The 94,225-nt window shown below is 68.1% G+C and carries 79 protein-coding genes (1 of these 79 running past the window's edge); 44 read left to right on the top strand and 35 right to left on the bottom strand.

From position 1 onward, the window contains the following. Nucleotides 1–86: 86 nt before the first annotated feature. Together ABDJ85_RS05875 and ABDJ85_RS05870 are read right to left on the bottom strand one after the other, a co-directional pair. Nucleotides 87–842 (bottom strand): hypothetical protein, encoded by a 756-nt coding sequence (locus tag ABDJ85_RS05875; protein WP_347703804.1) that lies wholly within the window; start codon nucleotides 840–842, stop codon nucleotides 87–89. A gap of 335 nt (nucleotides 843–1,177) precedes the next feature. Next, nucleotides 1,178–2,200, bottom strand: coding sequence for an NAD-dependent epimerase/dehydratase family protein (locus ABDJ85_RS05870; protein WP_347703803.1), 1,023 nt, complete (start codon nucleotides 2,198–2,200; stop codon nucleotides 1,178–1,180). Between the two features lie 228 nt (nucleotides 2,201–2,428). Here ABDJ85_RS05870 and ABDJ85_RS05865 point away from each other — a divergent pair, with 228 nt between their 5' ends. Further along, nucleotides 2,429–3,031 (top strand): PEP-CTERM sorting domain-containing protein, encoded by a 603-nt coding sequence (locus ABDJ85_RS05865; protein ID WP_347703802.1) that lies wholly within the window; start codon nucleotides 2,429–2,431, stop codon nucleotides 3,029–3,031. A gap of 94 nt (nucleotides 3,032–3,125) precedes the next feature. On the opposite strand, the gene ABDJ85_RS05860 is transcribed toward ABDJ85_RS05865, so the two are convergent. Together ABDJ85_RS05860 and ABDJ85_RS05855 are read right to left on the bottom strand one after the other, a co-directional pair. Beyond that, the gene (locus ABDJ85_RS05860; RefSeq protein ID WP_347703801.1) at nucleotides 3,126–4,079 is read right to left on the bottom strand and encodes a hypothetical protein; all 954 of its coding nucleotides are present in this window, start codon (nucleotides 4,077–4,079) and stop codon (nucleotides 3,126–3,128) included. A 46-nt stretch (nucleotides 4,080–4,125) separates the two neighbouring features. Then, the gene (locus ABDJ85_RS05855; RefSeq protein ID WP_347703800.1) at nucleotides 4,126–5,835 is read right to left on the bottom strand and encodes a hypothetical protein; all 1,710 of its coding nucleotides are present in this window, start codon (nucleotides 5,833–5,835) and stop codon (nucleotides 4,126–4,128) included. A 390-nt stretch (nucleotides 5,836–6,225) separates the two neighbouring features. On the opposite strand from ABDJ85_RS05855, the gene ABDJ85_RS05850 reads away from it, so the two are divergent. The 8 genes from ABDJ85_RS05850 (at nucleotide 6,226) to infA (ending at nucleotide 10,537) form a co-directional block, all read left to right on the top strand. Next, complete coding sequence (locus ABDJ85_RS05850; RefSeq protein WP_347703799.1) at nucleotides 6,226–6,549, top strand: ArsR/SmtB family transcription factor; 324 nt, start codon at nucleotides 6,226–6,228, stop codon at nucleotides 6,547–6,549. Nucleotides 6,550–6,562: 13 nt separating this feature from the next. After that, a complete protein-coding gene (locus tag ABDJ85_RS05845; RefSeq protein ID WP_347703798.1) occupies nucleotides 6,563–7,036 on the top strand; it encodes an ArsI/CadI family heavy metal resistance metalloenzyme in 474 nt (157 codons plus the stop codon). Nucleotides 7,037–7,044: 8 nt separating this feature from the next. Next, a complete protein-coding gene (locus tag ABDJ85_RS05840) occupies nucleotides 7,045–7,551 on the top strand; it encodes an arsenate reductase ArsC (protein WP_347703797.1) in 507 nt (168 codons plus the stop codon). Further along, on the top strand, nucleotides 7,551–8,222 hold the full coding sequence (locus ABDJ85_RS05835; protein WP_347703835.1) for an aquaporin: 672 nt from the start codon (nucleotides 7,551–7,553) through the stop codon (nucleotides 8,220–8,222). The genes ABDJ85_RS05840 and ABDJ85_RS05835 overlap by 1 nt, the downstream gene beginning before the upstream one ends. Nucleotides 8,223–8,253: 31 nt before the next feature. Further along, entirely contained in the window at nucleotides 8,254–9,441 is a 1,188-nt protein-coding gene (locus ABDJ85_RS05830) for an MFS transporter (protein ID WP_347703796.1), read from the top strand. Nucleotides 9,442–9,652: 211 nt separating this feature from the next. Beyond that, nucleotides 9,653–9,865 (top strand): cold-shock protein, encoded by a 213-nt coding sequence (locus tag ABDJ85_RS05825; RefSeq protein WP_347703795.1) that lies wholly within the window; start codon nucleotides 9,653–9,655, stop codon nucleotides 9,863–9,865. A 231-nt stretch (nucleotides 9,866–10,096) separates the two neighbouring features. After that, complete coding sequence (locus tag ABDJ85_RS05820) at nucleotides 10,097–10,267, top strand: hypothetical protein (RefSeq protein ID WP_347703794.1); 171 nt, start codon at nucleotides 10,097–10,099, stop codon at nucleotides 10,265–10,267. Nucleotides 10,268–10,300: 33 nt separating this feature from the next. Next, nucleotides 10,301–10,537, top strand: coding sequence for a translation initiation factor IF-1 (gene infA, locus ABDJ85_RS05815; RefSeq protein WP_347703793.1), 237 nt, complete (start codon nucleotides 10,301–10,303; stop codon nucleotides 10,535–10,537). Here the strand turns inward: infA and ABDJ85_RS05810 are convergent. Both ABDJ85_RS05810 and ABDJ85_RS05805 read right to left on the bottom strand, forming a co-directional pair. Further along, nucleotides 10,530–11,777: a sigma-70 family RNA polymerase sigma factor gene (locus tag ABDJ85_RS05810; protein WP_347703792.1), complete on the bottom strand. Its 1,248-nt coding sequence runs from the start codon at nucleotides 11,775–11,777 to the stop codon at nucleotides 10,530–10,532. The genes infA and ABDJ85_RS05810 overlap by 8 nt on opposite strands. After that, nucleotides 11,774–12,124: a YciI family protein gene (locus tag ABDJ85_RS05805; protein ID WP_347703791.1), complete on the bottom strand. Its 351-nt coding sequence runs from the start codon at nucleotides 12,122–12,124 to the stop codon at nucleotides 11,774–11,776. The genes ABDJ85_RS05810 and ABDJ85_RS05805 overlap by 4 nt, the downstream gene beginning before the upstream one ends. A gap of 143 nt (nucleotides 12,125–12,267) precedes the next feature. Here ABDJ85_RS05805 and ABDJ85_RS05800 point away from each other — a divergent pair, with 143 nt between their 5' ends. After that, complete coding sequence (locus tag ABDJ85_RS05800) at nucleotides 12,268–12,675, top strand: hypothetical protein (protein ID WP_347703790.1); 408 nt, start codon at nucleotides 12,268–12,270, stop codon at nucleotides 12,673–12,675. Between the two features lies 1 nt (nucleotide 12,676). Here ABDJ85_RS05800 and ABDJ85_RS05795 read toward each other — a convergent pair whose 3' ends face one another. The 8 genes from ABDJ85_RS05795 to ABDJ85_RS05760 all read right to left on the bottom strand — a co-directional run bounded on the left by ABDJ85_RS05795 (nucleotide 12,677) and on the right by ABDJ85_RS05760 (nucleotide 22,487). Further along, nucleotides 12,677–13,024, bottom strand: coding sequence for an EthD family reductase (locus tag ABDJ85_RS05795; RefSeq protein ID WP_347703789.1), 348 nt, complete (start codon nucleotides 13,022–13,024; stop codon nucleotides 12,677–12,679). Nucleotides 13,025–13,101: 77 nt separating this feature from the next. After that, nucleotides 13,102–13,515 (bottom strand): LIC_13387 family protein, encoded by a 414-nt coding sequence (locus tag ABDJ85_RS05790; RefSeq protein ID WP_347703788.1) that lies wholly within the window; start codon nucleotides 13,513–13,515, stop codon nucleotides 13,102–13,104. Nucleotides 13,516–13,551: 36 nt separating this feature from the next. Further along, on the bottom strand, nucleotides 13,552–15,495 hold the full coding sequence (locus ABDJ85_RS05785) for a glycoside hydrolase family 97 protein (RefSeq protein ID WP_347703787.1): 1,944 nt from the start codon (nucleotides 15,493–15,495) through the stop codon (nucleotides 13,552–13,554). Nucleotides 15,496–15,811: 316 nt separating this feature from the next. Further along, nucleotides 15,812–17,023 (bottom strand): beta-ketoacyl-ACP synthase I, encoded by a 1,212-nt coding sequence (gene fabB / locus ABDJ85_RS05780; RefSeq protein ID WP_347703786.1) that lies wholly within the window; start codon nucleotides 17,021–17,023, stop codon nucleotides 15,812–15,814. Continuing rightward, nucleotides 17,023–17,568 (bottom strand): 3-hydroxyacyl-[acyl-carrier-protein] dehydratase FabA, encoded by a 546-nt coding sequence (gene fabA, locus ABDJ85_RS05775; RefSeq protein ID WP_347703785.1) that lies wholly within the window; start codon nucleotides 17,566–17,568, stop codon nucleotides 17,023–17,025. The genes fabB and fabA overlap by 1 nt, the downstream gene beginning before the upstream one ends. A gap of 337 nt (nucleotides 17,569–17,905) precedes the next feature. Next, nucleotides 17,906–18,277, bottom strand: a complete 372-nt coding sequence (locus ABDJ85_RS05770) for a hypothetical protein (protein WP_347703784.1) — start codon at nucleotides 18,275–18,277, stop codon at nucleotides 17,906–17,908. Between the two features lie 491 nt (nucleotides 18,278–18,768). Beyond that, complete coding sequence (locus ABDJ85_RS05765; protein ID WP_347703783.1) at nucleotides 18,769–21,405, bottom strand: serine/threonine-protein kinase; 2,637 nt, start codon at nucleotides 21,403–21,405, stop codon at nucleotides 18,769–18,771. A gap of 17 nt (nucleotides 21,406–21,422) precedes the next feature. Then, entirely contained in the window at nucleotides 21,423–22,487 is a 1,065-nt protein-coding gene (locus tag ABDJ85_RS05760) for a hypothetical protein (RefSeq protein WP_347703782.1), read from the bottom strand. Between the two features lie 109 nt (nucleotides 22,488–22,596). Here ABDJ85_RS05760 and ABDJ85_RS05755 point away from each other — a divergent pair, with 109 nt between their 5' ends. Further along, nucleotides 22,597–23,127 (top strand): ECF-type sigma factor, encoded by a 531-nt coding sequence (locus ABDJ85_RS05755; protein WP_347703781.1) that lies wholly within the window; start codon nucleotides 22,597–22,599, stop codon nucleotides 23,125–23,127. A 268-nt stretch (nucleotides 23,128–23,395) separates the two neighbouring features. Here ABDJ85_RS05755 and ABDJ85_RS05750 read toward each other — a convergent pair whose 3' ends face one another. Further along, a complete protein-coding gene (locus ABDJ85_RS05750; protein WP_347703780.1) occupies nucleotides 23,396–24,037 on the bottom strand; it encodes a glutathione S-transferase family protein in 642 nt (213 codons plus the stop codon). 33 nt (nucleotides 24,038–24,070) lie between these two features. Further along, entirely contained in the window at nucleotides 24,071–25,021 is a 951-nt protein-coding gene (locus ABDJ85_RS05745; RefSeq protein ID WP_347703779.1) for an XdhC family protein, read from the bottom strand. Between the two features lie 160 nt (nucleotides 25,022–25,181). Here ABDJ85_RS05745 and ABDJ85_RS05740 point away from each other — a divergent pair, with 160 nt between their 5' ends. Together ABDJ85_RS05740 and ABDJ85_RS05735 are read left to right on the top strand one after the other, a co-directional pair. After that, nucleotides 25,182–26,273: an acyltransferase family protein gene (locus tag ABDJ85_RS05740; RefSeq protein WP_347703778.1), complete on the top strand. Its 1,092-nt coding sequence runs from the start codon at nucleotides 25,182–25,184 to the stop codon at nucleotides 26,271–26,273. Nucleotides 26,274–26,426: 153 nt separating this feature from the next. Continuing rightward, nucleotides 26,427–29,234: an ATP-binding protein gene (locus ABDJ85_RS05735; protein WP_347703777.1), complete on the top strand. Its 2,808-nt coding sequence runs from the start codon at nucleotides 26,427–26,429 to the stop codon at nucleotides 29,232–29,234. A gap of 13 nt (nucleotides 29,235–29,247) precedes the next feature. Here the strand turns inward: ABDJ85_RS05735 and ABDJ85_RS05730 are convergent, their stop codons facing one another. Genes ABDJ85_RS05730 through ABDJ85_RS05720 form a run of 3 tightly spaced genes read right to left on the bottom strand, consistent with a single transcriptional unit; the run spans nucleotide 29,248 to nucleotide 30,977 of the window. After that, nucleotides 29,248–29,928 carry a helix-turn-helix transcriptional regulator gene (locus ABDJ85_RS05730; protein WP_347703776.1) on the bottom strand — a complete coding sequence of 227 codons (681 nt, stop codon included), beginning with the start codon at nucleotides 29,926–29,928 and terminating at the stop codon, nucleotides 29,248–29,250. Continuing rightward, nucleotides 29,928–30,680, bottom strand: a complete 753-nt coding sequence (locus ABDJ85_RS05725; protein WP_347703775.1) for a metallophosphoesterase family protein — start codon at nucleotides 30,678–30,680, stop codon at nucleotides 29,928–29,930. Before ABDJ85_RS05725 ends, ABDJ85_RS05730 begins: the two co-directional genes overlap by 1 nt. 27 nt (nucleotides 30,681–30,707) lie before the next feature. Next, complete coding sequence (locus ABDJ85_RS05720) at nucleotides 30,708–30,977, bottom strand: TfoX/Sxy family DNA transformation protein (RefSeq protein WP_347703774.1); 270 nt, start codon at nucleotides 30,975–30,977, stop codon at nucleotides 30,708–30,710. 65 nt (nucleotides 30,978–31,042) lie between these two features. On the opposite strand from ABDJ85_RS05720, the gene ABDJ85_RS05715 reads away from it, so the two are divergent. Next, complete coding sequence (locus tag ABDJ85_RS05715; protein ID WP_347703773.1) at nucleotides 31,043–31,612, top strand: TMEM165/GDT1 family protein; 570 nt, start codon at nucleotides 31,043–31,045, stop codon at nucleotides 31,610–31,612. Here the strand turns inward: ABDJ85_RS05715 and ABDJ85_RS05710 are convergent, their stop codons facing one another. From ABDJ85_RS05710 to ABDJ85_RS05690, 5 genes are all read right to left on the bottom strand, one after another. After that, nucleotides 31,613–32,212, bottom strand: coding sequence for an ATP-dependent Clp protease proteolytic subunit (locus ABDJ85_RS05710; RefSeq protein ID WP_347703772.1), 600 nt, complete (start codon nucleotides 32,210–32,212; stop codon nucleotides 31,613–31,615). Between the two features lie 25 nt (nucleotides 32,213–32,237). Further along, nucleotides 32,238–33,107 carry a lipase family alpha/beta hydrolase gene (locus tag ABDJ85_RS05705; RefSeq protein ID WP_347703771.1) on the bottom strand — a complete coding sequence of 290 codons (870 nt, stop codon included), beginning with the start codon at nucleotides 33,105–33,107 and terminating at the stop codon, nucleotides 32,238–32,240. A gap of 7 nt (nucleotides 33,108–33,114) precedes the next feature. After that, on the bottom strand, nucleotides 33,115–33,438 hold the full coding sequence (locus ABDJ85_RS05700) for a PspC domain-containing protein (protein WP_347703770.1): 324 nt from the start codon (nucleotides 33,436–33,438) through the stop codon (nucleotides 33,115–33,117). A gap of 102 nt (nucleotides 33,439–33,540) precedes the next feature. Continuing rightward, nucleotides 33,541–35,361, bottom strand: coding sequence for an ABC transporter substrate-binding protein (locus ABDJ85_RS05695; protein ID WP_347703769.1), 1,821 nt, complete (start codon nucleotides 35,359–35,361; stop codon nucleotides 33,541–33,543). Then, the gene (locus ABDJ85_RS05690) at nucleotides 35,358–37,157 is read right to left on the bottom strand and encodes an ABC transporter substrate-binding protein (RefSeq protein ID WP_347703768.1); all 1,800 of its coding nucleotides are present in this window, start codon (nucleotides 37,155–37,157) and stop codon (nucleotides 35,358–35,360) included. Before ABDJ85_RS05690 ends, ABDJ85_RS05695 begins: the two co-directional genes overlap by 4 nt. 97 nt (nucleotides 37,158–37,254) lie before the next feature. Between ABDJ85_RS05690 and ABDJ85_RS05685 the strand changes: the two genes are divergently transcribed. The 6 genes from ABDJ85_RS05685 to gshA all read left to right on the top strand — a co-directional run bounded on the left by ABDJ85_RS05685 (nucleotide 37,255) and on the right by gshA (nucleotide 46,775). Continuing rightward, complete coding sequence (locus ABDJ85_RS05685; protein ID WP_347703767.1) at nucleotides 37,255–38,193, top strand: ABC transporter permease; 939 nt, start codon at nucleotides 37,255–37,257, stop codon at nucleotides 38,191–38,193. Then, nucleotides 38,190–39,218 carry an ABC transporter permease gene (locus ABDJ85_RS05680; RefSeq protein WP_347703766.1) on the top strand — a complete coding sequence of 343 codons (1,029 nt, stop codon included), beginning with the start codon at nucleotides 38,190–38,192 and terminating at the stop codon, nucleotides 39,216–39,218. Before ABDJ85_RS05685 ends, ABDJ85_RS05680 begins: the two co-directional genes overlap by 4 nt. Continuing rightward, nucleotides 39,215–40,915: an ABC transporter ATP-binding protein gene (locus ABDJ85_RS05675; RefSeq protein WP_347703765.1), complete on the top strand. Its 1,701-nt coding sequence runs from the start codon at nucleotides 39,215–39,217 to the stop codon at nucleotides 40,913–40,915. Before ABDJ85_RS05680 ends, ABDJ85_RS05675 begins: the two co-directional genes overlap by 4 nt. Nucleotides 40,916–41,066: 151 nt before the next feature. Continuing rightward, complete coding sequence (locus ABDJ85_RS05670; RefSeq protein ID WP_347703764.1) at nucleotides 41,067–43,175, top strand: GGDEF domain-containing protein; 2,109 nt, start codon at nucleotides 41,067–41,069, stop codon at nucleotides 43,173–43,175. Continuing rightward, complete coding sequence (locus tag ABDJ85_RS05665) at nucleotides 43,159–45,165, top strand: diguanylate cyclase domain-containing protein (RefSeq protein ID WP_347703763.1); 2,007 nt, start codon at nucleotides 43,159–43,161, stop codon at nucleotides 45,163–45,165. Before ABDJ85_RS05670 ends, ABDJ85_RS05665 begins: the two co-directional genes overlap by 17 nt. Before the next feature lie 107 nt (nucleotides 45,166–45,272). Next, on the top strand, nucleotides 45,273–46,775 hold the full coding sequence (gene gshA / locus ABDJ85_RS05660) for a glutamate--cysteine ligase (protein WP_347703762.1): 1,503 nt from the start codon (nucleotides 45,273–45,275) through the stop codon (nucleotides 46,773–46,775). 56 nt (nucleotides 46,776–46,831) lie between these two features. On the opposite strand, the gene ABDJ85_RS05655 is transcribed toward gshA, so the two are convergent. Both ABDJ85_RS05655 and proC read right to left on the bottom strand, forming a co-directional pair. Next, nucleotides 46,832–47,833, bottom strand: coding sequence for a PEP-CTERM sorting domain-containing protein (locus ABDJ85_RS05655; RefSeq protein ID WP_347703761.1), 1,002 nt, complete (start codon nucleotides 47,831–47,833; stop codon nucleotides 46,832–46,834). Nucleotides 47,834–48,057: 224 nt separating this feature from the next. Next, nucleotides 48,058–48,882 (bottom strand): pyrroline-5-carboxylate reductase, encoded by an 825-nt coding sequence (gene proC, locus ABDJ85_RS05650; protein ID WP_347703760.1) that lies wholly within the window; start codon nucleotides 48,880–48,882, stop codon nucleotides 48,058–48,060. 60 nt (nucleotides 48,883–48,942) lie between these two features. On the opposite strand from proC, the gene ABDJ85_RS05645 reads away from it, so the two are divergent. The 10 genes from ABDJ85_RS05645 to ABDJ85_RS05600 all read left to right on the top strand — a co-directional run bounded on the left by ABDJ85_RS05645 (nucleotide 48,943) and on the right by ABDJ85_RS05600 (nucleotide 63,146). After that, complete coding sequence (locus ABDJ85_RS05645; RefSeq protein WP_347703759.1) at nucleotides 48,943–50,532, top strand: MFS transporter; 1,590 nt, start codon at nucleotides 48,943–48,945, stop codon at nucleotides 50,530–50,532. Nucleotides 50,533–50,565: 33 nt separating this feature from the next. Beyond that, a complete protein-coding gene (locus ABDJ85_RS05640) occupies nucleotides 50,566–51,618 on the top strand; it encodes a LacI family DNA-binding transcriptional regulator (protein WP_347703758.1) in 1,053 nt (350 codons plus the stop codon). Between the two features lie 280 nt (nucleotides 51,619–51,898). Continuing rightward, nucleotides 51,899–54,784 carry a TonB-dependent receptor gene (locus tag ABDJ85_RS05635; protein WP_347703757.1) on the top strand — a complete coding sequence of 962 codons (2,886 nt, stop codon included), beginning with the start codon at nucleotides 51,899–51,901 and terminating at the stop codon, nucleotides 54,782–54,784. A gap of 8 nt (nucleotides 54,785–54,792) precedes the next feature. Further along, a complete protein-coding gene (locus ABDJ85_RS05630) occupies nucleotides 54,793–56,295 on the top strand; it encodes a tryptophan halogenase family protein (RefSeq protein WP_347703756.1) in 1,503 nt (500 codons plus the stop codon). Next, nucleotides 56,292–57,560 carry an ABC transporter substrate-binding protein gene (locus ABDJ85_RS05625; RefSeq protein ID WP_347703755.1) on the top strand — a complete coding sequence of 423 codons (1,269 nt, stop codon included), beginning with the start codon at nucleotides 56,292–56,294 and terminating at the stop codon, nucleotides 57,558–57,560. The genes ABDJ85_RS05630 and ABDJ85_RS05625 overlap by 4 nt, the downstream gene beginning before the upstream one ends. Nucleotides 57,561–57,696: 136 nt before the next feature. Next, nucleotides 57,697–58,596 (top strand): carbohydrate ABC transporter permease, encoded by a 900-nt coding sequence (locus ABDJ85_RS05620; RefSeq protein ID WP_347703754.1) that lies wholly within the window; start codon nucleotides 57,697–57,699, stop codon nucleotides 58,594–58,596. A gap of 612 nt (nucleotides 58,597–59,208) precedes the next feature. Further along, a complete protein-coding gene (locus ABDJ85_RS05615) occupies nucleotides 59,209–60,045 on the top strand; it encodes a carbohydrate ABC transporter permease (protein WP_347703753.1) in 837 nt (278 codons plus the stop codon). Next, the gene (locus ABDJ85_RS05610; RefSeq protein WP_347703752.1) at nucleotides 60,042–61,409 is read left to right on the top strand and encodes a GH1 family beta-glucosidase; all 1,368 of its coding nucleotides are present in this window, start codon (nucleotides 60,042–60,044) and stop codon (nucleotides 61,407–61,409) included. The genes ABDJ85_RS05615 and ABDJ85_RS05610 overlap by 4 nt, the downstream gene beginning before the upstream one ends. After that, complete coding sequence (locus tag ABDJ85_RS05605; protein WP_347703751.1) at nucleotides 61,402–62,247, top strand: glycoside hydrolase family 16 protein; 846 nt, start codon at nucleotides 61,402–61,404, stop codon at nucleotides 62,245–62,247. Before ABDJ85_RS05610 ends, ABDJ85_RS05605 begins: the two co-directional genes overlap by 8 nt. Then, nucleotides 62,244–63,146, top strand: a complete 903-nt coding sequence (locus ABDJ85_RS05600) for a glycoside hydrolase family 16 protein (RefSeq protein WP_347703750.1) — start codon at nucleotides 62,244–62,246, stop codon at nucleotides 63,144–63,146. Before ABDJ85_RS05605 ends, ABDJ85_RS05600 begins: the two co-directional genes overlap by 4 nt. Nucleotides 63,147–63,401: 255 nt before the next feature. Here ABDJ85_RS05600 and ABDJ85_RS05595 read toward each other — a convergent pair whose 3' ends face one another. Then, nucleotides 63,402–63,884: a DUF2726 domain-containing protein gene (locus tag ABDJ85_RS05595; RefSeq protein ID WP_347703749.1), complete on the bottom strand. Its 483-nt coding sequence runs from the start codon at nucleotides 63,882–63,884 to the stop codon at nucleotides 63,402–63,404. Between the two features lie 479 nt (nucleotides 63,885–64,363). Here ABDJ85_RS05595 and ABDJ85_RS05590 point away from each other — a divergent pair, with 479 nt between their 5' ends. From ABDJ85_RS05590 to ABDJ85_RS05580, 3 genes are all read left to right on the top strand, one after another. After that, entirely contained in the window at nucleotides 64,364–65,149 is a 786-nt protein-coding gene (locus ABDJ85_RS05590; protein ID WP_347703748.1) for an alpha/beta hydrolase, read from the top strand. 118 nt (nucleotides 65,150–65,267) lie between these two features. Further along, nucleotides 65,268–66,098 (top strand): alpha/beta hydrolase, encoded by an 831-nt coding sequence (locus tag ABDJ85_RS05585; protein WP_347703747.1) that lies wholly within the window; start codon nucleotides 65,268–65,270, stop codon nucleotides 66,096–66,098. A gap of 71 nt (nucleotides 66,099–66,169) precedes the next feature. Continuing rightward, nucleotides 66,170–67,777 (top strand): mechanosensitive ion channel family protein, encoded by a 1,608-nt coding sequence (locus tag ABDJ85_RS05580; protein ID WP_347703746.1) that lies wholly within the window; start codon nucleotides 66,170–66,172, stop codon nucleotides 67,775–67,777. 21 nt (nucleotides 67,778–67,798) lie between these two features. On the opposite strand, the gene ABDJ85_RS05575 is transcribed toward ABDJ85_RS05580, so the two are convergent. Next, a complete protein-coding gene (locus tag ABDJ85_RS05575) occupies nucleotides 67,799–68,674 on the bottom strand; it encodes a helix-turn-helix domain-containing protein (RefSeq protein ID WP_347703745.1) in 876 nt (291 codons plus the stop codon). Nucleotides 68,675–68,808: 134 nt separating this feature from the next. Between ABDJ85_RS05575 and pobA the strand changes: the two genes are divergently transcribed. After that, nucleotides 68,809–69,978: a 4-hydroxybenzoate 3-monooxygenase gene (pobA, locus tag ABDJ85_RS05570; protein ID WP_347703744.1), complete on the top strand. Its 1,170-nt coding sequence runs from the start codon at nucleotides 68,809–68,811 to the stop codon at nucleotides 69,976–69,978. Between the two features lie 68 nt (nucleotides 69,979–70,046). Here the strand turns inward: pobA and ABDJ85_RS05565 are convergent, their stop codons facing one another. Beyond that, nucleotides 70,047–71,222 (bottom strand): NF038122 family metalloprotease, encoded by a 1,176-nt coding sequence (locus ABDJ85_RS05565; RefSeq protein ID WP_347703743.1) that lies wholly within the window; start codon nucleotides 71,220–71,222, stop codon nucleotides 70,047–70,049. Between the two features lie 237 nt (nucleotides 71,223–71,459). On the opposite strand from ABDJ85_RS05565, the gene ABDJ85_RS05560 reads away from it, so the two are divergent. Both ABDJ85_RS05560 and ABDJ85_RS05555 read left to right on the top strand, forming a co-directional pair. After that, nucleotides 71,460–71,948, top strand: a complete 489-nt coding sequence (locus tag ABDJ85_RS05560; protein ID WP_347703742.1) for a hypothetical protein — start codon at nucleotides 71,460–71,462, stop codon at nucleotides 71,946–71,948. Between the two features lie 85 nt (nucleotides 71,949–72,033). Beyond that, the gene (locus ABDJ85_RS05555; protein WP_347703741.1) at nucleotides 72,034–72,822 is read left to right on the top strand and encodes a PEP-CTERM sorting domain-containing protein; all 789 of its coding nucleotides are present in this window, start codon (nucleotides 72,034–72,036) and stop codon (nucleotides 72,820–72,822) included. 58 nt (nucleotides 72,823–72,880) lie between these two features. On the opposite strand, the gene ABDJ85_RS05550 is transcribed toward ABDJ85_RS05555, so the two are convergent. The 6 genes from ABDJ85_RS05550 to rpmH form a co-directional block, all read right to left on the bottom strand. Further along, the gene (locus tag ABDJ85_RS05550) at nucleotides 72,881–75,613 is read right to left on the bottom strand and encodes a TonB-dependent receptor (RefSeq protein ID WP_347703740.1); all 2,733 of its coding nucleotides are present in this window, start codon (nucleotides 75,611–75,613) and stop codon (nucleotides 72,881–72,883) included. A gap of 301 nt (nucleotides 75,614–75,914) precedes the next feature. Further along, nucleotides 75,915–77,279: a tRNA uridine-5-carboxymethylaminomethyl(34) synthesis GTPase MnmE gene (gene mnmE / locus ABDJ85_RS05545; RefSeq protein WP_347703834.1), complete on the bottom strand. Its 1,365-nt coding sequence runs from the start codon at nucleotides 77,277–77,279 to the stop codon at nucleotides 75,915–75,917. Between the two features lie 230 nt (nucleotides 77,280–77,509). Further along, entirely contained in the window at nucleotides 77,510–79,231 is a 1,722-nt protein-coding gene (gene yidC / locus ABDJ85_RS05540; RefSeq protein ID WP_347703739.1) for a membrane protein insertase YidC, read from the bottom strand. Continuing rightward, a complete protein-coding gene (gene yidD / locus ABDJ85_RS05535) occupies nucleotides 79,224–79,550 on the bottom strand; it encodes a membrane protein insertion efficiency factor YidD (RefSeq protein ID WP_347703738.1) in 327 nt (108 codons plus the stop codon). Before yidD ends, yidC begins: the two co-directional genes overlap by 8 nt. After that, nucleotides 79,547–79,822 carry a ribonuclease P protein component gene (locus ABDJ85_RS05530; RefSeq protein WP_347703737.1) on the bottom strand — a complete coding sequence of 92 codons (276 nt, stop codon included), beginning with the start codon at nucleotides 79,820–79,822 and terminating at the stop codon, nucleotides 79,547–79,549. Before ABDJ85_RS05530 ends, yidD begins: the two co-directional genes overlap by 4 nt. A gap of 290 nt (nucleotides 79,823–80,112) precedes the next feature. Continuing rightward, nucleotides 80,113–80,247 carry a 50S ribosomal protein L34 gene (gene rpmH / locus ABDJ85_RS05525; RefSeq protein ID WP_058937081.1) on the bottom strand — a complete coding sequence of 45 codons (135 nt, stop codon included), beginning with the start codon at nucleotides 80,245–80,247 and terminating at the stop codon, nucleotides 80,113–80,115. A gap of 352 nt (nucleotides 80,248–80,599) precedes the next feature. Here rpmH and dnaA point away from each other — a divergent pair, with 352 nt between their 5' ends. The 8 genes from dnaA to ABDJ85_RS05485 all read left to right on the top strand — a co-directional run. Beyond that, nucleotides 80,600–82,084 carry a chromosomal replication initiator protein DnaA gene (dnaA, locus tag ABDJ85_RS05520; RefSeq protein WP_347703736.1) on the top strand — a complete coding sequence of 495 codons (1,485 nt, stop codon included), beginning with the start codon at nucleotides 80,600–80,602 and terminating at the stop codon, nucleotides 82,082–82,084. Between the two features lie 187 nt (nucleotides 82,085–82,271). Beyond that, complete coding sequence (gene dnaN, locus ABDJ85_RS05515) at nucleotides 82,272–83,399, top strand: DNA polymerase III subunit beta (protein WP_347703735.1); 1,128 nt, start codon at nucleotides 82,272–82,274, stop codon at nucleotides 83,397–83,399. Nucleotides 83,400–83,510: 111 nt separating this feature from the next. Further along, nucleotides 83,511–86,024, top strand: a complete 2,514-nt coding sequence (gene gyrB, locus ABDJ85_RS05510) for a DNA topoisomerase (ATP-hydrolyzing) subunit B (protein WP_347703734.1) — start codon at nucleotides 83,511–83,513, stop codon at nucleotides 86,022–86,024. Between the two features lie 111 nt (nucleotides 86,025–86,135). After that, a complete protein-coding gene (locus ABDJ85_RS05505; RefSeq protein ID WP_347703733.1) occupies nucleotides 86,136–88,913 on the top strand; it encodes a type I restriction endonuclease subunit R in 2,778 nt (925 codons plus the stop codon). 65 nt (nucleotides 88,914–88,978) lie between these two features. After that, on the top strand, nucleotides 88,979–90,442 hold the full coding sequence (locus ABDJ85_RS05500) for a restriction endonuclease subunit S (RefSeq protein ID WP_347703732.1): 1,464 nt from the start codon (nucleotides 88,979–88,981) through the stop codon (nucleotides 90,440–90,442). Continuing rightward, nucleotides 90,439–92,442: an RNA/DNA-binding domain-containing protein gene (locus ABDJ85_RS05495; protein WP_347703731.1), complete on the top strand. Its 2,004-nt coding sequence runs from the start codon at nucleotides 90,439–90,441 to the stop codon at nucleotides 92,440–92,442. Before ABDJ85_RS05500 ends, ABDJ85_RS05495 begins: the two co-directional genes overlap by 4 nt. A gap of 7 nt (nucleotides 92,443–92,449) precedes the next feature. After that, complete coding sequence (locus tag ABDJ85_RS05490) at nucleotides 92,450–93,961, top strand: class I SAM-dependent DNA methyltransferase (RefSeq protein WP_347703730.1); 1,512 nt, start codon at nucleotides 92,450–92,452, stop codon at nucleotides 93,959–93,961. 145 nt (nucleotides 93,962–94,106) lie between these two features. After that, on the top strand, nucleotides 94,107–94,225 hold the 5' portion of the coding sequence (locus tag ABDJ85_RS05485; RefSeq protein ID WP_347703729.1) for a D-alanyl-D-alanine carboxypeptidase family protein. It continues 1,156 nt past the right edge of the window; only the first 119 of its 1,275 coding nucleotides appear in the window; it begins with the start codon at nucleotides 94,107–94,109; its stop codon lies beyond the right edge, outside the window.

Below are 94,225 nucleotides of genomic sequence, written 5' to 3'. Positions count from 1 at the left end.
CTCGCCGCGGTGCTCCAGCACCATACGTACCGCGCGCTCGCGCACCTCGGGTGAAAACTTCGGGGACTTCTTCATGGCTCCATTCTCTAGAGTTGGAGCCTCCTCAAAACCCGGGGCGCTTCATGGTGACGTACACCAAAGTTATTCGCGATGTTGAAGAGATCCTTCTCGTCGGCGTTCGTCAGCAATGACTTGACCTGTGGACGGAGATATTCGAGAACATCAGCAAGATCTCGTACAGCCTGCCTCCGGTCGTCCAAGGTTGAGCCATGTCGGCGATATGTCAGGACAGCAGCACCAACGCGCGAAGTGATGTTCTGATCCTTCGACGGCAGGTCAGCGTCAAAGATTGGTTCGAATCCAGCCTCAGGTTTATGAAGAACCTCGCCGCCTGAAGACAGCTCGTACCTATGCGCATAGTGGGTAAGAGCCGCGTTGACGCGGTTGCGGAACTCGAGTTGCCCCAACGTTTTGCTAAAGGTTTCCCAGTGCATGCCGCATTGGTTGTGGGAATGCATCGCTCCGTCGATGGGCTTTGAGACGTATTGGTACAAGAACTCAATGACGTCAAAGAAATCGTCCTCCGAGTAGAGCGACGCCTTCTCATTCACTGGCCACAACCCGGTCTTTCGAATGGTCAGCAACATCTCTAGCTCGGGGTCACGGACCGTTCCAGGCACGTCGCCCATATCAACGCAGACGAATCCGAATGCTTCGTGGAAGTAGCCGTCTTCGTTGAGCTGGTTGTACAGACGGACAAACAGCCCCAAGACATCCTTCAAAGGCAGGCCCTTGAGATTCGGATTGGTACCCTTCCGGAGTGAGTAGAACTGGCGTGACATCGATGAAGCCTAACGCGTAGTCGCTAGCCTGCCTATTGATCCCAAACTCGGCTGCATCGCTTTGCACCAACCCACCGCTGCCCCAAAGGCCCGCCCGGGCTGGCTGGGGCGCGGACTTTTGGGGCGCCGAGGAGCGGAGGTTTGCGGGGCGTGCGCGCGGCGCACTTCGACAACTGACTTCGCGCCGCCTGTCCGAGCAGAGCGTAGCGGCGCGAGTTCGGCGCGAGCCCCGCAAACCGAGTACCGCAGGGAAGGCCGAAGGCCCGCCCCAACTGGAGCGCACCAGTCAGCCCGGGCGGGCCTTTGCCAACCCACCCTCCGCACCAGCCAAACCCTCAGCCCAGCGCCGCCCTCGCCCCCTCCAACCCCCGCGCATACGCCTCAACCACCACATCCCACTGCCGCCCACGCCCCGCATCCACCACGCGCCGCGCCGGATCAGCGTCATACCAGGCCACTGACTCACGGATGCCATCCGCAAAGCGCACCGTGGCGCAATAGCCGGGCACGTAGCGTTTGATCTTGCTGTTGTCGAGCACGACCGAGCTGCTCTTGTCACCGTGCAGGCCGCCGGTCTCGTCGGGCCAGACAGCGGCGAGGAAGTCAGATGCGATGTGGACGAAGTTGGGATCGCGCACGCCGGCGGCGTCGGCGAGTTGTTGGTAGATCTGGTTCCAGCAGAGGACCTCGTCACTGGTGATGTGGAAGGCCTCGCCCAGCGCCTGGCGGTGACCGAGCAGGCCAACCAGGCCTTGGGCGAAGTCGCTGCTGTGGGTCATGGTCCAGAGGGCGCTGCCGTCGCCGGGGATGATGACGGGCGCGCCGCGCCGCAGGCGGTCGATCACCGTGTAGGGCGCATGGTGCGCGGTGAAGGCCAGCGGCACCACCCACTCGCAGTAGGTGTAGGACGGCCGGATGATGGTGACGGGCAGGTCGCCCGCGCGCCAGGCGTCCATCAAGAGCTGCTCGCAGGCGATCTTGTCGCGCGAGTAGCCCCAGTAGGGGTTGTGCAGGGGCGTGGATTCGGTGATCAGGTAATGCGCCACGGGGCGCGCATAGGCGCTGGCCGAGCTGATGAAGACGAACTGGTCACAGCGGCCCTTGAAGAGGGCGATGCGCTGCTGCATCTGCTCGGGCGTGAAGGCGATGAAGTCCACCACCACGTCCCAGCGACGGGTGCCGAGTACGGCGGCGGTGGCGGCGGGGTCGTTGATGTCTGCGCCCAAGTGCTCGACGCCTGGCACGGCGGCCACGCGCTGCCCGCGGTTGAGGTGGGTCAGCTTGAAGCCACGCGCCAGCGCGAGCCGTGTGCTGGCGCTGCTGAGGATGCCGGTACCGCCGATGAAGAGAACGTTCATGGTGTGTGCAGGGGGAGTGGTCAATGCAGTGCACCCGGGTGCACTACGCAAGGGGCGCCCCGGCGCTTGTGGCGCGGGGCGGCCAGCTTAGCGCGGCTGGCGTTGGCAGCGCCTCGCCAGCCTCCCGACGGGCCAGCGCGAATGCGGGGACATGGCTCTTTCGGGCGATGCCGCGCGGTGCCCCGGAACCTACCGTGACGCCTCCTCAACCACCCCTGGAGATTGAAGATGTTTCGTCGATTCAGAACCCCTGGCTGCGCCTGGCGCCACTGGGCTGTGGCCGCGCTGGCAGCGGCCAGCAGCGCCAGCCATGCCGAGCTGGACATGAGCTGGGACATGCACAGCTGGAGCCTGGAAGGCACGCCCAGCGAGACCCTGCAGCTGCACGCCCATATCCACAACTCGCCAACGTCCACCGAGCGCCTGCTGGGCACCCGCTTTGTGAGCTTCTACGGCGAGGGTCTTGAAGGCCTGTACAACTTTGCACCCTCGACCCCGAGCCTCGTCGAGCAGTTCGCCCAGCTGGACCTGGCGCCGGGTGAGTCCATGGACTTCATCTTTGGCCTGCTGGTGCCCATCAACGGCCATGTGGAGCCGGGCGTGTACGGCGGCGGCGGCTATTCGCTGAACTTCCGGGACGCCGAAGGCGCTGAGGTCTCGTGGCAGCCGGAGGCGAGCCTGGCGATCCGCGTCGTAGACCGCGGCACGCCGGACGACCCCCAGCATGTGCCCGAGCCCACCACCGCCGCCTTGGCCGCGCTGGGGCTGGCGGCAGCAGGCTGGGGGCGCCGCCAGCCCAAGGGGGCACGGCAGGCAACGGCCCGGGCCTGATCAGCCTCACACCCCAAAAGACAAAGCCCGCTGAGAGCGGGCTTTTGTTTTGCGGGCTTGCGTTGTCAGTGCAAGCGGTGGCGAGCTTGCCTCATCAGAGACGCTCGAACCGCCAACGCAAGCTCACGTCGATCTGGCCGCCGGGCACGGGCTGCACGAAGCGGTCAGCGCCACTGCTGTCGTTGAGGTTCAACAGGCGATCGTCGAGCCACTTCTGGGCCTCGCGCCATTCGATCTGCTGGGCGCCTTGCTGGCGCACGGGCGCACGGCCGCGCACCTCGCGGTGGAAGCTGCCCTGGCCGCTGCGCGGCACGGCGCCCAGGTAGGCCCAGAGGCGGTGGTTGCGGGTGTCGAGCAGGGCCTGGGCGGCGGCGCAGTCGTGGGCCGGGCGCAGGCTCTCGTTGGCGCGGGTGGTCTCGCTGAAGGGGACCTGGCCTTGCACGTCGGCAAAGCTGCCCTCCAGGCGCGCGTCGATCTGCACCTGCACCTCCAGGCGGCAGGGCTGCACGGGCGAGAACACCAGGTAGGGCATGTCGGCGTCAGCGCCGACCACGGGGCCCGTGGGGCGCGGCGCAGCAGGAGCCGTGAGCTTGAGCCCCTCGCGCGCCATGCAGGCGCTGTCTTGCCCACAGCGCTGCTGCAGCAAGGCGGCCTGCTGCTGCCACACCGCCAGTTGCTCGGGCGTGAAGCCCAGGCCCGCCTGGGCCTGGGCGCGCTGTGCCTGGGCCAGGGCGGCGTCGCTGCTGTGCGGGTCGAAGGGGTTGGACGTCGTGCGCTCCCCGCCATTGCTGAACACCAGGGCCACGCGCCAGTGCTGGCGGCGCTGCTCCTGCCCGGCCTCGGTGCCGTTGCTCACGCGGCCCTGCCGCGTCATGTCGACTTCGAGGACCAGGCGCCGCTGCTGGGCGGGCGGGTCGCCCGCTGCCTGAGCGGGCAGTGAGGCGAGGCTGGCAAAGGCCAGCACCGCCAGCAGGCTGACCAGGGGGTAGGCGCTGCGTGGCCACAGCAGTGGTCGCGGCAACGTCAGCAGCAGTTGGGGGATGTTCATGAACAACTCCGGTTCAGCAATAAGGGTGGGGACGCTGCGCCTGGCGTCAGAGCCAGTGGCGCATCAGCACCAGGTCGTGATCGCTGCCATTGACCTCGCCGGCCTGGATCACGCGCACGGTGGGCACGCGGGTGTCAGGCTGCAGCACCAGGGCGCGGCCCTGGTCGTTCTTGCCATTGGCGGCCACCGCCGTGCGCTTCACGCCGTGGTCCCCAAAGCTGGTGTCGAGGGAGCCGTTGGCCCGCAGGCGTACAAGGGCGGTGTCGCCGCTGGAGCTGTTGCCGCTGTAGACCCAGCCGCCAATCAGCAAACTGCCGTCCTCCTGCTGGACCAGGGCGGTGGCTTCGTCCCAGTTGGTGCTGCTGAGCGCCACGATGCGCTTGCCGGGCAGGTCGAAGTCGGTGAGGCCAAAGCTCGCGTCCAGCGCGCCATCGGGCAGCAGGCGCACGACGGCCATGTCGTGGTCGGCGTGGCCGGCGATGGCGATCTTGTTGTCGGCCGTGATGACGACGCTGCGCGCCGCGCCGATCACGCCGCCAAACACGGTCTTGACCACGCCGCCGGTGCCGAAGCTGGCGTCAGGCTGGCCGCTGGCGGTGTAGCGCACCACGTGGAAGTCGCCCTCGCCGCCCACGGCCACGATGCGCGTGCTGCCGGCTACCGTGTGCAGCGCCAGGCCGTAAATGGCCTCACGGGCGCCGAACTCGCCAATCGGCGTCAGCACCTTGCCGCCCTGGCCGAAGCTGGCGTCCAGCGAGCCATCGGCGTTGTAGCGGGCCAGCGCAAAGTCGCCGCCGGTGTTGGTCTGCACGCTCTCGCCGCCGACGAGGATCTTGCCGTCGGGCTGCACGAGTACGGCGTAGGCCTTGTCGGACTGCGGCCCGAAGGCGGTGACGACGCGCCCGCCGGTGCCGAAGCTGGCGTCCAGGCTGCCGTCGGCGTTGTAGCGCGCGATGGCGAAGTCATAGCCCGTGGCGCCCTGGTCGCTGGTGCCCGCCACCAGGATCTTGCCGTCGGGCTGCACGGCCACGGCCTGGGCCTCATCGCTGGCTGCGCCGTTGTTGAAGCCGGTGAAGACCTTGCCGCCCGTGCCAAAGCTGACATCCAGCCCGCCATCGCGCAGGGTGCGCAGCAGGAAGAACTCGGTGCCCGAGGCGGCCGTCGGCACCCCAAAGCCGGTGACCAGCACCTTGCCATCGCTCTGCACGGCCACGCCGCGCACGCTGTCGTCGGTCAGCCCGACCGGGATGACCTGGATGCCACCGCCAAAGCTGGTGTCCACGTCGCCCGCCTTGCCGCGCACGGTGACCGTCATCGGCTGTGTGGCCGACAGCGTGCCGGCCGTGCCCTTGACGGTGACCGTGGTGGGCAGGCTGTGCGGCGCCGTGGGCACCGCCTGCAGCCTGAGCGCCGCACTGGCCGCGCCGGCCGGGACGCTCACCGCCCCGGCCGAGACACCATTGGGCAGCTCCTGCGCGGCCAGCTGCACGGCCTCGGCAAAGCCATTGGCCCGCTCCACATTGACGGTGACGGTGGCCTCTTCACCCTGCCAGACGATGGCCTTGTTGGCCGGCACGCTGAGGGTGAAGCTGGGTGACGGGGCTGGATCTGGTGCTGGGGCCGGAGCGGGAGTTGGGGCCGGCGAAGGCGCCGGGGCAGGCGATGGTGCTGGCGTCGGGCTGGGCATGGTCACGCTGACGCCACCGCCGCCGCAGGCTGTCATCAAGGCGCCCAGCGCCAGGGCCGCGACGGGCAAGGCCGACCTTAGGGGCCGCGACGGCATCGGCGGGCGCGTCAGTGGCGTCACGGCCGGCAGCGCGGCAGGGCACGTGGAACGGGATGAGGAAGAAAACTCAGTCATGAAGGGCTCCTCAGGAGGGAAATTCAAAGGGCGTGTTGAAGGGCGAGGGAAAGGGCTCCGAGCACCGGAACCTGTGGATCGAGACGATAGAAATCGCCCGCCCGCCACGCATCGCCCCAAAGAGCCATTCGCCCGCCGTGCAGAGCCATCCGGGGTGGCCCCTGGCCCGCAGGAGCCATGTGCAGGCGACCCGCCAGCGCCCACCCCAGGAGGGCGTACTCCGCAAGCCCCAGAGCCAAGCAACGGGTGCTTGCCATCCTTCAATATTTCGACAATACTAGAAATATGGATGAAAACAGCGTCATCACCGCCCTGGCGGCCCTGGCCCACCCCTTGCGCCTGCAAGTCTTCCGCGCGCTGGTGGTGGTGGGCGAAACGGGGCTCACGCCCGGCGCCATCCAGCAGGCGCTGGACGTGCCCGGCGCCACGCTGTCCTTCCACCTCAAGGAGCTGGTGGGCGCCGGCCTGGTCACGCAGGAACGCGCCAGCCGCAACCTCATCTACCGCGCCAACTACCCCGCCATGAATGCCGTGCTGGGCTACCTGACCGAAAACTGCTGCCAAGGCCAGGCCTGTGAGCCTGCAGCCAAGGCGGCTTGCTGTAACTGAAAGGAGAACCCCGATGAAACGCTTCCATGTTCACGTTCACGTCGAGGACCTCGCCAAGAGCGTGGCCTTCTATTCCAAGCTGTTTGCCGCCCAGCCCACGCGGCTGGAGGGCGACTACGCCAAGTGGATGCTGGACGACCCCCGCATCAACTTCGCCATCTCCTCACGCGGCGGCCAGCCGGGCGTGGACCATCTCGGCTTCCAGACCGATGACGCCGCCGAGCTGGCCGAGCTGAAGGCCCGCGCAAAGGATGCCGACATGGCCCTGCTCGACGAAGGCACCACCACCTGCTGCTACGCCCAGAGCGAGAAGCACTGGGTGACCGACCCGCAAGGCGTGGCCTGGGAGCACTTCCACACCCTGGCCGACATCCCGACCTTCAACCAGAAGGCCGCCGACCCGGCCGCCGCTACCGCCTGCTGCACCCCGTCGCGCGGCAAGCCCGTGGGTATCCCGGTCAAGGGTGCGTCCACTTCCTGCTGCTGAGCTGGCCGATGACCGTCCACGTCCTCATCCTCTGCACCCACAACTCGGCACGCAGCGTGCTCTCGGAGTGCATGCTCAACCACTGGGCCGCCAAGCTCGGGCTCGACGTGCGCGCCCACAGCGCCGGCAGTGCACCCAGCGGCCGCATCAACCCCTTCGCGCTGGAGGCCCTGCAGGCCGCAGGCATCGACACGTCCTACACGCGCAGCAAGAGCTGGGACGAGTTCAGCGCGGCAGGAGCGCCGCCGCTGTCCATCGTCATCACCGTGTGCGACAGCGCGGCGGCGGAGCAGTGCCCGGTGTTCTTCGGCGGCACGGGGCGCCAGCCGGTCAAGGTGCACTGGGGCTACCCGGACCCATCGAACGCCGAGGGCGGCGACGCGGGCAAGCGCCGCGCTTTTGAGCTGACGCGCCAGGCCATTGGCTACCGGATGCTGCAGCTGCTGCAATTGCCCCTGGCTTCCATGAGCCGCGCCGAGCTGCAAGACGCCCTCGTGGCCATCAACGCCACCTGATCGTGAGGCTCGCACGCAAGCTTCTGGCCGAGGGCCTGGGCACGGCCCTGCTGCTGGCCGTGGTGATTGGCTCGGGCGTGATGGCCGAGCAGCTCTCGGGCGGCAATGTGGCCCTCGCGCTGCTGGCCAACACCCTGGCCACGGTGGGCGGTCTCTATGTGCTGATCGAGGTCTTCGGGCCGGTCAGCGGGGCGCACTTCAACCCGGCGGTCAGCGCCGTGATGGCCTGGCGCGGTGCGCTGCCGCGCGCGGCCCTGCTGCCCTACGTGGCGGTGCAACTCGCGGGTGCGGTGCTCGGCGCTTGGCTGGCGCACGGCATGTTCGACCTGCCGCTGCTGCAGGTGTCGGGCAAGCTGCGCAGCAGCCCGGGGCTGTGGCTGGCCGAGGGTGTGGCCACGTTTGGGCTGCTGCTCGTGATCCTGCGCGCACCCGCGAGCCGCGCACCGGCCATGGTGGCTGCCTACATTGGCGCCGCCTATTGGTTCACCGCGTCCACGTCGTTTGCCAACCCGGCCGCCGTGATGGGCCGCATGTTCAGCGACAGCTTTGCCGGCATCGCGCCCGACAGCGCGCCGGCCTTTGTGATGGCACAGCTGGCCGGTGCGGCGCTGGCGGTACCTGTGGCATCCTGGCTTGGCAAGCCGGCGTCGGCCACCGAGGAGCGACGCTGACCCGAACGTTCACTTCACCTGCCGCCGCCGCATGAGCCGTCCTCGCGTCGTCATCGCCCTCGGGCTCTCGCAGACCCTGGCCTGGGGGTCGAGCTTCTATCTACCGGCCTTGCTGATCGGCCAGATGTCGCAAGGCGTGGGCCTGGCCGCACCCACTGTGTGGGCGGTGTTCTCGGGAGCGCTGGTGATCTCGGCCGTGACGGGCCCCCGCGCTGGCGCGCGCATCGACCGCTGGGGCGGCCGCTCGGTGCTGATGGGCACCAATCTCGTCTTTGCAGCGGGCCTGGCGCTGCTGGCGCTGGCCCAGGGCCCGGTGGGCCTGTGCGCGGCCTGGTTGCTGCTGGGCGTGGGCATGGGCGCCGGGCTGTACGACGCGGCCTTTGCCACCTTGGCCCGCCTCTACGGCAGCGAGGCGCGCAGTGCCATCACGGGTATCACCTTGATCGCCGGCTTTGCCAGCACCGTGGGCTGGCCGCTGACGGCCTGGCTGGAGCACGCCCTGGGCTGGCGCGGCGCCTGCTGGGCCTGGGCGGCGCTGCATCTGCTGATTGGGCTGCCGCTCAATGCCAGCCTGCCCCGGGCGCAGCCCGCACACGACGCCGAGGCGGTGCCGCAAGCTGCTGGCAGCCCGTCAACGGCGAAGACGCCCGAGCCCATGGCACCCGTGAGCCCACTCACGGTTGGCCTGCTGGCCTGGGTGTTTGCGGTAGTGGCCTTCACCAGCACGGCACTCGCCGCCCACCTGCCGGGCCTGCTGGCACTGCAGGGCGCCACGCCGGCGGCCGTGGTGCTGGCAGGCAGCCTGCTCGGGCCGGCCCAGGTGGCGGCGCGCTTGCTGGAGTTTGGCGTGCTGCGGCGCCTGCACCCCTTGGTCTCGGGCCGTTTGGCCGCCTGCATGCACCCGCTGGCCGCCACGCTGCTGATGCTGCTGGGCGCCCCGGCGGCGGCGGCGTTTGCGCTGCTGCACGGCGCGGGCAATGGCGTGCTGACCATCACGCGCGGCACGCTGCCGCTGGCCCTGTTCGGGCCCGCCGGCTATGGCCAGCGCCAGGGCTGGCTGATGCTGCCTGGGCGCCTGACGGCGGCACTGGCGCCCTGGAGCTTTGGCGTCCTGCTGGCGGGCCTGGGCACCCGGGTGCTGTGGGTCTCGGCGGGGCTGGGGCTGAGCGCGGTGCTGGCCTTGATGGCCATCCGGCCAAGGACTTCTGAAGGGACTTGAGCCGGTCATGCGACAATGCCGCCATAGATTCGCACAAGACCTCTCTTCACCGGTCTTATCTGCAGCCCCGCCGGTCACGCCCAGGTGACCCTTCCGCGAGCGGCTCGCTACAGCTTCACCCCCTGATTGCTCTTGAGTGTTTCTGTCTCCGGCCACCATGGTGGTGCCCGGAGTGCTTTTGTTTTTTTCAATCTTCTGCAAAGGAAACACCATGGCCACTCAAACCGGCACCGTCAAATGGTTCAACGACGAAAAGGGCTTCGGCTTCATCACCCCGGCTGACGGCACCAAGGACCTGTTCGCCCACCACAGCGAAATCCGCAACGGCGGCGGCTTCCGCAGCCTGGCTGAAGGCGCGCAGGTGGAGTTCGAGGTCAAGGAAGGCCCCAAGGGCCTGCAAGCCTCGAACATCCGTTCGCTGTAAGCACCGGCCACTCGGCCACCCCTGGGGCGCTGCGGTGCTCCAGGTCTCTTCAAGACCGCGCCAAGACGGTTCCCGCCTCTTGAGTCCAGCCCGGGCAGTCCCGGCAGGATTCGCTCCCTTGAGGAGCAGTGGCTGCGCAAGCAGCCCTTGGAGGCGCACGATCAAGGCGCACACACCTCAAGCCATATGCACAAGAACAGCATTGAGGTGGGGCGCTTCTCTGTCTCACCTATGACCCTCCCCGACCCTGACGGCCAGTTCGTCGCGTCGGTTTCCATCCGCTCCGGCCAAGGCGCCGCGAGCACCGACCGGATCTGGCGCTTCGAGCCCCGTTTCGGTTCGGCCGACGCGGCTCTGCGTTTTGCCCAACATGAGGGCATCGCTTGGGCGCTGCGTCACTGATTCGGCTCGTTCACCTGTTTAAAAAGGATCCCCATGGCCAAGGAAGAGCTCATCGAGATGCGCGGCACCGTCAACGAAGTGCTCCCGGACTCGCGCTTTCGGGTCAAGCTCGAGAACGGCCATGAGGTCATCGCCTACACGGGCGGCAAGATGCGCAAGCACCACATCCGCATCCTCGCGGGTGACGCCGTCACGCTCGAACTGTCGACCTACGACCTGAGCAAGGGCCGCATCACCTTCCGGCACCTGGAACGGCGCACGTTCAACTAAGGTCGGCCAACCGGCGCTGCAGACGCAGCGCCTCGGCTGGGTGCGGCGCGGCCGCGATGGCTTGCTGCAGCGCGCTGCGCGCCAGGGCCAGGTCGCCCGTCCGCTCGGCCGCCCGCGACAGCGCAGCCGCATGGTGGGCACGCAAGGCGGCTGGGACCTCATCCTGCATGGCGCGCAGCCGCCCCAAGGCCGCTTGCGGCGCACCCGCTTCGGCCAGCGCAATGGCATGCCCCAGCCGCGGTGCGGCTGAAGGGTCCAGGGGCAGCAAGGCCTCGTAGTACCCCACGATGGCGGCCCAGTCGGTCGCCTCATAGCGCGGTGCCCGCGCATGCTCGGCCGCGATGCCGGCCAGCAGATGCCAGCGGCTCAAGCTGCTGCCCCGCTGCGAGTCCGCCAGGTGCGCAAACCCCAGCCTGATCAAGCCGGCATCCCAACGGTCACGCGCCTGCCCCGGCAAGGGCACGATGTCGCCATGCGCGTCGGTACGGCCCGTGAGGCGGGCGCCGTGCAGCAGTAGCAAGGCCGCCAGCGCATCCGCCTCGGGCGCTGCCGTGGCAGCGTGGGCCGCCAGCGCACGCGCCAGGCGAATGGCCTCCCAGCAGACCTCCAAGGCCTTGTTGCCGGCCTCGCCACCCACTTCGCGCGCCTCCCGCGCCGCCGCTTGCTGGCCTTGGTGAAAGCCCAGCGCCAGCGCCGTCATCACCGCCTCGCGGCGGGGCGGTAGCTCGGCCCCGGCCGGCAGGGCCAGTTCGCAGCCGGCCAGGTCACGCCGGGCACGGGCCAGGCGCTGAGCCAAGGCGGCCTCGGTGCTGAAGAACAGCGGCGCCAGCGCAGCCAGCTCAAAGCCCCCCAGCACCCGCAGCGCCAGCAGCACCTGGCTGGCAGCGGGCAGCGCCGGGTGGCAGGCGGCAAACAGCAGGGCCAGTTCGTCGTCGTCCAGCTCGCGAGTCAGCCGGCCTGGTAGGGGCTGCAGCTGGGGCAGTTCGGCCTCATCCTCAGGCCAAGCGGCGCGGTGGCGGTCCAGCCGCAGCTGGTCAATGGCGGCACGCTGGGCCACGCGGTAGAGCCACGCAGCCGGGTTGCTGGGCGTGCCATCGCGCGGCCAGGTCTGCACGGCCTGCAGACAAGCCTGCTGCACCGCGTCCTCGGCCAGCGCCAGCTGCGCCAGGCCCAGGTGCCGCGCCAGCAGCGCCACCAGGCGGCGGCGCTCGCGGGCAAGCAGCGCTTCGAGCGCGTTCACACCGGATCGACGCGCCGGACCTCGACCCACTGCCGGCCGGCGTAGTGCGGGCATTCGCGGGCAATGCGCTCGGCCTCGGCGTCGTCGGCCGCCTTGATCATGTAGAAGCCGCCAATCACGTCGTGCGCCTCGGCGTAGGGGCCGTCGCTCGCAACGATCTGCGAGCCCTGGCGGCGCAGGTGGCGGCCGCCGTCGTCGCACAGCTTCTCGCCGCCGACGCGCAGGCCGCGCGCTGACAGCGACTGCGCAAACGCCCAGTGCGACTGGATGATGGCCTCCATCTCGGCCGGGGACATGCCGGCGTAGTCGGCCGGGGTTTCGTGCAGCAAGAGCAGGTAGGTGTGCATGGCGTTCAATCCTTGAAGGTAGGCGGCGCACCACGGGATTGTGGAAGCGCGCGCCCCTATGACGGCGCGCGACCACGCCAGATGACGCGAGCCTGATTCAGCACAAACCCGCAGCCCGCGCCGCCGCCCAGAATCCCCGCACCATGCCCAGCTCCGACGCCCTGATCCGCATCGCCTCGCTCTGCGTGGTGCTGGCCGGCGCCGAGACGCTGCACGGCATTGCCCGCACGGTGCTGGTGGTGCCGCGCCTGGGCAAGGCGCGGGCGCTGCGCCTCAGCATCGTCAGCGGCACCCTGCTGGCCTTCTGTCTCTGCTGGCTGTTGGTGCCCGGCATCGGGCTGCGGGGCTGGGCCGCTCACCTGGCCTTGGGGCTGGTACTGGCGGGCTTCATGGCCAGCTTTGACCTGCTGCTGGGCAAGTTCCTGCTGCGCCGCAGCTGGGCCAAGGCCTTCAGCGACTTCGACCCCCGCACCGGCAACCTGCTGGTGTTTGGCCTGGCCGCCCTGGTGGCTGTGCCGGCCCTGGTGGCTTGGCTGCGTGGGCTGAGTTGAGTCAGACCTCGTGCACCACCACCTCGGAGAGGTGCAGCACCGGCCGCAGGCTGGTGTAGTTGGGGATGTCTGCCGCCAACCGCGCACCGGCCGCCACCAGCGCCTTGCCGGCCGCTTCAACGGACGGGAAGTAGGCATTGGAGGTGGCCACCACATCGCCCGCCTGCCGTGCGCCGGGGCCGACGGTGCGGTCGCACTCAAAGCGCAACAGGCCCAAGGGAGCGAGCAGCTCGGTAGTGAGGGCCGCGTGCGTGGTCTCGTAGTACGCGTGGTCAAAACGCGCGTCGTCAACCCAGCGGTAGATGCCGGTGACCTTGGCGATGCGAGCGGGTGGGTGGGACGGGTTCAAGCGCACTCCTGGGCGTGAAAGCGCGCAAGGCTAGCGATCCCACCTGGGCTTCGCTGGCACGTCGGAGACAGCCCGCATCAAACGCGCGCACCCACCAGGCCACCCACATAGCAGGCCAGCGCCAGGCCCACCCCCATGAAAGGAATGCTGAACCAGTACAGCTTGGCCAGCACCACAAAGGCCAGCAGCAAGCCCAAACCCACCGCCTGCAAATAGAGCGAACGGAACAGCAGCTCGGGCTGCGCCAAGGCCAAGTAGCCGTAGATCAGCCCGAAGAGGATGGCGCACAGGCTGTGGCTGGCGTTGAAGCCGATCCAGGCCCGCCACACGGTGGTCTCGGCCGTGAGGCGCAGTTGCGTGCGCTGCATCGCCTCGATGAGGCCCACATCGCGCGGCAGCAGCTTGGGGCCCCAGTAGGTATAGAGAAGGTGGGCGCTGCCCAGCAGGAACAGAATGGCCGCGCTGGCGGCGATGAGACCTCGGGCAAGCATTGGGACCTCGCAAGCGCTGGTGCGGACTCCTGGCCGTCAGTGCAGCGGCTCCAGCACCACCACCGCACCGCCCGTTGCGGCGAGCGTCAGGCCCAGCACGTCAGCGCGCGTCACCGTGCGCTCGCTGCGCTGCACATCGCCGGCCGTGGAGCCATCTTGCCAGACGGTGGCACGCCACTTGCCGGCACCCAGGAAGCGCAGCGGCACGCGCTCGGCGCGGGCGCTATTGGCCGTCATGGCGCCCAGGTACCAGCTGCGGCCACTGCGCCGCGCCAGCACGATGTGCTCGCCCGGCTCGCCGCTGATGAAGCGCGTCTCGTCCCAGGCCGTGGGCACGCGGCGGATGAAGTCGAAGCCCGCCGCCTCACGCGTGCCGTCGCGGTAGGCCACGGGGTCGTCCGACACCATCTGCAAGGGGCTGTCGTAGACCACGTACATGGCCAGCGCCTGGCCGCGGGTGGTCTGCGTCAGCGGCATCTCGGCCCGCACCTCGAAGGCGGCGGGGCTGGCGTGGCGGAAGCCGCCCGGCGTGTAGTCGATGGGCCCAGCCAGCATGCGCGTGAAGGGCAGCATCAGGTTGTGCTGCGGCGTGATGGCCTTGGTCATCTTGTTCCACTCTGCGCCCAACACGCCCTCCTGGGTGATGAAGTTGGGGAAGCTGCGCTGCAGGCCGGCCGGCACATAGGCGCCATGCAGGTCCAGCAGCAGGCCGCGCCGCGCCGTGGCCTCGCCTGCGCGCTGGTAGAAGGCCACCATCTCCTGGTCCTCGCGCTCCATGAAGTCCACCTTGATGCCCTTCACGCCCCAGCGCACATAGGTGTCGAGCACGGCGTCCATGCGCTCATCCAGGTGCTGCCAGTGCACCCAGAGCAACACGCTCACGCCCTTGGCCTCGGCGTAGCGCACCAGCTCGGCGATGTCGATGCCCGCCGCCGGACGGGTGATGTCCGTCTCGGGCTTGGCGATCCAGACATCGGCATTGCCGCCACCCCAGGCCCAGCCCGCGTCGATCAGGTAGTAGGGCAGCCCCGCCTCGGCCGCAAAGTCGACAAAGCGGCGATAGGCCGCCATGTCGGGCTTCATGCCCGCCAGCGGGCCTGACCACCAGTCCCACGCCGCCTTGCCCGGCTTGACCCACTTGAAGTCGCCGTACTCGCCGGCCTTGGGCGCCGGATTGAGGTTGCCCACCAGGTGGGACTCGATCAAGTCACCCGCCCGGTCGGCCAGCATCACCACGCGCCAGGCCGTGCGCAGCCCGCCTGCCGACACATAGGCCGGCTGCGGCCGCTTGGGCGGGGCCACCAGCTTCACGCGCAGCACCGGCCCGTCGCGCCACAGCGAGGCACTGGTGTAGCCGTCCAGGTGCGCCTGCGTGATGGCGTAGTGCGTGCGGCCCGACGGCGTGGCGCACACCAGCGGCACGTCATAGGGTTTGTCGGTGCTCAAAGCCGAGAAGCGCTGGCGCTCGAACGGCACCTCGTGCGACAGCTTGGCCTCCGACACCAGGCAGCTCGGGTCGCCCGCCGGCACAAAGCCCGTGCGCTCGCCCGCCAACTGCACGGGCGCCGTGCCCTCGATGCGATAACGCAGCGCCACACCGTCGTCGTAGGCGCGCACATCCAGCAGCACTGTGCGACGCGCGCCTTCAGCCTCACGGTAAGTCAGCGTCGCGCCCTTGTAGTGGTCACGCGCGCTCGACGCCTTGGTCGCCACCAGCGGAATGCGCCGGTCCTGCTGCTCGTCCTGCCGCCGCTCCAGCACCAGGGGCCCCAGAGGCGCCTCGCCCGCCAGATCCAGCCCCAGCGGCGATGGCGCCAGCACCGCCTCGCCCCCACGCCGCAGTTGGAAGCTCGCGCCATCTTGCGCCACGCGCAGCTCAACGCGCCCATTGGGCGACCGCAGCACCGCGTCCGCGCCCTGCGCCTGCGTCACCACCAAACCCGCCGCCAGCGCCACGCCCAGCATGTGTCGAATCGTCATGCCCTGCCTTCAAGGAAAGGTTGCCAAAGTCGGGCGGCATTTCACCCCGCCAGCGCGCCAGGAACCGCGCCGCCGCGATGAAACTTGGGCAATCACAGGGCCGAAAACGGCGCGACGCGGGCATCGCTGCTAGCTGCCATGCGGGCATCACCAACACCGCAGCCCGCACACACCCTGCCCTTCATCGTTCAAGGCATCGACTCAGGCTTTGTCGATCACATTCGCAACGGCGAGTAGGGCCTGTGAAGACGACGGCAACGGAGCGGGCCTTCAGCAACCCATCCCAGGCATCAGCGCCCTCACGGCGCCAACCCGTTCAGAACTTCGAGAACACCAAGGTCGCGTTCGTCCCGCCAAAGCCAAAGCTGTTGGACATGACGGTGTTGATCGGGCCGTCGTGGCGCTCGCGCAGCACCCTCAGGCCTTCGGCAGCGGGGTCGAGGTTCTCGATGTTGGCAGAGGCAGCGGCATAGCCGCCTTGCAGCATCAGCAGCGAGTAGATGGCCTCTTGCACGCCAGCGGCGCCGAGCGAGTGGCCGGAGATGGACTTGGTGGAGCTGATGAGCGGGGCCTTGTCGCCAAACACTTGGCGCACGGCGCCGAGTTCCGCCGCGTCGCCCACCGGGGTGGAGGTGCCGTGGGCATTGAGGTAGTCCACGGGCGTCTTCACTGTGCTGAGGGCCTGCTGCATACAGCGCACGGCGCCTTCGCCCGAGGGCGCGACCATGTCGTAGCCGTCAGACGTAGCGCCAAAGCCGACCAGCTCAGCCAGGATGGTGGCGCCACGGGCCTGGGCATGCTCCAGGCTTTCCAGCACCAGCATGCCGCCACCACCGGCGATCACAAAGCCATCGCGGCCGGTGTCGAAGGCGCGGGCGGCGCGCTCGGGGTCGTCATTGCGGCCAGCGGACATGGCGCCCATGGCGTCGAACAGTAACGACATCTCCCAGCTCTCTTCCTCGCCGCCGCCGGCAAACACCACGTCCTGCTGGCCCCAGGCGATCAGCTGCGCGGCGTGGCCGATGCAGTGCGCGCTGGTGGAGCAGGCCGAGGTGATCGAGTAGTTGACGCCCTTGATGCCGAACGGCGTGGCCAGGCAGGCCGAGACCGTGCTGGCCATGGTGCGCGTGACCATCATGGGGCCGACGCGCTTGATGCCCTTGGCGCGCAGCGTGTCGGCGGCCCAGACCTGGTTCATGCTGGAGGCACCGCCCGAGCCGGCGACGAGGCCGGTGCGCGGGTTCGAGACCTCGTGCGGCTGCAGGCCCGATTGCTCGATCGCCTGCTGCATGGACAAATAGGCATAGGCGGCAGCGTCGCCCATGAAGCGCAGGGTGCGGCGGTCGATGCTGGCTTCGAGGTCGATGGTGGGCCGGCCGCTGACCTGGCAGCGCATGCCGCGCTCGGCGTAGGTCGGGTTGAAGCGGATGCCCGAGCGGGTGGCGCGCAAGCTGGCGTCCACCTCGGCAATGTTGTTACCCAGGCTGGAGACGATGCCCTGCCCGGTGACGACGACACGGCGCAGCATCAGAAGGCCTCCGTGGTGGTGAAGAGGCCGACCTTGAGGTCGGTGGCGCTGTAGATCTCGCGGCCATCGACGAGCACGCGGCCATCGGCAATGCCCATCACCAGCTTGCGCTCGATGACACGCTTGAAGTCCAGCTCGTAGCTGACCTTCTGCGCGTTCGGCAGCACCTGGCCAAAGAACTTGATCTCGCCCGCCCCCAGCGCGCGCCCGCGCCCCGGGTTGCCACGCCAGCCCAGCCAAAAGCCCACCAGTTGCCACAGGGCATCCAGGCCCAGGCAGCCAGGCATCACGGGGTCGCTCTCGAAGTGGCAGCCAAAGAACCAGAGGTCAGGCCGGATGTCCAGCTCAGCCACCAGGCGGCCCTTGCCATGCGCGCCGCTGCTGTCGTCGATCTGGGTGATGCGGTCGAACATCAGCATATTGGGCAGCGGCAAACGGGCGTTGCCGGGGCCGAACAGCTCGCCGTGACCGCAGGCGATCAGGGCGTCACGGTCATAGGAATGGCGGCCCAGTTCGCGCTGGCTGGCGGGGGTCGAAGTGGTCATGTCTCGGTGCGAGTTTTTTTCTGGAAAGACCAGTATTGTGCTCACCCCCGGGGCTGACCCCGCCATCCGCCGGCTGCGAGGCTTCGCGGTTGGGTAGGCCAGCTGTCAGAGCCGGGTGGGTTGAGGCTTGGGCTGGGCCCTCGCGCAGCCGCGCTCGCAACCACCCCCGCCCACCAGCGGCTCAGCTGGGGCGGCCCCTGCTGCGCAGTGATTCAGCGCCGGTTCTCGCCACCCCAGAACTCGCTGCTGGCGGGCGGGGGTAGGTGCTCAGAGTTGTTTTGGGCGTCAACGCCTGAGGTGAGCAGTAGGCTGAACGCCCGGCCACTTGAGCGCCCGGTTACCCCGACTTCCGATTACGAGCGACCAAAAGCAGCAGGAAGAAGACCGAGCCCATGACGCCGAGGCCCTGCAAAAGCAGGGCCGCCACCGTGAGGTGGGGGGAGAGCGCGACTCCGAACAAGGAAAGCGCAAGCGCTGCGAAGACAAAGGCAGCGGTCGCATGACCTTGCTCTCGCAAGGCACAGCGCCAAGAGAAGAACACACTGACGCCTGCGCCAACCGCTGACGCAATGAGCACAGAAGCAGGCGCATGAATGAAGAAGGACATGGCCGCACAGGCCAGCAGCGCAGGCAGTGCCGCCGGTGCTGCACGCTCGAAGTGCGCGAACTTTTGACTGACTGCTTCCTTCGTCGTGACGTGGCTGTACATAAAGTTAACGAATCGCGCCTATCGGCCGCTCTGGCGAGCTTGAGCGAGGTCTGGGCATGGCGGTGGCAAACAAACCTATCGGGCTGAACGGCGCACCCGATGGTGGCTGGTGCGGCTAGGGGAATGTATGTTGCAAGCACCCATCGCGCGCAGTGAGGATTCACCCGGGCTCGTCGGTTGGGCTGATCGCAGCAAGAGTCCCTCTCCCGCACCCACCCACACCGCCCACAAAGGCCCGCCCGGGCTGGCTGGGGCGCGGACTTTTGAGGCGCCGAGGAGCGCAGGTTTGCGGGGCGTGCGCGCAGCGCACTTCGACAACTGACTTCGCGCCGCCTGTTTGACCGGAGCGCAGCGCAGGGAGTTCGGCGCGGCCCCGCAAATTGAGCACCGCAGGGCAGTCGCGCAGCGACCGCCTCAACTGGAGCGCCCCAGCCAGCCCGGGCGGGCCTTTGCCAACCCACCGCCAGCACTCGCCCCCCAGACGGCAATACTCACTCACACCCCACCACCCCCCTCGCCCGCAACGCCGCAGGCGACAACGGCCGCCGAGTGGCCGCCTGGCGCCACGCCTCGCAGGCCACGCCGCGCCACTTCTCGCCACCCACCGCAGGGCTAGCCAGCGCAGCCGCACCCTCTGCCACCGCCAGCAGCGTGTCGGGCGACTTGGCGTCCTTGGGCTGCAGGGCCTGCAAGGCTTCAGTCGCGGACAGAACGCGAGCACCAGCACCCGGTCGCTTCAGCGCTTGCTCGGCCAGGGCCAGGCGGAGTTGGGCGGTGAGCAGGTTGCGGCGCGGGCGCAGGGCTTCTTTCTTGGCCAGTTCGGCCTGGGCGTAGGCAATGGCGCGCTGGAACCAGGGCAGGGACTCGGCCAGAGCGCCTGTAGCGGCGAGTGCGGTGCCCATGGGCAGGGCGCGCAGGCCGATGTTGTCGGTCCACTGGGGGTTGTCGGGCTCGCTGGCCTGCAGGCGTTCGTTCCATTGCAGGGACTCGCGCATGGCGGCCAGGGCCTCGGCGGGGTGGGCGAGTTGCAGCTCCAGCTGGGCGGTGAAGGACAGCGCCGTGCACAGCGATTGCCAGAACTGCTGCTGCTCCGGATGGGTCTCGTGCGCCCGGCGCAGCTCGGCCACGCTGGCGCGGCGGCGCTCCAGCGCCCCGGCGTAGTCGCCATCACGCAGCAGGGACGACGACCAACTGCCCAGGATGATGGCGCGCGACTGCGCGGTCTCTGCCGCAAAGCGGGTGTGCTGGGGTGGCAGCGTGGCCTCCACCGCAGCAATGGCGGCCGGGTCGGCCAGCTCGGCGTCGGCGCTGGCCAGGGCCTCGCGGTAGGCGGCCTGGGCTTCGGGCCGGCGGCCAAGGCCCACGCCGTTGTCGTCGAGCATGTTGCCCACGTTGACCAAGGTGGCGGTGATGGCGCCCTGGGCCCGCAGGCGGTCAGGGCCGGGGGGCAGCTGGGGCATGGCCTCGCGCACCAGGGCCAGGCCTTGCTGCATCAGGGCCACGCTGGCTTCGATGCGGTCGGCCTCCTGGTCCACCGAGGCCAGCAGGTTGTAGGCGCGCGAGGCATAGCTGACGAAGTCGCCATGGCCGCGCTGCGCGGCCCAGACGCGATCCACCAGCTCGCGAGCGGCCTGGGCGTGGCGCGTGGCGGTGGCCAGGTCGTTGCGCGAGGCCAGGTAGCCGGGCATGTGGGCTTCGCCGAGGCGCACATGGACCTGAGCGATGTCGGCCAGCAAGGCGGTGTCCTCGCCCAGGGTGGGGCGCAGGCGCTCCAGCGCGGCCAGGGTGTCGCGCAGCAGGCCGATCTTGATGTCCTGCCCGCCGGGCAGGTACTCGACGCTGTCACCAAAGCCGAACACCAGGCTGTGCGTGACGCGCCGCACCTCGGCCAGGCGTTGCTCGGCCGTTTGCTGCGCCAGGCGCGCCTCGTGCGCCTGCCAGGCGGTGGCGGCCAGGCCGCCCAGCACGGCCAGCAGCAGCGATGCGCTGAGCCCCGCCGCTACCGGGTTGCGCTGCAGCCACTTGCGGGCGCGGTAGCTCCAGGCCGCCGGCCGGGCGCTGACGGGGTAGCCGCCGAGGTAGGCGCGCAGGTCGGCCGCAAAGGCATCCACGCTGGCGTAGCGGCGCTCGGGCTCTTTCTCCAGGGCCTTGAGCAGGATGTTGTCGAGGTCGCCGGCCAGGCGCGCGCGGGTGGCCGGCCAATCGGGGTCGGGCACCTCGTCGCCGCTGAGGCGGCTGGGGCGGGTGGGCGTGTCCTCCAGCACGCTGCGCGCCGCCTCTTGCGCGGTGGTGGCCTGGCGGCCGGTGGGGCGCACGCCGGTGAGCAGCTGGTAGGTCAGCACGCCGAGGCTGTAGAGGTCGGTCGCGGTGCCCACGGGCTCGCCGCGCACCTGCTCGGGGCTGGCGTAGTGCGGGGTGTGGGCCACGCCGGTGATGAGGGGGTCGCCGCCGTCAATGGCCTTGGCGATGCCGAAGTCCAGCAGCTTGACTTGGCCTTGCGCATCGACCAGCACATTGCCGGGCTTGAGGTCGCGGTGCACCAGCAGCTGGCGGTGCGCATAGGCCACGGCCTCGCACAGCTGCAGCACCAGCGCAAGCCGGCCCTCCAGCGGCAGGGCGGCGGCCACGTCGTCAATCGGGCGGCCGTCAACAAACTCCATCACCACATAGGGCTGGCCGTCGTCGGCCACGCCGGCATCCATCAGGTGGGCGATGTGCGGGTGGTTGAGCCGCGCCAGCGCCTGGCGCTCCTGCGCAAAGCGGGCCAGCAGGGCCGGGCCATCACGCCCCGGGGCCAGCAGCTTGATGGCGGCGCGGCCGGCAAAGCTGCCGTCGGCCCGCTCGGCCTCAAAGACCTCGCCCATGCCGCCAGCGCCCACGCGCCGCGTCAGCAGCCAGGGCCCGAAGCGCCGGCCTTCCAGGCCCTCGGGCCGGGGCGCAGCGGCCAGGAAGGGCTGGCCGCCGGTGTCGTCGAGCCCGTCGTGGTGGGCCAGCAGGCTGCGCACTTCGGCCTGCTGGTCGGGGTCCAGCGTCGTTGCTTGCAGGGCCGCTTCGCGGTCTTGGGGCGGCAGGTCCATCAAGGCATCGAAGGCGGCCTTGATGCGCTGCCAGGGCGTGTCGTCTTGCATGCTGGGAGTTTCGGGGCTCAGCGGGCGTTGACCATGCGGGCAATCAGCAAGGCATGCGCCTGCGCCAGCCCAGTGCCCACGTGCTCGCGATAGCGTTGGGGCTCGGTGACCACCTCAAACTTCTCGCTGCTGTGGCTGTCCTTGCTGCCGATGGCAGCGCGCAGCAAGCCGACGGCAATCGTCCCCGCCACGTCGCCCGTGGTCGCGGCGGCTTTGCGCACCTCGCTGAAGGCCTCGGGGGCCAGCATCAGGGCGGGCTGCACGGACATGGCATCCATGCGGCCCGCGTTGAGCACGGTCATCTCCGCGCGGCTGACGATGGGGTGCACCTTGGCGCTGACCTTGGCGGTGTCGCTCATGCGCCCGAAGAAGCCCCGGTTCTCATTGCTGAGCTGCGCAAAGTGCAGCCGCATCGACACCTCCAGCATGACGGCGCCTCCCAGCTCCTGCTGCAGGGTTTGGTAGTCGACCGCGCTGCCGATGGCCGAGGTCACGCCGCCAAATACGGCCAAGGCCCCCGTCACGCCGTTGCCGCTGGGTGCGAGACGCGCCTTCTGCGCGCCGTAGAGGCTCATGCCGGCGGGGCCGACGGTGATGCTGCTGCCGCTGCGGCGGGGCAGCGCATCGCCGGCTGCCACCAGGCGCTGCCAGGTGGGGGCGGCGGCCAGCTCGGCCGGCGTCAGCACCTGCAGGCCCTGCGCTTGCAGCTGCTGCACCAGCATCGCGTAGGCGTTGTCAGCGGTGGCCTGGAAGTCGGGCTCGCTCAGGCCCACCAGTTGGTAGTGGCCCGTCACGCTGACCCGCCCCGCACTGGCAAAGCCTGAGGTCTGGGCGCTGACCGTGTCCTGCGTGATGAAGTCAATGGCGAACTGCGTGATCGCCACGCGCTTGAGGCCCATGGCCGCCTTGAGCGCGGCGTCGTCGCCGGCCTTGACCAGCTTGACGGCTTGGGCCGCAGGGTCGAACTGGGCGTCCACGGTGACCGGCTCGGGCGGCTTCGCGAACGCGGTGGCGGTGGCGAGGGCACAGCAAAGGCCCAGCAGCAGTTGACGCGCGGGGTGACCCTTGAGGGCGGTGGGCATGGGCAGGGCTCCTGAAGCGATGCGCCGTCAACGCGACGGCTCCGCAGGAATGCGCAAGCTTTCACGGCGCCGAGGGCCACCGGTTCAAGGGGCGTGACACAATTTTTTAATGCCCCTGGACGCCAGACCCTCGCCAGACGACCCGCTCAGCCAGAGCCTCTACGAGGACCTGCACCGCTGCGCGTCCGCGCAGATGTGGCGCGAGACGCCGGGCCACACGCTCAGTGCCACCGGCCTGGCGCACGAGGCGTGGATGCGGCTGAACGCCCAGAGCCGCACCGAGTGGGCCAGCCGCAGCCACTTCCTGGGGGTGGCGGCGCTGATGATGCGGCGCATCCTCGTCAACCACGCGCTGGCCAAGCGGGCCGCCAAGCGCGAGGCCGAGCTGGTGCCGCTGACGCTGAGCGAGGCCGACCACATTGCCCCGGGGCTGGACGCCGACGTGCTGCGCGTGCACGAGGCCCTGGAGGCCCTGGAGCGGCATGACGAGCGCGCGGCGCGTGTGGTGGAGCTGAAGTTTTTTGGCGGCCTGGAGCTGGACGAGATTGCCGACCTGCTCTCCTTGAGCCGCAGCACCGTCAAGCGCGATTGGGCGCTGGCCCGCGCCTGGCTGCACCGCGAGCTGGGCGGCGCTGCCTGATTAGGGCCTGTTAACACTACGGGGACGGGTCGCGTTGTGACCAAAACAGCCGCAGGCAAGGCGCAAACCGCAAGTCGGGGTAGGCCCCCGACGAGGATTTGCAACGCCGCATGCGGCTGTTTTGGTCACAACCCCCCGGGAAGGCACGCCGCAAGGGGCCACTCGGCGTTGCGCCTCTGGCCCGCACGCGAGTGCGGGCGGCGAGCCGCGCCTTGATTGGCCCCTTGCGGCGGGCCTTCGCGACCCATCCCCGTAGTGTTAACAGGCCCTAGTAGATCGGCGCGGGCAGGCCCTCGCGCGCCACCACGGCTTGGGTGGCCGGCCGCGCCGCCACACGCGCCAGGTAGGCGCCGAGCAAGGGCCGGTCACGCGCTGGGTGCGCGTGCATGCGCGTCCAGCGGCTGAGCATGAAGGCCAGCGGGTCGAGCGCCGAATAGGCCGCGCCGCCAAACCACGGCCCACCATGGCGCGCCAGCTCGGCCTCCATCTGGTCGAGCATCGGGCCCACCTGGGCCTCGGCGCGGGCCTTGACGACGGCAGCCGCTTGCGCATCACCCTCGTTCGCCATGCGCTCGGGGTAGAAGTAGTGGATCAGCATGGCCTGCAGGGTGTTGGTCATCCAGACCATCCACTTCAGGTAGTGGGCGCGGGCCAGGGTGCCCATCGGCGGCGCAAAGCCCGGGGCCTTGTCGGCAAGGTGCATGAGGATGGCGGCGGTCTCGTAGAGCGGCTCACCGTTGTCGATCAAGACCGGAATCAGGCCATTGGGGTTGAGCTTGAGGTAGGCGGGCGACTTGTGCTCGCCGGCCTCGCGGTTCACCTTGCGCAGCGTGTAGGGCAGCTGCATTTCCTCCAGCAGCAGGTGGGGGGCGAAGCTGGCGTTGCTGGGGTAGTAATGAAGTTCAAGCATGGGTCGGTGAGGGCGGGGGTTGCAATGAAGAGGTCAAGCCTGCTTGCCGTAGCGCACGGCCGTCATCTCGGCCAGGATGGAGAGCGCAATCTCGGGCGGCGTGCGGGCGCCGATGTCGAGGCCCACGGGGCCGTGCATGCGGTCCAGCTCGGCCTCGGTCAGGCCAAAGTGCTCGGACAGGCGCGCGCGGCGTTTGGCCTGGTTGACGCGTGAGCCGATGGCGCCGACGTAGAAGGCCTGGCCGCGCAGGGCTTCCATCAGCGCGAGGTCGTCGAGCTTGGGGTCGTGCGTGAGCGCGACGATGGCGCTGGCCCCGTCGGCCTTGAAGTCCATCACCACGTCGTCGGGCATGTCGCGCGTCAGCTGCACGCCGTCCAGCGCAAAGTCGCCCACATGCTCGGGGCGCGGGTCGCAGATCATCACGCCGTAGTCCAGCGCCTGGGCCATGCGGGCCAGGTAGTCGCTGATGGGGCCGGCGCCGATGATGAGCAGGCGCCACTGTGGGCCGTGGTGGCTGACAAGGCGCTGCTCATCGAGGCTGAGCGTGTCGCCCGCCTGCGCGGGCGCTAGCTGCACGGCGCCGCTGGCCAGATCCAATTCGCGGCGCACACGCTCGCCGCGCGCCAGGCGCGCAAGCAGCTCGTCCAGCTGCGACTGCGGGCCCAGGGGCTCCAGCATCAGCTCCAGCGTGCCGCCGCAGGGCAGGCCAAAGCGGCGCGCCTCTTCGGCGCCCACGCCGTAGCGCAGGGGCGTAGGGCGCTGCAGGTTGAGGCTACCTGCGCGCAGTTGCTCGACGAGGTCGTCCTCGATGCAGCCGCCCGAGACCGAGCCGGCCAGCACGCCGTCGGCGCGCAGCGCCACCAGGCTGCCCACCGGGCGCGGCGCCGAGCCCCAGGTGCGGGTGATGGTGCCCAGTACGACCGCCCAGCCGGCTTCGCGCCATTCACGGGCCGTGCGCAGCACGACGAGATCGATGTTGTCCATGCGGCGACCTTACCCGAAGGTGTCTCGGCCTTGCGCGGCGCGGGTTTCCGGCCGTAACTGTCTGGCTGCGCCCGGGGCCCGCCGCTTAGAATTGCGCCACTCCCCCCCGAAAACCCGGGCCTGCAACAGCAGGCCCGCTTTTTTGCCTGTTCTTTCTCGCATGTCGACAGCCTCCCGCCGACTGCCGCACGTGGACGCCCTCAAGGCGCTTGCGGCGCAGTGCATCGTTCTGCATCACCTCGTCAGCTACGGCCCCATCAGCCGCGCTGCGCATGGCCTGCTGCCAGCCTTGGCCGGTGTCATGCACGACTACGGGCGCATGGCGGTGCAGGCCTTCCTGGTGGTGGGGGGTTTCTTGAGCGCGCGGGCCCTGTCGCCGCGTGGCCAGGCGCTGGCCACTGCCGTGCCGGCGGCGTTGGCCAAGCGCTATCTGCGCCTGACCCTGCCCTTTGTGGCCGCCCTGCTGCTGACCCTGTTGGTCTCGGCCGTGGTGGCCCCGGTGCTGCCCGAGCTGGCCAATCCCGACGACTGGAGCACCGGCCAACTGCTGGCCCATGCCACGCTGACGCATGGTCTGCTCGGGTTTGAGTCGCTGACGGTGGGCGCCTGGTATGTGGCGGTGGACCTGCAGCTGTTTGCCCTGCTGCTGGGCCTGCTGTGGCTGGTGCGGCACTTCAGCCTGCACCCGCGCCAGCTGTGGCTGGGGCCCGCCGTGGTGCTGGGGCTGGCGCTGGGCTCGGCCTGGGTGTTCAACCTGGACCCCTCGCTCGACGCCACGGCGCTCTACTTCTTTGCGTCCTATGGGCTCGGGGCCAGCGTGCACTGGCTGGGCGCCCGCACGCTCAGGCCCTGGGCCTTTGGTGTCGTGCTGCTGCTGATGGCGGCGGCGCTGGCCCTGGCCTGGCGGGACCGTCTGGCCCTGGCGCTGGCGCTGACGCTGTGGCTGGCCGTGGCCGAGGCCGGGCATTTGCGCCCGGGCCGCAATTGGTCGCGCTGGGCCAATGAGTCCTACGCACTCTTCCTGATCCACTTCCCCGTGCTGCTGGCCGGCAATGCGCTGGCGGCGCTGAGCGCGCTGCCGGACTGGGCGGCGCTCGGTGTCGGGGCGCTGTGCTTCGGGCTGTCCGTGCATCTGGCTGGCGCCTTCCACCGCTGGGTGGAATGCCCGGCAACAAGCTGGGCAAACCGCTGGACCACGGGCTGGCTCGGCACCGCCGGCTCGCGCTGGTGGGCGCGCCGCTTAACTCGCTGATCTAGCCGCTGACCTAGCCGCTGCCGCCCGCAGCCGTACGTCAAGATTCACACCCCAAGCGCGGGGCGCGCCCGAGGCGGGCGCAGGCGCCTGCGTGCTAAGGTCTGCCGACCCCTGGCTAGGAGTCTGTCGGGCTTGCCCGGCGTCCAGACGATGACACGCATCCCGGGTTGGCACACCCCAAGCTCGCTCCAGCATCAGCCGCTGATGTGGCGCCACGCCACGCTCACGGCCTGCCTGATCTGCGCCGTGCTGGCCCTGCTGCTAGCCGTGCTGGCCTGGGCCACGCCCTGGCTGGGCCTCTCCCCGGCGGCACAGCCGCGTCGGCTGGAGCTGGCGGGCGTGTTTGCGCTGGCCAGCCTCACGGGCGCCGCCCTGACGGGCCTCAAGCGGCCGCGCCTGGGTGCGGGCTCGATGCTGGCGTGCGCCATCGTCGGCCTGGCCTGGGTGGCCCATGTGTCGGGCCTGGGGCTGTACATGCCGGGCCTGTCGGCGGCGGCCATCATCGTCACGCTGACCATGGCCCTGGCCGGCCTGCGCGCCGGGCTGCTGCTGTGTGCACTGCAGGTGGCGGCCCTGCTGCTGCTGCACCAGAACACCACGTCCGCCGCCAGCGCCGTGACGGTGACGAGCCAGACGCCCACCGAGCTGCTGATCGTGCAGCTGACGCTGATGCTGGGCAGCCTGGTGGCGGGCGGCTTGATCCACCACCTGATGGCGCACCGCCTGACCCTGGCGCTGCGCGACCAGGAGCGCCTGGCCGACTGGACGCGCGTGGCCAACGACTGGTACTGGGAGGCCGACGCCGAGCTGCGCATCACCTATGTCTCGCCCTCCTTTGCCCAAAGCGGCCGCGACGTCGAGGCCTTCATGCACATCGGCCAGCCCGGCGGGCCTCACTTCATCGAGGACGAACACTGGGCGGCAATGCGCGAGGACCTGCTCGGGCGCCGCGCCTTTCGCGACCGCCTGCACGGCGTGCGTTGGCCCGACGGCCGGGTGGACTGGGTGCGAGCCTCGGCCGAGCCGCGCTATGACGAAGACGGCCAGTGCCTGGGCTGGCGCGGCGTCAGCCACGACGTGACGGCCGAGCACGAGGCCCAGCGCGCGCAGGCCCGCACCGGCGCGATGCTGGAGCAGGTGTTCCGCGTCAGCCCCGGTGCCATCTGCGTGGCGCGCCTGACCGACGGCCGCATGCTCTACGTCAACCCCGGCTTCGAGACCCTGACTGGCTACGAGCACACGCAGGCCGTGGGCAAGAGCGCGATGGAGCTGGGCATGTGGACCGAGGCCGGCGAGCCTGCCCGGCTGCGCGACGAGATCCTGACTCACGGCAGCGTGCGCAGTTTCCGCACCCTGGTGCGCCTGGCCGACGAGCGCTGGGCCGACGTGCGCATCAGCGCCGCCGGCTTCGAGATCGAGGGCGACCACCTGGTGGTGATGTACAGCGACGACCTCACCGAGCTGGAGCGCGTGCGCGTCGAGGGCGATGCCATCCTCGACAACGCCAGCGTCGGCATCGCGCTGATGCGTGGCGAGCACATCGTGCGCATGAACCCGCACTGGCTCGGCATCTTTGGCGACGACCGCCTGCGCCTGGCCGACGGCGCCATGCCCCTGCCCGACGCCGAGCAGATCGCCAAGCACCCGCTGGCCTTTGAGCGAGACCTGCTGCGTGCCGATGGCCGGCGTATCACCGTGCAGTTCAACACCCGCCGCATGCCGCAGACGCCGGCCGACGCGCACTCCTTCTCCAGCTTCCAGCACTCGGCCGAGCCGCTGAACATCTGGGTCGCGGTGGACGTGACGGCGCGCCACCAGCAGGCGCAGGAGCTGTCCATCGCCAAGCACGAGGCCGAGGCCGCCAGCGCCGCCAAGGGCGCCTTCCTGGCCACCATGAGCCACGAGATCCGCACCCCACTGAACGGCGTGTTGGGCATGGCGCGGCTGCTGCGCCAGATGCCGCCCGACGACGCGCGGCGCGACGAGTTCCTCGGCCATTTGTGCACCGCCGCCGAGTCGCTCAACGAGTTGGTCTCCAACGTGCTCGACCTGTCCAAGATCGAGGCCGGCGCGCTGCACATCGAGGACGCCGAGTTCGACCTGAACCAACTGGTGCACAAGACCTTCGAGGGCAGCGCCGTGCTGGGCCGCGAGCGCGGCTTGCAGATGGCCTGCCAGCTGGCGCCGGGCGTGCCGCAGATGGTGCGCGGCGACGCGCTGCGGGTGCGACAGATCCTGAGCAACTTCCTCACCAATGCGGTCAAGTTCACCGAGCACGGCAGCGTCAACCTGGAGGTGGCCAGCGGCGCGAGCGGCCAGGTGCGCTTCAGCGTGCACGACTCAGGCTGCGGCGTGCCGGCCGAGCACCAGGGCCACCTCTTCGAGCCCTTCAGCCAGGCCGACGCCAGCACCACGCGGCGCTATGGCGGCACGGGGCTGGGCTTGTCGATCTGCCGCGAGCTGGCCACGCGCATGGGCGGGCGCATCGGCATGGACAGCGATGGCCGCACGGGCAGCCGCTTCTGGGTCGAGCTGCCGCTGCCGCCGCTGGACCCCGCCGCCACCGAGCCGCCGGCGCGCGAGCGCTACCCGCTGGCCGGCAAGCGCGTGCTGGTGGCCGAGGACAACCCGGTCAACATGGTCATCATCACCAGCATGCTGCAGCGCCTGGGCGCCGAGGTGCTGCCCGCCGAGGACGGCGCCCAGGCCGTGCACGTGGCCCGCCAGCAGGCGGCGCGCATCGACGCCGTGCTGATGGACCTGCACATGCCCCTGATCGACGGCCTGCGCGCCACGCGCCTGCTGCGCGCCGACGCCGCCACCGCCACCCTGCCCATCCACGCCTACACCGCCGCCGCGCTGGAGCACGAGCGCCAGGCCGCCAAGGACGCGGGCATGCAGGGCTTCTTGACCAAGCCGGTGATGGAAGCGGACCTGGTGCGGCTGCTGCGGCAGTAGTGGCTGTTCGCGACTACTCGCAGTCCGTCGCGCGCCGCATATCGGCCAAGGTCTTGCCGGGTTCGTCGCGGAAGCGGTCATGGAGCTGCTGCAGGCTCTCGATGCGGTCCACGCGGAAGCTGCGGAAGTCCTCGCGCAGCTCGCACCAGGCGGCCACCGTCCACACCGGGCCCCAGAACAAACAGGCCAGCGGCCGCACCACGCGCGTGCTGCGCGCGCCGCCCAGGTCCAGGTACTGCACGCGCAGCTTGTGGCGTGACTCGGTGGCCTCGCGCAGCACGGTGAGGTGGTGGCTGGTGTTCGGGTCCAGCGCCACCGAAGGCGCGTACACAGCCAGGCTCTCGGCCGCCGCGCGCGCGTCAATCGGCAGCACGGCCAGCACCTTGGACAGCGCGTTCTCGGCCTGCGCCGCCAGCGCGGCATCCAGGCGCGACTCGGCCACCCGCAGCGCCGCCACCAGGGCCTGCGCCTCCTGGCGGCTGAACATCAGCGGCGGCAAATCGAAGCCCGCGCGCATGCAGTAGCCCACACCGGCCTCTCCCTCGATGGGCACGCCCTGTCCGATCAAGGCCGCGATGTCGCGGTAGACGGTGCGCATCGACACCTCCAGGCGCCGGGCCAGGTAGTCGGCCGTGGTGAGCCGCCGCCCGCGCACGAGCTGGACGATCTGGAAGAGGCGGTCAGCACGGCGCATCAAAGCTCCTTCATGCGGCCGGTGCGCAAGGCCACGGCCCAGTCTGGCCGGCCGCGTTGCGCGGTCAGTTGCGCCATGGGTTCAAAGTCGTAGTCCACATGGCGCAGCTCGGCCCGCCAGCCGCTGGCGCCGCGCTCAATCAGCGCATAGCGCGCGGCCGGGCTGCCGGTCTCCACCACATGGGGCCAGGGCTGGTCGTCGTCATAGGCCTGCAGGCCCACGCTGCCGGGGTTCACGATCAGGCCACCACCGGGCAGTTGGACGACGCGCGGCAGATGCGAGTGGCCGCAGGCGATCACCGGGCAGCGCACATCGCCCAGGCGCTGCGCAATCTCGTCCTGCGTGGCCGCGCGCAGGCCTTGCGGCGTCACGGTCTCCAGCAGGTAGTGCAGGTCGCTGTGCGGCGTGGCGTGGCAGGCCAGCAGCTCGTCACTCACGGCCAGGCAGTGCGGCAGGCTGCGGAACCAGTCGAGCTGGTCGGGCCGCAGCTCGGCCACCGCGTGCGCGTCGGACGCGCCGCCCGGGCTGGGCTTGTAGTCATAGACCTGCCGCTCGTGGTTGCCGCGCAGGTGAATCCAGGGCTGGGCCCGCAGCAGGTCCACCGTCTCGCGCGGCAGCAAGGGGCCCGAGGCCATGTCGCCGAGCTGGATCACCTGGTCCACACCCTGGCGCTGGATGTCAGCCATCACGGCCACGAGGGCGGGCAGGTTGCCGTGGATGTCGGAGACGAGGGCTAGACGCAAGTGGGGCATGGCGGGATTCTGCAAGTCAACGCGCGATCAGCGAGGTGCAAGACCCATGGCATCGAGGCGCAGCAGGATCTCGGTGCGGCGCTCGCGGGCAACCTCGCGCCAGTCGAGCCCCTCCTGCACGGCCAGCAGCGCGTAGAGCAGGTTGCGGCTGGCCTCGGGCCAACGGGCCTTGAGCTGGGCGTAGACCTCGAAAGCATCACGCGCCTTGAGGGCCTCGACGCTCTCGATCCCGAGCGCAGCCAGATGCCCGCGGCTGCGAGGGCCGAGGCTGTGCCAGGGGTTGGGGGTTGAGGTCATGGAGCGGGATGGTGGCAGCGCATGCTGTCAAGGCTTGTCAGCAGCGGGGCTGGGACAATCCCGGCATGGAAGTTTTTCTGATTGCCACCAGCGTCGTGGCCCTGGCCGAGATCGGCGACAAGACGCAGCTCCTGGCCTTCATGCTGGCGGCCAAGTTCCGCCGTCCCTGGCCCATCGTCTGGGGCATCCTGGTGGCCACGCTGGTCAACCACGCGGCTGCGGGCTGGCTGGGGGGCTTTGTCACCCACTGGATCGGCCCGACCGCCCTGCGTTGGATCCTGGGGCTGTCCTTCATCGCGATGGCGGCCTGGATGCTGGTGCCCGACAAGCTGGACGACGACGATGCCCCGAAGCCCGGGCACGGCGTCTTTGTCAGCACCGTGATCGCGTTCTTTTTGGCCGAGATGGGCGACAAGACGCAGATCGCCACAGTGGCCCTGGCCGCGCGCACGCCGGATGCGCTGGCGGCCGTGGTGGCGGGCACCACGGTGGGCATGATGCTGGCCAATGTGCCCGCCGTGCTGCTGGGCGACAAGCTGGCCCACCGCATCCCCGTGAAGCTGGTTCACGGCATCGCGGCGGGCATCTTTGCGGTGCTGGGGGTGGTGACGCTGATCTGGGGATCAGAGATCTGATCAGAGCTCGGACTGACGCTCAACCACGCGGCTGACGAGGCCGTAGTCGATGGCTTCCTGGGCGCTCATCCAGAAGTCGCGCTCGATGTCGACGCGCACACGGTCCAGCGGCTGGCCGGTCTCACGGGCGATCACACCGGCGATGCGCTCGCGGGTGCGGATGATTTCCTTGGCCTGGATGGCGATGTCGCTGGCCTGGCCGCCGGCGCCGCCTGCCGGCTGGTGGATCATGAAGCGCGTGTTGGGCAGTGCCAGGCGCCGCTCCTTGGGCGCCGCCAGGTAGATGTGGGTGCCGGCGCTGGCCACCCAGCCGGTGCCGACGGTGGTGACCGGCGCGCGCACGAAGCGGATCATGTCGTGGATGGCGTCGCCGCTCTCGACATGGCCGCCGGGGCTGGAGATGAGCAGGGTGATGGGCGCATCGCTCTCCTGGCTCAGGGCCAGCAGGCGGCGGCAGGTGGCCAGGGCCATCTTGTCGTCGATCTCGCCAAAGACCATCACGAAGCGCGACTTGAAGAGCAGTTGCTCTTCCTGCTTTTCGGGGGCGTCTTTCTTGGCAGCCTTGTCGTCGGCGGCGGCGAGTTGTTGGGCGTGGGTCATCAGGGTCTCGCAGTGAAGCAATCGGTCAGTCTGCGGCGCGGCCGGGGGTCTTGTAGAACCACTTGCGCGCGCCATGGGGCTTGAAAGGCTGCCAGTGTCCCTCAGCCTGGGCGAGGCGGTCGGCCAAGGCATACAAAGCCATCGGGTTGAATCCCAGCCCGATGTGGCTGGCGTGCACCTCGATGTTCTCGGACAGCGGGCCAGGCTCGTTGACCGAGCAATGCCAGGCCACGATGCCGTCGCTGCGCGAGTAGATCGAGGTGGTGGGCACGGGCGGCGGCTGGCGCAGTTGCTCCAGCAGGGCCGGGTCGTGCGCGTTCTGGCCGCTGACCAGCTCGAAGAAGCGCCAGGCATGCGTGGCACGCGGGTGGCCGGCAAAGGGCGTGCCGAGCGTGACCACGCTGCGCACCTCGTCCGGGCAGGCCTTGGCCAGCTCGCGGGCATAGAGGCCGCCGAGGCTCCAGCCCACCAGGCTGGGCTTGCGGCCGAAGCGCTGGCGCAGGCGGCGCAGGTCGTGCTCGCAGCGCTCCAGCACGCCGGTGCGCGGCCCAAAATTGAAGCCCTGGCCCCAGGGCTGGGTGTGATAGCCCAGGCTGTCAAGCAAGGCGCGCAGCGGCGCGGTGCTGGTGTCGTTGGCGCCCAGGCCGGGAAAGATCATCACCGGGTGGCCGTCGCCCTGGGGCAGCTGGCGCATCCAGGGCAGCGCGGCCAGCAGGGCCAGGTATTCCAGCGGCGCACGGCTCTCCAGGGCCAGTAGCCAGCCGCTGGGGGCGCGCAGGTCGGACCAGTCTGGCGCGGCGCTCTGGGCGGCAGGCTCGTCCCAACCGGCAAACGACGTAGCGGCCGACTTGCGAGGCCGGCTACGGGGTTTGGCGCGGGGCGGCTTGGAGGGCATCGAGGGGTCAATCCTCGGGCACAAAGATCCAGAGCAGTAGGTATACGAAGATGCCGCCGCCGGCAAACATCACGCCCAGCGTGAAGGCCAGGCGCCAGATCCAGCTGTCGAGCCCCGTGGCGCGGGCGATACCGCCGCACACACCGCCCAGCCAGCGGTCGTTGCGGGAGCGGCGCAGCCCATTGACGCTCTGCGCACTCACCCCAGGCGCAGCCGCAGCGCCGGGCTCGGCGTCCAACACACGCGCCTTGGCTCGCGCAAATTCCTCATCACTGAGCACGCCCCGGGCATGCAGGTCGGCCAGCTTGTTCAGTTCGTCAGAAGTGCTCATGCGGATTCCTCGTCAGCTAGGTGAATGACTCCGATTGTGCAAATACAGCGTGGCCCGATCGACACAGCAGCGATGGGCTGTGCCGCCGCCCAGACAGGCCGCTCAACGCTGCGACGAATGCGGTTGGCGCGCCGGGTCGATGTCGATGTACTGCCAGAAGTCGAGCCAGAACACCGGGCGCCGGTAGCCGGTCATCCAGGGCTGTTCAATGTCGGTCAGCAGTCGATGCACATGCACCTTGTAAGGCGCATAGGCCACCACCAAGCGCCAGGCCTGCTGCAGCAGGGCATTGCGCTCGGGCCCGTCAGGCATTGGGCTGGTGCGCTCAAACAGGCGGTCGATCTCGTCCATCTGGATGCGCGCGAGATTGGCCGTGCCCTTGGCGGGGCCGTAGACGCGCTGCAGATTGCCCTGGCTGTCGGGGCTGTCGGCGAAGGAGCCGACCTTCCAGGTCTGGAAGTTGCCCGACTGCACGGCCTTGAGGTTGTCGGGCCAGGGCGCAACCTTGAGCACCAGCTTGATCCCGATGGCGCGCAGGGCCTGGTCCCAGATCTCATCCACTGAGCGGCTCAGCGCGTCGGCCTCGGTCTTGCGGTTGATGACCAGGGGGCTGCCATCGGGCAGGTCGCGCCAGCCGTCACCGTCCTTGTCCACATAGCCGTACAGGTCGAGCAGCGCGCGGGCCTTGGCCGGGTTGTATTCGGAGTTCTCGGTCTTGAGGCTCGCGTCGAAGGCCAGGCTGTGGGGCACCACCAGGGCCTGCGCGGGCACGGCCGTGCCACGCCGCGAGATGCGGATCTCCTTGCGCACGTCGTAGGCCAGGGACAGCGCACGGCGCAGCGCCACCTTGTCGGGCGTGTAGCCGCCCACCACCGGGTCTTCCATGTTGTAGATGGTGAGCGTCATGTCGGGCGCAACGCTGAACTCGGCGCGCATGCCGCGCTTGGCGAGATTGGGTGCGAGCTTGCGGCCCGGCGCCGCCTGGGTGATGAAGGCCTCGGGCACGCGCTCGATGAAGTCGTGCTCGTTGTTCAGGAAGGCCAGCCAGCGTGGCTGGTCTTCCACCACCACATCGATCACGACACGATCCACCATGGGAATCCGGCGACCCTTGAACTTGGCGAGCCAGGCTTGCCCCTGCGCATCGTCGGCAGGTGGCTGGGCGTCGTAATGGCGCTCGCGGTAGCCGGGGTTGCGCTCGAACACCATCTGCGAGCTGCGGCGCCACTCGACGAGCTTGAACGGGCCCGTGCCCACCGGGTGGGCCGAGATCTGGTCGCCATAGGTCTCGACCACCTCCCGCGCCACGGCACCGAGCAGGTCGTTGCCGGTGAACAGGCTCTCGATCAGCCGTGGCCGGGGCTGCTTGGTCTGCACCTGCACGGTGTAGCGGTCGGAGGCATAGAGGCCGGCCACCGGCTCGTCGTAGGGGAAGGGCTGCTTGCGCTCGATCACGCGGCGGTGCAGCTCGTTCAGGCCGACAAGGCCAAGCTCCTCGATCTGCGTCCAGGCCTGCGCCTTGTTGGCGGGGTCGGCAAAGCGCTTGATGCTGTAGACGAAGTCGGCCGCCGTCAGTTCGCGGCGCTGACCCTTGAAGGCCGGGTCGTCGGCAAAGTAGATGCCGGGCTTGATGCGCACGCTGAACTGCTTGTAGTCGCTGCTCACGGTGGGCATGCCATCAGCCACCAGCGGCACGATCTTGACGGGCCGGGCCAGATGATCGTAGGTGTAGGGCGCCTCGAAGATGTGCGCCGTGACGCCGCGCGAGTACAGGTCAGACACCGCGATCGGATCAAAGCCCGTCTCGGCCACCCGGTAGGCGTAGCGGAAGGTTTTGGCTTCGGTCTTGGTCTCACCGGCTTGGGCGGTGGCCAGCCCGAGGGCGGCAAGGCCGGCCAGGGCCAGTCGCAGGAATCGTTTCATGGGGTGACCTTGGGAGCGGTCGCTTCATCGATGTCCACGTACTTGAAGAACTCCTTGACGTAGACGTTGCGGTTGTAGCCCTTGACCCAGGGCTGGGCCATGTCGGTCCAGATGCGGTGGACGTGGAACTTGTAGGGTGCGTAGGCGACGAGCAGCTTTTGCGCCTCCAGCATCACAGCGAGGCGCTCGGGGCCGTCGGGCAGGGTCTTTTGCTTGTCGTAAAGCGCTTCAAAGGCCGGCAGGTTGAAGCGCGGCTTGTTGGCCTTGCCGGCGGACTTGCTGGAGCCCAGCGCGAGGAAGGTGTCGCCATCGTCGATGGCGGCCGACCAGCCCAAGCCCCACATCTGCAACTTGCCGGCAGTGGAGGCCTTGAGGTTCTCGGGCCACTTGGCCCAGACGAACTGGATGCGGATGCCGAGCGCATCCATGTTCTTCTGCCACAGCTCGGCCAGGGCGCGGTAGTCGGCGGTGGGCTCGGTGTTGTAGGTCAGGACCAGGGGCTTGCCGTCGGGCTGGTCGCGCCAGCCATCGCCGTCCTTGTCGGTGTAGCCATAGAGGTCGAGCAGGGCCTTGGCCTTGGGCAGGTTGTACTCGCCCATCTCGGTCTTGAAGTCCGGCGAGGAGCCAAAGCTGGTGAGCGGGACGACGCCTTGCGCCTTCATGGCCTGGCCGCGGCGGGGCAGGCGCACTTCCTTGTCCACGTCCACGGCCAGGTTGATGGCGCGGCGCAGCGCCACCTTCTCTGGCGTGTAGCCGCCCAGCACCGGGTCTTCCATGTTGTAGTAAGTGACCGAGATGTCGGGCCGGTTGTACCGGACCATGCGGATGCCCTGTTTGGCGAGGTTGGGCGCCAGCTTGTTGCCCGGCATGGCGATGCCGGTGAACTCGGGCGGCACGTACTCGATGACGTCGGTCTCACCGCGCACAAAGCTGAGCCAGCGCGGCTGCGGCTCCTCGGTGATCTCGATCTGCACCTTGTCCACAAAGGGCATGCGCTTGCCCTGCAGGGCGGCCATCTCGGCGGCCAGGCGCGGGTCATCGGTGGGCGGAACCTCGTTGTAGAGCACCTCACGGTAGTTCGGATTGCGGTCAAGCACGATGCGCGAACTGCGGCGCCAGTCGCCCAGCTTGAAGGGCCCGGTGCCCACCGGGTGCTCCATGATCTTGTCGCCATAAAACTCCACCACCTCGCGCGCCACGGCGCCGAAGCTGCCGGAGTCGGTCAGGTAGGCCGGCAGGCGCGGTGCGGGGTCGGCCACGCGGATCTGCAGCGTGTAGCGGTCCAGGGCCTTGAGGCCCTCGACCTCGCGGTCGTAGTCAAAGGGCTTCTTGGCGTCGATGCTGGCCTTGCGCAGCTCGGAGAGGCCGAGGATCTTGAGGTTCTCAAGCAGGTAGAGGTTCTGGCTCTTCCAGCGCGGGTCGTAGTGGCGCTTGAGGCTGTAGACATAGTCCTGCGCCGTCAGCTCGCGCTTTTGGCCCTTGAAGGCCGGGTCGTCGGCAAAGTAGATGCCCGGCTTGACGCGCACGGTGAAGGTGCGGGCATCCGGGCTCACCTCGGGCAGCGCGGCAGCGGTATTGGGGCGCAGCCGGTAGGGGCGCGTAGAGAAGTCGTACTCCAGCAGGCCCTCAATCATGGCGGCCGTGATGGTCTTGGAGTAGAGGTCGGAGATCTGGGCGGGGTCGAAGCCGGTTTCGGCCGAGCGCAGCGCGTAGCGCAGCACCTTCTCGGCCCGGCCGGGCGCTGCCAGCAACAGCGCGGCCAGCAAACCCAGTAGCAGGGGGGCGGGGAACTTCATGAGGGACTGGACCGGAAACTCCAACAAAGCGCGAAGTCTAAGTTCGCGGCGCGGATAGACTCCGCGCCGGCTTAGGTTTTCGTTCGGAGGTCCGCACATGGCGGCCTATGTGATCCGGCGCCTGTGGCAAATGATCCCCACCCTGCTGGGGGTCGTGCTGCTGGTGTTCTTCCTCTTCAAATACTTCGGCAGCGACCCGTCCATCATCCTGGGCGGCATGAACGCCACGCCTGAGCAGATCGCCTCGATCCGCCAGCAACTGGGCCTGGACAAGCCGGTCTGGGAGCAGTTGCTGATCTTCCTGAAGCAGATCGTCACCTTCGACTGGGGCAAGAGCTGGGCCACGCAAGAGCCTGTGAGCGCGCTCTTTGCCAGCCGCATGCCGGCCACGCTGACGGTGACCGTGCCCATCCTGATCCTGGAAGTGCTGCTGGCCATCCCGTTTGCGATGGCCGTGGCGACCGTGCGCGGCAGCCTGACCGACCGCACCGTGATGATCTGCACCACGGTGGCGGTGTCGATCTCGCTGCTGGTCTACGTGATCCTGGCGCAATACCTGTTCGCCTTCCGGCTGGGCTGGTTCCCGGTGCAGGGCTGGACCAAGAGCTTCTGGGTCAACCTCACCACTTACGCGCCGCTGCCCATCCTCGTGGTGGTGGCCGTGGGCCTGGCGCCGCAGTTGCGGCTCTACCGCAGCTTTTTCCTGGACGAGCTGGGCCACGACTACGTGCGCACCGCCCGCGCCAAGGGCCTCTCCGAGCGCACCGTGCTGCTCAAGCACGTGCTGCGCAACGCCTTGATCCCCATCCTCACCAATGTGGCCGTGCTGCTGCCCGGGGTGTTCGTGGGCTCCTTCCTGATCGAGGTGTTCTTCTCCATCCCCGGCCTCGGCCGCGAGATCCTGCTGGCCGTGAACCGAGGCGACTACCCGGTGATCCAGGCCTTTGCCATCTACCTTGCGGCGCTGACCATGAGCGTCAACCTGATCGTGGACCTGCTCTACAAACTCGTCGATCCACGAGTCGTTTTCAAATGAACGCGCCCACTCAAACCTCCTCCGGCGGCGTCTGGACCGCCGCCTGGAAGCGCCTGCGCACCGACCGCGTCGGCATGACCTGCATGGCCATCGTGGCCGCCTTCCTGGTGCTGGTGCTGGCTGCGGCGCTGGATGTCATCGCGGCCGATTGGCAGCGCGAGGTCGGCGTGCCCGATGCGCCGCCCACCTTCGTCGGCCCCAGGCCGGCCGAGGACGTGGGCGCCATCATCGAGCCCAAGGGCCCGGCCGTCGATCTCAGCAGCATCGACCCCCTGGCGCCGCGCTATGCCGAGTGGGCCGCTGCTGCAGCCAAGTTCAAGACCGAGGATGACGTGCGCCAGCCCACCCTGCCCCTGGGCGGTGACCGCCTGGGCCGCGACGTGCTGGCCAAGGTCATCAAGGGCGCCGAGGTCTCGGTGGTGGTGGGCCTGGCCGCCGCCGTGGTGGCCACGCTGATCGGCACCTTGCTGGGCGCGCTCTCGGGCTTCTTTGGCGGCAAGCTGGGCGACCTGCTGGAGTGGGTCTACAACGTCTTCACGGCCATCCCGACCATCCTGCTGCTCTTCACCTTCGCGGCCATCTTCCCGCGCGGCGTCACCTCGGTCGTGCTGATCCTGGCCTTCACGGGCTGGACCGGCATCTACCGCCTGATCCGCGCCGAGTTCATCAAGCACCGCTCGCGCGAGTACGTGCGCAGCGCCGAGGCCATCGGCGCCTCGACCGGCTCGCGCATCTTCAAGCACATCCTGCCCAATGTCTCGCACGTGGCCCTGGTGCAGCTGTCGTTGCACGTGGTGAGCTTCATCAAGAGCGAGGTCATCCTGTCCTACCTCGGCCTCGGCGTCAGCGTGGACCAGGTCTCCTGGGGCACCATGCTGTCCGAGGCCCAGAACGAGCTGATCCTCGGCCACTGGTGGCAACTGGCCGCCGTGACCGTCTGCATGGCCGTCTTCGTCACGGCGTTTGCCCTCTTCACCGACGCGCTGCGTGATGCGCTCGATCCCAAGCTGCGAGGTCTGGAATGACCACCCTGCTTTCCATCCAAGACCTCAAGGTCGCCTTCCGCATGGGCAAGGTGGCGGGCGAGGTGCAACGCCAGCTGGCCGTCAAGGGCGTCAGCTTTGACGTGGCCGAGAACAGCACAGTGGCGTTGGTCGGCGAGTCGGGCTCGGGCAAGAGCGTGACGGCGATGTCCATCCTCAACCTGCTGCCCAGCAATGCCGAGCGCAGCGGGCAAATCCTCTTCCAGGGGCGCGATCTGCTGCAGGCATCCCAGCCTGAGATGCAGCAGCTGCGTGGCAAAGAGATCGCCTGCGTCTTCCAGGACCCGATGAGCTCGCTCAACCCGGTGTTCACCGTGGCCACGCAGATCTGCGAGCCGCTGATCAAGCACCTCGGCCTCAGCCGCAAGCAGGCGCTGGCGCGGGCCGAGGAGCTGATGAACGAGGTCGGCATCCCCGACCCCAAGCGGCGCCTCGGCAGCTACCCGCACGAGATGTCGGGCGGCCAGCAGCAGCGCGTGATGATCGCTGTGGCCCTGGCCTGCGAGCCCAAGCTCCTGATCGCCGACGAGCCGACCACGGCCCTCGACGTGACCATCCAGCGCCAGGTGATGGACCTGCTGGCCCGGCTGAAGGAGCAGCGGCGCATGAGCCTGCTCTTCATCTCGCACGACCTCGGCGTCGTGGGCGAGGTGTCGGACCATGTCGTGGTGATGCGCCACGGCCAGGTGCGTGAGCAGGCCCCCGTGGCCGACATCTTTCAAAAGCCGCAGGACGCCTACACCCGCGCGCTGCTGGCCTGCCGCCCGAGCTTGACCGAGAGCCCCGTGCGGCTCACTGTGATCGACGACCACATCGAAGGCCAGACCACGGACGCCAGCCACGCCAAACCCAAGGACCCCAACGCCCCCGTGGTGCTGGAGGTGCGCGGGCTCAAGAAGAGCTTCTGGATGAAGCGGGGCCTCTTCGGCCGCGCGGAGTTCCAGGCCGTGCGGGGCGTGGACTTCCAGCTGCGCAAGGGCCACACCCTGGGCATCGTGGGCGAGTCGGGCTCGGGCAAGACGACGCTGGGCCTCGCGCTTTTGCGCCTGCATGAGCCCGGTGGCGGCACGGCCAGCGGCGAGGCACGCTTCAGCGGGCAAGACCTCTTCAGCCTCAGCCGCCAAGAGATGCAGGCCATGCGCCGCCGCATCCAGGTCGTCTTCCAGAACCCCTATGCCAGCCTGAACCCGCGCTTCACCATCGCGCAGACCCTGCGCGAGCCGATGGAGATCCACGGCATCGGCACCGACACGGCTGACCGCACAGCCCGCGCCGTGGCCCTGCTGCGCAAGGTGGGGCTTGATGAAGCGGCCATGCACAAGTACCCGCACGAGTTCTCGGGCGGCCAGCGCCAGCGCATCGCCATTGCGCGCTGCCTGACGCTGCAGCCCGAGGTGCTGGTGCTGGACGAGGCGGTCTCGGCGCTGGACGTCTCGGTCCAGGCCCAGGTGCTCAACCTGCTCAAGGACCTGCAGGACGAGTTCGGCCTCAGCTACCTCTTCATCAGCCACGACCTGGCGGTGGTGAAGTTCATCTCCGACGAAGTGCTGGTGATGCAGAACGGCGCCGTGGTCGAGCGGGCCGCCACGGCCGAGCTGATGGCCGCCCCGCGGGAGGACTACACGCGCCGCCTGCTGGGCGCCATCCCGCGCGGGTATCAAGGCGTGGCAGCGGCCTGAGGCTGTGGCAGGCCGCAGCAGGCCGTAGCGGCGGCGTGCCCTACCATCCCTAGGCTGGACGCTGCTGTCGTCCGGCCCGGGTTGGCTGTGCTGCCCAGTTGGTGGGGCCGCAGGGCCCTGCATTGATCGACTCCTCCCGCCCCGCCCTCGTGTGAACCGCCATTGCTCCTTCGGTCGCGTCCGCCGCTGGGCGCCGCTGGTCCTGTCGGCCCTGCTGGGTTTGCTGCCGCTGGCGCCGGCCAACGCTGCGCCGCCCAGCAAAGCCTGGCAACAGCTGGAGGCTGTCGAGCGGCGCCAGCGCGCCGACCCCGCGCCGCTGGCCGAGCAGCTGCGCGGACTGGAGCCGCGCCTGGCCGTGGACAGCGCCGAACGCCTGGAGGCCCGGACCCTGCTCGGCCTGCTCGCGGCGCAGGACGGTGACCTGGCCCAGGTCACCACCATCGTGAAGTGGCTGCAGGACTGGCCGCTCGACGAGCTGCAGCCCTCGGCCCAGGTGGCCGCCGCCTGCGTGTGGGCCGAGTACCAACGCCGCCGGGGCGACCTGCGTGAGGCTCGCAAGGCGCTCTCCAAGGTCTCGGTGGTGCAGCGTGAAGGCGCCTTGCCCCTGCAGCGCTGGCGCTATCACCGCCAAGCGTCCTTCACGGCGCTGGACGCCGGGGCCCTGGAGCTGGCGCAGTCCGAGGCGCAACTGGCGCTCAAGCTCGCCGAGCAGCTGGCCCATCCCTGGCGCGTGGCACTGTCGCTGGCCGACATGGCCGAGCTGGCCCGCCGCCTGCGGCAGGACGAGCGAGGCCGGCTCTGGATCAGCCGCGCACTGAGCGCCGCCGAATCCGACCCCGATCCCATCACGCTGTACGAGGTACACACCGGCCGCGCCCTCGTCTACAGCGAGGACAGCGCCATCGCGTTGCAGTCCTACTCGCAAGCCCTGCAACTGGCCACCGAGGCGGGGGCCGCGCGGCTGCGCGCCTTGGCGCTGGCCAATCTGTCCGACTACCACCTGCGCCACGGCAAGCCCAGCGTGGCGCTGGACCTGGCGCAGCAAAGCCTGGCCCTGGTGGGCCCCGGCGACGACCCCGGCACCGCCAACCTGGCACGCTTCAACATCGGATTGGCCAAGGTCCTGATGGGCAGGCTGTCCGAGGGCCGCGCGCTGGCCAAGGCCGCTGTGCAGGCCGAACTGCAGCACGGCGCGCTCGCCACCGCTGCGGAGGACTGGCTGGAGCTGGCCCGCTACCTGGAACGGATGCAGGACTTGCCCGGCGCCGCCGAGGCCTACCGCGAAGGCCTCAAGCTCGCGCAACCGCTACGGCGCGAGCAGCTGCAGCGTCGCTTGCTCGAAGCGCAAGAGCGCTTTGATGCCGACCGCCGCGACCGCGACCTGGAGCTGCTGGCGCGCGATAAGGCGCTCAAAGCCGCACAGATCAGCCAGCGCAACCTGCAGCTCGGGCTGTGGGCCCTGATCGGCGGATGCGTGCTGGTGTCGGCGGCGCTGGTGGTGCAGGCCCTGCGCCGCGCCCGAAACGCCAATGCCCGCCTCGCGGTGCGCAACGCGGCCCTCAAACAACAGAGCGAGAGCGACTCGCTCACCGGCCTGTCCAACCGCCGGCACTTCCAGGCCGTGATGCGCCAGCAAGGCCCCGAGCTTCAGGGCAGCCTGTTCCTGATCGACATCGACCACTTCAAGCGCATCAACGACAGCTACGGCCACGCCGGGGGCGACCAGGTGCTCATCGAGCTGGCACGCCGGCTGCGCCACCAGATGCGTGACGATGACCTCGTGGTGCGTTGGGGCGGCGAGGAGTTCCTGGTGTACGCGCGCACAACGGAGCCTCTGCTGGCCCGCGCGCTGGCGCAGCGGCTGCTGGATGTGGTGGGCCGCACGCCGGTGGTCTACGAGTCCCTGCACATCACCACCAGCGCGTCCATCGGCTTCGTCAGCCTTCCACTCGCCCCGCATGGGCTGCGGCTGCCCTGGGAGCGCGCGATCGACCTGGTTGACACCGTGATGTACCTGGCCAAGGTGCACGGCCGCAATCGCGCCTATGGGCTGGAGCGCATGCTGGCGACCGACCCGCTGCAGGCCGCCGAGCTGGCCGCAAGGCTCGAAGGGGCCTGGCAGGCGGGCGACGTGACCCTGGTCACGCTGGAGGGGCCCAAGCTCGGCAGCCAGGCGGGGACGCCGGCGCCGCCGCCAGCCCCCCAGCCCCATCAGCCTCACCAGCCCCCCAAGGAGGATGGCCATGCGCTGGCGCAGTGACCACCTGCTCGCCCTGGCCGGGGCCCTGCTGGTTGCGCTGCTGCTGGTGCTGGCAGCGCGGCCGGCCCACGCGCAAACGCCGGAGGACGCCGAGCTCGCGCAGCTGGTACAGCAGGCCCACGACCACCCCGACGAGGCCTTGGCCGAGCTGCTGCGCCGCTGGCCGCCCGAGTCCGGCAGCGCGCCACGCCGCGCCGTGGCCTGGTGGCTGGCGCGCGGCCAGATCCTGCTCGCCCAGGCTGACTACACGCAGGCCAATGCCATTGCCGAGGCCCTGGCCCAGCGGCCCTACGGCCAGGCGGCCGGCTGGCTGTTGCGCGCCCAGGCCCTGGAGCGCCAGTCCCGCCTGGCCGGCACACCCGCCCGCCAGGCGCTGGAGGCCCTGGAGCCGCCCTGCCGGCGCGGCGAGGAGCTGAGCAGCGTGCGTGCCGGCTGCCCCTACCGCATCGCCTGGACGGCACTGCGCCTGCTGGCCCGCGAGCAGTCGGCCCACGCCGCCCCGCAAGCCGCCGAGGACCTGCTGCGCCATGCCCTGGCGCTCGCGCAAGCAGCCAAGGACAGCCCGCTGGCCAGCGCCACGCTGGGCATGATCGCCGTGGCCCAGCACGACCAAGGGCGGCTTGATGACGCCCGCAAAACGCTGGGGGCAATGTATGCGGAGGCCCAGGGCGATGCGCTCTCGGTCGCACGGTCGCATCTGATCCGCTACCGCCTGGCGCGGCTCTCTGGGGACTTCGCCAACGCCCAGCCGGCGCTGGAGACGGCACTTGAATCGCTGGAGCCGCTGAACCTGCCCCACCTGCAGGCCCAGTGGCGCGCCAACCTGGTGGACGTGCTGATGCACCAGGGCCGCCCGCGCGACGCACTGGCCGTGGGGGCGCTGGCCCTGCCGGTGCTGCAGCGCTTCAAGGACATCGGCTTCGAGCGCGGTGTGCGCCATAACCTGGCCGTGGCCCACCTGAAGCTGCGCGAGTTTGATGCCGCGCGCACACAGCTGGACCACCTGGCCGCCCTGCCCGTGGACCCCGACGACCTGGTCCGCCGCTCGCGCGAGCAGGCCGAGCTGGCCGACACCTGGGCCGAGCTCGGGCGCTACAAGGAGGCGCTGGCGGCCTATCACGCGCAGATCGAGCTGGCCGACAAGGCCGACGACCTCGCCCGCGAGAGCAGCCTGCGCGAGCTGCGGCACCAGTACGACACCGAGGCCAAGCAGCGCCACATTGAACTGCTGGGGCGCGATGTGGACCTGCAGGACCAGCAATTGGCCAACCGCCAGCTCACCGCGCGCATCGGCCTGGCCGTGGGCCTGCTGGTGCTGCTGACGCTGGCATTGGCGGCCGCTTTCCTGCTGCGCAGCCGCCACGCCCAGCGCGCGCTGCAGGCCAGCGAGCACGCGCTTCGCACCCAGAGCGAGCGCGACCCGCTGACCAATCTCTCCAACCGTCGTCACCTGCTGGCCGTGATGGCGCGGCACGCGGAGCGCGAATTCCAGGGTGCGCTGCTGATGCTGGACCTCGACCACTTCAAGCGCATCAACGACGAACACGGCCACGCCGCCGGGGACGCAGTGATCATCGAGACGGCGCGGCGCATCGAGCAGGTGGTGCGCGGCAGCGACCTCGTCGTGCGCTGGGGCGGCGAGGAGTTCCTGGTCTTTGCGCCCGAGCTGGACCCCGCCGCACTCCAGCACCTGGCCGAGCGCCTGCTGCGCGCCATCGGCAGCCGTCCGATTGCCACCGAGGCCGGCCCCCTGGCCGTGACGGCCTCGCTCGGCTGGGCCAGCTTCCCGCTGCACCCCACCTTGAAGCTGAGCTGGGAGCAGGCCGTCAACTGGGTGGACATGGCCCTCTACAAGGCCAAGGCCGATGGCCGCTACCGCGCCGTGGGCATCATCACGGCCCGGCCCGGCACCGTGCTGGGCGAGGCGAACGAAGACTTCGAGGCCGCCTGCCAACGCGGAGACGTCGAGGTGAGCGTCAGCCTCGGTTAGCACGCGTCGCAGGAAGTCTGCAGAGCGCCTTGGCCATCCCCCCGCCCCGGGTCGGGCCTGCACAAACCCTGCGTGGCCGCGTCGCCTGAGTCTGCTAGCGTGCCGGGATGCCTGAAACCGAACACCTGCTCGGCATCCGCCGAGGCATCGAGAAGGAAAGCCTGCGCGTGCTCCCGAGCGGCGCGCTGGCCCTGACCCCGCACCCACAGGCCCTGGGTTCGGCGCTCACCCACCCGCACATCACCACCGACTACAGCGAGTCCCAGCTGGAGCTGATCACCGGCGTGCATGCCGGCGTCGAAGCCTGCCTGCGAGAGCTGACCGAGATCCACCAGGCCGTCTATCACGTACTCACCGAGCAGGGTGAGGAGCGACTCTGGGTCGGCTCCATGCCCTGCGGTCTGCCGGCCGACGAGACCATCCCCATCGGGCGCTACGGCTCCAGCAATGTGGGGCGTGCCAAGAGCATCTACCGCATGGGCCTCGGGCAGCGCTATGGCCGGCGCATGCAGACCATCTCGGGCATCCACTACAACTGGTCGCTGCCGGGTGTCTCCAGCGAGCGCTACTTCGACCTGATCCGCAACTTCCGCCGGCACGGCTGGCTGATCCTGTACCTGTTTGGCGCCAGCCCGGCGCTGTGCGGCAGCTTTGTCGAGGGCCGTGACCATGGCCTGCAGCCCTTCCTGGGCAAGAGCCTGCACCGCCCACATGCCACCTCGCTGCGCATGGGCCCGCTGGGCTACCAGAGCGATGCCCAGGCCAGCATCCGGCCCAGCTACAACAGCCTGCGCTGCTATGCCAACTCGCTGCAGGAGGCGCTGACACGGCCCTATCCCGCCTACGAGGCCATCGGCATCCGCACGCCGGGCGGGGACTACGCCCAGCTCTCCACCAGCCTGCTGCAGATCGAGAACGAGTTCTACGGCACCATCCGCGCCAAGCGCACCATCCGCAGCGGAGAGCGCCCACTGCACGCGCTGCGCGAGCGCGGGGTCGAGTACGTCGAGGTGCGGCTGATGGACCTCGACCCCTTCGAGCCCGTCGGCATCGGCGCCGAGACCATCCGTTTCCTCGACCTCTTCCTGCTGCACTGCCTTCACGCCGAGAGCCCGCCCGACACGCCCGAGGAAATCGACGCCAACAGCCGCAACCAGCACCGCGTGGCCGCCCGCGGCCGCGAGCCGGGCCTGATGCTCGAACACATGAGTGGGCAGGAGCGCAGCCTGCAGGACTGGGGCCGTGAGCTGCTCGACGCCTGCGAGGTCCAAGCCGCCGCGCTCGACGCCGCCCACGCCAGCACCGCCTACCGCGCCGCCTTGGAGACCGCACGCCAGCGCCTGGCCCACCCCGACCTCACGCCCTCGGCCCGCATCCTCGCCGCCATGGGCCGCGAGTTCGAGGGCAGCTATGTGCGCTTCATCCGCCGCCGCTCCGACCAGACCCTGGCCGACCTGATGGCCCTGCCCTTCAGCGAAAAACAGCGCGCCCGCTACGAGGCCATGGCGCTCGATTCCCTGCTGGAGCAGGCCCGCATCGAGGCCACCGACACCGAGCCCTTCGAGAGCTTCCGCCAGCGCTATCTGGATCCGCAGACGACGCAGGCTTGAGGCCTGCCAATGAAAACGGCCACCCGAAGGTGGCCGCTTCAACTACGTAGCGAGCTTCAGGCGTTCTTGCGGACGCGGCGATAGCTCATGCCGACCAGCGCGATGCCGACCAGGGCCAGGCTGGCAGGCTCAGGCACCGACGGATCGGGGTTGACCGAACCCACACCGCAGCCAGCGCCGCAGCTCAGGCGCATCAGCATGTCGCCGGAGCTGAACAGCAGCGTGCCGTTGGTGAAGTCGGGGCTGGCAAAGTCACCGTAGCCACCACCATTGGCAATCTCGGTCTGGGCGTAGTTGTTGTCAACGTCCAGCAGGATCAGGCGACCGTCCGTGGTGCTCACCACCACGTCGCCGTTCAGATCGTTGTTGCTGGCGATGACACCCATGCCGTCAGCACCGCCAACGAAGAAGCTGCCGATCTGCACGCCATCGCTGAAGCGATAGGCGCCGTCATTGGTATAGACGATCGAGCCATCGGGCGACACGGTCACGCCATCGGAGCCAGCGCCGTTGATCAGACGCGCCACCGGCGTCCCGCCGCTCACGTCGACGTCCAGCAGACCCGAACCGACGCCGTCTGCATAGCCAACGCCGACCAAGTGCTGATTGGCCTGATTCGTCCACATGCCTGCGTACATCGTGATGCCGCTGTAGGTGGTTTGCGTCGACCCGTCGTTGTTCAGCAAACGCAGATTGCTGCCGCTGGCGTAGGTCTTGCCGTTCGCCGTTGCCATAGCCGTCGGAAAGGCACCGTTATTGCTGGCAGAGCTGATCGCGTTGGCCTTGACCTGGTTGTCGGCGTTGTTGAACAGGTAGTTCTGCCCGTCATTACCGTTATTCAGCAGGATCTTGCCGTCTGACGTGACAGCGCTGCCCAGTACGTAGCAGCAGCTCGGCGTACCGCCGGCCATGCCGGACACCACGGTCGAGATCGAAAAGCCTTTGTCGATGCCAGCTTGGGTCAGCACGATCGGGAAGGCCGAAGCGATGGTGCAGGCGCCAAAGCCAGCCGCCGCGACGAGGGCAACAGCCCAGCGATGCAGAAGGGGGGATTTCATGAGGGAGGTCTCCGAAGTTAGCGGCCCCGCAACTTCGAGGCCGGCAGGGTCGGATAGCAAAACATGCGCCACCCCTCTAAGCCACTGATTCACAAGGATTTCCAACCAGCCTCAATTCGCCGCTGTCAGGCGCACCGTCACCCCTAATTCATAAGGTGTAACCTTATGTTTTTATTGTGTTTTTTTGATGCCAGCTTCACGACTGACGGGCTCGGAGTCCTGCCTCATTCGAACTGCTTGCCAAGCTCCTCAGCCCGGCGCTGCGCTGCCAGCACCGCCCGCCGGATGGCCACGTCCACGCCATCGGCCTGCATGGCCGTGATGGCCGCGTAGGTGGTGCCGCCCTTGGACGTGACGCGCTCACGCAGCACGGTGGGGCTCTCGGGGCTAGCCAGGCCCAAGGCAGCCGCGCCGGCGCAGGTGGCAAGGGACAACTGGCGGCCCTGCTCGGCAGTGAGGCCCATTTCGACGGCAGCGGCCATCATGGACTCGACCATCAGGAAGAAGTAGGCCGGGCCCGAGCCCGAGAGGGCCGTCACGGCATCGAGATCGGCCTCGCGGTCCACCCACAGCGTGCGGCCGGTGGGGGCCAGCACGGCTTCGATGGCCGCGCGCTCGGCCGCCGTCACATCCGGGCAGGCAAAGAGGCCGGCAATGCCCTGCCCGATCAAGGCCGGCGTGTTGGGCATGGAGCGCACGATGCGCGCGCTGCCGGTGGCGCGGCTGAGGCTGGCGGTGGTGATGCCGGCCATCACCGACAGGTGCAGCGCGCCGCCCACCCAGGCTTTCAGCGGTGCGGCGGCCTCGCCAAACAGCTGCGGCTTGACGGCCCAGACCACCAAGGCAGCCTGGGCCAGGCGCTCGTCGCCGGCTGTGAGGGCCTCCAGGCCGAAGTCCGCGCGCAGCTTGTCGCGCTGCGGCGCGTGGGGTTCGACAACCAGGACCTGGCTGGGCTGGAGTTGGCCACTGCGCAGCAGGCCGCCGATGACGGCGCTGGCCATGTTGCCGCCGCCGATGAAGGCAATGGGGGTGAGCAAGGGGGTGTTCATGGGCGGGAGTCTAGAAGCTGGATCACCGGGGAAGTGCGGAGCCCCACGGCGGCTTGGTGAATGGGATACTCAGAACATACGGAACGCATGACCATCAAAAATGGAACAGCTTTCCACAATCAAGCAAGGCAGCCCGCAATGAGCCGACCGATCACCCTCAAGCACACCCTGAGCTACGGCAGCGCCAACCTGCTGGGCAGCGGGGCGCTGGCCATCGCCGGCTCATGGCTGCTGTATTTCTACACGACCTTCTGCGGCCTGACGGTGGTGGAAGCGGCAACGATTTTCTCGGTCGCCAGCATCCTCGATGCGATCAGCAACCCCATCATGGGGTATATCAGCGACAACTTCTACAACACCCGGCTCGGACGCAAATTCGGGCGCCGCCGGTTTTTCATCCTGACCGGGATTCCGCTGGTATTGCTGTATCCACTGATGTGGATCGATGGCTTTGGGTTTTGGTATTACCTGTCGATGTATGCGCTCTTTGAGCTGGTCTATACCTCGATCATGGTGCCCTATGAAACCCTGGCGACGGAAATGACCACCGATTTTGCGGTGCGCTCCAAGCTCACCGGTGCCAAGGCCATGTTCGGCAAGGTGGCCAACTTCCTGGCGGCCTTCATCCCGGCACAGCTCTTTCTGGTCTACAGCAAAGAATCAAGCACGCCCTTCCTGCTGACTGGCGTCATCTATGCCCTGATCATGTGCGGCGCCATGGCGGCGCTCTATTTCATGTCCTGGGAGCGGCCTGTGCACGAGGTGGTGCAGGAGCGCGCCGGCAGTTTGGGGGCGGCACTGAAGAAACTCAGCCTCGACATGCTGTCCACCTTCCGCCTGCGGATATTCCGCAAGCATCTGGGCATGTATCTGCTGGGTTTTGGGGCGGAATGGCTGTTCGCCTCGATATTCACCTATTTCATCATCTTCTCGCTCGGGCAGGACAAGGCCACCGTTGGCTATCTGAACAGTTTCAGCTCGGTGATGCAGTTGATTTCCACACTGATCTTTATCGGCCTGTGCATCCGGTTTGGATTTGCCCGCCCTTACGCCATGGCCTTGCTGGTGGTGGGCGGCAGCGTGCTGGCCTATACCGGGCTCTACTACCTGGGCTGGTCGCAGCAGACGACGGTGATCGCGCTCTTTGCCATCACGGCCGTCTTCGGGCTCGGCACGGGCGGCGTGTACTACATCCCCTGGACGGTCTACACCTTCCTGGCCGACGTCGATGAAGTGCTGACCGGCCGGCGCCGCGAGGGCATTTACGCCGGGGCCATGACCTTTGCCGGCAAGATCACCCGCTCGGTCATCGTCTTTTGCATGGGCTGGGTGCTGGGGCAGTTCGGCTTCCTGTCCGGCCAAGGCAGCCAGCCCGCCACAGCGGTGGCGGCCATCAATGGCATCTTCGTGTTTGGCGTGATCGGCCTGGCCCTGGGCGCCATCTACTTCAGCCTGCAGATGAAGCTGGACCGTAAGAACCACGCGGTACTGCTCGTCGAGATCGCCCGCATCAAGGCCGGTGGCCGCATCGAGGACGTGCCGCCCGAGGCCCGCGCCATTGCGGAGGAACTGACCGGCTGGCCCTACGAGCAGTGCTGGGGCAATAGCGCGTTGGGGCGCGCTGGGGCACCGGGGCTGAGGGAAGGCTAGGAGCCTGCGCGGCCCCTACACTGCCGCGCAGCCATGAACACGCCCCCGCCCACCCGCAGCCGCCGCGCCAACGCCGCCCAGACCAGCACCGTCACGCTGCAGCAGGTGGCCGAGCGTGCGGGCGTCTCGCCCAGCACCGTCTCGCGCATCCTCAACGGCACAGCGGTCGTCAGCCCGGCCAAGCAAGCCGCCGTGCAGGCGGCCATCCAGGAGTTGGGCTTCAGGCCCAACCCCGTGGCGCGCGGCCTGGCGGGCGGCAAGACCTTCAGCGTCGGTGTGGTCACGCAAACCATCTCCAGCCCCTTCTATGGCGAGGCCATGTACGGCATCGAAGGCGTGCTGGACGCCGCCGGCTATGCCTCGCTGTTTGTGAGCGGCAACTGGCGCGAGGACGACGAGCGCAAGGCCATCGAGACCTTGATGTCGCGGCGTGTCGATGGGCTCATCGTGTTTGCCGGCCGGCTGTCCGATGCCGCCCTCAAGCGCTATGCCGCCGAGGTGCCACTGGTGCTGGTGGGCCGGCGCTCGCCAGGCCGCCAGTTCCTCAGCATCGGCTTTGACAACCGGCTGGGCGCCCATCTGGCGGCTGAGCATCTGCTGAGCCTTGGGCACCGGCAGATTGCCTTCATCACGGGCGCCCACCAGCATGCCGACGCGCTGGAACGCCGCACCGCCTTTGAGGAAACGCTGCAGGCCGCCGGCCTCAAGCTCGACCCCGACCTGGTGGCCGAAGGCGCCTACACCGAGCCCAGCGGCCAGCAGGCCGCGCAGGCCCTGCTGGCGCGCGGCAAGCCCTTCACGGCGCTGTTCGCGTCCAACGACCAGATGGCCATCGGCGCCGCGCTGGCCCTGCACCGGGCCGGCTTGCGCGTGCCGCAGGACGTGTCCCTGGTGGGCTTTGACGATGTGGCGGTGGCCGAGTTCTCCATCCCACCGCTGACCACCGTGCGCCAGTCGGTGGGCGAGATCGGCGCCCAGGCCGCCACCGCCCTGCTCGATCTGCTGGCCGACCGCCCGCCACGCGTCACCCTGACGCCGCCACGTCTGGTGGTGCGCGAATCGACCGCCGCGCCCCGCAAGCGCTGACGCTGTAGCGCAGCGCCAACCGGCCCCAACCACCCCGGGGCCGCCCCCGCCCCCGCAGTCGCGTGGGGCTGAAACCCGACATCCGGGAAAACGCTGGAACGCCGCCTGCGGCCTTGCACGCACAATTTTGCAAGCGCTTTCAGAAAACGCTTTCTTGATTTCGGAAATCAGCTCGGCGTGCAGCCACCCATCCGCGAGGGGAGGCCGCAGCAGCCGTGCCCAAGGCGGTGCCCATCGCACCGGCGCACCCAGCGCCCACCACAACACCGGAGACGCCCCCATGACAACCTCGACCCGCCACGCCGCCAAGCGCCCGCTGGCCCCGCGCAGCACGCCCATCACCCTGGCTGTAGGCCTGCTGGCCCTGGCCACTGCCGCCCAGGCGCAGACCACCGCCCAGTCGCCCCAGCAGCTCGACGCCGTCGTCGTCAGCGGCATCCGCCGCAGCCTGGAGACGGCCGTGACCTTCAAGCGCAATGCCGAGGGCGTGGTCGAGGCCATCGCGGCCGAGGACCTGGGCAAGCTGCCCGACGCCAGCATTGCCGAAGCCCTGGCGCGCCTGCCCGGCCTTACCGGCCAGCGCGGCGCTGACGGTCGGGTCGACAAGGTCTCGATCCGCGGCCTGTCGCCCGAGTTCTCGGGTGTGCTGCTCAATGGCCGCGAGATGGTCTCGTCCAACGACAGCCGCGCGGTGGAGTTCGATCAGTTCCCGTCCGAGCTGATCAGCACCGTCGTCGTCTACAAGACGCCCGATGGCGCGCTGATCGGCCAGGGCCTCTCCGGCACGGCCGACATCCGCACCGTGCGGCCGCTGTCGGTCAACGGCCGCCAGGCGGCCCTCAATGTGCGCGGCGAGCGCAACTCCAACCGCACCATGGTGCCCGGCGTCACCTCGGCCACCGGCATGCGCGCCAGCGCCAGCTATGTCGATCAGTTCGCGGGTAAGACCCTCGGCGTGGCCGTGGGCTTTGCGCGGCTCGACTCGCCCACCCAGACGCGCAAGACCGAGCTCGTGCAGTTCGGCGACTACGCGCCCTACGGCCTGCCGCTCAGTGGCAATGCGCCCTCGCAGGTGGGCACCGGCCAGGCCATGCTGCCCATGTTCTGGACGGCCACCGGCACCACCAAGAAGAACACCCGCGATGGCCTGATGGCCGTTGTCGAGTACCAGCCGAACGACCAGCTGCACACCCAGGTCGACCTCTACTACTCGCAGTTCAAGACGCACGAAGTGGGCGGCAAATTTGCGCAAAGCCTCTTTGGCAACTGGTCGGCCGGCATCAGCACGGCGCTCAGCAATGTGTCCACCGTGCAGCGCGGTGACGACACCTATGCCACCGCCGCCACAGCGTCCGCCATGGTGGCCAACGTCGGCAACTTCGACACCCGTCGCAAGGACGACATCAGCGCCGTGGGCTGGAACACCGAGCTGAAACTGGCCGACAAGTGGAAGCTTGTCTCCGACATCGCCTTCTCGCGCGACAAGCGTGCCGAGCGCTACGCTGAAGGCTACGCCGGCCCCTACAACAACGCCACCAAGAACTGGCAATACGGCGGCTACCGCTGGAACGTGCCCATCGGCGGCAACGGCGTGCAGACCTTCACCCCGCTCGACACCCAGCTGCTGGCCGACCCGAGCCGCATGGCGTTTGGTGACGTGCAGGGCATGGACTGGGTGCCCAACGAAGCCTGGATCGGCGCCATCCGCCACCCCGACGTGACCGACGAGGTCAAGTCCGCCCGCCTCAGCCTGCACCGCGAGCTGGACGGCTTCTGGAGCCACCTGCAGTTCGGCCTCAACCACACCCAGCGCGACAAGGACGTGGCCAAGAACGAAGACCGCATCCTGATGAAGCGGGACAGCGCGGGCAACTACATCCGCAGCATCCCCACGAGCAGCGTGCGCACCCCCTTCGACATGAGCTGGGCCGGCATCCCGGCGCTGCTGCGCGTGGACGTGCCCGACCTCGTCGCCAGCGGCCAGTACCAGCTCGAAGAAGGCCAGTTCTCCAAGTGGGTGGCCAACAATTCCAGCGTGGGCGAGAAGGTGACCACCGCCTTCTTCAAGGCTGACTTCGACCACGACATCCAAGGCATCAACCTGCGCGGCAACGCCGGCCTGCAAGCCGTGCACGCCAGCCAGCACTCCGAAGGCTGGGAGTACCGCGGCGACGACGAGATCCCCGACAAGAGCCTGCTGGTGCGCCGCACCGGCGGCGCCAGCTACACCCACACCCTGCCCAGCCTCAATCTGACGGCCGACTTCCGCAACAACGTCCTCGTCCGCCTGGGCTGGGCCAAGACCATGGTGCGCCCCAACTTCGTGGACATGCGCGCCGGCACTAGCACCCCCCGCGTGCTGGCTGACCTGCCCGGCACCCCGCATGCCGGCGAATGGACCACGGCCTACGGCGGCAACCCCGCGCTCAAGCCCTGGCTGGCGACTGGCTGGGACGTGTCGTTGGAGAAGTACTTCGGCAAGCGCAGCTACATCGCCCTGGCTCAGTTCCACAAGAACCTGAACAGCTACGTCTACAACCAGCTCACCGCCATCAGCAGCGCCGGCTTCCCCACCACCTCGGCCCCGGCCGGCGTGGTTCCGAAGGCCATCGCGCCCTTCATCCAGCCGCTCAACGGCACCGGCGGCAAGGTGGACGGCACCGAGCTGGCCTTTGCGCTGGAGGCCGACCTGCTGCACGACGCCCTCAAGGGCTTCGGCATCGTGGCCAGCGCCAGCAAGCTGCGCAGCAACATCAAGGACCAGAACCCCGACCCGACTGTGAGCACCTCGCGCGACGTGCCGCTCAACGGCCTCTCGGGCCGCAGCAACAGCTTCACCGTCTACTACGAGGACCACGGCTTCTCGCTGCGCTTCTCGCAGCGCTACCGCTCGCCCTTCACCGCCACCACGCGCGACATCTTCCTCAACAACACCACCCAGCAGCAGGGCGCCGACAAGGTGCAAGACCTGCAACTGGGCTACGGTTGGGAAAGTGGTGACTTGAAGGGCCTGTCCATCCTCCTGCAAGTGGGCAACCTGCAAGACCGCCCCACGGTCAACTACGTCAGCGTGCAGGGTGAGGCGCCGGACAAGAGCCAGCTCACGCCCAACTTCATCACCCGCTTCGGCCGCACCACCCTCGTTGGTTTGAACTACCGCTTCTGACCCTGCCCATGCAAGCCTCCCCCCGCGTCGTCATCGTCGGCGGCGGCACCGCCGGCTGGATGACGGCGGCCGCCTTCGCGCGCAGCCTGGGCGGCCGCTGCGGGCTGACGCTCGTCGAGTCCGACGAGATCGGCACCATCGGCGTGGGGGAGGCCTCCATCCCCAACCTCATCGAGTTCAACCGCGCACTCGGGCTCGACGAGAACGAGTTCCTGCGCGAGTGCGGCGGCAGCTTCAAGCTCGGCATCGAGTTCGTGAACTGGGGCGCCGTGGGCGAGCGCTACATCCACGGCTTTGGCCAGTTGGGTGCCGGGGCACAGGGCCTGCCCTTCCACCACTTCTGGCTGCGCGGCCAGCGGCTGGGCTGTGCGGCGGAGCTGGGCGACTACGCGCTCAACACCGCTGCCCCGCGCGCCGCCCGCTTCATGCGCGCTCGGCCCGACATGGCGGGCTCGCCACTGGCCGAGCTGGCGCACGCCTTTCACTTCGACGCCTCACGCTACGCCGCCTTCCTGCGCCGTTATGCCGAGGCCCGTGGTGTGCAGCGCATCGAAGGCCGCGTCACCCAGGTGACCCGCCGTGCCGAGGGCGGCATTGCCGCCATCGAGCTGGCGAATGGCACGCGCATTGACGGCGACTTCTTCATCGACTGCTCGGGCCAGCACGGCCTGCTCATCCAGCAGACCCTGCAGGCCGGCTTCGAGGACTGGAGCCACTGGCTGCCCTGCGACCGCGCCTGGGCCGTGCCCAGCGAGGCCGCCACCCCGCTGCTGCCCATGACCCGCGCCACCGCCCACAGTGCCGGCTGGCAGTGGCGCATCCCGCTGCAGCATCGCCTGGGCAACGGCCACGTGTTTGCCAGCCGCTTCATGACCGAAGAAGACGCCCGCACCGTGCTGCTCGATCACCTCGACACGCCCGCGCAGGCCGAGCCGCGATTGATCCGCTTCCGCACCGGGCGGGCCAAACGCTTCTGGGTTGGCAACTGCGTGGCGGTGGGGCTGTCCAGCGGCTTCCTGGAGCCGCTCGAATCGACCAGCATCCACCTCATCCACATGGCGGTGGCACGCATCCTGGACTTCTTCCCGCACGGGAAAGAGATCGACCCCGCCGACGTCGCCGAGTACAACGCGTTGACCACCCGCGAGTACGAGAACATCCGCGACTTCCTGGCCCTGCACTACAAGCTCACGCGCCGCGACGACAGCGAGTTCTGGCGCTACTGCCGCAGCATGCCCATCCCCGACACCCTGCAGCGCAAGCTCGACCTCTTCGCCGCCAACGGCCGCGTGATCCGCCACAGCGACGAGCTGTTTGCCGAGGTCAGCTGGGTGCAGGTGATGTTGGGCCAAGGCTTGATGCCGCGCGGCCACCACCCGTTTGCCGATCAACTCAGCGAGCCAGAATTGCGCGACTACCTCGACCACGTGCGCCAGGTCATCGCGCGCTGCGTGCAGGCCATGCCTGAGCACGCCGACTACCTGCGCAGCCAAGGAGCATTGGCCACATGAAGCGTCGCCACTTCCTCGCCGCCACCGGCACCGCTGGCACCTGGCGCATCAGCAACGCAGCACCCGCACCGCAGCGCCTCGTCGTCGCCGCCTTCCCGCTGGTGGACAAGATCGTCGAGGCCGCGATGCCGGCCTGGCAGGCCCAGCACCCCGGCGTGGAGGTGCAGGTGATCAGCAAGCAGTACGCCGACCACCACACCGCCATGACCACCGCGCTTTCCACCTCGGGCAGTGGCAGTGCGTCCATGCCCGACGTGATGGCGCTGGAGTCCACCTACATGGGCCGCTTCTCGCTCGGCCAGGGGCTGGAGAACCTCTCCGCCACGCCCTTCAACGCCGAGCGCCACCGCGAGGCCTTCACCCCCTTCGCCTTCGAGCAGGCCCGCAACCGCCAGGGCGGCATCGTCGCGCTGCCGGCCGACATCGGCCCCGGCACCTTGCTCTATCGCAAGGACCTGCTCGACCGCGCCGGCCTCACCGAGGCCGACCTGACCCGCTCCTGGGAGTCCTACGTCGACAGCGGCCGCAAGCTCAAGGCCGCCACCGGCGCGCGCCTGATTGGCGACGTGAAGCTGCTCAAGGACATCATGATCCGCAGCGGCGCCGCCCCCGGTGACGGCATGTTCTACGACGCGCAGCAGCGCCCCTTGGTCACCTCGCCGCGTTTCGTACGCGCCTTCGAGCTGTGCCGCCAGGTGCGGCGCGAGGGGCTGGACGGCGGCGTCGAGGTCTGGCGCAACGACTGGGCTGAGAGCCTCAAGCGCGGCCGTCTGGCCACCGAGATGTCGGGCGCCTGGATGGTGGGCCAACTCGCCAACTGGGTGGCACCCGAGACGCGCGGCCTGTGGCGCTCGGCCCCGCTGCCCGAGCAGACCTATGTGTCCTACGGTGGCACCTACTACGTGATCCCGCGCCGCTCCGACCCCGCGCGCAAGGCGCTGGCCTGGTCGCTGATCCAGACCATGACGCTGGACCGCCAGCGCCAGCTCGACACCTTCCGCGCGCAAGATGCCTTCCCGGCCCTGCTGGCCGCGCAGGAGGACCCGTTCTTCGACGAGCCCTTGCCCTTCCTTGGTGGCCAGCGTGCCCGCCTGCTGTGGCGCGACCTCGCCCGCAAGATCCGCGCGCAAGCCCCGCACCGCCAGGCCACCTTTGCGCAGGAGGTGATCAACGGTGAGCTCGACAACGTGCTGGCCTACGGTAAAGACGTGCGCACCGCCCTGGCCGATGCCGAACGCGTGCTGGCCCTGCGCGCCAAGAGGTGAAGATGAGCCCACCCCGTACCGGCTGCGCCGGCCCCCTCAAGGGGGCGCTGCCAGTGGCCCGGCAAAGCCGGCGCCACGGCAGCCGCTGGACCCTGCCAACCCTTCGCCACGTTCCCGCTCGTCGGGCCCGCCAGCCATGACTCACCCCCGTCGCAGCTTCCGCATCCCAGCCCGCTGGACGCCCTATCTGCTGATCAGCCCCTTCCTGATCCTGTTCGCCGTGTTCGGCCTCTTCCCGCTGCTGTTCTCGGCCTGGATGGCCTTCCAGAGCTGGGAGCCCACCAGCGGCCTCGGGAGCATGCAGTTCGTGGGCCTGGAGAACTTCAGCTTCGCGCTGCAGGACGCCTGGTTCTGGAAGTCGCTGCGGAACACGATGTGGCTGGCCCTGGCCTCGGGCCTGCCGCAGCACCTGGTGGCGCTGCCGCTGGCGGTCTTCATCCACAGCCGCTTCAAGCGCCTGCGCGACGGCGTGGCCGGCGCCTACTTCCTGCCCTACATCACGTCCACCGTGGCCATCGCGATGATGTTCACCTCGCTGTTCTCGACCGACTACGGCCTCGTGAACGCGGTGCTCGGCGGCGTCTTCGGCATGGAGGCCACGCCCTGGCTGACCCAGCCCGACAAACTCAAGGTGGCCGCGGCCATCGTGGTGTTCTGGCGCTATGTGGGCTTCAACCTGATGCTCTACCTGGCCGCCCTGCAAACAATCCCGCGCGACCTGTACGAGGCCGCCACGCTCGACGGCGCCGGCCCCTGGGCCAAGTTCTGGCGCATCACCCTGCCCAGCCTGCGCCCCATGATCCTCTTCGGCGTCACGCTCAGCGTCATCGGCGGCCTGCAGCTCTTCGAGGAGCCCTTCATCCTCACCAACGGCAACGGCGGCCCCGACCAAACGGTCATGACCTCGGCCATCTACCTGTACCGGTTGGCGTTTGACTTCAACGACTTTGGCGGCGCTGCGGCGATGTCTTGGGTGTTGTGTGGGGTCGTGGTGGTGATGACGCTGCTGACCAACCGTGCGTTCAAGGAGCGGTGAGGTGGCTTGGTTGTTGTTGGTTAGTGCGACAACGGGTCGCCGGGGCTGCGTACGGCGCGCCGCTGAAACGGCCTTCGGCTGCTCTGCGGTGCTCGGGATTCCGGCCCGCCGCATAACTCGCTTCGTTCGCGTTGCTCACTACGCTCAGACAAGATGCGGCAAGTCAGAGCTTGAGGCGTGCGAGTACGCACGCGGGCCGAAATCCCTGCGCTCCTCGACGTTTCAGAAGTTGCGCCGCACGCAGCCCCGACACCCCGTTGCGAGCCCGCTGTTGGCACGAGTCTCGTTACCAACCCGCTCGTGCCGGCAAGGCGGTGGGTGGGGCCTGGGTGGGGCGACTTTGGGCGAAGCCGAGCAGCACAGGACTTGGGCCGGCGCGTGTACTCACGCGCTTCAACAACTGACTTGCCGCACCCTGTTTGAGCGTAGTGAGCAACGCGAACGAAGCGAGTTGTGCGGCACGGCCCAAGTCCGCGCAGCGCAGGGCACCCGTAGCGCAGCGAAGGGCGAGACCACAGAGCCCCACCCAGGCCCCACCCGCCGCCTTGCTACAACCCACCGCGCCCAAAGCCCTACCCACCGCCTTGCACCACCCGACCAGAGAACTCCGCCATGAGCAGGTCCCCCCTCGAATCCCGCGCCGCCCTCTGGTCCGCCTATGCCCTCGTCGGCGTTGGCGCCGTGCTGATGCTGGCGCCGTTCTATTTCATGTTCGTGTTCGCCACACATGAGCGCGGCAACATCTTCAACATGCCGCCGCCCCTGTGGTTTGGCTCGGCGCTGCTCGACAACATCAGCATCCTCGCCAGCCGCCTGCCGTTCTGGAAGAACCTCGGCTGGAGCCTCTACGTCGGCCTCGCATCCACCGCGCTGACCCTGCTCTTTTGCTCGATGGCCGGCTACGCGTTTGCCATGCTGGAGTTCCGCTTCAAGGGCCTGCTGTTCGGCCTCGTCATGGCCACACTGATGGTGCCCAGCTTCATGAACATGATCCCCAGCTTCATGGTCATGGACAGCCTCGGCTGGATCGACACCCACCGCGCCCTCTACCTGCCCGGCGCCGCAAGCGCCTTCGGCATCTTCCTGATGCGGCAGTTCATCACCGCCAGCGTCCCCAAGGAAATGCTCGAAGCCGCCCGGCTCGATGGCTGCAGCGAGGTCGGCATCTACTGGCGCGTGGCCCTGCCGCTGATGAAGCCGGCACTCGGCACCCTGGGGCTCACCACCTTCATCGCGTCCTGGAACAACTTCATGAACCCCCTGGTGCTGCTGCGCAGCGCCGAGAACTACACCCTGCCCCTCGCGCTGCGCAGCCTCCAGTCCACCACCAACACCGAGTGGGGCGCCCTCATGGCCGGCTCGGCCATTGCCACGCTGCCGCTGCTGGTGCTCTTCATCTTCTCCTCGCGCCAACTCATCGCCGGCCTCACCGCCGGAGCTGTCAAATGAAGTCCTCCTTCCCCACCACTCGCGCCCTCGCCGCGCGCTTCCCCGACACCTTCCTCTGGGGCGTTGCCACCAGCTCCTTCCAGATCGAAGGCGCCGCCCGCGAGGACGGCAAGGGCGAGTCCATCTGGGACCGCTTCTGCGCCCAGCCCGGCGTCATCGCCGATGGCTCCAACGGCGACATCGCCTGCGACCACGTCCACCGGCTGGAGGCCGATCTCAACCTCATCTACGCGCTCGGCGTGGGGTGCTACCGCTTCAGCGTCTCCTGGCCACGCGTGCAGCCCCTGGGCCAGGGCGACTGGAATGAAGCCGGCTTTGCGTTCTATGAGCGCCTCATCGCCGGCTTGCAGCAGCGCGGCATCAAGGCCTCGCTCACGCTCAACCACTGGGACCTGCCCCAGGCCCTGCAAGACCGGGGCGGCTGGGAGTCGCGTGAGACCGTGGGCCACTTCGTCACCTACGCCCGCGAGGTGGCGCGCCGTTTTGGCAGCCGCGTGGACACCATCACCACCCACAACGAACCCTGGGTCGTGGCCGTGCTCGGCAATGAGCAAGGCATCTTTGCGCCCGGCATCAAGAGCCGCCGCGTGATGCTGCAGGTGGCCCACCACCTGCTCGTCAGCCACGGCGCGGTGCTGCGCGCACTGCGGCAGGACGGCTGCCCCGCCAAGCTCGGCATCGTGCTCAACCTCGCGCACATCGTGCCGGCCAGCCCCCTGCCCGCCGACGAAGCTGCCGCCGACCACGGCGATGCCACCGGCCGCCGCTGGTATGCCGACCCACTCTTCAAGGGCGAGTACCCGCCCGAGTTGGTGGCCGAGTACGGCGCCGACATGCCCACCATCGAGCCCGGCGACATGGACCTCATCGCCACGCCCATGGACTACCTCGGCGTCAACTACTACATGCGCATCGTCGCCCGTGGTGACGGCCAGCCCTGGGACCCCGCCGCCCACGGCCGCCCCGTGAGCGACATGGGCTGGGAGATCTACCCGCGCGGCCTCACCGAGCTGTTGCGCCTGCTGCACCGCGACTACCGCGACCACGGCCTGCCGCCCATTTACATCACCGAGAACGGCGGCGCCTTCCCTGACCCCACGACCGATGGCCACGTGCAGGACGACGACCGCATCGCCTACCTCAACACCCACATCGGCGCCGTGGCCGACGCCCTCGATGCCGGCGTGCCCCTGGGCGGCTACATGGTCTGGAGCCTGATGGACAACTTCGAATGGGCCAGCGGCTATGCCAAGCGCTTTGGCATCGTGCATGTCGACTACGCCACCCTCACCCGCACCCCCAAGGCCAGCGCCCACTGGCTGACTGACCTGCTGCGCCACTGGAAGGAGACCCACCGTGCTTAAGAACGTCAAGACCCTCGCCGTCATCACCGCCGCCCTCGTGGGCAGCTTCGCCAACGTTGCGCAGGCGGCTGACGACATCGCCCTGCCCAAGGACTACCGCCTCGTCTGGGCTGACGAGTTCAACGGCAAGGGCCTGCCAGACCCCAGCCGCTGGGCCTACGACACGGAGGCCAACAAGACCGGTTGGTACAACCACGAGAAGCAGTACTACTCCGGCCCCCGGCTCGAAAACGCCGAGGTCAAGGGCGGCGTGCTGCGCATCACCGCCCGCAAGGAAGCCCGCCAAGACCAGCCCGACTGGGGCGGGCAGGACTACAGCTCCACCCGCCTCATCACGCGCGGCAAGGCTGACTGGCTCTACGGCTTCTTCGAGATCCGCGCCAAGCTGCCCTGCGGCAAGGGCACCTGGCCGGCCATCTGGTTCCTGGGCACCGGCGGCAAGTGGCCCGACGACGGCGAGCTCGACCTGCTGGAGCAGATCGGCCACGCGCCCGACCACGTCTTCTCCACCACCCACACCAAGGCCGGCAACGGCGGCCAAGGCGTGAGCGGCGGCCGCCGCCTGGCCACCGCCTGCAGCCAGTTCCACCGCTACCAGATGCACTGGACCGAGAACGAAGTGCGCTTCGGCATCGACGGCCACACCCACTTCCGCTACACCCGGCAAGACACCGGCAGCCCCGAGGGCAACGCCCGCGTCTGGCCCTTCGACAAGCCGCAATACCTGATCCTCAACCTCGCCATGGGTGGCGACCTCGGCGGCGCCATCGACGACGCTGCGCTGCCCCGCACCTTCGAGGTGGACTACGTCCGCGTGTACCAGCCAAGTCCGAAGTGAAGTCTCCGTCCCCCAGCCTCGCCCTCGCCGCCGCCCTGCTGCTGAACTTGCAAGCCTGTGGCGGCGGAGGCGGGGGCAGCGCCCCGGCGCCCGCTCCTTCTCCGGCTCCCGCTCCCGCACCAGCTCCAGCTCCTTCGCCCACCCCGTCCAACACCTGGACCCTGGTCTGGGAAGACACGTTCGACGGCCCCGCCGGCACCGCCCCCAACCCATTGAATTGGACCGACGCGCTCGGCAACGCCGAGGCCAGCGGCTGGGGCAACCACGAGCTGCAGTCCTACACGGCCGCGCCCAAGAACGCCGCACTCAACGGCAATGGCGAGCTGGAGATCCGCGCCCTCAAGAGCAGCGACGCCAGCCTGCCCTGCTGGGACGGCAAACCCTGCGCCTACACCTCCGCCCGCCTCATCAGCCAGGGCAAGCGCAGCTTCACCTACGGCAAGCTCGAAGCCCGCATCCAGGTGCCCGGCGGCCAAGGCATCTGGCCCGCCTTCTGGGCCCTGGGTGAGGGCGCCTGGCCCAATGCCGGCGAGATCGACGTGATAGAGTTCATCGGCAAGACCCCGAGCCTCGTCTACGGCACCGCCCACGGCCCTGGCTACTCAGGCGCCCAAGGCATCGGCAAGAACGCGAGCCCCGCCGCCAGCGTGCCCGGCAGCTATCACACCTACACCGTCATCAAGCGCGCCAACGAGATCATCTGGCAGGTCGACGGCCAAGAGTTCCACCGCCTCACCCCCGCCAGCCTCCCCAGCGGCGCCACCTGGGTCTTCGAGCGCCCCTACTACCTGCTGCTCAACCTGGCCGTCGGCGGCGACTGGCCCGGCAGCCCCGATGCCAACACCGTCTTCCCGGCGGTGATGAAGATGGATTGGGTGAGGATCTATTCGGAGAACTGAGGGCGGGGCTACCCAGGTCAGTCGGGCTGTCGTGCACGCTCACCAGTGCGCGACGGCAATACCTCTTCCGGCAGCTCAGCCTGACGCTTGCAGCGGCATTGGGCAACTTCAGCGCCGCAGTGACGCAGATTCCATGTCGGCAAGGGACTTCAACGACTTCAATGCAGATGCCAGATAGTCGGCTGCAGGCGTCTCTTCCAGCCAGCCCCTATCGATCAGGCCTTTGTCGTTGTGGGGGAGTCTATATACGAGGGGTTAGGCAGCGCTCAGCAACTCGCGCCGGATTGCTTCTTCGTCCGGGAGCGACTTCACATGCCAGCGGATGAGTCGCAGCCCGGCGTCTGAAGTCGCCTTGTTCTTCTTCTCATCCGTCGCGGCCCTTCTTGAAGAGTTATGCGACTTGTCATCAAGTTCAATGGCCGCGACGACGGTCGCGTCCATTGAGCAGACTACGAAGTCGTAGCTCAAGCGATTTATCCGGTTGTTCCACTCGTTGAAGTTGGCCCCCTTCTTCACGCCGAGGACGCGCGATACCTGAACTTGTGCCAAAACGATGTGCTCTGGCAAGGCCTTGACGAGTCGGTGGTAGAGGACTTGCTCCGGAGGGGTTAGCAGCTTCTTGACATAGAAGGGCCATACGCTGCCTTTGCCTCCTTGGAGAAGGCCCAGCTTCTTGAGGATCAGAAGCGCAACGACGGCGACTGCGAAGAGCGCCAGAACCAAGAGGGTTGTCTTCACTGGAGTCGAAGGTTCGTTGTGGGAGCCTTGCGCAGCCAAACTTGTTTTAGCCCGTAGGTTGGAATGACCATAGTGAGCCCTAACCAGTTTTGCCGGCGGAAGTGTAGGGGTTCGCAGGCTCACCCCAACCTACGGGTTGCCCTCCGCACCAACCCACCGCCCCCACAAAGGCCCGCCCGGGCTGGCTGGGGCGCGGACTTTTGGGGCGCCGAGGAGCGGAGGTTTGCGGGGCGTGCGCGTAGCGCACTTCAACCTCTGACTTCGCGCCGCCTGTTCGACCGGAGCGTAGCGAAGGAAGTTCGGCGCGAGCCCCGCGAACCGAGCACCACAGGGCAGTCGCGCAGCGACCGCCTCAACTGGAGCGCCCCAGCCAGTCCGGGCGGGCCTTTGCCAACCCACCCGCGCCGCATGCCTGCATGCCTTTCAGCACCGCAGGGCAGACACCGTACCCTGCCGACCCCGCCTCCCGCCTCCGCACCATGCTCAAGCTCCTACCCGTGCTCCTTTGCCTCGCACTGCTAGGCACCGCCTGCAGCCATGTCGAGCCGCCTGCGCCCGCCGCAGCAGCCCCCGCCTACCAATACCAAGGCAAGGTGGTGCGCGCCCTCACTTTCACGTCCAAGATCACGGGCATCAGCTACCCGTATCACGTCTACCTGCCGGTGGGCTACGAGGCCGCGCCGGCGCAGCGCTACCCGCTGCTGGTGGCGACGGATGGACAGTGGAGCTTCCCGGCGTATGCGCGGATGCTGGACCAGCGGCGCAAGCCCATGATCCTGGTGAGCATTGAGCAGGGCCCGGGCGACCGGCGAGCGATTGACTACACGCCCAAAGGGGCGACGGCCTTCATGCGGGTGCTGAAGGAGGAGCTGATCCCGATGGTGGACGCGGCCTACCGCACGAGCCCTGAGCGCAGCTTCACGGGCACGTCCTACGGCGGCCTGCTGGGCGGGCTGCTGCTGAATGCGGAGACGGGGGAGCAGCCCTACTTCCGCAACTACCTGCTGTTTGACGCCGCCTTCTGGGCGCTGCAACGCGAGCACCTGCAGGAGGAGAAGCAGCTGCGCCAGCAACGGCCCAGCCTGCCGGTGCACGTGATCCTGAGCAGCGCCACCATGGGCAATGAGCGCGCCGTGAAGGCCTACGCCGCGCGCTGGCAGGCGCATGGCTTTGCAGCGCTGAAGCTGGACTACAAGGTCTTCGACCTCAAGCACGACGACGTGGGCGACCCGTCGTTCGACTGGGCCATCGACCTGATCCGCTGACGCGCCTGGGGCGGCGCCGGATGGCCGGGCGCGGCACGGCGCTTGAGAATCAGCCCGGCTGGGCGGGATCGTGTCCTCCGGTCCAGCCGCTGCGATGCTGCCCACACATTCAAGCTTGATGCACCGATGCCTGAGCCTCGCGCGGTTTGCCTTGGCGCTGTGCGTGGCGGGCACCTTGGCAAGCTGTGGCGGCGGGGGCTCCAGCAGCAGCACGGTTGACGTCACGCCCGCGCCGACGACGCCGACCACGCCCGTAGTGACCTACACCTATGCCGGCAGCGTCGAGCGCGACCAGAGCATCACGTCCAAGCTCACCGGCATCACCTACCCCTTCCACGTCTACCTGCCGCCGGGCTACGCGGGCGCTGACACGCGCTACCCGGTGCTCGTCGCCACCGACGGGCAGTGGATCTTCAATTCCTTCTCGCGCATGCTGGACCAGCGGCGCAAGCCCATGATCCTGGTCAGCATCGAGCAGGGCCCGGGTGACCGACGCGCCATCGACTACACGCTGGTGGGCGGGCCGCTGTACATCCGCTTCCTGAAGGAGGAGCTGATGCCGCTGATCGAGGCGCGCTACCGCAGCAGCGGCGCGCGCAGCTTCGTCGGCACGTCTTATGGCGGCTTGCTGGGGGCCCAGCTGCTGGCTCAGGAGCCGGTCGCAGCGCCCTACTTCAAGAACTACCTGCTGTTCGACGGCGCCTTCTGGGCGCTGACGAATGCCAGCATTGCGGAGGAGGACGCCCGGTTTGCCGCCAGCAAGACCCTGGCCGTGCACCTGATCCTGACCAGTGCCAATGCCCCGGGCAATGTGTTCGACGTGGACCGCTACGAAGCCCGCTACCGGGCACGGGGCTATGCGGGCCTGATGGTGCACCGCCACTCGTTCAACATCGCGCACAACGACGTGGCCGACCCGTCGTTCGACTGGGCCATCGACCTGCTGTGATGCGTGGGCGGCACGCTATTGGAGCGTCTGACTGGTCGTAGAGTTGACCGGCCGGCTTTGAGGAGGCCCCGATGACCCAGACGCTGCTGCGCTGCTTCTTCTTTGTGTGCCTGGGCGCCTGCGGGCTCTTGCAGCCGGCCAGGGCTGCGGAGCCGGCGGCGGCCGTGACGCTGCATCACCGGCAGATCCTGACGCTGGCGGCCCCGCTGGGGGGCGAGAGCCCGGAGCAACGCGCCAGCCGCGCGCAGGCGGCGCTGGAGGCCGCGGCGGCGCAGCCGCCCGCCCCGGTCACGCTCAGCCCCGTGGGCAGCGCGCTGCGCCTGGACATCGGCGGCCAGCCGGCCTTCTTTGTGCTGGACGAAGACCTGGGCAGCACCGGCCGGCCCGACCTGCGCGACGCGGGAGCGCAAAAGCTGCGCGCCCGCGTGGAGCAGGCGCTGGCCGAGGCCCGCGAGGCCCGTGACCCGCAAGCCCTGGCGCGCGCGGCGGCCTGGGCGCTGGGCGCCACGCTGCTGGCCGGGCTGGTGCTGTGGGCCCTGCTGGCCGGCACGCGGCAGCTGGAGGGCGCGCTGCTGGCCTTGACGCGGCGCTGGCGGGCCGAGCTGTCAGCTGGTGCGCTTGCACGCCTGCTGCTGCGCCCCTTGCCAGCCCTGGCGGTGGGCGGCCTGGCTTTGCTCAAGCTGGTGCTGGTGCTCCTCTTGTTGGAGCTGTGGGGCTCGACGGTGCTGCGCCAGTTTGCCTACACGCGGCCCTGGGGCGAGTCCGCCAGCCACTGGCTCAGTGGCCTGGCGGCCGACAGCCTGCAGGCCGTGGCCGGCGCACTGCCGGGGCTGGCCACGGCGGCCCTGATCTTTGTGGCGGCGCGCCTGCTGACGCGGGGCCTGGGCGCCTTGGTGGAAGAGGCCGAGCGGGGCGAGCTGCAACTGCACTGGCTGCACCCCGACACCGCTGCGGCCACGCGCCGCATCGCCAGCGTGGCGGTGTGGCTGTTTGCGCTGGCCATGGCCTATCCCTACCTGCCGGGCGCGCAGAGCGAGTCCTTCAAGGGCGTGACGGTGCTGGCCGGGCTGATGCTGTCGCTCGGCGCCTCGGGCGTGGTGGGCCAGGCGATGGCGGGGCTGACGCTGACCTACTCACGCGCGCTGCGGCCCGGCGAGTACGTGCGCGTGGGCAATGCCGAGGGCACGGTGACGGCGGTGGGCCTCTTCGTGACCAAGGTGCAAACGGGCCTGGGCGAAGAAGTGAGCCTGCCCAATGCGCTAGTGATGAGCCAGCCCATCTGCAACTTCTCGCGCCTAGTGCCCGACGGGCAGTTCATGCTGCAGGCCGGCGTGACCATCGGCTACGCCACGCCCTGGCGCCAGGTGCACGCCATGCTGCTGGAGGCCGCGCGGCGCACCCCCGGTGTGGCGGCCGAGCCCGCGCCCTATGTGGTGCAAACGGCGCTGTCGGACTTCTATGTCGAGTACCGCCTCTGCGCCTACGGCGATCGCAGCGCGCCACGCCGCCGAGCCGAGGCGCTGAGCCAGCTCAACGCCTACATCCAGGACGTGTTCAACGAGAACGGCGTGCAGATCATGTCGCCCCACTACCGGGGCGACCCGCCGGAGCCCCAGGTGGTGAACCCGGGTAGCTGGTTCCAGCCGGCGCAGGGCCCGCTGTCGCCGCCTCAAGCTTGACGATGCGCGGAGCGCCCTGCGTCAGCGCCCACCCTGCGCTCCCAGCCCCTGCCTGAAGGCGCGCGGCGACATGCCGGTGGCGCGCGCAAACACGCGGCTGAAGTGGGCGGTGTCGGCAAAGCCCAGCGCCTCGGCCACGGCACCCACGGGCGCCTGGGTGTAGGCCAGTTGGCGGCGCGCCTCGCGCACCAGGTGCTCGTCGATCAGCTTGGAGGCCGGCTGGCCCGTCGCATCACGCGTGAGGCGGCTGAGGTGCCCGGGCGTGACGGCCAGCGCCCGCGCGTAATCAGCCACCGACCAGCGCGCCGTCAGTTGCTCGTCGAGCAAGGCCTGGAAGCGCGCCAGCAGTGGCGGCGGCGCGGCACGGTCCACCGCCGCATCGGCGTGCTCGGCCAGCAGGCGTGCGGTGTAGCCCACCAGCGTGGCCCCGAGCCCGCGCAGCACCAGCGCCCGTGCGGGCGCGCGGCCCTCGAACTCGCTCATCAGCTGCGCCACCAAGCCCGCCAGCGGCGCCGGGGCCGGCACCACGGCCGCCTGCGCCAGCGCACCACGCACCTCGCCGCCATGGCCGGGCGCGAGGGCATCGAGCATCACGTCGGGCAAGGTGGTGACCCAGCCCTGCGTGCCCCGCTCGAAGCGAAAGGCATGCACCACGCTGCTGGGCACATTGACCAGGCTCATGGGCGGCAGCGCACGCAGTTGGCCCTCCAGCTGGGCCTCGCCGCGCCCGCGCTGCACCAGCAGCACCTGATGCAGGCGCGCATGGCGGTGCGGGGCCAGCTCCCAGTCGTACTGCACCGAGCGGGCGGCGATGGTCTCGCAGTGCAGCACGTCGGGCAGCTCGCTGGATTCGCCGAACAGGCTCCAGCTGGAGATATGAGGGTTTGCCTTGAGCATGCACGAATCGTACAAATGTTGGCGCGTTCCGTCGCTTCCGGCAGGCGCAACCTGGCCTTAAGTTCGCCCCTTTATCGCGGCCGGCCCTTCGTTGCGGCGCGACGAGACCGATACGACAACAAGGAGACTCCTGCATGAAGACTCAGGTTTGCATCATTGGCGGTGGCCCATCGGGGCTGATGCTGTCCCAGCTGCTGCACCTCAAGGGCATCGAGACCGTGGTGCTGGAGCGGCAGACCCGCGACTACGTGCTTTCACGCATCCGGGCCGGGGTGTTGGAGCACGGTTTTGCCAAATTGATGCGCGAGGCCGAGTGCGGCGAGCGCATGGACCGCGAGGGTGAGATCCACGAGGGCTTCTTCGTCGCGCGAGGCGAACAGATGCAGCGCGTGGACCTGCACGCCCACACCGGCAACTCGGTGATGGTCTACGGCCAGACCGAACTGACGCGTGACCTCTACGAGGCGCGCGACCGGATGAAGGGCATCGTCATCCACCAGGCCGAGGACGTGCAGCCGCACGACCTGACGACCGACAAGCCCTACGTGACCTTCAGGCACAACGGCGTGGACGAGCGCATCGACTGCGAGTACGTGATCGGGGCCGACGGCTTCCACGGCGTGAGCCGCCGCTGCATCCCCAAGGACGTGCTGCGCGAGGTCGAGAAGGTCTACCCCTTTGGCTGGCTGGGCGTGCTGTCGCGCACCAAGCCCGTGTCGCCCGAGCTCATCTACTCAAATAACGAGCGCGGCTTTGCGCTGTGCTCACTGCGCTCGCAGGTGCTGTCGCGCTACTACATCCAGGTGCCACTGACCGACAAGGTTGAGGACTGGAGCGACGAGGCCTTCTGGGCCGAGCTCAAGCGCCGCCTGCCGGCTGAAGTGGCCGAACGCATGATCACCGGGCCCAGCATCGAGAAGTCCATCGCGCCGTTGCGCTCCTTCGTGGCCGAGCCCATGCGCCATGGCCGCCTCTTCCTGGCCGGCGACGCCGCCCACATCGTGCCGCCCACCGGCGCACGCGGCCTCAACAGCGCCGCCTCCGACATCTACTACCTCTATCACGCCATGCTGGCCCACTACCAGCGCGGCGACGACTCGGGGCTGGATGGCTACTCAGCCAAGGCCCTGGCGCGGGTCTGGAAGGCCCAGCGCTTCTCGTGGTGGATGACCTCGATCCTGCACACCTTCCCGGGCACCTCGGACTACGACAAGAAGCTGCAGCAGGTGGAGCTGGACTACCTGTTCTCCAGCACGGCCGCGCAGCACTCGCTGGCGGAGAACTACGTCGGGTTGCCGTTCTGAAACGGAGAAGGGGTGCCCATGGCACCCCTTCGGACCGTCAACTCAGTGTGCGGTTGGCGGCTTGTGCGTCAGGCCGCACGGCGTGCGCGGCGGCGCGTCACACCCCCGGCAACACCCAAGCCAGTCAAGACCAGGGCCAAGCTGAAGGGCTCCGGCACACGCGCATTGGCGGCCATGAACTCACGGTAGATCTCGGCCGTGCTGGCGGCGTACTGCTGATTCGCGCTCACGTCGAAGGAGACGTTCCAGCCGATGGCATCGAGGGCGGCCAGGTCCAGGGCCTCCACAGAGTCGACCTTGCCGTTGCAGATGTAGGGATTCATGATCCCCAGGAAGTCGCCGCAGTTGCCGGGGCTCTTCCAGTGTGAAGCCTGCCAACCGTCGCCATTCACCTCGCCGGTCGAGAAATGCCCATTGGCGAAAGCCGTGGCACCGCCGTCCAGGGAGAAGTAGCTGTCGGTATTGAAGTTCCAGTCCAGCGTGCCCGGCGCGCTGTAGCGGAACATGTCCATGCCATAGCCCCACCAGTAGTTGTCGGTCGCAAAGCCGCCACCGACCGAGTAGTCAAAGTCCTGTGCGCCACTGAGGAAGCCCAGCGCATGCCCCATCTCGTGAATGGCCACGCCGATGAAGTCGTACTTGCCGGCGGTGATGCCATTGCTGGGATCAAAGTCGAAGGCAAAGTCGCTCGAGAACGTGATATTGCCGTCAATCTGATTGGCATTGAAGTTCCCGCCGACAAGCGCCTTGACGTTGGCTGAGGACAAGGCAATGGTCTGGCTGATGGCCTTGTTGCTGGGCGCGACACGTGCGCCGCTGGCGGCAATACCGGTTTGGTTCCCCGGATTGGCGTACGCCGGCACCACGACGTTGACGCTGCCACTCCCATCCAGGGGCGACAGGTTGGCAACGGCGGACATGTCGATGGCGCTCTTCTGGCCATTGGCATTCAGCGCGGAGTAAAAGCCGCTGATCGGGACAAACTCTGCCAAGGTGCTGCCCGTGCTGCCCAGGATGCCGGGGCCCAAGCCGGCGTAGCTCACGTTGAAGTTGATGACGGCGTCATTCGTCAGCACACGTTCCCAATAGTTGGCAGCGATCCTGAAGCCCAGCTCGGCCTCGGAGCCTGTCACGCCACCCTTGTCAATCAAGTTGATGACCACGCCGGCGGTCGCCGGCAGTGCGCTCAAGGCCAGGGCCGCGGCGGCGGCGGCGAGGCCCATCTTGGTGGTACGAAGATTCACAAGGACTCCCGTTGGTTGATTGGTTGGTTCGGTGGGACCCAGCAAGCAGGATTCGCGCCGATGCTGCTTGTGAGGCCAAGCGCCTGTCACCATTGACTTTATGTTGACGATGCCCCGGGGCCAGCCTTGCCGCTGTAAAGCCCGTCGACACTCAAAATTCCGGTGGGATGGAGCAGCGTACGGGCACTCGGCCAAGGGTGGGGCCGCAAGCCCAGCTCCCTCTGCTATGGTCACCCGATGCGTACCGCCCTGACCCTGCTCGCCGCCCTGGCCCTGGCCAGTTGTTCCACCACTGGCCAGGACAAAGCCGCCACCACCACCGCCAACGCGGTGGCCACGCCGCTAACCGACCTGAACCTGGTCCAGGCCAACATCCCCGAGTTGCTGCAGCAGGCTGCGCATCAGCCCTACGCGCTGCCGGCCGACCGCAGTTGCGAGGCACTGGCGGCCGCCGTGACGCAGCTCGACGAGGTGCTGGGCCCTGACCTTGACACCCCCAGCCCCGACGCACGCGGCCTGCTGGACCGCGCCGGCGACGAAGCGGGTGACGCCGCCGCTGGGGCGTTGAAGCGCACAGCCGAAGGCGTGATCCCCTTCCGCGGCTGGATCCGCAAGCTGACGGGCGCCGAGCGCTACTCCAGGCGCGTGGCCGTCGCGATCACGGCTGGTGGGGTGCGGCGCGGCTTCCTGAAGGGCTTGAAGGTCAGCCAGGGCTGCGGCGGCTGAAAGATATCCCCAAGACTTGGGAGGCGCGCGACGCCGACTTTGTCTATCGTCGGCTGCATCGCTAACGCCTCTTTGGGAGGGGTGCATGAGAGCCGTCATCATTAGTGCTGCAGTTTTGGCTTTGGTCGGCAGCGCCAGCGCACAGGTGGCGACAGCGGTCGCTGAACTGAAGCAGCTTCACTTCGAGCTGATCGACCTGGACCCAAGCGACGGGATCAGCCCGAGCCTGACTTGGGCGAGCGACAAGCCGCTCGGCTACTTTGCGATGGCGACCCCGCTTGTCTTGCCGGGCAACAGCATCGTTGGCGGCAGCGCGCCCTTGGGCGGTTCGTTGAGCGATGTCGCCGCAAGCGACTGGCCGTCCACCCAATTGGCGGTATCGATTTCTTCGGGCGACTTGTTCACGTCAGGTGCTGGGCCGACTTTCCGCGCGGAAGGCATGTCGACTGCTGGTGGGAGCGTGTTTGGAGGTTCATCGCTGGATGGCGTTGTCACGCTCAGCCCGCACACACGATTGCAGCTGTCCGCAACGGTGGGCACGGTGGCTTTGACTAACGTCGGTATTGGCGGGTTCGCCAGTGCCACTCTCCAGTTCTGCTCGGCCCCAGCAGAGGGCGCAAACCCGTGCCTAGAACCTGGATCAGTCGATTACTCAAGCGCCTGGGTAGCGCGTCAGTCAGGTTGGGTTGACACCTTCCTGCCCGGGTCCCTGACGCTTGCCTGGGACAACACCACAGCAAGCGCCGCTCAACGCTACGTTGCAGCCGGCACCTACATCCAACTAGACACCACTGCCCCCGTGCCCGAGCCCGAGCAATGGCTGCTCTTTGCTACCGGTCTGGGCGTGATCGCTTCCAGGCGGCTGCGCCGCTGAAACGAAAGAAGGGCCGGTCGTACCGGCCCTTTCAACTTCCTCCACCCCCCGGTGAAGATCAGAACTTCATGCGTGCGGTCAGGTAGTACTGGCGGCCGTTCTCGTAGATGGAGCGCGGCTGCTCGCGGTTGAGGGCGTAGTACTTGAGCTTGGGGTTGTTGAGATTGCGCGCATCCAGCGTGAGGCTGAGGTTGTCGCTGATCTTGTAGCCCAACGAGGCACTGACCGAGGCCACGGCGTCTTGCGAGAAGGCGGTGCTGCGGTCGAGGCCATTGAAGAAGGCCGAGCGGTAGGTGTAGCTGACGCGGGCGTTCCAGCGGTCGTCCTCGTACCAGGCACCCAGGTTCATCACGTTCTTGGAGGCGCCGAGCATGGGCTTGCTGCCCTCTTCAGAGGCGTCGGTGTAGGTGTAGTTGGCGTTGACCCCGAAGTTGGCCATCAGCGGCTGCTCGACCGTGAACTCCAGGCCCTTGACGGTGCCGCTGCCGTTGACGGGCACGTTGAGCACGTAGTCGGCCATGAAGCCGTTGGGGTTGGCCTGGTTGAAGGTCTTGAAGGGCCGGGTGATCTGGCCGATCGAGATCAGGCTGCGCAGGTCCATGTAGAAGGCGCTGACGCCGAGCAGGGCACGCGGGGCGTGGAACCACTCCCAGGAGACGTCGAAGTTGGTCGAACGCACCGGGTTGAGCTCGGGGTTGGGCGCGCTGCCGGAGCCGAGGTCACCGGGCTTGGCGGCCGGCGAGAGGCTGGTGGCGCCGGCCAGGGCGGCGTAGTCAGGGCGGGTCAGCGTGCGGGTGATGGCGCCGCGCAGGACCATGTCCTTGTTCAGGCTGTAGCGCAGGTTGATGCTGGGCAGCACGTCGGTGAAGCTGCGCGGGGTGCGCTGGATGACGTAGTCACCGAAGGCCGACGAGGCCTCGGCCTTGGCGCCAAGGGCTGGCACATAGAGCATCGTGTCCTGCTGGCTGCGCACCAGGCGCAGGCCGGCGTTGCCGCTGAGGGCGCCGGACTGGAACTGGGCCTGCACATAGCCTGCGGTGGACTTCTCCTTCAGCGCGTACTCCCAGTCGAAGTAGCGGCGCGCGACCGGTTCACGGTTGGTGAAGGCGCGGAAGGACTCCAGCTGCGCCTGCGTGTAGTACCAGACGCCTTGCGGGAAGGTGCCGCCCAGGCCGGAGCCGAAGTTGGACGGGTAGTTCTGGACACCGCCCGCCATGTTGACGGCCGCGTAGTCGGGCGACGTGGCGGGCGTGGCGCACCAGGTGGCGCCCCAGGTGAAGGCCTTGCCGTCCGAGCACTGCGGGCCCTGGGCGATCACGTCGGCCGAGGAGCGGTCGTGCTGATGCTGGCGCAGGCCGAACTTGAGGGCGGTGAAGAAGCCGCTCTCCAGTGCGTACTCGCCGTCGATCTGGGCCCACTTGTCCTTGTCGTCAACGCGCACGTTCTGCGCACCCCAGACCCAGTCGAGGCCATGGCCGGCCACGGTGCTGGCGTTGTTGCCGACCTTGAAGTCGGGCGCCTGGTCAGTGCCGTTCAGCGCCCAGCTGGCGCCGCCGCCCATGTGCAGCTCCATCACGTCCTGGTAGGGCGTGGTGCCCACGCCGCTGGAGGTGCCCAGCTTGGTGGTGAAGCTCAGGGCGTCTGAGGCCTTGAACTTGCCCTCGACGTTGACGAACTGCGTGCGCGCCTTGGCCCCGGGGCGGGAGATCATGTCGTAAAGGCCGTAGTTGCCGCCCTTGTCGCTGAACTTGGCGCTGACCAGGGTGTTGTTGCTGACTTTGTACCCGGCGTCGGGCGCCGTGCCATTGCCCTCGTCGAGGAAGAAGGGCGCGTAGGTCAGGTAGTTGCGGTTGTAGTTGTTGGCGTGCAGGGTCGAGGTGAAGCCGGTGACCGACAGCGACACGGCGCGCGACGGGGCCAGTTGCACTTCCACCAGGCCGCCTTCGCGCTTGCGCTCCTGCTCAAAGAGCGCCGCGCCGATGCTGCGCGGGTACCAGACGCCCGAGAGATCGGGGTTGGACAGGGCCACCTTGCTGCCCGGCTTGATCTGGTTGTAGCCCAGCACCTCGACGCCATCGCGGCGCAGGTGGCGCTTCTCGGAGAAGGCCTGCACCAGCACGCCCAGGGTCTTGCTGTCGTCACGCCAGTTGAAGAGCGCGCTGAGCTGGGGGTCAGTCTTGCCGGGCTTGTCGGCGTAGACGACACCGACCGAAGCCTCGGCCGTCAGCGCCTTTTTGAAGTCCAGGGGCTTGCGGGTGATGATGTCCACCGAGCCCGTGAGCCCGCCCTCGACGAGGCTGGCCTCCGAGGTCTTGCGCACCAGCACCTGGCCCACCAGCTCGGACGGCAGCATGGTGAAGCTGACGCTGCGGCCGGCATTGGCCACCTGGTTGAGCACGAACCAGTCGCCCGAGGCCACCACGTGGCCGTTGATGAGGGTCTGCGTCAGGCTGGGGTTGGTGCCGCGCATGGAGACGCGGTCGTTCTCGTCGAAGCCGCCTTCCGAGGCGCCGGCCGAGCTGATGGTCACGCCGGGCACGCGTTGCAGCGAGTCGGCGATGTTCTTGTCGGGCATCTTGCCCACGTCTTCAGCGGTGATGACCTCGACGTGCGTCTCGGCCTTGCGCTTCACGTCGAGCGACTTCTCCTGCGAGGCGCGGATGCCGGTCACCACCACGGCATCGAGTTGCTGGTTGGCCTGCGCCAGTGCAGCCACGGGGGCGCCCATCAGCGCCAGCGTCACGGCCTGCGCCAGGGGCGAGAGGGAATGGGAAAACAGCTTGACCTTCATGCGTCGTCCTTCTGAGGGCATTTGGGATTCGGGATGGGCAAGCCGGCGCAAGCAGCCTGAGACCACTTGCAGACCCCTCAGGTGCTTGGCCCCCGAAAGGTCATTGGCATGCAACCAATGCAATGCCACTATAGCCAAACATGAGTCCACTTTGCTACCACTTGATCGCGGTATTTACCCCAAGAGCCTCAAGAATGCGGTTTCAACGCGACAGATAGCCATGAGCAGGCCATGCTTGGCCGCATCCGGCTTAATTGGTATTTGATTGGACTCATTCGACCCTCCCGGGCCGGTGAGGCGGCTATTTGCCGATGCAGAAGCTGCTGAAGATCACACCCAGCAGCTCGTCGGCCGAGAAGGCGCCGGTGATTTCACCCAGGGCATCGTGGGCCAGGCGCAGCTCCTCGGCCAGCAGGTCGAGCGCGGGCTCGGGCGAGCGGGCCTGGACTGCCGCCAGGGCCAGGTGCTCGCCGGTGCGTGCCAGGGCTTGCACATGGCGCTCTCGGGCGATGAAGACGCCCTCGGGCATGGCTTGCCAGCCCGCCACCTGGAGCAAGCGTTGGCGCAGGGCATCGAGGCCAGCGCCGGTCTTGGCAGACAGCGCCAGCTCGCCCGGCGGCGGCGCGGCGAGGTCAGCCTTGTTGAAGACCTGCAGGATGCGATGTGGCTCGACACCCTGCAGCCGCGCGCGGATGCGGGCGTCCTCGGCCGCGTAGCCGGGGTCGGTCCAGCGCCCCAGGTCGTGCAGGAAGAGCACGACGTCGGCGTCCTCGATGGCACTCCAGCTGCGCGCGATGCCAATGCGTTCGACCTCGTCGGCGGTGTCGTCGCGCAGGCCGGCGGTGTCGACGATGTGCAGCGGCACGCCCTCGATCTGCAGGCTCTGGCTGAGCTGGTCACGCGTGGTGCCGGGGATGGGCGTGACGATGGCCAGCTCGGCCCCGGCCAGGGCGTTGAGCAGCGAGCTCTTGCCCACATTGGGCTGGCCGGCCAGCACCACCTTCAGGCCCTCGCGCAGCAGTGCGCCCTGGCGGGTGCGCTGCTGCACGGCCTGCAACTGGGCGGCCAGGCGCTCCAGCCGGCCAAAGGCGTCGGCCTTTTGCAGGAAGTCGATCTCTTCCTCGGGGAAGTCGAGCGTGGCCTCGACCAGCATGCGCAGCTGGATCAGCTGGTCGCGCAGCGCCGCCACCTCCTTGGAGAGCGCGCCGCCCAGCGCACGGCCGGCACTGCGGGCGGCGGCTTCGGTGCTGGCATCGATCAGGTCGGCCACGGCCTCGGCCTGGGCGAGGTCGAGCTTGCCGTTGAGGAAGGCGCGCTGCGTGAACTCACCGGGCTCGGCCAGGCGGGCACCCGCGCAGGCTTCCACCACGCGCGCCAGCAGCAGCTGCAGCACCACCGGGCCGCCATGGGCCTGCAGCTCCAGCACGTGCTCGCCGGTGTACGAATGCGGCGCCGGGAAGTGCAGCGCCAGGCCGTGGTCGATGGCCTGGCCCGCCGCGTCACGCAGCGGTAGGTAGGTGGCCTCGCGGGGTTGCAGACGGCGCCCGCAGACGGCGTCGATCAAACCATCCAGCGGCTGCGGCGACGAGACGCGCACGATGCCCACCGCACCGCGCCCGGGCGCCGTGGCGATGGCGGCGATGGGGTCCTGGTGGCGGGCAAGCAGGGCGGCAGACATGGGGCGCGATTGTCGGCGGGCAACGGCGCGAGGCCACAAAAAAGGCGGCTTGCCGAAGCAAGCCGCCTGCTGTGTAGATGGCGCGGGGGAGGTCGGAAAAGGAGCTCTCGTGAACCCTGTTCGGCGGCCCGTTGCTGCCCCGCATGGCCGCTATTGAATGCCAGCCGGGCCGGCGCTTGAAGCCCCCAGCCACGGGGGGGCGCCGTCACACGGGTGACTCAACTCACGCCAAGCTGGCGGTTGATCAGCCACTGCTGCGCAATGCCGAGCACGGTGTTCGTGACCCAGTACAGCACCAGGCCCGACGGGAAGGCAAAGAACATGATGCCGAACACGATGGGCATGATCCACATCATCTTCTGCTGCATCGGGTCGGCCGCCGGCGGATTGAGCCAGACCTGGAAGAGGTTGGCGGCCAGCATGATCAGCGGCAGGATGAAGTAGGGGTCGCGCACCGAGAGGTCGGTGATCCAGCCGATCCAGGGCGCCTGGCGCATCTCGACGGTGGACAGCAGCACCCAGTAGAGCGCGATGAAGAAGGGCATCTGCAGGAAGATGGGCAGGCAGCCACCCACGGGGTTGACCTTCTCTTCCTTGTAGATGCGCATCATCTCGGCCTGCATCTCCTGCGGCTTGTCCTTGAGGCGCTCGCGCATCTCGTTGATGCGCGGTGCCACGGCCTTCATCTTGGCCATGCTGCGGTAGGCGCTGGCGTTGAGCCAGTAGAAGGCAATCTTGAGCAGCACGACGAGGGCCACGATCGCCCAGCCCCAGTTGCCGATCAGGCCGTGCAGCTTGTCCAGCAGCCAGAAGAGCGGCTTGGACAGGATGGAGAAGATGCCGTAGTCCTTCACAAGCTCCAGGCCCGGGGCCAGGGCGGCGAGCTTGTTTTCTTCCTGCGGGCCAGCGAAGAGCGTGTCCTCATGCGCGGCCGTTGCGCCGGGCGCCAGCTCGGGCAGGGTGTAGAGCATGCCCACCGCATAGGTCTGGCCCGTCGTGCCCGCCACCTTGTTGGCGAAGAACTCGCGCTTGGCGTCGCCGCCATGCAGCCAGGCCGAGGTGAAGTAGTGCTGCACCATGGCCACCCAGCCGTCGCTGGCAGACTTTTCAAAGTCCAGCTTGCCCTTCTCGATGTCCTTGAACTCGAGCTTGTGGAACTTGGCCTTGTCCGTGTAGAGCGCCGGGCCGGTGTAGGTGGGCGCAAAGGGCACATTGCCGCCTTGCGTGGCCGCCGCGCGCACCAACTGCACATAGAGCTGCGGCGCAACCGGCGCGCCGCCGGCGTTGACGACCTCGTGCTTGACGCCGATGGCGTAGGAGCCGCGCTTGAAGGTGTAGGTCTTGATCAGCTTGACGCCGCCGACCTCGGCCGACTCCAGACGCAGGCTCAGCTCATTGGCGCCGTCCTTGAGCACGCGCTCTTCAGAGGCCACGGCAAACAGCGTGTGGTGCGTCGGCAGGGCCTCGCCCTTGGCGCCGACCAGGCCCGTCTGGGCGCGGTAGCTCTCGGCCGCATCGAACAGCACGATGGGCTCGGGCTTGAAGTCCGGCTTCTTCTGCAGGCCCACGGTCTGCAGCAATTGGTCAGTGATCTCGGGCGTGAAGGTGCTGAGGTAGTGCGGCAGCTCGGCACGCACCACATCGCCACCCAGGGTGTCGATGCTGACGCGCAGCACATCGGTCTCGATCACCAGCTTCTGCGACACCACCGGCACCGGCGCGGCGGCGCCTGTTGCGGGCACGGCGGCCGCACCGGCCGTCGGGGCGGGCACGCCGGCAGAGCCGGAGGCAGCCGCCGATGCCGCTGAAGTGGCGGTGGCGGCGGGCTTGCTGGGGCTGAAGAGCGAAGGCTGGCCGTTGTGCTTCTGCCAGCCGTCCCACAGCATCAGCAGGGACATGGTCAGCACCACCCACAGCACAGCACGGCGAATATCAGTCATGGGACGTCGGGGAAAGAGGAGAAGGAACACCACCACCTCGGACGAGGTGGCGGAACAGCCGAGGCGGCTCGGCAGGGACGGGATCATGCCCGCCCGCGCACAGCGGGTGGCAACGCAGCAATCGATGCACCGTCAGGTAGCTGCCCGCCGCAGCACCGTGGCGCTCCAGCGCGCCCAATGCATAGACCGAACAGCTCGGGTAGAAGCGGCAGGACGCGCCCAGCCACGGCGACAGCAGCAGGCGATAGGCCCGCACCACAGCCATCAAGCCCCGCGCGACCCAGCCGGGCCGCTGGAAGCCGACACCCAAGGCAGTCATGCAGACACCCCGGCCGACACCCCAGCTTGCGAAGCCAGGCGTTGCAGCGCCCGGTCCAGCAGGCCACCGAGTTCGGCACGCACCACGGCGCGCAGCGCATCCGAGGCCGCACTGGGAAAGGCTTTGCGGTCGATCGGGCTGCGCAGGCGCAGCACCCACAGGCCCGGCGGCAGCGCGGCTTGCCGGTGGCTCATGGCCACCCGCATCTGGCGCTTGACGAGCGTGCGCGTGACCGCCCGGCGCGCAAACCGCTTGGGAACGACAACGCCCACCCAGGCGCCCCCTGGTACAGGTGTGGGCGCGGGGGTGGGCGGTGTTGCGGGGGCCGCAGCCGGGACGGCATCAGCAGCGTCATCCACAAGTCTGTGGGCAGCCTGTGCAGCCTCTGTGGACAACTTCGCTCGATCTGTGGACAAAACCCAAGCCGAGGGGCTGGGGCCAGCGGCCAGATGATGCACGGCGAAGAGCGCGCTGCGAGCACATGCCGGGCGCGCCAGCACGCGTTCAAAGTCGGCCGACCGGACGATGCGGCCGAGCATGGCGAGAAATCCCTGGTGGGGACTCAGACAGCCAGGCGCTTGCGACCCTTGGCGCGGCGCGCGGCGATGACGGCGCGGCCGCCACGGGTCTTCATGCGGACGAGGAAGCCGTGGGTGCGGGCGCGGCGGGTCTTGGAGCCTTGGTAGGTACGCTTCATGATGAGTTTTCCTTGGTGGAGCGACGCTGCAGCGGTTGGCGGCGCCGTGCGGACTGCTTGTCAGACCCAGGGAACCCGAATCTCACCAGCCGCGTTGCGAAGGGCCGAAGTCTCGTCGAGACTCGGCGCCTGTTTCGTTCCCGAGCCCGGGCGAAGGCAGACCCCCGCAGCGCTCGCGAAAACCCGGGATTACACCAAACACGGTGCAACAGGTCAATGGCACCCGCCCCCGGAGCTCGCAAACCCCCTGGGTTTTGCCGGGGGTTGACCCCGAGCATCGACTGTGGATAACCTGCCCCTTGCGGCGTCTTGCAACCGTACAATGCGGCCGCTCAAGAACAAGTTTTCCACAATGAGCGACCCCCTCCTTGGCGCAGGCGAAGCGGCCGGCGCCGACCTCTGGCGACGCGGCTGCGAACGGTTTGCTGCCGAACTGCCTGAACAGCAGTTCAACACCTGGATCCGCCCCCTGCCGCCGGCCACGCTGGCGGATGCGGCCGTGGCGCCGGACCAGCTGCTCGTCGTGCAGCTGCGGGTGCCCAACCACTTCAAGCGCGACTGGATCCGCCGGCAGTACGCGCCGCGCCTCGAAGAGATCCTGAGCGAACTCGCCGGCCGGCCAGCCCGGCTGGAGCTGGTGCTCGCCACCCCCAGCCGCGACGCCGCCCCGCTGCAGGCCACCATGCCAACAGCGCTGCCGGGCGGCATGCCGGCCACTGCCGGCCCGGTGCCGGCGGGCGCCCTGCTGGGCCAGCTCACGCCGAATGCGACCGCCCAGCCGACGGTAGAGATCCCGAGCCAGGGGCCTGCCGGCAACAAGAACCGCATCAACCCCGCGCTGACCTTCGACAGCCTGGTGGCCGGCCGCGCCAACCAGATGGCCCGCACCGCCGCGCTGCACGTGGCCGGCGCGCCGGGGCAGATGTACAACCCGCTGTTCATTTACGGCGGCGTGGGCCTGGGCAAGACGCACTTGATCCACGCCGTGGGCAATGCGCTGCTGCGCGACCGCCCGGACGCCCGCGTGCTCTACCTGCACGCCGAGCAGTTCATCTCCGACGTGGTCAAGAACTACCAGCGCAAGACCTTCGACGAACTGAAGGCCAAGTACCACTCGCTGGACCTGCTGCTGATCGACGACGTGCAGTTCTTTGCCGGCAAGGACCGCACGCAGGAAGAGTTCTTCAACGCCTTCGAAGCCCTGCTGGCCAAGAAGGCGCACATCATCATGACCAGCGACACCTACCCCAAAGGGCTGGTGGACATTGACGAGCGCCTGACCAGCCGCTTCGACGCCGGCCTCACCGTGGCCATCGAGCCGCCTGAGCTGGAGATGCGCGTGGCCATCCTGATCAAGAAGGCCGACGCCGAGGCTGTCAGCCTGCCCGAGGACGTGGCCTTCTTCATCGCCAAGAACGTGCGCGCCAATGTGCGCGAGCTGGAAGGCGCGCTGCGCAAGGTGCTGGCCTACAGCCGCTTCAGCCACAAGGAGATCAACATCCAGCTGGCGCGCGATGCGCTCAAGGACCTGCTCTCCATCCAGAACCGGCAGATCAGCGTCGAGAACATCCAGAAGACCGTGGCCGACTTCTACAAGATCAAGGTCGCGGACATGTACTCCAAGAAGCGCCCGGCCAGCATCGCCCGCCCGCGCCAGATTGCGATGTACATCGCCAAGGAGCTGACGCAAAAGAGCCTGCCCGAGATCGGCGAGCTCTTTGGCGGACGCGACCACACCACCGTGCTGCACGCGGTGCGCAAGATCGGTGGCGAGCGCCAGAAGAACACCGAGCTGAACCAGCAGCTCCACGTGCTGGAGCAGACGCTCAAAGGCTGAGCGCCGGGTTGGCGCCGCCATCTCGGGGTTCACCCCAATGCCCAGCTTGCCAGGGCGCCCGCACCTGCAAAGGCGGCGACAATCCCCTGTCTACGCGCGCGCGTCACTCTTAGCCGGCAACCTGGGAGTGACTTTTCCGCCCCGGCGTGCGCGCTGACCCCATAAAACCCCAGACAACGAGGTCCTCATGATCGTCTTGAAAGCCAACCAGGATCAGGTGCTCGGCGCGCTGCAGGCCGTCTCGGGCATCGTCGAGCGGCGCCACACGCTGCCGATCCTGGCCAATGTGCTGATCCGCAAGACCGGGTCCCAGATCGAGTTCACCACCAGCGACCTCGAAATCCAGGTCCGCACCACCGTCGAGCTCGGCGGCGACGCCGGCAACCTCGCCACCACCGTCGCGGCCCGCAAGCTGATCGACATCCTGCGCTCGCTGCCCGCCGACCAGACGGTCAGCCTCACCAGCAACCAGAACAAGATGACCCTGCAGGGCGGCAAGAGCCGCTTCACCCTGCAGACCCTCCCCAGCGACGACTTCCCGCTGGTGCAGGAGGCCGCCGACTTTGGCCCCGCCTTCAGCGTGCCGCAAAAGACGCTCAAGGGCCTGATCAACCAGGTCCACTTCGCGATGGCGGTGCATGACATCCGCTACTACCTCAACGGCATCCTGTTCGTGGCCGAAGGCAAGAGCCTCACCCTCGTCGCCACCGACGGCCACCGCCTCGCCCTCGCGCAGGCCGACCTCGATGCCGACATCCCCAAGCAGGAAGTCATCCTGCCGCGCAAGACCGTGCTAGAGCTGCAGCGCCTGTTGAAAGAAGAGGGGAAGGACGGCAAGGCCGACGAAGCCGCCATCGAGATGCGCTTTGCCGGCAACCAGGCCAAGTTCAGCTTCTCGGGCATGGAGTTCGTGACCAAGCTGGTCGAGGGCAAGTTCCCCGACTACAACCGCGTCATCCCCAAGAACCACAAGTTCCGCCTCACCCTGGGCCGCGCCCCGCTGCTGGCCAGCCTGCAGCGCGCCGCCATCCTGACCAGCGAGAAGTTCAAGGCCGTGCGCCTGACCTTCGAGCCCGGCCTGCTCTCCATCGCCTCCAGCAATGCCGAGCAGGAAGAGGCCAAGGAAGAGATCGAGATCGACTACGGCGGCGACAAGATCGAGACCGGCTTCAACGTCACCTACCTGATGGACGCCCTCTCCAACATGAGCCAGGACATGGTCTGCATCGACCTCAACGACAGCGCCTCCAGCGCGCTGCTGACCATCCCTGACGACAACGGATTCAAGTACGTCGTGATGCCGATGCGGATCTAGCGATCCTCCTTGGCATTGCATGCCCGAACGTTTCGCACCCCCAGCCCCCCGCCAAGCGGGGGGCTCTAGTTTGAAGATGGAGGGCCGCCACGCGGCCTTGAGTACCCAGTCATGAGCGACACCCCCGAGAACGTTCCCGCCCCCGCGCCCACCCCGGCACCCCAGGCCTATGACGCCAGCTCCATCCAGATCCTGGAAGGCCTGGAGGCCGTGCGCAAGCGCCCCGGCATGTACATCGGCGACACCTCGGACGGCACCGGCCTGCACCACCTCGTCTTCGAGGTCGTCGACAACTCCATCGACGAAGCCCTGGCCGGCCATTGCGACGACATCGTCGTCACCATCCACACCGACAACTCCATCTCCGTCATCGACAACGGCCGCGGCATCCCCACCGGCGTCAAGATGGACGACAAGCACGAGCCCAAGCGCTCCGCCGCCGAGATCGCCCTGACCGAGCTGCACGCCGGCGGCAAGTTCAACCAGAACAGCTACAAGGTCTCGGGCGGCCTTCACGGCGTGGGTGTGTCCTGCGTGAACGGCCTGTCCAAGTTCCTGCGCCTCACCGTGCGCCAGAACGGCAAGGTCCACTTCATCGAGTTCGCCAAGGGCATCCCGCAGAACGGCGAGAGCGTCATGGTGGACGGCTTTGAAACCCGCCCCATGAAGGTCATCGGCGAGACCGACAAGCGCGGCACCGAGGTCCACTTCCTGCCCGACACCGAGATCTTCAAAGAGAACAACGACTACCACTACGACATCCTCGCCAAGCGGCTGCGTGAGCTCTCCTTCCTCAACAACGGCGTCAAGATCCGCCTCGTCGACGAGCGCAGCAACAAGGAAGACAACTTCGCCTACGCCGGCGGCGTCAAAGGCTTTGTCGAGTTCATCAACAAGGGCAAGACCACCCTGCACCCGAACATCTTCCACGCCATCGGCGACAAGATGTCCGACCAGCAGACCAACATCGGCGTTGAAGTCGCCATGCAGTGGAACGACGGCTTCAACGAGAACGTCCTCTGCTTCACCAACAACATCCCGCAGCGGGACGGCGGCACCCACTTGACCGGCCTGCGCGCCGCGATGACCCGCGTCATCAACAAGTACATCGAAGACAACGATCTCGCCAAGAAGGCCAAGGTCGAAGTCGCCGGTGACGACATGCGCGAAGGCCTGGCCTGCGTCGTCTCTGTCAAGGTGCCCGAGCCCAAGTTCAGCTCCCAGACCAAGGACAAGCTCGTCTCCAGCGAAGTGCGCGGCCCCGTCGAAGACATCGTCTCGCGCCTGCTGACTGACTACCTGCTTGAGAACCCGACCGACGCCAAGATCATCTGCGGCAAGATCCTCGACGCCGCCCGCGCCCGCGAGGCTGCCCGCAAGGCTAGAGAGATGACCCGCCGCAAGGGTGTGCTCGACGGCCTCGGCCTGCCCGGCAAGCTGGCTGACTGCCAGGAAAAGGACCCCGCCCTGTGCGAGATCTACATCGTCGAGGGCGACTCCGCCGGCGGCTCCGCCAAGCAGGGCCGCGACCGGAAGTTCCAGGCCATCCTGCCCCTGCGCGGCAAGATCCTCAACGTCGAGAAAGCGCGCTACGAGAAGCTGCTCACCTCGAACGAAATCATCACCCTCATCACCGCCCTCGGTACCGGCATCGGGCGCGGGGCGGGCAGCGATGACTTCAACCCCGACAAGCTCCGCTACCACCGCATCATCATCATGACCGACGCGGACGTTGACGGCGCCCACATCCGCACCCTGCTGCTCACCTTCTTCTACCGCCAGATGCCCGAGCTCTGCGAGCGCGGCCACATCTACATCGCCCAGCCCCCGCTCTACAAGGTCAAGGTCGGCAAGCACGAGCAATACCTCAAGGACGGCCACGAGTTCGACGCCTTCCTGCTCAAGGTCGCGCTGCAAGACGCCAGCCTCGACACCGGCGCCGGCACCACCCTCAAGGGCGACACCCTCGACGTGCTCGCCCGCAAGTACGTCGCCGCCCAAAGCGTCATCGAGCGCCTGTCCAACTGGATGGACGTAGAAGCCCTGCACGTGCTGGCCAACGGCCTGGCCATCGACCTCGACACCCCCGAGGCTGCCACCGCCAGCGCCGACAAGCTCAAAGGCCTGCTCCACGACGCCCAGGTCACCGTCGAGACCGACCCCCGCACCGACAAGCTCTTCCTCAAGATCGCCCGCATGCACCACGGCAACGTGCGTGCCAGCGTCATCCACGCCGACTTCGTCCACGGCGCCGACTATGAAGTCCTCGCCGATGCCGGCCTCAGCTTCCAGGGCCTCATCCAGGACGGCGCCATCGTCCGCAAGGGCGAAGGCGAAAAGGCCAAGGAATCCAAGGTCGCCGACTTCCGCGCCGCCATGGCCTGGCTCATGCAGCAAGCCGAAGGCAGCGTCGGCCGCCAGCGCTACAAGGGCCTCGGCGAAATGAACCCCGAGCAGCTCTGGGAAACCACCATGGACCCCACCGTCCGCCGCCTCCTGCGCGTCCAGATCGAAGACGCCATCGAGGCCGACAAGGTGTTCACCATGCTCATGGGCGACGAGGTCGAGCCACGCCGCGAGTTCATTGAATCGAACGCGCTGCGGGCGGGGAACATCGACGTCTAAGCCCCCAAGCCAGCGCATGCCCAGGGCGAGCAGGACCATGAGCCGCTCGCCCTTTTTCTTGGCGACACTAACGCGCGACGCAGCAACCCGCTGCGGCAAGGGAAGCTTTCAATGACCCCAGAGGCCCAGGCCCGACAAGTCATCGACGAACGCCTGCAAGCCACCGGCTGGCTGGTGCAGGACTACCGCCAGCTCAACCTCGGCGCGGCGCTCGGCGTCGCCGTGCGTGAATACCCCACCGACACCGGCCCTGCAGACTACGTGCTCTTCGTGGGCCGCGAGGCCGTGGGCATCGTCGAAGCCAAGCGTGACGATGCCGGCGAGCAGCTCGTCGTCACCGAAAGCCAGACCGAGCGCTACGCCCACTCGCGCCTCAAGTGGCGCACCAACAACCAGCCCCTGCCGTTTCTGTTTGAAGCCACCGGGCAAATCACCCGCTTCACCGATGGCCGCGACCCCGCGCCCCGCTCGCGTGAGGTGTTCCGCTTCTTCAGGCCCGAGACCCTGGCCGCCTGGCTGGCCCAGCCCACCACGCTGCGCCAACGCCTGCGTGAGGCCATGCCTCCGCTGCCCACTGACAACCTGCGGGACTGCCAGACCAGCGCTGTCACCGGCCTTGAGCAGTCGCTCGCCGCCAATCGCCCGCGTGCCCTGGTGCACATGGCCACCGGTGCCGGCAAGACCTTCACGGCCATCACCGCTGTCTACCGGCTGCTCAAGTTCGGCGGGGCCAAACGCATCCTCTTCCTCGTGGACACCCGCAACCTCGGCAAGCAGGCCCACCAGGAGTTCATGGCCTACACGCCGCCGGACGATGGCCGCAAGTTCACCGAGCTGTACAACGTCCAGCGCGTCGGCCCGGCCGGTGTGGACCGCCATGCCCAGGTCTGCATCAGCACCATCCAGCGCATGTACGCCGCGCTCAGCGGCGAGGTGTTGGACGAGTCTGCCGAAGACATCCCCGCCGCTGAGGTTGCGAAAGCCGTCAAGCAAGGCCGGCTCGTCAGCTACTCGCCCGAGCTGCCCGTCGAGACCTTCGACTTCATCGTCATCGACGAGTGCCACCGCAGCATCTACAACCTGTGGAAGCAGGTGCTCGACTACTTCGACGCCTTCCTCATCGGCCTCACCGCCACGCCCGACAAGCGCACCTACGGCTTCTTCAACGAGAACGTCGTGGCCGAGTACAGCTACGAAGACTCGGTGGCGGACGGTGTCAACGTGGGCTACGACGTGTGGGAGATCGTCACCGAGGTCACCCAACAAGGCGCCGAGCTGAAAGCGAAAGAGTGGGTGGACCACCGTGACCGCCAAACCCGCAAGAAGCGCTGGGGCCAGACCGAGGAAGACACCGCCTACACCGGCAAGGAGCTGGACCGCTCCGTCGTCAACGTGAGCCAGATTCGCCAGGTCTTGCGGGAGATGAAGCGCGTGGTGGAGCACGAGCTCTTCCCCGCCCGCCGCGAAGTGCCCAAGACCCTGATATTTGCCAAGACCGACAGCCACGCCGACGACATCGTGCAGGCCGTGCGCGAGGTCTACGGCCAGGGCAACGCCTTCTGCCGCAAGGTCACCTACAGCGAGAAGCAGGCCGACGCCGTGCTCGCCGCCTTCCGCAACGACTACCACCCCCGCATCGCCGTCACCGTGGACATGATTGCCACTGGCACCGACGTGAAGCCGCTGGAGGTGCTGCTCTTCATGCGCGACGTGCGCAGCAAGGGCTACTACGAGCAGATGAAGGGCCGTGGCGTGCGCAGCCTCGATGCCGACGGCCTGCAAAAGGTCAGCGCCAGCGCCAGCGGCGCCAAAGAGCGCTTCATCCTCATCGACGCCGTGGGCGTGGAAAAAAGCCTCAAGACCGAAAGCCGCAGCCTGGAGCAAAAGCCCGGCGTGCCGCTCAAAGACCTGCTGCAAGCGGTGGCCCTGAACCAGCGCGACGACGACACCCTGCTCACCCTGGCCAACCGCCTCGTGCGGCTCGACAAACAGCTCGACGACAAAGCCCGCGCCCGCATCGAGCGCGCCAGCGGCGGCGTGCCCGCCCGCGAGCTGGGCAAGGCCCTGCTCAAGGCGCTGGACCCCGACGCCATTGCCCAGGCCGCCCTGGACACCGCCCGCTTGAGCGGCATCACCCGCAGCGAAGACACCCTGCTGCCCGACGAGCTGCAAGCTGCCCGCGCCACCCGCGTGGCCGCCGCCTGTGCGCCGTTTGATGCGCCCGAACTGCGCGAGCAAATCGAGCACGCCCGCCGTGAGCGCGAGCAGCTCATCGACCACGTCAACCTCGACCGCATCCTCACGAGCAGCCCCGCCGCCCAGATGGACGAGCACGCCCGCGCCGACGTGCAGGCCTTCAAAGACTTTGCCCAGGCCCACAAGGACGAACTAGCCGCCCTGAGCTTCTTCTACCAGCAGCCCTACCAGCGCCGTGCGCTGACCATCGACGCCGTCCAGGAGCTGGCAGACGCCATTGCCCGCCCACCGCTGATGCTCACCACCGACCGCCTCTGGGCCGCCTACGCCCGCGTGCAGGCCGGCCAGGTGAAAGGCGTGGGCCTGCAGCGGCAGTTGACCGACCTCGTGGCCCTGCTGCGCTTTGCCCTTGGCCTGGAGGCCGAACTCACCCCCTTTGCCGACACCGTGAACCAACGCTTTGCCGACTGGATCTGGCGCCACAACAGCCGCCGCGCCACCGCCTTCACGCCCGAGCAGACCGACTGGCTGCGCCTGATGAAGGACCACATCGCCAGCTCCTGCTCCATCGCGCGAGACGACTTCGACTACGCGGAGCTGGCCGCACGCGGCGGCCTGCAGAAGGCTTGGGGGCTGTTTGGCGAGGAGCTGGATGGGTTGATGGCGGGGATGAATGAGGAGTTGGTGGCGTGAAGCGGACGTTGCCTGCCGGGTGGGCGACAGTTGCCCTTGCGGATTGCGTGTTGCCCGTGTCCAGCATGAATCCCGCCGATGCGCCGGACGTCGAGTTCACCTATTGCGACATCAGCGCCATCGACAACGAGGCGGGTGTTGTCGTCGCGCCCAAGGTCTTGATGGGACGGGACACCCCGAGCCGAGCGCGGCAGGCCGTCCGGGCCGGAGATGTGTTGTTCTCGACAGTTCGGCCTGGGTTGCGTGCCATCGCTCGTGTTCCCGAGGTCTCGAATCCCGTCGCCTCGACCGGGTTTTGTGTCCTTCGGCCAGCCGAGGGCGTTGACGGATCTCTGCTACTGCAACTACTGCGCAGCCACGACTTCCTGCAACAGGTGCTGCCACTGCAACGTGGAGTCAGCTATCCAGCCGTGCGTGACGCCGATGTGCTGAGTCAGCTAGTGCCTCTGCCGCCCGCTACCGAGCAAACCCGCATCGTCGAGAAGCTCGAGGAACTGCTGTCCGACCTCGATGCCAGCGTGGCGGAGTTGAAGGCGGCGCAGCAGAAGCTCCAGCACTATCGCCAGTCCCTGCTCAAGGCCGCCGTCGAAGGCTCGCTCACCGCCGCCTGGCGCGAGGCCAACCCCGCCCCCGAGGAAACCGGCGCCGACCTGCTCGCCCGCATCCTGCGCGAGCGCCGCGCTCGCTGGGAGGCCCAACAGCTCGCCAAGTTCGAGGCGCAGGGCAAGCCGCCGACTAAGGGGTGGCAGTCGGCTTACCCCGAGCCGGTACAGCCAGACGTTGCGGACTTGCCGGCTTTGCCCGAGTCGTGGACCTGGGCCTCGCTGGATGCCCTGATCGTCGATGGACCTCAGAACGGCCTCTATCTACCCAAGGAGCGCTATGCCGCAGGTGTGCCCATCCTGCGCATCGACGATTACCAAATCGGCTGGCATCGCCCGCGTGACGAACTGCGACAAGTGACCGCGAATGCTGATGAAGTCGGCACCTACGGATTGATGGCTGGCGACTTGGTGATCAACCGCGTCAACAGCATGACGCACCTGGGCAAGTCGATGTGGGTACCGAAAGAACTGGCCGGCGTAGTCTTCGAATCGAACATGATGCGGCTGCGTCTTGCCGCAGCGGTCGAAGGCGGATTTGTCTCGCTTTATCTGGGCTCAGCAATCGGTCGGGCAAGGCTGACGGCTGAAGCGAAATGGGCAGTCAACCAAGCCAGCATCAATCAACAGGACGTGCGGCGAACGCCAGTGCCGATTCCTCCGCCGGCCGAGCAGTCTGCAGTGGCCTTGTTGCTTGAGCAGCAGTTGTTGGCTTCGGGCGAACTCCTCACCGCACTGGAGGCTGCGCAGGCCCAATCCACCGCCCAACGCCAAAACCTCCTCCGCGCCGCCTTCGCCGGCCAGCTCGTCCCGCAAGACCCGGCCGACGAGCCCGCCGCCGAGCTGCTGGCGCGCATCCGCGCCGAGCGGGCGGCCGCCCAGCCGGCGCCAAAAAAACACAGCCGTTCAAAGAGGGTGCCCGCATGAGTCTGGACCTGGAGAAGCTGGACCTGGCCACGCTGTCCGAGGCCTGCGAGCTGGAATGCAAGGCCGCCCAAGGACGCGATGGCCGGGGCGAACTGCCCGACGACCTCTGGAAGACCTACAGCGCCATGGCCAACGGAGAGGGCGGGGTCATCCTGCTGGGCGTGCAGGAGAAGCCGCCGGGCCAGTTCAAGGTGCTGGGCCTGCCGGGGCTGGAGCGAGTGCGCAAGGCGCTGTGGGACAACCTGCACAACCGCAAGCAGATCAGCGCCAACCTGCTTTCCGAGGCGGATGTGCAGCCGGTGATGCTCGACGGGCAGGTGGTGCTGCGGGTAAGAGTTCCGCGTGCTGCGCGCCAGCTGCGCCCGGTCCACCTAGGGGCCAACCCGTTCGGCAGCACCTATCTGAGGCGCCACGAGGGCGACTACGCGGCAGACGACGAGACCGTGCGCCGGATGCTGGCGGAGCGGGTGGAGGATTCGCGCGACGAGCGAGTGCTGCAGGGTTTTGATGTTGCGGACCTGGACCTGGACACGGTGCAGGCCTACCGCAACCGCTTCGCGGCGGTGAAGCCCAACCACCCATGGACGGACCTGGCCGTGCCTGAGTTCCTGGAGCGCATCGGCGCGTTCGGCCGCAACCGCGAGGCGGGCACCTCTGGGCTGCGCCTGGCGGGTTTGTTGATGTTTGGCCGTGCCGAGGTGATTCGTGATGCCTTGCCGCATTACATGGTGGACTACCAGGAGCGCCCCGAAGCCAAGACCGAGAAGCGCTGGATCGACCGGCTGGTGCCAGACGGCAGCTGGTCCGGCAACCTGTATGACTTCTTTCGTCGCGTCTACCAAAAGCTGACGGCCGATCTGAAGGTGCCGTTCCAGTTGCAGGAGGGGCAGCGCATCGAGGACACACCGGTTCACGAGGCCGTACGTGAGGCCCTGGTCAACACCCTGATCCATGCCGACTTCTCGGGCCGGGTGTCGGTGCTGGTGGTCAAGCGCCCGGACATGTTCGGCTTTCGCAACCCGGGCTTGATGCGTGTTCCGCCCGAGTTGGCTGTGATGGGCGGCAACAGCGATTGCCGCAACCGCAGGCTACAGACGATGTTCCAGCTGGTGGGCTATGGAGACCATGCCGGCTCGGGTATCCCGAAGATCTACCGAAACTGGGCAGGCCAGCATTGGCGGCGCCCGGTGCTGCAGCAGGTGGCGGCGCCGGAACAGACGCTGATGGAGCTGCGCATGAGCAGCCTGCTGCCGCCAGACACCGTGGCCCTGCTCGAAGGCCAGTTGGGATCACGGTTTACGGCGCTCGGCCCGCTGGAGCGTCTGGCGGTGGTGACGGCGGCCACCGAGGGCCAGATCAACCATTCGCGGCTGCGCGAGCTGTCGACTGAGCACTCAGCCGACATCACGAAGATGCTGGGCCGACTGGTGCGGGACGGCTTGCTGGGCGCCGAGGGCATCGGCCGAGGCATGGTGTATTTCCTGTCGTCCCAGCATTTCCCGCGTCGCGATCTGGTGGATCTTGCGGGCGAGGCAGCCAACGATGGCTCGTTATCCCCGGAGACGGCCTCCTTAACCCCGGAGCTTGGGCGCTTAACCCCGGAGCTTGGGCGCTTAACCCCGGAGCTTGGGCGCTTAACCCCGGAGCTTGGGCGCTTAACCCCGGAGCCGGCCGCACCAGCACCCGGGGCAGCGTGGATCGCCGACCTGACCCAGCTCGAAGAAGCCGATCTGGATGTCCTGCGCAACCTGGCATTTCCTGTCAGCAGCCGCAAGCGGGTGCCCCCCGAGTTGATGCGACAAGCCGTGCTAGCGCTGTGCACTGGGCGTTATCTGGGCCTGCGCGTGCTGGCCAGCCTGCTGAACCGACGGGACCAGGGGGGCAGCGACCTGCGCAAGCGCATCCTGAACCCGCTGGTGCAGGAGGGCCGGCTGCTGCGCGCTCTGCCCAACGCCAATGATCCTAGGCAGGCGTATCTGACCAATGAAAGGCACGGCTGAGCCGCGCATGAACACCTCGACCCTCATCCAGAAAGTCTGGAACTTCTGCCACACGCTGCGTGACGACGGCGTGGGCTATGGCGACTACCTGGAGCAGCTGACCTACCTGCTGTTCCTAAAGATGGCGGACGAGTACGCTCAGCCGCCCTATCAGCGCGACACGCGCATCCCCAAGGGCTACGACTGGGCCGCGCTGCGCCCCTTGAGCGGTCGGCCGCTGGAGGATCAGTACCTCGCCACCCTGCACAAGCTGAGCGACCAGCCAGGCATGCTGGGCGCGATCTTCTTCAAGGCGCAGAACAAGATCCAGGACCCGGCCAAGCTCTCGCGCCTGGTGCAGATGATTGACGAGCAGTCCTGGGTGGGCATGGATGCCGACATGAAGGGCGACCTCTACGAAGGCCTGCTGCAGAAGAACGCTGAGGACACCAAGAGCGGCGCCGGCCAGTACTTCACGCCGCGCGCGCTGATCCAGGCGATGGTGGCCTGCATGCGCCCGAAGCCGGGGCAGACGATTGCCGACCCGGCCTGCGGCACGGGCGGCTTCTTCCTGGCAGCGAATGAGTGGCTGACGGGCACCGGCCCCTGGCTGCGCGAGCATGGCGACTGGCTGGGCTACGAGAAGCCGAGGCTGACGCGGCCGCAGCAGCACTTCCTGCGCGACGAAACCTTTCACGGCAACGAGATCGTCCCGGGCACGCGCCGCATGTGCCTGATGAACCTGATGCTGCATGGCGTGGGCGACCTGGTGGGCGAGCCTTCGGTGGAGCGCGCCGATGCCTTGATTGCCGAGCCGCGCATGGCCGTGGACCTGGTGCTGGCCAACCCGCCCTTCGGCAAGAAGAGCAGCATGACCATCACCAACGAGGAGGGCGAGGAAGACCGTGATGCGCTGCTGTATGAGCGCCAGGACTTCTGGCAGACCACGTCCAACAAACAGCTCAACTTTTTGCAGCACATCGTGAGCATGCTTAACGTGCGGGGCCGCGCGGCGGTGGTGCTGCCCGACAACGTGCTGTTCGAGGGCGGCGCGGGCGAGAAGATCCGCCGCAAGCTGCTGGAGACCTGCGACGTGCACACCATCCTGCGCCTGCCCACGGGCATCTTCTACGCGCAGGGTGTGAAGGCCAATGTGGTGTTCTTCGACAACGCGCCCAAGGATGGCCACGTGCATACGAAGGGCGTGTGGTTCTATGACCTGCGTACCAACCAGCACTTCACGCTCAAGACCCGGCCGCTGCGCTTGCCCGACCTGCAGGACTTCATCCGTTGCTACAACCCGGCGAACCGGCACGAGCGCGTGGCGACGGAGTGCTTCAAGTTCTACGCCTATGACGAGCTGGTCACCCGCGACAAGGCGAGCCTGGACGTGTTCTGGCTGAAGGACGCCAGCCTGGACAACCTGGACGACCTACCGCCGCCAGACGTGTTGCAGCTGGAAATCATCGAGCACCTGGAAGCAGCACTCACGGCGTTCCGTGAGGTGGCGGCAGCATTGCCGAGATTCCCGCGCACCTAGTTTCGTTTCAAGGCCCGGGTGGCACACGGCACCATGGGTGGCGAGCCGCGACAATTCGCTCCATCGTTCGAGCCAACCCCTGCTGATCCCCGTCGCTCTGCGACTTGATCGCGCGCCTATTCAGGCTTCCTCCCCAAGCATTTCCATGACCCGCACACCGCGCACCTCCTCCCTGTTCCCCGCCCTGCTCCCCACCCTCCTCGCCGCCGCCATCCTGGCCGTCTCGGCCAGCGCCGCTACCGCCGCCACGCACACCAAGGCCAA

Source organism: Roseateles paludis, from assembly GCF_039872745.1.
Lineage (GTDB): Bacteria > Pseudomonadota > Gammaproteobacteria > Burkholderiales > Burkholderiaceae_C > Pelomonas > Pelomonas paludis.
Note: the sequence above shows the minus strand (reverse complement) of the source record. Positions and strands in the feature narration are given on the sequence as shown.

Bases quoted from the DNA above. Each gene is read 5' to 3' on its own strand.
- ABDJ85_RS05875 (WP_347703804.1), bottom strand. From the start codon at position 842: ATGTCACGCCAGTTCTACTCACTCCGGAAGGGTACCAATCCGAATCTC.
- ABDJ85_RS05870 (WP_347703803.1), bottom strand. From the start codon at position 2,200: ATGAACGTTCTCTTCATCGGCGGTACCGGCATCCTCAGCAGCGCCAGC.
- ABDJ85_RS05865 (WP_347703802.1), top strand. From the start codon at position 2,429: ATGTTTCGTCGATTCAGAACCCCTGGCTGCGCCTGGCGCCACTGGGCT.
- ABDJ85_RS05860 (WP_347703801.1), bottom strand. From the start codon at position 4,079: ATGAACATCCCCCAACTGCTGCTGACGTTGCCGCGACCACTGCTGTGG.
- ABDJ85_RS05850 (WP_347703799.1), top strand. From the start codon at position 6,226: ATGGATGAAAACAGCGTCATCACCGCCCTGGCGGCCCTGGCCCACCCC.
- ABDJ85_RS05845 (WP_347703798.1), top strand. From the start codon at position 6,563: ATGAAACGCTTCCATGTTCACGTTCACGTCGAGGACCTCGCCAAGAGC.
- ABDJ85_RS05840 (WP_347703797.1), top strand. From the start codon at position 7,045: ATGACCGTCCACGTCCTCATCCTCTGCACCCACAACTCGGCACGCAGC.
- ABDJ85_RS05830 (WP_347703796.1), top strand. From the start codon at position 8,254: ATGAGCCGTCCTCGCGTCGTCATCGCCCTCGGGCTCTCGCAGACCCTG.
- ABDJ85_RS05825 (WP_347703795.1), top strand. From the start codon at position 9,653: ATGGCCACTCAAACCGGCACCGTCAAATGGTTCAACGACGAAAAGGGC.
- ABDJ85_RS05820 (WP_347703794.1), top strand. From the start codon at position 10,097: ATGACCCTCCCCGACCCTGACGGCCAGTTCGTCGCGTCGGTTTCCATC.
- infA (WP_347703793.1), top strand. From the start codon at position 10,301: ATGGCCAAGGAAGAGCTCATCGAGATGCGCGGCACCGTCAACGAAGTG.
- ABDJ85_RS05805 (WP_347703791.1), bottom strand. From the start codon at position 12,124: ATGCACACCTACCTGCTCTTGCTGCACGAAACCCCGGCCGACTACGCC.
- ABDJ85_RS05800 (WP_347703790.1), top strand. From the start codon at position 12,268: ATGCCCAGCTCCGACGCCCTGATCCGCATCGCCTCGCTCTGCGTGGTG.
- ABDJ85_RS05790 (WP_347703788.1), bottom strand. From the start codon at position 13,515: ATGCTTGCCCGAGGTCTCATCGCCGCCAGCGCGGCCATTCTGTTCCTG.
- ABDJ85_RS05785 (WP_347703787.1), bottom strand. From the start codon at position 15,495: ATGACGATTCGACACATGCTGGGCGTGGCGCTGGCGGCGGGTTTGGTG.
- fabB (WP_347703786.1), bottom strand. From the start codon at position 17,023: ATGCTGCGCCGTGTCGTCGTCACCGGGCAGGGCATCGTCTCCAGCCTG.
- fabA (WP_347703785.1), bottom strand. From the start codon at position 17,568: ATGACCACTTCGACCCCCGCCAGCCAGCGCGAACTGGGCCGCCATTCC.
- ABDJ85_RS05770 (WP_347703784.1), bottom strand. From the start codon at position 18,277: ATGTACAGCCACGTCACGACGAAGGAAGCAGTCAGTCAAAAGTTCGCG.
- ABDJ85_RS05765 (WP_347703783.1), bottom strand. From the start codon at position 21,405: ATGCAAGACGACACGCCCTGGCAGCGCATCAAGGCCGCCTTCGATGCC.
- ABDJ85_RS05760 (WP_347703782.1), bottom strand. From the start codon at position 22,487: ATGCCCACCGCCCTCAAGGGTCACCCCGCGCGTCAACTGCTGCTGGGC.
- ABDJ85_RS05755 (WP_347703781.1), top strand. From the start codon at position 22,597: ATGCCCCTGGACGCCAGACCCTCGCCAGACGACCCGCTCAGCCAGAGC.
- ABDJ85_RS05750 (WP_347703780.1), bottom strand. From the start codon at position 24,037: ATGCTTGAACTTCATTACTACCCCAGCAACGCCAGCTTCGCCCCCCAC.
- ABDJ85_RS05745 (WP_347703779.1), bottom strand. From the start codon at position 25,021: ATGGACAACATCGATCTCGTCGTGCTGCGCACGGCCCGTGAATGGCGC.
- ABDJ85_RS05740 (WP_347703778.1), top strand. From the start codon at position 25,182: ATGTCGACAGCCTCCCGCCGACTGCCGCACGTGGACGCCCTCAAGGCG.
- ABDJ85_RS05735 (WP_347703777.1), top strand. From the start codon at position 26,427: ATGACACGCATCCCGGGTTGGCACACCCCAAGCTCGCTCCAGCATCAG.
- ABDJ85_RS05730 (WP_347703776.1), bottom strand. From the start codon at position 29,928: ATGCGCCGTGCTGACCGCCTCTTCCAGATCGTCCAGCTCGTGCGCGGG.
- ABDJ85_RS05725 (WP_347703775.1), bottom strand. From the start codon at position 30,680: ATGCCCCACTTGCGTCTAGCCCTCGTCTCCGACATCCACGGCAACCTG.
- ABDJ85_RS05720 (WP_347703774.1), bottom strand. From the start codon at position 30,977: ATGACCTCAACCCCCAACCCCTGGCACAGCCTCGGCCCTCGCAGCCGC.
- ABDJ85_RS05715 (WP_347703773.1), top strand. From the start codon at position 31,043: ATGGAAGTTTTTCTGATTGCCACCAGCGTCGTGGCCCTGGCCGAGATC.
- ABDJ85_RS05710 (WP_347703772.1), bottom strand. From the start codon at position 32,212: ATGACCCACGCCCAACAACTCGCCGCCGCCGACGACAAGGCTGCCAAG.
- ABDJ85_RS05705 (WP_347703771.1), bottom strand. From the start codon at position 33,107: ATGCCCTCCAAGCCGCCCCGCGCCAAACCCCGTAGCCGGCCTCGCAAG.
- ABDJ85_RS05700 (WP_347703770.1), bottom strand. From the start codon at position 33,438: ATGAGCACTTCTGACGAACTGAACAAGCTGGCCGACCTGCATGCCCGG.
- ABDJ85_RS05695 (WP_347703769.1), bottom strand. From the start codon at position 35,361: ATGAAACGATTCCTGCGACTGGCCCTGGCCGGCCTTGCCGCCCTCGGG.
- ABDJ85_RS05690 (WP_347703768.1), bottom strand. From the start codon at position 37,157: ATGAAGTTCCCCGCCCCCCTGCTACTGGGTTTGCTGGCCGCGCTGTTG.
- ABDJ85_RS05685 (WP_347703767.1), top strand. From the start codon at position 37,255: ATGGCGGCCTATGTGATCCGGCGCCTGTGGCAAATGATCCCCACCCTG.
- ABDJ85_RS05680 (WP_347703766.1), top strand. From the start codon at position 38,190: ATGAACGCGCCCACTCAAACCTCCTCCGGCGGCGTCTGGACCGCCGCC.
- ABDJ85_RS05675 (WP_347703765.1), top strand. From the start codon at position 39,215: ATGACCACCCTGCTTTCCATCCAAGACCTCAAGGTCGCCTTCCGCATG.
- ABDJ85_RS05665 (WP_347703763.1), top strand. From the start codon at position 43,159: ATGCGCTGGCGCAGTGACCACCTGCTCGCCCTGGCCGGGGCCCTGCTG.
- gshA (WP_347703762.1), top strand. From the start codon at position 45,273: ATGCCTGAAACCGAACACCTGCTCGGCATCCGCCGAGGCATCGAGAAG.
- ABDJ85_RS05655 (WP_347703761.1), bottom strand. From the start codon at position 47,833: ATGAAATCCCCCCTTCTGCATCGCTGGGCTGTTGCCCTCGTCGCGGCG.
- proC (WP_347703760.1), bottom strand. From the start codon at position 48,882: ATGAACACCCCCTTGCTCACCCCCATTGCCTTCATCGGCGGCGGCAAC.
- ABDJ85_RS05645 (WP_347703759.1), top strand. From the start codon at position 48,943: ATGGGATACTCAGAACATACGGAACGCATGACCATCAAAAATGGAACA.
- ABDJ85_RS05640 (WP_347703758.1), top strand. From the start codon at position 50,566: ATGAACACGCCCCCGCCCACCCGCAGCCGCCGCGCCAACGCCGCCCAG.
- ABDJ85_RS05635 (WP_347703757.1), top strand. From the start codon at position 51,899: ATGACAACCTCGACCCGCCACGCCGCCAAGCGCCCGCTGGCCCCGCGC.
- ABDJ85_RS05630 (WP_347703756.1), top strand. From the start codon at position 54,793: ATGCAAGCCTCCCCCCGCGTCGTCATCGTCGGCGGCGGCACCGCCGGC.
- ABDJ85_RS05625 (WP_347703755.1), top strand. From the start codon at position 56,292: ATGAAGCGTCGCCACTTCCTCGCCGCCACCGGCACCGCTGGCACCTGG.
- ABDJ85_RS05620 (WP_347703754.1), top strand. From the start codon at position 57,697: ATGACTCACCCCCGTCGCAGCTTCCGCATCCCAGCCCGCTGGACGCCC.
- ABDJ85_RS05615 (WP_347703753.1), top strand. From the start codon at position 59,209: ATGAGCAGGTCCCCCCTCGAATCCCGCGCCGCCCTCTGGTCCGCCTAT.
- ABDJ85_RS05610 (WP_347703752.1), top strand. From the start codon at position 60,042: ATGAAGTCCTCCTTCCCCACCACTCGCGCCCTCGCCGCGCGCTTCCCC.
- ABDJ85_RS05590 (WP_347703748.1), top strand. From the start codon at position 64,364: ATGCTCAAGCTCCTACCCGTGCTCCTTTGCCTCGCACTGCTAGGCACC.
- ABDJ85_RS05585 (WP_347703747.1), top strand. From the start codon at position 65,268: ATGCACCGATGCCTGAGCCTCGCGCGGTTTGCCTTGGCGCTGTGCGTG.
- ABDJ85_RS05580 (WP_347703746.1), top strand. From the start codon at position 66,170: ATGACCCAGACGCTGCTGCGCTGCTTCTTCTTTGTGTGCCTGGGCGCC.
- ABDJ85_RS05575 (WP_347703745.1), bottom strand. From the start codon at position 68,674: ATGCTCAAGGCAAACCCTCATATCTCCAGCTGGAGCCTGTTCGGCGAA.
- pobA (WP_347703744.1), top strand. From the start codon at position 68,809: ATGAAGACTCAGGTTTGCATCATTGGCGGTGGCCCATCGGGGCTGATG.
- ABDJ85_RS05560 (WP_347703742.1), top strand. From the start codon at position 71,460: ATGCGTACCGCCCTGACCCTGCTCGCCGCCCTGGCCCTGGCCAGTTGT.
- ABDJ85_RS05555 (WP_347703741.1), top strand. From the start codon at position 72,034: ATGAGAGCCGTCATCATTAGTGCTGCAGTTTTGGCTTTGGTCGGCAGC.
- ABDJ85_RS05550 (WP_347703740.1), bottom strand. From the start codon at position 75,613: ATGAAGGTCAAGCTGTTTTCCCATTCCCTCTCGCCCCTGGCGCAGGCC.
- yidC (WP_347703739.1), bottom strand. From the start codon at position 79,231: ATGACTGATATTCGCCGTGCTGTGCTGTGGGTGGTGCTGACCATGTCC.
- yidD (WP_347703738.1), bottom strand. From the start codon at position 79,550: ATGACTGCCTTGGGTGTCGGCTTCCAGCGGCCCGGCTGGGTCGCGCGG.
- rpmH (WP_058937081.1), bottom strand. From the start codon at position 80,247: ATGAAGCGTACCTACCAAGGCTCCAAGACCCGCCGCGCCCGCACCCAC.
- dnaA (WP_347703736.1), top strand. From the start codon at position 80,600: ATGAGCGACCCCCTCCTTGGCGCAGGCGAAGCGGCCGGCGCCGACCTC.
- dnaN (WP_347703735.1), top strand. From the start codon at position 82,272: ATGATCGTCTTGAAAGCCAACCAGGATCAGGTGCTCGGCGCGCTGCAG.
- gyrB (WP_347703734.1), top strand. From the start codon at position 83,511: ATGAGCGACACCCCCGAGAACGTTCCCGCCCCCGCGCCCACCCCGGCA.
- ABDJ85_RS05505 (WP_347703733.1), top strand. From the start codon at position 86,136: ATGACCCCAGAGGCCCAGGCCCGACAAGTCATCGACGAACGCCTGCAA.
- ABDJ85_RS05500 (WP_347703732.1), top strand. From the start codon at position 88,979: ATGAATCCCGCCGATGCGCCGGACGTCGAGTTCACCTATTGCGACATC.
- ABDJ85_RS05495 (WP_347703731.1), top strand. From the start codon at position 90,439: ATGAGTCTGGACCTGGAGAAGCTGGACCTGGCCACGCTGTCCGAGGCC.
- ABDJ85_RS05490 (WP_347703730.1), top strand. From the start codon at position 92,450: ATGAACACCTCGACCCTCATCCAGAAAGTCTGGAACTTCTGCCACACG.